Source organism: uncultured Algibacter sp. (genome assembly GCF_963976535.1).
Lineage (GTDB): Bacteria > Bacteroidota > Bacteroidia > Flavobacteriales > Flavobacteriaceae > Algibacter_B.
In genome coordinates, this window is the sequence record NZ_CAXBLF010000001.1 from 1 (window position 1) to 115,343 (window position 115,343).

Sequence of the window (115,343 nt, forward strand, 5' to 3'; positions counted from 1 at the left end):
ACTTTTTTATCCAAAAATAATATTATTCCCCAACTTTTACGTGTGACCCAAAATAAGGCCTCTTTTAGAAGAAGGAATTTCAAATAAACTTCTAATAGGTAGTGAGGATTCGCATAAAAGATGGTCACAATCAATTAAACTTATCAATGGATATGAAGTACTTTTAAAGAAAGATTCTATTGAGAATAGATTAAAAGAAGCTGCAGATATATTTTTTAATGATGATTTTAATTCTTTAGAGGTATATATTTTAGGAGTAGAAAAAGATCTTAAATTAAATTCAATTCAAACAGCTTTTGAATAAAGTCTAAAAAGTATTCATGCGTTAGGGATTGAACGGGATGTTTGAGCTCGCCGACGTAGGAGGAAGCGAGTAGTGAAAGCCCGACCCTTGCGGTAACGCCCAACTTCTCGATACAATTCCGATAAGAAAAATCGAAATCCCCCGCTACCGCTAAGCTCCTGCTTAGTGGCGGTAACAGTGGTAAAAAAAATATCCTTCAGTAATTGGTAATTTGTAGTGGAGGACTAAATTCCGCAATAGTGATTGCAGCGGCATCCTTTTTAAAAAACAAAAGTGTTATAAATTTTGTTTAGAGATAAAAATTGGCAGATAGCCACATCTTTTGTCCTCACTATGACGTTTTAAAAAGATATAGCGGAAAGCGCGGTGCTTTAGCAATTGCCCAAAAAATTATTAAAAGCGTTGATATTAGAATAAGATTGCCACAACCTAAAGGTTTCGCAATGATGTATAAAAACAAAAAACCCGCTAACTTTAAAAGTAGCGGGTTTTTTAATTATTTAATTTGATTACCATCTTTGTCAAAAAAATGATATTCTAGGTATGTGTAAGCATCTCTTGGTAAAACTTTAACCCATTTTTTGTGCTCTAAAAACCATTTAGAACGTACAGATGGAATACCTTTTGTTAAAAAGGCAGCTATAAAAGGATGTGTGTTTAAAGTCAGCTTTTTATAGTCTTTTTTAATTAGTTTTTCAAGATCGTGATTTATTTTTTGAAGCAACCCTATAGGTGCTTCAACCTCAGCGCCATTAATAATACCGTCTGGATTTTCCTCGCGGGTTTTAATGTTCATTTCTGGGCGAACACGTTGTCTTGTAATTTGTATCAATCCAAATTTACTTGGAGGCAATATTTTATGTTTTGCTCTATCATCTTTCATTTCATCACGAAGATGGTTGAACAATTTTTGCCTGTTTTCAGCACTGGTCATGTCAATAAAATCTACTACAATGATACCGCCCATATCACGCAAGCGTAATTGACGAGCCATTTCTGTAGCAGCTATTAAATTTACTTCTAATGCTGTATCCTCTTGATTGTTTGCTTTGTTTGATCTGTTTCCGCTGTTTACATCTATAACATGTAGTGCTTCGGTGTGTTCAATTATCAAATAGGCACCTTTAGCCATAGAAACGGTTTTTCCAAACGAGGTTTTAATTTGTCTTTCAATTCCAAATTTTTCAAAAATTGGAACTTTTGACTGATACAATTTAACTATTGATTCTTTGTTAGGTGCAATTTCTTGCACGTAATCTTTAATTTGATAGTAGAGCTCTTCATCATCAACAGTAATTCCTGTAAAGGAATCATTGAATATGTCTCGTAAAATTGACGAGGCTTTATTCATTTCTCCTAATACTTTACTGGGGTGATGTGCTCTGTGTAGCTTTTTACACATTGCCGTCCAACGACTAAGCAAATTTTGTAAATCTTTATCTAGTTCAGCTACTTTTTTGCCTTGTGCTACAGTACGAATAATAACGCCAAAACCTTGGGGAGTAATACTCTTTACCAAGCGTTTTAGTCGGTCTTTTTCTTCGCGGTCTTCTATTTTTTGAGAAACAGAAATTCTGCTAGAAAAAGGCACTAAAACAATATATCTGCCTGCAATAGAAAGCTCTGAGCTTATTCTAGGGCCTTTTGTCGATATAGGTTCTTTTACGATTTGTACTAATAGCGATTGATTTGATTTTAAGGCATCTGCAATTTTGCCGCCTTTATCAATATCTTTTTCAAATGGAAAATTTTTTAAAGAAAAATCTTTTAGTTTACCTGTGCTTACACGTTTTGTGAATTTTAAAAGAGAAGGTAATTTAGGCCCTAAATCATGATAATGCAAAAAGGCATCTTTCTCATAACCTACATTAACAAATGCAGCATTTAGTCCAGGAACGGCTTTTCTGATTTTGGCTATAAACACATCACCAACAGCAAAGTCGTTACTATCTTCATCTTTCTGTAATTCAATAAGTTTTCCATCTTTTAATAAGGCAAAATCAACATTGTCGGAACTAGATCTAATGATCAATTCTTTATCCATTCAGTTAATTTTTATCCATACGCTCTAGTTAAGAGTTAAAAGTAAAAGTTAAGAATTGAAATTTTATAGAATAACAACCAATAACTAATAACCACTAACTAACAACCAAATTATACAGATGGATTATACATTATTTTTTAATCTGATAATTAATATTATTTTTTAATCGTCAGATTGAATGCCTTAATTAATCTAAATAGTTTAAGACTAACTTTTTTCTAAGGCATTTCACAGGATTTTAAATCCGTGGAGTTCATAAAACACCAAAGGCGTTAAAAAATTAATGAACTCATTTCAATGAACTTTTTAATAAATCCCCGAAGGGGATTTAGGGGGTTTTAAAACCAAAAAAAGTAGCTAATCTAACTACTTTTTTGATTTATTTTTTCTTTTTGTGACGGTTAGCGCGTCTACGTTTTTTACGTTTGTGCGTCGCTACCTTATGTCTTTTACGTTTTTTACCACTTGGCATAAATAGTGTATTTTTAAATTAATAATTCGTTTAATACTGAAACAAGTTCAGCACGCGTGCTTTATTTAACGTCTACATTTGTTTTAACGCCTTCTACAAAAACTTTTGCAGGCTTAAATGCAGGGATATTATGAGCAGGTATTTTAATGGTTGTGTTTTTAGAAATGTTTCTACCTGTTTTTTCAGCTCTAGTTTTAATTATAAAGCTTCCAAAACCTCTTAGGTAAACATTATCACCACCTTCTAAAGAAGTTTTTACTTCTTCCATAAATGTTTCAACAGTTGCTTGAACATCTCCTTTTTCAATTCCTAATTTCTCAGAAATTTTTGCTACTAAATCAGCCTTCGTCATTTTAATATATTATTTTTTGTGTTATTCTAAATTCTAAAAGGGATGCAAATATAGGAATTTAATATTCAATATTTCAAACCTAATTCACTAAAATTTAATATTATAAACGTTTATTTTTGTTTGCTCTATTAATTGAATTCATGATATTTTCAAAAACCTTAACGTATTGGTATTCAAACAATAAGCGAAATTTGCCTTGGCGAGAAACTAAAACCCCATATTACATTTGGTTATCGGAAATCATTTTGCAGCAAACCCAAGTAAAACAGGGGTTGCCATATTATGAAGCTTTTGTTAGCAAATACCCAACAGTTTTTCATTTGGCAAAAGCTGATGAAAGCGATGTTTTAAAACTTTGGCAAGGCCTTGGCTATTATTCTCGCGCTAGAAATTTACATGCATCTGCTAAGTACGTCGCCATTGAGTTGAAAGGAAAATTTCCAGATAATTATAAGAATTTACTAAAACTAAAAGGTGTTGGCGATTATACGGCAAGTGCCATAGCTTCTATTTGTTTTAATGAGCCCGCTGCTGTAGTAGATGGGAATGTATATCGCGTACTGTCCAGATATTTTGGAATTGATACACCTATAAATTCTTCAAAAGGAGCGAAAGAATTTAAAGCTTTAGCGCAAGAGTTAATTGATGAAAAACATCCTGCAGAATTTAATCAAGCTATTATGGAGTTTGGTGCTACGCAATGCAAGCCCAAAAACCCGTATTGTCATATTTGTATTTTTAATGATGGGTGTATCGCTTTTAATACCAATAGAATAGCTGAATTACCAGTAAAAATTAAATCCGCGAAAGCGAAAAAAAAGCATTTCAATTTTTTAGTGTTTATTTCTGAAGATGACAAAACAATTCTAGAAAAAAGAGAAGGCAAGGGGATCTGGCAAAATTTATATCAGTTTCCTTTAATTGAAACTGAAAAGAATATTGATGTTAAAAGTTTTAAAAAGCAGATTGAAAATGAGGATTTATTGAGAGATGTGTCTTTTGAATTGTCCTTGTATAATAAGGAAGCTATTGTACACAAATTATCGCATCAACATTTATATACTAAATTTTGGATTCTGAATGTAGATAAGTTGTCTGTTGAAGGGGTTTCAATAAGTAACATTCAAAATTATGCAGTGCCAATTTTACTAGGAAATTTTATTGAATCATTTAATTTTCAATAGAATAGTCTAAGTAATCATATTTTTTTATTAATTTTAAAAAAATGTGAAGCAAATGAGTAGTTTTGCACTCTATATAAAAAACATAAATTATGTCTGGAACTTTAAATAAAGTAATGCTTATTGGTAATTTAGGTGATGAAGTAAAAATGCATTATTTTGAAGGTGGCGGTTGTGTTGGTCGTTTTCCAATTGCTACTAGCGAAACCTATACAAGCAAGCAAACTAACGAGCGCATTACAAATACTGAATGGCACAATATTATAGTAAGAAATAAAGGAGCGGAAATTTGTGAAAAATATTTAAGTAAAGGCGATAAGGTGTATGTTGAAGGTAGGATAAAGACCAGAAAATGGCAAGATGATAAGGGTAATGATAGATATTCTACCGAAATTCAATGTACCGATTTCACATTTCTTTCAACTAAAAAAGAAAGCGCAAATAATGCTTCAAATACTCCAGCTACAGAGAAACCTACTGAAAGCCAGCAACCAACAAGTCAGCCCATAGAAGATGAAAAAGATGATCTTCCATTTTAATAATATTCTCGATAACTTATCGAGAACTCTATGTTTAACTAAACCATTAGTAATTGGATCCTGACCCCGCGAGTTGTATACTTTTAATTATGGCAATTGACGTTTCAGTTGTTTTTAGTTTTGCATTATTGTTTTTACTTCTATTGTGTTCCGCGCTTATCTCTGGTGCCGAAGTGGCACTGTTTTCTTTGAATAGAGGTGATGTAGAACCAGGTTTAGAGCAAAAATCAAAGCGTATTGAAATTATTGCTAAACTTTTAGAACGCCCCAAAAAACTATTAGCTACTATATTAGTAGCCAATAATTTTATAAACATAGCCATTGTTATTTTGTTTGCCTTTTTAGGAGATCTTATTTTTGAAAGCGTTGCAAATCCACAGATTAAGTTTATTGTTGAGGTTGTAGTAGTTGCTTTTTTAATTTTGCTTTTTGGTGAAATTTTACCAAAAATTTATGCCAGCAGAAATAACTTAAAGTTTGCCACTTTTATGGCTTACCCACTTAAGGTTTTAGATGTAGTTTTGTCGCCTATTAGTTTGCCCATGCGCAGTGTAACTATAGGGATTCACAATAAATTAGGAAAGCAAAAATCTAATTTGAGTGTGGACCAATTGTCTCAAGCTTTACAGCTTACCAGTAAAGAAGATACCACTAAAGAGGAGCACAAAATTTTACAAGGTATCGTGTCTTTTGGTAATACAGACACAAAACAGGTTATGCGTCCGCGTATTGATATTTTCGCATTGAAAATAGAACAGAAATATCTTGAAATTATGCCAGAAATTATTGAAAATGGTTATTCAAGAATTCCTGTATATCGAGATAATATGGATACCATTGAGGGGATTTTATATGTAAAAGATTTGTTGCCTTATATAGATAGAAAAAAATTTGATTGGACAAGCTTATTGCGCGAGCCTTTCTTTGTTCCAGAGAATAAAAAATTAGACGATTTAATGGCAGAATTTCAAGAAAAGAAAGTGCATTTAGCCGTTGTTGTTGACGAATATGGAGGAACTTCTGGTTTAATTTCTTTAGAAGATATAATTGAAGAAATTGTTGGAGATATTAGTGATGAGTTTGACGATGAGGATTTAATGTATTCTAAATTAGATGATAATAATTATGTATTTGAAGGCAAAACAGCTTTAAAAGATTTTTATAAAATTATAAAGATTGAAGATGATGTTGTTTTTGAAGACAATAAAGGTGAAGCAGAAACTGTTGCAGGTTTTGTGTTAGAAATATCTGGTAGTTTCCCGAAACTGAATAGTAAAATAAATTTTGAAAATTACGTTTTTACTATTGAGGCTATGGATAAAAAAAGGATTAAGCTTGTTAAATTCACCATATTATAAATTACTGAAAACTACCACTGAAAACTGAAAACTTCATGATTTTGAAAACGAATTATACTTACTTACTTAAAAGTATTCTATTATCTTATGTGTTCGTGCTACTATCATGTGGTGAAGATTATGTGCCAAAACCAAAAGCAGAATTAAGGTTGGAATACCCAAGAGCAAATTATGTTGATATAAATTTAGAATTGCCATTTACGTTCGATAAAAATTTACTAGCTACAAAAGTGGTTTCAAAACAATTAAAATCAGTTACTCAAAGCTATGGCGTTAATTTAGAGTATCCAACGTTAAAAGGCACTATTTTTTTAACGTATAAGGCTATAGAAAAAGACAAAAAAATTTTAATAGATTTTTTAAGAGATGCTCAAAAATTTACTTTAGAACACACAAAAAAAGCGGATGAAATCCCTGCTTATCCGTTTGAAGATAATGAAAGAAAGGTTTATGGAATGCTATCTGAAGTAAAAGGAAATGTAGCATCACCAGCACAGTTTTATGTAACGGATAGTGTGAATCATTTCTTAACAGGTTCTTTGTACTTCTACGCTAAACCAAATTACGATTCTATTTTACCTGCTGCTGATTATTTGCAAAAGGATATTAAGCGTATAATGGAAACGGTTACTTGGAAATAAACAAAAAAAGACCTGTCAGGTTTTAAAAACCTGACAGGTCTGTATAATGTATAGAATAACTTTCCTTAAGCTTCCTTTTTAGTACAACATGCTTTTTTACAATCTGATTCACAGCTTTTTTTATCTTTTTCTGAACAACAAACCATTTTACAATCAGCAGCACATGCTTATTTTACAGAGAAACCTTCAACCATTTTCATATCGCTTACTTTATAAGTGTCTGATACTTTAGTAACAGCTTCTTCTAATGTTGTTGGTGTTACTTTGGCTTCGTTATATTCAACCATAGCTAGTTTTCTGTCAAAATCTACAGTTGCAGATTTTACGCCATCCATTTTGGAGATTTTCTTTTGAATAGTGGCAGCGCAACCTATTTGGCATGTCATACCATCAATCGTGAATTCCGCTTTAGCGTAAGTGGCATTCGGGTCTAATTCTTTTGCAACTTCAGTTTCAATTTTAACAGTTTTTACTTCTGGACTCTTTTCGTTTTTACAGCTAAATACAAAAGTTACCATTAGTGTAAGTGTTAAAACATGTTTTATAGTTTGCATTAAAATAATCTATAAATGTTTATATCACAAAACTACTAAATAGCGCGGTTTATTGTGTTAAAAAGTTGAATTTTGTGCTTTCAAAATCAAATTAATGAGTGGTATAAGTTCTAAATGGTTATATCTTATTGTTCTGTCGTTAATTTGGGGGAGTTCCTTTATCTTAATTAAAAAAGCACTTTTAGGGTTAACGCCTTATCAGTTAGGCGCTTTAAGGATTGTTATTACGGGACTGTTTTTATTTGCAATGGGCTTTAAAACCATAAAAACAATAAAACCTACAGATTGGAAATGGCTCACTATATCTGGAGTTTTAGGCTCGTTTATTCCTTCTTTTTTCTTCGCAATTGCTGAAACAGAAATAGACAGTGCTGTGGTTTCAGTTTTAAATTCCTTGGTCCCTCTAAATGCTATTTTGCTGGGTTTTGCTGTTTTTAAGATTACTTCAACTAAAAGGCAGCTAATAGGTGTTATTATTGGGTTTGTTGGAACATCGTTACTCATTTTAAAAGGCGCAGATTTAAACCCTAATCAAAATTATTGGTATGCTATATTCGTAATCTTGTCCACGTTAATGTATGGCACTAATGTAAATATTATAAAGAAGTATTTGCAACACATAAAACCGTTAACTATAGCTACAGGCAACTTTGTGGGTATTTTTATTCCAGCCGTTATCGTGTTGCTTTTTTCAGATTTCTTTTCAGAAGAAACATTTAGTCAGTCTAACTTTAAAATGGCCATGGTTTACATTACTATTTTATCTTTTTTTGGTACGGCTTTGGCTAAAATATTATTTAATAAGTTGGTGCAAATGTCTACACCAGTGTTTGCGTCATCGGTAACGTATTTAATGCCAATAGTGGCTTTAATGTGGGGATTTTTTGATGGTGAAACCTTTAGTTGGCTACAAGCTATTGCCAGTGTAATTATTTTATTAGGAGTGTATTTGTCTCATAAAAATCAATCATATAAGAAGTAAATGTATTCAAAATCAGTCCTTTAAAATAAAGTTTCCCATTGATAAATTATTTTTATTCAGGAATTTTCACGAAATTTAAGAGAATTAATTCCAATAAAAGATGAAAAATTTATCACTCCCCATTCGTTTTGGTTTAGTAACTAGTGCAGTGTTAATAGCTTATTTCTTAGTATTATCATTAGTAGATAAACATACAAATCCTGCATTTAGTTTTGTAAACGCTATCATTACGGGTATTGGAATTTATGAAGCGATTCGCTTAAGCAAACTTGAGAATCTAGATAATTTCTCTTATGGAGAAGGGTTTAAAACTGGAATTATTACGGGTTTTGTTGCCACTATAATTTTTACCATTTTCTTTTTGTTTTATGCAACGGAAGTTAATAGCGCCTTTTTATCAGAGTTGCTTCAAAAAATAAAAGGTGGTTTTAATGCAGATATTGGTATGGTAACTTTTGTGGTTGCTGTTATGGGGCTAGCTACAACAGTAGTTTCTTCACTTACGGTTATGCAACTTTTTAAAAAGACTAGAAATATCCCTCAAAATTGATAATAACGCTTGTAGATTAATTAATTAGCATTATATTTGCACTCATTTTTGAACAAAATTAATTAATAAAAACGTTACGCTATGTACGCAATTGTAGAGATAGCAGGGCATCAATTTAAAGTTGAAAAAGACCAAAGAGTTTTTGTTAACCGTTTACAAACTGAAGAAGGTAAGAAAGTTTCTTTCGATAATGTACTTCTTTTAGGTGATGGTGACAAAGTAACTGTAGGCGCCCCGGCTATAGATGGAGCACAAGTTAGTGCAAAAGTCTTAAAGCACCTTAAAGGTGATAAAGTAATAGTTTTCAAGAAGAAAAGACGTAAAGGTTACCGTGTAAAAAACGGACACAGACAATCTTTAACTGAAATCGTAATTGAAAGCATTGCTACTTCTGGAGCCAGAAAGGCAACCAAAGTTGAAAACGAGGAAGCTAAAAAAGCTGCTCCGAAAAAAGAAGTTAAAAAAGCAGAACCAAAAGTAGAAGCGAAAGCTGCTGCTCCTAAAGCTAAAAAAGCTGCACCTACTAAGGCTGCTGCTAAAAAAGCAACAGGGAAAGCTGACGATTTAAAGAAAATTGAAGGTATTGGTCCAAAAATTGCATCGACTTTAGTAGAGGCAGGAATCGCGACTTATGCAGATTTAGCTAAAGCTAAACCAGCTGCAATATCTGAAATCATCGCAGGTGTTCGTGGAAACCACGTAACTGATACTTGGCCAGCGCAAGCTAAATTAGCTGCTGATGGTAAATGGGATGAGCTTAAAAAATGGCAAGACGAATTAGATGGTGGTAAAGCTTAATTGCAAACCACTAAGTTTAACACTATAAAAACTTAAGACAATGGCTCATAAAAAAGGAGTTGGTAGTTCTAAAAATGGTAGAGAATCAGAATCAAAACGCTTAGGTGTTAAGATTTTTGGTGGACAAGCTGCTATTGCTGGAAACATTATCATAAGACAACGTGGTAATACGCATCACCCAGGTGAAAATGTATACCAAGGAAAAGATCATACATTACATGCATATGTTGATGGTCTTGTAAAATTCACAAAGAAAAAAGATAACAAATCTTATGTTTCTATTGAGCCTTTTGAGGTTTAGGAAATATTTTTCTTAAAATTTAAAAAACCCTTTCTGATTACAGAGAGGGTTTTTTATTTTTTCAAAATATCATTCACAATTTTTAAATGATGCTTAGTATGCATTTCTAAAAAACGAAGGGTTTGTTTTTTTGATAACATTCCAAAAATAAAATGCTTGAAATATGCTTTTTCGGGAAGTGTTTTTAGATTTTCAATATGTGTTCTAGCAGTTTGTAGTTGCGCGTTTAAATCTTCATTTTTAATAATTTCTGGTGGCAAAACATATTTTGGAGCTCTTACTTTTCCTCTAGGGAAATAGCCCAAAGGGAATAAAACAGAACGCCAAAAATTGAATTTTCGCTTGTATTCTTTAGGGTTAGAATTTTCAGTCCACTTGCTAACAGCATTAAATACTTTCAAGGCATGGTCTAATTGCCAACCCACCGTAGATTTTGAAACTTTAAGGTTTTCTTTATCTAGTAAAGGAATAAATGATTCTAACTTAGATAGCTGATTTTTTAAAATTGTTATTCTTTTATTACTCATACATTAATATTTAATTGTAAAAGGTATTAATTAAATCCTTAACTTTAAACTATTGCATTTGCAATTTGTGTATTTTATAACTTGAAATTAATTGATTATGCTGCCGTTTAGATCTGAAATTAGAAATTCCCCAACGCAATCAACCATTAAGATTTTTTTAAGTGATGAATCTTTAGATGGAAGAATTAAAAAACACTTAGAACATTTTAGTGAGATTGAAACCATTGAACTTACAGAAAGTATTAGCCAAAATAGAGCTGGTGAAAATATAACAGTATATTTAAAAGAGGGTGTTGATATCAATAAAATGAAACAATCGATTGAATCTAGTCTTTGGTGGTATTTTGAAGAGGATTTGGTGGATTGATAGAAGTTGTGTCTTCTGCGTTAGGGATTGAACGGTTTGTTTGATCCCGATGATAATCGGGAGAGTAGTGAGCCCGACCCCTTTTCGGGGTATCGCCCAAATAAAAAAATCCCAAACATTACTGCTTGGGATTTAAATTTTAGTTTCAATTTATAAGATTCCCGCCTTCGCGAGAATGAAATTAGTATCTGTAATGCTCTGGTTTATATGGGCCATCTACAGTTACACCAATATAACTTGCTTGATCGTTACGAAGCTCTGTTAACTCCACACCAATTTTAGCTAAGTGTAATTTTGCTACTTTTTCGTCTAGTGCCTTTGGAAGCATATATACATCGTTTCCGTAAGCATCTGCGTTAGTCCAAAGCTCGATTTGCGCTAAAGTTTGATTTGTAAATGAGTTACTCATTACAAAACTTGGGTGGCCTGTTGCGCAACCTAAGTTTACTAAACGCCCTTCGGCAAGTATGATAATATCTTTTCCGTCGATTGTATATTTGTCTACTTGAGGTTTAATCGTGTTTTTTGTATGTCCGTGGTTTTTGTTTAACCAAGCCATATCAATTTCATTATCAAAATGCCCAATGTTACATACAATAGCTTTGTCTTTTAAAGCTTCGAAATGATGACTCTGAACGATATCTTTATTTCCTGTAGTTGTAATTACAATATCTGTATTGCCAATAACAGTTTCTAGTTTTTTAACTTCAAAACCATCCATAGCCGCTTGAAGCGCACAAATAGGATCGATTTCTGTAACGGTTACAATACTTCCAGCACCTTTAAAAGAGGCTGCGGTACCTTTACCAACATCGCCATAACCACAAACGGTTACACGCTTTCCGGCTAACATAAGGTCTGTTGCACGACGAATTGCGTCTACTGCACTTTCTTTACATCCGTATTTGTTATCGAACTTAGATTTTGTAACAGAATCGTTAACATTAATGGCAGGCATTGGTAACGTTCCGTTTTTTACACGCTCGTATAACCTATGAACACCTGTTGTAGTTTCTTCTGATAAACCTTTAATTCCAGCTGCTAATTCTGGGTATTTATCTAACACCATATTAGTTAAATCTCCACCATCATCAAGAATCAGGTTTAGTGGTTTTCTGTCTTCACCAAAGAATAAGGTTTGCTCGATACACCAGTCAAATTCTTCTTCAGTCATGTCTTTCCATGCATATACCGAAGTTCCAGCAGCAGCAATTGCAGCCGCAGCTTGATCTTGTGTTGAGAATATGTTACAAGAACTCCAAGTAACTTCTGCGCCTAGAGCTTGTAAGGTTTCAATTAAAACGGCTGTTTGAATGGTCATGTGTAAACACCCAGCAATTCTTGAACCTTTTAGAGGTTGTTCATTTTTGTATTCTTCACGAAGACTCATAAGTCCTGGCATTTCAGCTTCTGCTAACTCTATTTCTTTTCGTCCCCAATCTGCAAGAGACATGTCTTTTACTTTGCTAGTTTCGTAAGGAATTGTTTTTGTGCTCATAGTATTTTTTCTTTTGTTTAAAAACCTAAAACTTGATTGCGAATGGTGCTTAATTTGGTTAAATTCGCTAACCAAATAATTTAATCGGCCTTAGGCGGTGCAAAGATAACTATTAACTTTTAGAATATTAAATGCCTTTATATAAAACCATTATCCCAAATTCACAAACTACTGTTAAAATCTGGAAGATTACGGAGTCTTATGAAGTTTTAATGGAGAAAGTTAGTTTGAAGCCAGTTGCTTTGGAACGTGTTTTAGGTATGAAAAGTGAATTGCACCAACGTGGGTTTTTGAGTGTTCGCCATTTATTACAAGAATTTGGATATACTGATGCTGATTTATTTTATGATGAAAACGGAAAGCCTCATTTAAAGGATGGTAAACAAATATCCATAACACATTCATTCAATTTTTCGGCAGTTATTGTTAGTAATTCTATAGTTGGTATTGATGTTGAAAAACAGCGCGATAAAATTAGTATAATAGCTCATAAATTTATTGACTATGAATTTGATTATTTGAACGAAGACGCTACTGATTACATAAAAAAGCTCACTGCTATTTGGTGTGTTAAAGAATCACTTTATAAACTTTTTTGCACTCCTGGATTAAGCTTTAAACAGCATTGTTTGGTTATCCCGTTTTCAATAAGCGATAAAGAAACCGTGGCTTGGATTGATTACGAAGAGGAAAAACACCGCTACAATATTAACTTTTTAGAGTTTGAGGGATTCACTTGTGCCTATGCTATAGCTTAATAAGAAAAAAGAGAATAGAGAAGAGAATAAAGAAAATCATTCGTGAATTTGTGGTAAAAAAAGAATATATATATCAAAGCATACTAAAATCAGTTTCTGCGAAAGAAAAATTATTGGCAGTATTAATTGATCCTGATAAATTTTCATTTGAAAATACAAGTAGTTTTATTAAGAAAGTAAATAAATCTATTGCAACGCATATCTTTGTTGGAGGTAGTATTGTTGATGAAAACACAACAGATAGTTTAGTTTCAGAAATAAAAAAGCAAACTAATTTACCAATTGTTTTATTTCCTGGAGATGTTACCCAAATTACCGATAAGGCAAATGCATTGCTGTTTTTATCTTTACTTTCGGGAAGAAACTCGGATTATTTAATTGGAAAACATGTGGAAGCAGTTTATAAATTATCTAAAACGCAACTTGAGGTACTTTCAACAGGTTATATTTTAATTGAAAGCGGCAAAGAAACAGCAGTGGAAAAGGTTACAGATACGAAACCAATGCCCAGAGAACATATTCAGAATATAATTGATACAGCAAAAGCAGGACAGCTGTTAGGAATGAAGCTTATATATTTGGAAGCTGGTAGCGGTGCTAAAGAACCAATTAGTAATAACATAATTGAAGGGGTTAAACAAGAATTAGATACCCCTTTGATAGTAGGAGGCGGCATTAGGAGTAAAATTCAATTGGAAAACGCTTATAATGCTGGAGCAGATTTAGTGGTTATCGGAACTGCTTTTGAAGAAGATGAATTATTTTTTGACGATTTACGAAAGTAAATTGTCATGCTGAACTCGTTTCAGCATCTCATAAAATCCTCATTGTCCTCCAGACATTTCCCCAAAGGGGAAAAATAAAATGAAGATTTGTAATTTGAAAAGAAGTTTAACCCATAACAATTTCTCTCCTTCGGAGAGATTAAGAGAGGATGAAAATATCAGTAGAATTGACTTTAACACCATTGCATGACGATTACGAACCTGCAATTATTAATTTTATCAAAAAACTGAGAGCATCTAATCTAAAAGTGCTTGAAAACCCATTAAGTACTCAGGTTTATGGCGAATATGATGACGTTATGCATCTACTTACTACCGAAATAAAAGAAGCCTTCGAACTTATTGAAAGCGGTTTATTGTTTATGAAAATTGTAAAATCTGATAGACACGATTATGAGCCCCATTTTTGAGTTTTTCTTTGGACAATATTCGCAATACGAAACTATAGATATTGTTCTTGAAATTGTAGCTGTGTTTTTTGGTTTTCTTTCTGTTTGGTTTTCAAAACAGAACAAGGTTTTGGTGTTTCCAACGGGTATGATAAGTACTGTTATTTTTGTGTATTTATTGTTAAAGTGGCAATTGTTAGGAGATATGATGATTAACGCTTATTACTTTATAATGAGTGTTTATGGATGGTACATTTGGACGAGGAAAGTTGACGAGACGCATGTTACACCAATTTCTACTATGTCTTTCAACGAAAAAAAAATAAGTATAGCCATATTTTTAGCAACCTTACTATTTGTTTATTTAGTTTACCAATCATTTGATAAATGGACGAGTTGGGTGGCTTATGTTGATACCATAACTACTGCTATATTTTTTGTTGGCATGTGGTTAATGGCAAGGCGAAAGCTAGAAAATTGGATTTTTTGGATTATTGGAGATATCATTTCTGTTCCCTTGTACTTTTACAAAGGTTTTACATTTACAAGTTTACAGTATTTAGGTTTTACATTTATTGCCATTTTTGGATATATTGCATGGAAGAAAAGTATAAACAACAACCCGCTAACTGCTTAAAAGTAGTTTTGTTCGGACCCGAATCTACTGGAAAAACAACATTGTCGCGTCAATTGGCACGCTATTTTAATTCGGTTTGGGTGCCAGAATATGCACGTGAATATCTCCAAAACAAATGGAATGACGAACGAAAAACCTGCGAACCAAAAGATTTATTACCCATTGCAGAAGGGCAAATGAAACTAGAAAATGACTTGGCACAAAAAACAAATTCTGTTTTAATTTGTGACACCGATTTGTTAGAAACCAAAGTGTATTCTGAAGCTTATTACATAGGGAGTTGCGACCCTTTACTAGAAAAATATGCCATAGAGAATTCATACGATTTGTATTTTTTAACTTATATTGATACACCTTGGGAAGCTGATGATTTGCGTGATAAACCTGAGCATAGAAAAGAAATGTTTGAGGCTTTTCAAAATGCATTAGTAACCTATAAAAGACCTTATGTACTTCTAAAAGGAGATAAAAAAACACGTTTAGAAACAGCGGTAAAGTATATAGACAAACTATTAAACCCCAAAGTATAATGTTTTCGGATAAAGATATTCAACAAATAGAAAGTAAAGGCATAACAACTGATCAAGTAAATGCACAAGTTTCACGATTAAAAGACGGTATGACTTTTTCTAATTTAGTGGCAGCAGCAACTATTGGTAAAGGTATTGAACGTTACGACAAAAATGAAATTCAAGAATTTATAGACTTATATGAAGCTAAACAAAACGAATTATCTATTGTCAAGTTTGTTCCAGCTTCAGGTGCTGCAACACGAATGTTCAAGTTTTTGTTTCAGTTTATTAAAGATTTTAAACCTTCAAAGGGAAGTATAGAAAAATACGCAGAAAGAAAAAATGATGCATTAATTGTAACTTTTATTGAGGAGTTAGAAAGGTTTCCATTTTACAATGAAGTCATATCAAAAGTTAGAAATGCCGATTCAGATTTTGACACATTTTCAGAAGATGAAAGATATTTGCAATTTGTAAAAACAATGCTTGATGCAAGTGGTCTCAATTATAGTTTTCTTCCAAAGGGACTGTTGCCTTTTCATAAATATGATGCGCTGATCAAAACAGCCTTTGAAGAGCATTTGTTTGAATCCACGCTTTATGCGACCTCTAATGGAAAAGCAAACCTTCATTTTACAGTATCTAAAAATCATCAATTATATTTTACAAATGAATTAAGTCGTATAAGAGAAGCGTTAGAAAAGAAAACCAAAACAACATTTAATGTGTCTTTTTCATATCAAAACGAAGCTACTGAAACAGTAGCGCTCACAGCTAAAGATGATGTGTTTAGAAATGATGATGGTTCTGTTTTATTTAGACCTGCTGGACATGGAGCGCTTTTAGAAAATTTAAATGAGTTAAATAACGATTTAATTTTTATAAAAAACATAGATAATATCGTTGTTTCAGATAGAAATATAAGCGTTTCAAATTTCAAGAAATTATTAGCAGGCGTTTTAATCGAAGCACAACAAAAGGTTTTTGATTACCTACATAAATTGGATGCTGGTAATTTGGGTGATACAGATTTTAAAGTGATGGCGTTATTTTTAAGGTACAGACTAAATGTGCCTATTGCTATTGATTTCGCAGATTATGCTGATAAAGAAAAAACAGCTTATTTAAAAAAGGAATTTAACAGGCCTGTTCGTGTTTGTGGAATGGTTAAAAATCAAGGTGAACCTGGTGGCGGTCCGTTTTGGGTTAAGGATGAAGATGGCAAAACATCATTACAAATTGTCGAGTTTGCTCAGATTAATTTTAGTAAAAAAGACCAACAAAGTATTGTTTATAAAGCCACTCATTTTAACCCAACAGATTTAGTTTGTGGTGTTAAAAATTATAAAGGCGAAAAGTTTGATTTAACACAATTTGTCGATCCTGAAGCCGCTTTTATTACTACTAAAACGCAAAACGGTGTGGATATAGAAGCTTTAGAACTTCCTGGATTGTGGAATGGAAGTATGGCGTATTGGAACTCTATTTTTGTTGAAGTGCCTCTTGAAACTTTCAACCCAGTTAAAACGGTAAATGATTTGTTAAAACCTGTTCATCAAGTATCCCATACCAATTAGGTTTTAAAATGAGCTATAAATAATTTGAATTATTTCTTGTTCAGATAAAATAGAAAATTAAAGCATAGCCATAGTTACGGTTTCATTTTATATTGAAATATGGGCGAGATAGAAACGAATTATATAGTTTATTTTAAAACCTAATTGGTGTTTATGTTTGATGAAGAAGACATACTAAAAGAGTTAACTTTTAAAGCTATTAGGAGTTCTGGGAGTGGTGGGCAACATGTTAACAAAGTGTCTTCAAAAGTCGAATTAATGTTTAATTTATCGGAATCACTCATTTTTAAAGATGACCAAAAAGAGCGTCTTCTAGATAAACTTCAGCATAGATTAACAAAAGAAGGTGTCCTTATTTTGCAATGTGGAGAAAGCCGAAGCCAGCATAAAAACAAAGACATTATTATTAAACGCTTTTTAGCGTTGATAAAAGATGCTTTAAAAGTTCCAAAAATACGTAAACCAACAAAAGTTCCGAAGTCTGTTATTAGAAAACGACTAAAAAGTAAGCGAAAACGTTCTGAAAAGAAGGCAAATAGACAAAAGCCAAACCTTGATTAAAAAAATCATAATTCGTAAATCGAAATCCAGAAATCTAACATATCTTTGCAGCGTTCTCATAAAAGGGGTGCTTAAATCAGTTGGCAGTCACAGTATTAAGTTAACAGTTATTCGAGATAATTTTTAACAATCAATATTGTAATTCTAACTTTGAAAAGCTGAGATCATACCCATTGAACCTAGAACAGATAATGCTGTTTAGGAAACGAGCGTTAAGAAAATGTCCAGTGGACATTTTTAGCGAGTGCGATAAGGTCATCAATGTTGTTTATTTACTTCTAAATCTTAATTAGCCTATAATTAAATATTTAAAAGAATTTAAAATCAACAATATGATTTCGTGTAAGTGAAACGTTCAAAAACCAATTATTAACAATAAAGAATAATGACCTCTTTTTATTCGATTTTAAATAATCGTAATGAAAAATTTATTTCTTTTTTTAACACTACTGGTTTTATCAGTCAGTGTCAATGCGCAACAAAATCAAAAAACTCAAGATTCAACTAAAACAGAAAAACTAGATGAAGTTTTAGTAAAAGCGGTTCGTGTGGATGCAGATTCTCCAATTACACATTCTAACATTTCTAAAAAAGCATTGGCAAAACGTAATTTAGGGCAGGATATTCCTGTTTTACTGAACTTTTTACCTTCGGTAGTAACAACAAGTGATGCTGGAGCTGGTGTTGGCTATACAGGGATTAGAGTGCGTGGAACGGATGCAACACGCGTAAATGTTACCATCAACGGAATTCCTTATAACGATCCTGAAAGTCAAGGCACGTTTTGGGTGAATTTAGGAGATTTTGCATCTTCAACAGAAAGTTTACAATTGCAGCGTGGTGTTGGTACATCAACTAATGGTTCTGGAGCTTTTGGAGCGAGTTTAAATTTGTTAACCGATGCCTCTTCAGAAGACCCTTCGGGAGAAATTGCTAATAGTTTTGGTAGTTTCGGTACAAGAAAACATACTGTAAAATTAAGCACAGGACAATTATATGCAGATACTGAGCGCAGTCGAAGTATTGAAATTTCTGGACGTTTTTCAAAGATAGACTCTGATGGTTATGTGGATAGAGCTTTCACAGATTTAAAGTCGTATTTCATACAAGGTGTTTACAAAGATGATAATACGTTAATTAAAGCATTAACTTTTGGGAATGTTGAACGGACGTATCAATCGTGGTTTGGATTAACAGCAGATCAGTTGCAAGAAGATCGTCGTCAAAATCCATATACTTACGAAAATGAAACGGACAACTATTGGCAAGACCATTACCAATTGCATTGGAATGAACGTATTGATAATTATTGGTCTACTAATCTTGGTTTAAATTATACCAAAGGGAAAGGCTATTTCGAACAATATAAACCAGAAGAATCAGCTGCAGATTTTAACAATTTAATAGAAGATGATTCGGATGTTATTGTTCGTAGATGGTTAGATAATAATTTCTATGTGTTGAACGCGAACGTGACTTATAAGAAAAACACATTAGAAATTATTTCCGGTTTATCTTATAGCTCTTACGATGGCGATCATTTTGGAGAAGTGATTTGGGGAAACGACTTAGGTCCAAATACGAATATTAGAGATCGTTATTATGAAGGTGATGCAACTAAAAATGACTTTAGTGTTTTTTCAAAAGCAACTTTCAAATTAGCTAAAAAATTCACTGGATTTGTTGATTTACAAGGGCGTTTTGTGAATTATAAAACCAATGGATTAAATTCTGATAGAGTTGAATTTGTAACAGATAATAATTTTAGTTTTTTCAATCCAAAAGTAGGTTTAACCTATAAACATTGTGATTTTAATAGTTTTTATGTGTCCTATGCCAGAGCGAATAGAGAGCCAAATCGTGATGATTTTAAAGTAGGTATTACCGAAAACGAAACTTTAAATGATATTGAATTGGGTTGGCGTTATAATAGTAAAAAAGCAAGTGTAAATACAAACCTATACTATATGTTTTACGAAAATCAATTGGTGTTAACAGGTGAGCTGGATGATGTTGGTAGTCCCATAAGAGCAACAAGCGGTAAAAGTTATAGATTAGGATTTGAGGTTGATGCCAATATTCAGTTTAATAAGCTATTTAGTACCTCGACAAATGTTGCTATAAGTAGTAATAAAAACAAAAATTTTTCATCTTCAATCAATGAAGAATTGGTAAATCTAGGAAATACTAATATCTCGTTTTCTCCAGAATTAGTAATTGGTAATGCTTTAAATTTCTTCCCAGTTGAACGTTTACAATTATCATTATTGAGCAAGTACGTTGGTGAACAATATATGGGAAATACCGATAATGATGGATCCCTTTTAGAAAGTTATTTTGTGAATGATTTCAATATTAATTATGAAATTAAGCCTAACAAGCTATTTAAATCAATCATATTGTCTGGATTGGTAAACAATATCTTCAATAAAAAGTATGTGTCAAATGGTTATTTTGGATCTTATGATTTCGATGATACATCAAGTCCAACAGGAACTACAACAGGATATTTTGCGGGATACTATCCACAGGCCACAACCAACTTTTTAGTTGGTGCTACTTTAAAATTTTAAGTTATCATTAGGGATGAGAAGCGTGGTTGGTATTCTATAAACTGCGCTTTTTTAATTAAAAATTAAAAGCGTATTACCATTTTGCTGCACACGGTAATTTTTCAAAGCACATCTTAAACCATCATTTCCGTCAGGTGCTCCAGTAACAAAATTGTATGTGTTGCCATCACCACATCCACATGTTCCGTTTAATCCAGAAGGAACAAGGGCAGAACAATCGTTTGGAGCGTGATTAGGGTCGCTAGCATCCCATGCATAAAAATCTACACCAGTACTAGCTACTATAACACCAGCATTTCCTTCATTTGGGATATAAACTGAGTTTCCCGCAAAAGCAAGTTGACTGTATTGTGGTAAAGATAAATCAATGGTAAAATTAACTCCGATATCAAGTAAGAATCTACAGTTTTTATCAACAACAGAATTACCGCTGCAAGACACTAAAAGGATAAATAATATTAAGCGATATAAAGACTTCATAATTCAGAGAAAATTGAAACGCAATTTACAATAAAAAGTAAAGTGCATATTTAAAAAATTAATGTAAATTCAGTTTGATAAAGAGCATTTTTTTAGATAATCTATTTAAAAATTTTGTATTTTTGTTGTACAATCTCGTGTAAGCGGGATTTTTTTATTTGCTGAACTCTAGCACTAAGCATGGTCTAAGTGTGTTTTTAGCATGTTTATATTAAGTAAACGATGAAGTTATGAGTAAAGTATCATACTATACACCTGAAGGATTAAAAAAATTAAGAGACGATTTAAGACAACTTAAAGATGTTGAGCGAGTAAAAGCATCAAGAGCAATTGCTGAAGCTAGAGATAAGGGCGATTTAAGTGAGAATGCAGAATATGATGCAGCTAAAGAAGCACAAGGTATGTTAGAAATGCGAATTTCTAAATTAGAAGATGCATTAGCTGGAGCGCGTGTTATAGACGAGTCTCAGTTAGATAATTCAAAAGTACTTGTACTCTCTAAAGTGAAAATAAAAAACCAAACCAATGGTATGGAAATGAATTATACTTTGGTTGCTGATGGTGAAACAGATTTGGCTTCAGGGAAAATTTCAGTGAATTCTCCTATTGGAAAAGGTTTGTTAGGAAAAGTGGTAGGTGATATTGCAGAAATACAGGTGCCTAATGGGACTATGAAATTTGACATTATCGAAATAACGAGATAGAAAAGTGTGGTTTTTATTTCCGCAAAGGGGGAAATCATTATAAATAATTACTGCTGCTTTTCAAATAGTTACAATCAAGTCTTTATTCTTGATTCTAAAAGCGTAGCGGTCTTTTGTCGGACACAAATGATAAATAATATATTATAAACCTATCAGGGTTCCAAAACTTGACAGGTCTGAAAACATAAATTATGGCTTCCATTTTCACAAAAATAGTAAACGGCGAACTTCCTTGTTATAAAATAGCAGAAACGGAAGATTTTTTAGCATTTCTTGATGTGAATCCAAATACTAAAGGGCATACACTTTGTATTCCTAAAAAAGAAGTTGATAAAATTTTTGATTTAGATGAAACCACTTATAATGCCTTAATGAGTTTTTCAAGAACTGTTGCCTTGGCTTTAAAAAAAGCAGTGCCTTGTAAGCGCATAGGAGTAAGTGTTATAGGTCTGGAAGTTCCTCATGCACATGTGCATTTAATTCCATTACAGTCTATGGAAGACGCTCGATTTACTCAAAAAGTTAAATTATCTCCAGAGGAATTTGAGGCCTTAGCAGAAGCTATCAAAGCGCAATTATAAATTCAAATAAAATAACAGTAAGAGAATTAGAGCGACCAACACTACAATTGTTGCAATAACAATCCAAGATGTTTTTTTAAGATAGGTTGATGAATTTTTTGGAGTAAACGCTTTTTTCTGATATTCAAAAACGCGATCAATATCATCAGTCCATTGCTCAGGATAAATTACCGATTTACATGTTTTACAAGTAATTTCATGACTAATTTCAGAAGTAATAGATTTATAAAATTTGGTTTCTTTTATTTTTTGCTTAAAATTTAATCGTAAACCATTTGTGCTAAAACATTCTGGACAATTGTTTTTTAGCGCGACTTCTTTAACCTCAATTAATTTTTCAGCCATAATATCTCAGTATTTATTCAAAAAAAAATCTATACTAAGCTTTGATTAGTGGTTTCCTTTGAAATTGTCATTCCCGTAAAAACGGGAATCTAAATATAGAATTTTGATTCCAAAAATCCTTTATTGTGCGCGTTTTAAACTTATTTGTATGGTGCTACCTTTATCTTTTTCAGATTGTAGAACCTTAATTTTCCCATCATGAAAATCTTCAATAATTCGTTTTGTGAGTGATAAACCTAATCCCCATCCTCGTTTTTTAGTGGTAAATCCAGGCTCAAAAATTTTATTAAAATCCTTTTTAGAGATGCCTTTTCCAGTATCAGTAATACTTATTTTTACATCATTCTCAAGCTGTGAAATTTCAACTATAAGTTTCCCTCTACCTTTCATCGCATCAATGGCATTTTTTACCAAATTTTCAATGGACCAACTATAAAGTTGTTTATTTAGATTTACGGGAATTTCCCCTTCAGGGATTATCAGATCAAAATCGATAAGTTTTGATGACCTTGTTTGTAAGTAGTCATAAGACTCAATAGTTTCTTTTATAATATCAGCTTTTTCTAAAATAGGTAACGAACCAATTTTGCTAAAACGTTCTGTAATAGTTTTTAATCGGTCAACATCTTTTTCAATTTCAACAATATAATCTGGGTTTACATTTTCGATTTTTAATATTTCAGTCCAACCAATTAAAGACGATAAAGGCGTGCCTATTTGATGTGCCGTTTCTTTTGCCATACCAGACCATAATTTGTTTTGGGTGGCATTTTTGTTACTACTGTAAAAAAAGAAAATGACGGCGCCAAATAGCACAATAATGAGTAATAATGCAAGCGGATAATATTTTAGTTTGTTGAGTAAAGGAGAGTTTCCGTAGTAAATAGTGCTAAAAATACGATTATCAGCTCTAACAATAATGGGTTCATTTTCGTTTTTAAATTTTTCTATAAGCTTTTTAAGATAAATTGGATCTTCAATTTTATTTAAATCGATATTATTTGAACTATTAAGATTCCCATCTTCATTTACCACAATCATTGGTGTTGAAGTGTTGCTATTTAAAATTTTAAGTGTTAAGTTGAGGTTCGCATTTGTGTCAGAATTTATAAATTCGGTTTGAGCAAACGACCAATTTTCCATCTTGGTCCGTTCTTCGTCTTTAAAATGCTGAAAAAACTCATAAGTTTTCCATAAAATAAGGGATACAATAGCGAAAGAAGCTATAACAATAATCCACCGGAATGCATTACTATGTTTTGTGAAAATCATTTAAAAAAGTAATTATACCAATTTAGTTTTAAAATGGCGTATTGATAATTTGAATTGTTTCCTGCCTGCCGGCAGGCAGGTTTGTTCAGATGAAATAGAAAATATAAGCATAGCCTTAGTTACAGTTTGATTTTATATTGAAAATATGAGCGAAAAAGAAACATAATTATATGCGTTATTTTAATGCTATATTGGTATTCTCTGGTAATATAATGCAAATCTGTTAATATTATTGTTCAAGTTGTTAGTAAGTCGGTTTTTAGATGCGTTATAGTTTAATTACATTTCCGCTGGTGGCAAATATTAACAGATTGTTGACAGAGGTAAACTAATGTTGAAAACTAGTTTAAATTATCATGTTTTTTTTGATTAGTTTTGTTAAAATTAAAAAGACAAATGGCCTCATTAGATCCAAAAAGCATATCAACCAGTAAATTACATGGTTATTTGTTGAGCGCTGTAGCCCCAAGGCCAATAGCCTTTGCAAGTACGCTTGATGCTGATGGAAATCCTAATTTGTCACCATTTAGTTTTTTTAATGTGTTTAGTGCGAATCCACCCATCCTGATTTTTTCTCCGGCTAGACGTGTTAGAGATAATACAACAAAGCATACTCTGGAGAATGCTGAATTAACAAAAGAAGTGGTTATAAATGTGGTGAATTATGATATGGTTCATCAAATGTCATTAAGCAGTACAGAATATCCTGTGGGTGTAAACGAGTTTGAAAAGGCTGGATTAACCATGTTAAAATCGGATCTGGTAAAACCTTATCGGGTAGCCGAATCACCTGTACAGTTTGAATGTAAGGTTAACGATATTATTAAGTTAGGAACTGAAGGTGGTGCAGGAAATTTAATTATTTGCGAAGTGGTTAAACTTCATGTTGATGATGAGGTACTTGATGAAAATAAGGTCATAAACCAAAAAAAATTAGATTTGGTAGCAAGAGCAGGAGGTAGCTATTATAGTCGTGCTAAAGCGGGATTTTTTAAAATACCAAAACCAATTGCAACATTAGGAATTGGTGTTGATAGTTTTCCAGACCATGTTAAAAATAGCATGATTTTAACAGGAAACGATTTAGGCATGTTAGGAAATATTGAAGTGCTGCCTACCGAAAATCAGGTAAATGCTTTTGTAGAAGAAGTTGGAGAGCGCTACCCTAATATAAAAACGGCAACACACAGAGAGAAACATAAATTAGCACGCAACTATCTTAGCTTTGGAGATATTGAAAGTGCTTGGAAAATACTATTAAGTTAAAACAATAAAATAAATTAAATACTAGTAAATGGAAGTTCAAGGAAGAATTAAAATGGTTGGAGAAACTCAAACTTTTGGAAGTAATGGGTTTAGAAAAAGAGAAATTGTAATAACAACTGAAGAGCAATACCCACAGCATATCATGGTGGAGTTTGTTCAAGATAAAACAGATTTATTAAATAGCTATCAAGTAGGTCAGCAAGTTAAAATAAGCATCAATTTGCGTGGTAGAGAATGGGTAAATCCTCAAGGCGAAACGAAATACTTTAATTCGATTCAAGGATGGAGAATTGAAGCATTGCAGGATGAAGCTGCAGGAACAAATATGCCTCCAGTGCCACCAGCAGATGCTTTTGCGCCTGCAGGAGATTTAAAAGAAGAAGATCACGACGATTTGCCTTTTTAAATAAAATAGTTTTTTATTTCCGCATAGGCGGAAATCTTATAAAATGAACCTCAATGTTTATTCTAACATTGAGGTTTTTATATGTACTGATACATGCAATACTTAAACGAAGATATCTGGTTTCCTGATGTGAATAAAGCTTCTCCTGAAGGTTTATTGGCGCTTGGAGGTGATTTGTGTGTTGAAAGGTTATTGCTAGCTTATAAAACGGGCATTTTCCCTTGGTTTGATACTGAAGAACCTCTTTTATGGTGGTCTCCAGACCCACGATTTGTATTGTTTCCTGAGAAATTAAAAGTTTCAAAAAGCATGAAACAGATTATGCGTAACAATGAGTTTATAATTACTGTAAATAAAGATTTTGAACAAGTAATTAACGAATGCTCAAAAGCAAAACGAAATGGGCAATCTGGAACTTGGATAACAGATGCGATGGTTGATGCTTATATAAAATTGCACCAACTTGGTTATGCGAAATCTGTTGAGGTTTGGCAAGATAAAAAGCTTGTTGCTGGAATTTACGGCATTGATTTAAACAATGGTGTGTTTTGCGGTGAAAGTATGTTTACAAAAGAAAGTAATGCTAGTAAAGTTGGGTTTATCAGTTTTGTTCAGAATACAAATTATAAACTTATAGACTGCCAAGTGTATACAAATCATTTGGAAAGTTTAGGGGCTGAGGAGATTTCTAGGGAAGCATTTTTGAAATATTTATAGTGTGATATTGAACTCCTTTAAACTGGAATTTCTTTTACCTGACAAACGTCATATTTTTTGATTTAAAAAATCCTGATATTAGTTTATTAAACATAGAATATGCTAACAATACAAGATTTTAAAGCACTTAAAACGAAAGAACAATTTATCAATCTTCTTAAAGCAAAACAACCTGAAGAGCATTTTAAGGACATACTTAATACGCTTACTTACGAAAAAGAGTTAAAAATGCTTCAGGCAGAATTAGTAGATCTTCAACAATGGGTTGCTAAGCACAATAAACGGGTATGTGTTATTTTTGAAGGCAGAGATGCGGCAGGAAAAGGAAGTGCTATACGACGTTTTATTGAGCATTTAAATCCCCGTTCTATGCGGGTTGTCGCTTTAACAAAACCTACAGATGTTGAAAAGGGGCAGTGGTATTTTAGACGCTATATTAAAGAAATGCCAAATCCAGGTGAAATCGTTTTTTTTGACAGAAGCTGGTACAATCGTGCTGTTGTAGAACCCGTTATGGGATTCTGTAATGAAGAAGAGTATGATAAATTTATGGTACAAGTTCCAGAGTTTGAACACATGCTTTATGAAGATGGAGTCGATTTAATAAAGTTTTGGTTTTCTATTTCTAAAGAAGAGCAAATACGAAGGTTTAATTCAAGATTACAAAGCCCATTAAAGCGTTGGAAATTTAGTCCAGTAGATCAAGAAGGCCAAAAACGTTGGGATGATTATACTAATTACAAAGAACAGATGTTTAGTAAAACGCACACGACTTTTAGTCCTTGGATTATCATAAAAACAAACGAAAAAAAAGAAGCACGTTTAGAAAGTATGCGTTACGTATTGTCTAAATTTAAATATGAAAACAAAGGCAATTCAGGAATAGAATTATTCCCAGATCCAAATATAGCACAACGTTATCACAGACTTGTTAAACAAATTGATTAAGATATACTATGACTAATAATATAACCGAAAAAGACTTAAAGAAGTTAAACTCTAAAAAAGGAATCATTCAGTTTTTATTAGATGATACGATTTCTGTTTCAAAAGTTTTAAGAAATTTGAATTATGAGTCTCGTTTAAAATCTTTACAAGAAGAATTAATAAGACTTCAGCATTGGGTTGAAGAGCATAATGAGAAAATTGTAATCATTTTTGAAGGGCGAGATGCTGCTGGAAAAGGTGGTGCCATTAGAAGAATGACCGAGCATTTAAATCCTAGAGAATTTAAAGTGGTTGCATTGCCAAAACCTTCTATTGAAGAAAAGGGACAATGGTATTTTCAAAGGTATATAAATAAATTACCACGAGAAGGTGAGATTGTTTTTTTTGATAGAAGTTGGTACAACAGAGCTATTGTAGAACCTGTAAATGGGTTTTGCTTTGATGAAGAATATCGTATTTTTATGAATCAAGTCAATCAGTTTGAACGTATGATAACTGAATCTGGAATTAGATTGGTAAAGTTTTATTTTTCTATTTCAAAAGATGAACAGCACCAACGTTTTGAAGACATAAAAACGAGTCCTTTAAAAAAATGGAAATACAGCGCTGTTGACCAAAAAGCATTGGAGCTATGGGATGATTATACAGACTATAAAAAGAAAATGTTTAAAAAAACTCATACTAAAACAGCGCCTTGGGTAATAATAAAAGCAAACAAAAAAACGAAAGCTAGAGTTGAAGCCATAGAGCATCTTTTAAGTGTGATGCCTTACCTTCCAAAAGATGAAGCAGTTATAGAGCATGTTGAAATTGAAGAAAAAGAAATTGATTAAACCTCATTATACCTAAAACAGCCAACTTCATGGTCATTCACCATACCTGTGGCTTGCATATGTGCATATATTACTGTAGAACCTACAAATTTGAATCCGCGCTTTTTTAAATCTTTACTTAAAGCATCGCTTAAAGCCGTGTTTGCCGGCGCATCTTGGTAGTTTTTTAAATTATTTTTAATAGGTTTCCCATCTACAAACGCCCAAATGTATTTGCTAAAACTTCCAAAATCTTCTTGAATTTTCATAAACGCTTGAGCATTACTCACTGTTGCATTTACTTTCAGTTTATTTCTTATAATTCCAGCATCTTGTAACAAAGCATCAATTTTATTTTGCTTGTATAATGCGATTTTTTTGTAATCGAAATGATCAAAAGCTTTTCTAAAATTTTCACGTTTACGTAATATAGTAATCCAACTTAAACCAGCTTGAAAAGTTTCTAAAATTAAAAATTCAAATAAAGTGTCATCGTCATAAACAGGATTGCCCCATTCATTATCGTGATAGGCTTCATATAGAACGTCACCTTCACACCAACCACATCTGTGTTTTTTCATTTTCTATCTATGATAATTTTTAAATAAAGCCCATATTGGGCATCTGTAAGGATTAAAGTAAAAGTATGACAAAAATCATCTTAATTAAAATTTCGAGGTATTAAATTTGCGCCAGAAGATTTTGTTCTAAAAAATAAATAATATGCATCCTATTATAAAAAAAAGTATTAATCGTAGTATCACTTATCAAGACTATAGAACCTTAGTTAAGCAGTTAGCTGATGAGCACTCTAATACAGGAATAGAAAAAACAGTAGCTTTAGCAAATTATACAAAGCTAAACGATAGACGCATGAAACGTTGGGATAAAACCATAAAAGTTTCTGAAGAGGTGCAACAAAAAATATTAGGATTTAATCAAAAATTGACATGGTTGATTATTACAGAGAGTTGGTGTGGTGATGCTGCCCATGTAATACCTGCACTTAACAAAATAGCGGAATTAAGCCCTAATATTGATGTTAAACTGGTACTAAGGGATGAGAATCCTGAACTAATGGATATGTTCTTAACTAATGGTGCAAGAGCAATTGCTAAGGTTATTATGATTGATAACAAAACAGGTGAAGTTTTAAATACTTATGGGCCAAGACCAAGTGAAGCAACAAGTTATGTGAATAGGTTTATTGCTAAGAATGTTAGTTTAACACCAGAATTTAAAGAAGATTTACAACATTGGTATAATAAAGATAAAGGGCAAAATGTAATTAACGATGTTATTGAAATACTTTGTCAATTAGAACCTATTTGCCAATAAAAAAGAATGTTATAGAACCTATTTGGGTTGCTTTTGAAACATCAGTACTAAATTGTGATTGTTTAGCATAGTCTATGGCATGTTCAATCAAGCACTCGTTGCTTGATGTTGAAGAGGTGTTTACATAAGCATCAATGACATGTCCTTTAGAATTTACAGTAATATTTACTACTATTTTGCCATCAATTTCGCATAGATATACGGGGATTGGGATGTGAACCTTTTTTCTGTTTACTAAAGAAAATCGGATAGAACTTTTAGTGTTGTTACCTTCAGAGTGTTGTTTTTCAAGCAAATCATTTACTTTACTAAACTTTGATAATTCTTCTTGATTTAATCTTGAATCTTCAGGAATTTCGTAAGTTTTTCTTGCTTCTGCTTGGTTTTCTGAAGTGTTAGTAGATTTTGGCACATAATCTTCAGGTGGTGCTATGGTTTTAAAGGCTTGAGCAAAGTGTTTGTTTTGTTCAGCTTCATCAAAGGCTTTATTAGTTTCAGCCTTGGTATTATTAAGTTTGTCTAAGGCTTCAAGAACTTTAAGGTCTTCTTCGGTGAGCTCCTTTTCTGGTTCAATTTCATAATAACTTTCAGACGCAAATTCATTCTGTTTTTTAAGGCTTAAGTTAAAAACAGAGAGTACTACAGTTCCAGAAATTAGAAGCGTAATAAGTAGGGCTTTATGTTGGTCATTGAGGCTCAATACGGTTTTTTTTAAATGAGAAATCGTATTAATATATACGGCAAAATACGTTAAAAAGATTAAAAAAGCATAAATTCTATAAAAATTGATATGCTAGACAAGCCTTCTAAGGTTCTGTAACCGAATCGTTTTCTGGTAAAATCAATTCCAATTAAAAAGGAATTGTCATTATCGAAATTAACGATTTGTACGCCTAAACCGAGTTTATACATATTGCCTTTTTTAAAGTCTTTACTTATTCCAAGAAGACTTCCGTAACCACCTCTAACAAATATATTATCATCATCTACAATAATATTATGGCGTAAACTCACATAGGCAGGAGCAAAGTGAAGCCCTTGTTGAGAATGCCAATTATACTCTAAATTTAATCCTAAAGAAGTACGCTTATCAAACTGATATCCTAGAGTGTTATTTACAAAAAGCGCACTGAAATTAAAGAAAGGTTCATCATCATCAGCTAAAAGGGTGTTTTCCTCATTTATGCTTAGGGTTGTGGCTAAAGAAACTTTATAAAAAAGACCATTTGTTTTTTCTTTTTTTATTTGAGAAAATGAAGAAAAAGAAATGAATAAAAATAGATAAATTACGATAAATATCCGCTTCATAGGGATTGGTTTGATGAAGCAAATAGGGTATCAACAATTATTCCGAACTTAAGTTTTTAATAAAGTCTTCAATGGAAGTAGCGCTTGTAACATCAAAATCTCCAATTTTTGTTCTTCGTAAAGCAGATAAATGCCCCCCAGAGTTTAAAGCTTTTCCAAAATCGTTAGCTAAAGAACGAATGTATGTGCCTTTGCTACAGATTACTCTGAAGTCAAGATTTAGCCTATCTATTTTAGTGATTTCAAATTCTAAAATGTTCACTGCTCTAGATGGAATGTCTACTTGTTCACCTGCTCGGGCAAACTCATATAATCGTTTTCCATCTTTTTTCAAGGCTGAAAATACTGGAGGAAGTTGCTGAATCTCACCAATAAATTGATTGGTAGTCTCATATATTAAATCTTCCGAGATATGTTCAGTGGGAAAGGTTTCATTAATTTCAGTTTCCAAATCAAATGAAGGCGTTGTGCTTCCCAATACAAGAGTGCCGGTGTATTCTTTTATTTGCCCTTGAAAGGTGTCAATTTGCTTGGTCATCTTACCTGTGCAAATAACTAACAAGCCTGTTGCTAAAGGATCTAGGGTGCCAGCGTGCCCAACCTTTATTTTTTTTATACTGAAGGCTTGACGAATTTCCCAACGCAATTTATTAACCACCTGAAAAGAGGTCCAATTAAGGGGTTTGTCTATTAGTAAAACTTGTCCGGAAAGATAATCTTCAACAGTTTTCATATATACCATTTCTTATTTAGTACATGACAAAAATATAAAAGTGTCACATTGAGCGCAGTCGAAATGCTTTTGAATACGATATTTCCAATGTCTTCGACTGCGCTCAGATTGACATCCGATATATTATCAATTTTTGTCATGTACTCAGCATTTCTTATTTAAATTATTGTAAAATAAAATGATGATTTTTTGTTTTATACAAAATAGAAAAATAAAGCATAGCCATAGTTACGGTTTCTTTTTATGTTAAAGTAGAAAGGAAAAAAGGGCGTTTTATTACGATCATTTTAAATAAGAAATGGTATTAATTTAACAATGAAAAAGTAATAGCAATAACGCCAACAATAGCACAATAAATGGCAAAGTAAGTCAGTTTACTTTTCTTTACAAGGGCAATCATCCAAGTGCATGCAAATAATCCTGCAATAAAAGCAGCTACAAAACCTATGGATAAGGCAGTAAAATTTCCGCTATCATAAGTTAAATCGCCACTTAAAACATCTTTAGTGATTTTTCCAAATATTAATGGTACGACCATTAAGAACGAAAAACGTGCTGCCTTAGTTTTGTCATTGCCTAATAAAACAGAGGTTGAAATGGTGGCGCCAGAACGTGAAATGCCTGGAAGCATCGCAATAGCTTGAGCAAAACCTATTACTAAAGCATTGGTGAATGATACTTTTTTATCCGTATTTTTTGCCTTATCTGCTAGATAGAGCAATAGTGCGGTAATAAGGAGCATGAAGCCTACAAGTTTAATATTGTTTCCAAATAATTCTGCAAATTCTGATTCGAAAGTATAACCTATAACAGCCGCAGGAATCATAGAAAGCGCAATTTTAGAAATAAATTGTAAATCGTCGTTCCATTTCAATTTTAGTGCGCCTTTTATAAGATCTAAAATATCTTTTCTAAAAACAACAATAGTACTTAGCGCTGTTGCAAAGTGCAGTACAACTGTAAACAATAAACTTTCTTCAGGAACAGAGTTATCTCCAAGAATGGCTTTGCCTATTTCCAAATGCCCACTAGACGATACAGGTAAAAACTCTGTAAGCCCTTGAATAATGCCTAAAATAATTGCGTCAATAATTTCCATGGCGCAAAAGTATTAAAATTGAAATACCAATGCCGTAATAAAATAAAAATTTTAAACTTTAAATGTGGAATCTCTTATTATAAGCGTTCCTTTTATTTCAATCATTTTACTTGTTATTGTATCTACATTACTTTCTATTTCTTCAATTAGATGTTTAACGGCATTTTTGCCAATAGCTTCACCAGGTTGATCTACGGTTGTGAGATTTGGTTCTATAACAGTTGAAAGCCTTGAATTACTGAAACCAACTACAGCAATTTCATCTGGTATTTTTATATTGAATTTTTTTAGTGTTTGAATCACTCCAACCGCAGCACTATCGGTTATTGTGAAAATTGCGTCAGGTCTTTTTTTAATACTTAGCAATAAATTTGTCATTCTTTTACCTTGTTGTAAAGAAATATCATCAACACTAATAATTATTTTTTCATCAACGCCTATGTTGTGTTCTTTTAATGCTCTTAAATATCCAGCATATCTTTTTTCAGAATTATATGAAAATTCTCTTTCTTTAATAATGGCAATTCTTTTTTTGCCAATATTTATTAAATGTTCTACCGCATTAAAAGCTGCTTCTTCATCGTTAATAGTTATTTGTGTGCAGGGAATTTTACTGGACACCTTATCAAATAGAATAAAGGGAAGGGTATTGAGGGTTGGTAAAATGGTATCTATATCTCTTGTCATTTTGGTTAACGATGCTAAAATACCATCTACACCAAATTGTATCATAGTGTTTAGCATTTCTGTTTGTTTTATAACATCATTATTAGATTCTGAAATAATAACGCGATACCCTCTTGTTGAGGCTTCTTCAAGAATACCTCGAACTATTGTGGTTGTAAAATAGTGTGTAATAGTAGGTACAATAACGCCTATAATGTTTGTTCTATGTTTTCTAAATCCTTTTGCAAAAATATTGGGGACATACTGCATGGTTTGGGCTAGATTCTTTACTTTATCTCGAGTGGATTCACTAATATCTGGATGGTCATTAAGGGCTCTTGAAACTGTAGAAATAGATAAATTAAGTATTTGAGCTAATTTTTTTAGAGTAACCACTTCCTTTTTCATCTTATTGTGTATTTTTTATTAAGTAAATGTAAAAAACAAACGTTCCCGCAAACGTTTGCATAAAAATATGACAATTTTTTAGAACTTTTATTAGGTATCTGCTTATAAATTTGTCTAACAATTAACTAATTCTAAATAACATGAAAAAAATTATTTTTACATTATTATGTATGTTTAGCATTTCCGCAACGTTTTCACAAACGGATATATCAGGAACTGTTAAAGACAAAGCCGGTGTGCCAATTACCGGAGCAAACTTACTTGTAGTTGGTAGTACATCAGGTGCAACATCAGATTTTGATGGTAACTTTAGCTTTACATCAAATCTAACAGGCGTTCAAACAGTTAAAATATCTTATTTAGGATATGAGACTCAAGAAAAAACAGTAACGCTTGATGGAACTCCAATTACTTTACAAATTGAATTGGCAGAAGGTGGTAATTCTTTAGATGAAGTGGTATTAACTGCTTCTGCTACTTTTAGATCTCAAAAGGATACACCAATGTCTATTAGTTCTATAAGGCAAAAGGAAATTACTAAACTTTCTGCAAATAGTCAAGCCGATATCCTTAGAAGTATTCCAGGTATTACTGCTGAAGGTGGTGGTGGTGAAACTGCTACAAACGTATTTGTAAGAGGTTTACCTTCTGGTGGTCAATATGTTTTTAACCCGCTTCAATATGATGGGATGCCGTTAATTAGTACGTTCGGTTTAAATTCATCTGCTAATGATGTTTACGCGAGACCTGATATAGGTTTTAAAGGCGTTGAATTTGTTCGTGGTGGCGCTGCCGTTTTATATGGCGCAGGATCGGTTGCCGGTATCATTAACTATACAAGTAAAACAGGAGATTCTAATGATGAAAACATTATTAATATGGAATGGGCCGATAAAGGTCGTTTAAAGACGGATTTTTATACGGGTGGTAAATTAGGAGGAGAAGATTCTAATACCTATTACGCTTTTACTGGTTTTGTTAGAAAAGATGATGGTCCAATTGAAACAGGATTACCAACAAAAGGGGTTCAGTTTAGAGCGAATATCAAAAAGAAATTTGAAAATGGATCGTTTACAGTTCATGGTCAGTTTATTAATGATAAAGCACAATTCTTTTTACCACTTCCTTTAGATGGAAACAGAAAGAGAATTGCTGGTAATGATGGCAAAGATGTATCTCAATTACTATCTGGTGAATTGGCCAATACATCTTTTTTAACTCCAGGAGGTGTTTACGAAAGCCCAATTGAAGATGGTGTTTTTACTCAAGGGGGATACTTAATGGCAGACTTTAATTATAATTTTTCCGATGATTTAAAATTTAAATCAAAAGTGAAGTATGCAAATTATCAGCATAATTTTGCATTGTATGTAGGAGGTAATGGAGCCAATAATAATCCTATTACTTTAAATGATTATGTTAGTAATGTTGCACCAGGCAACTTGGGGTTTACCGCTCAGTATCAAGGTACATCAGCTGCAATTAACGGATCTGATTTAGTTGTAGACAATTTACAAGTAGATAGATTACGTCCTATGACAGATTATTCTGGAGAAGCTTCTCTAACTAAAACTTTAGAAGTAACTAACGGAACACACAATATTACTGGAGGTGTTTTTTTAGCGCGTACAGAAGCTGAAGATGTAAATTATCAATATAGAGTATTATCGGAGTTTAATAATAATCCTAAATTAGTAAACTTAAGTTATGTTGATGCTGGCGGGAATGATGTTACGTTTTCTACAGGTGGTCTTTATAATAGAATAGGAATGACTTCCAATAAATTCTTATCTCAAAATAAAACAGCGGTTTATATAACAGATGAGATGGTTTTTGATAAATGGCGTTTTGATGTTGGTTTAAGAATAGAAAACACAGAAGGAACTTTTAGTAATGGAAACATTGTAGAAAGTCAAGTATATGATGATCCAACTTTAACACCAGAATTAGCAAACGTTGACTTTGCAGATGGTAGTTTTACAAGAGCAAATGTTAGTGCAACAGATTGGGCTGTGTCTTTGGCTGGTTTGTATAAACTAAGTGAACCTGTTAACTTATACGCCAACTTTTCTAGAGGCTTCTTTTTTCCACAAATAAGAGGGTTTTCACCTATAGCTTCTGGAATAACAGGAAGTAAATATGATTCAGAAAAAATAATTCAATTTGAAGCTGGAGCAAAACTAGGAACTGCGAAATTAACAGGATCTTTAGCAGCCTATTATGTAGGATTAACTGATAGAATTAAAATAGATCAAGGATTTGTAAGTGGTACATTGGTTGATTTAACAAGATCAGAACAAAGTACTAGAACCATTGGTTTAGAGACGTCATTTGATTGGAGATTTGCTGATAACTTTAGCTTAAGAGGTACTGGTACTTATCAAGATCATGAAATCACTACAAACATAAGGACAGATTTAACTAATAATACATCTGTTACTGCTGACGAAGGTAATAAATTAGCAAGACAACCTAATTTTTTAGGAAGCTTAGGCGTGCACTACGATGATAATAAATTTGATGCGTTATTCTCTTTAAATCATACAGGTAGTAAATTTGCAGCTGATAACAATACAGTAGAATTAGATGCAATTAATATTGCGCGTATTGGAGCTGGGTATATGTTTAAAATGGGAGATAATGAAGATAGTGATGATACATTAAGACTTGGTTTCTCTGTATTCAATCTATTTAATGATGAAGGAGTTACTGAAGGAGATCCAAGAAATGTAAATCAAGCTGGAGACGCAGAGTTTTTCTTCGGAAGACCTATTTTACCACGTAGATTTTTCTTAACAGCCACATTTAGTTTTTAAATTATATTGATTAGTTTAGTTTGATTAGTTAACTCATCACTTGCACAGCTAAGTATAAAGTGGTGAGTTTTTTTTAAAATTAGAAATCTGAGTACATGACAAAAATTGATAATATATCGGATGTCAATCTGAGCGCAGTCGAAGACATTGGAAATATCGTATTCAAAAGCATTTCGACTGCGCTCAATGTGACACTTTTATATTTTTGTCATGTACTAAAATTAGAAATATATTATGGAAGAATTAAAAAACCGAGCAATTGAAGTTCTAAATGGCAACTGGAAAGATGAAGTTGGCTTTAGCATCCCTTGTGCAAACTTATATCCATTCCAATGGTTTTGGGATTCAGGGTTAATAGCTATTGGGTTTGCTCATTTTGATATGCTAAAGGCCGAAAGAGAAATTGAAACTTTGTTGGATGCACAATGGGGTAATGGTTTTATACCACATATTATTTTTCATACTGAGACCGATACATATTTTCCTGGATCAGATTTTCATCGGTCAGATTTGCATCCCCAATCCTCAAAAAAATATAGGTCAACAGGCATGACACAACCTCCTGTAACGGGTTTTGTGTTAGAAGAGATATATCGTATTAGTAAAAACAAAGAAGCCACTTTGAAGTTTATAGAAAAGATTATTGATAAGGTTTACTTTAACCATGAGTATTTCTATAAAAATAGAGACCCTCAAAATGAAGGGTTAGTTTATATTTATCATAATTGGGAATCTGGCACTGATAATTCTCCTATTTGGGATGATATTTGGGATACTATGAATCCACCAGAGTACACGTTTGAAAGGCGAGATACGACGCACGTAGATGCGGCAGAAAGACCATCAAAAAGAGAATACGACCACTATTTGTATATCATAGATATAGCAAAAGAACACAATTATAGTGATGAAAAAATAGCAGAACTATCACCATTTTTGGTGCAAGACCCACTATTTAATGCCATGCTTATTAAGTCTAATCAGAGTTTAATCAATTTATATAAAAAGTTGGGAAATCATGAAAAAGTAAGTCAACTAAAGCAATGGCAAAAAAAGAGTATTCAATCGTTTAACAACAAGCTGTTTGATGATGAACTTGGTGGATATGTACATTATGATTTACGTAATGAAAGAGCGCTCAGATTCTTATCATCATCATCATTTTCACCATTATATGCTGGTATTCCAAGTAAAGAAAGAGCAGCGTCTATGGTAAAAGTTTTGATGGATAAGTTTGGAGGAGATCATCAATATTTATGTGCTTCTTTTGATCCTACTAGCGAACGCTTCAGTCCTAAAAAATATTGGAGAGGTCCTGTTTGGGTTAATTTAAATTGGATGCTGCATAAAGGATTGAAGGCGTATGGTTATAGTGAAATTGCAGAGCGTTTAAAGCAAGATACTGTGGCTATGGTAAACAATAACGGTTTTTACGAATATTTTGATTCAAGAAAAGACATGCACCAAAATGGAAATGCAGGTTATGGCGGTAATAATTTTTCTTGGAGTGCTGCCTTATTGATTGATTTACTTGAAAGTTAGATATAAGTGGCACATTTAGATTACTCGCAGGATTATATTTTAGAGGATGATTATGTAAAACTAATGCCTCTTAAAATAGAACATATTGAGTATGTGTTAAATGTTTCAAAAGAACACAATTTGTGGACCTATTTTCTTGAAAAAGGAAATGGTTTAAAAAACTTAACTAATTATATAGCATCAACTGTTCATAATCGAAAGCATCAAAAAGAATATCCTTTAGTAGTTTTTGATAAAATTAAAAAGCAATATGCCGGAACAACAAGATTCTATGATTATTCATCCGAATTAAAAACTATTAAATTAGGGCATACCTGGTACGGAAAGGATTTTCGCGGTACAGGATTAAACAAGCGTTGTAAATATTTACTATTTCAATTTGCATTTGAAACGTTGGAATTAGAACGTGTAGGTTTTGGAGCCCATGCCGAAAATAAAGTAAGTATTGCCGCTATGAAAAGTGTGGGTTGCAAAGAAGAAGGTGTGTTACGGAATTTTATGCCATCTCTTAATGGAAAGGAAAGAGCCGATATCATTTTACTGAGCATTCTAAAAGACGAATGGTTTGAAAAAGTAAAAACAGAATTAAAGGCTAAACTAACTAAATAGTGTCTGGTCGCAAACAGACTATTTTTATAATTTGAATTATTTTTGATGTTATTTTTATTTACTTTTTATGAGTTGATGCCTTAGCATCAAGCGATTAAAAATAAATGGAAAGAGCGCGAAAAGAAACAAATTTAATATTGATGTGTTTCCGACCAGGCACTAAATACTAAAACTTAAAATTATGAATTGGCTAGACTATAGTATCGTCCTATTTTACATTATATTTTTCTTAGGAATGGGATTCTTTTTTAAGGATAATAAAGATTCTAAAGATTACTTTTTAGGAGGGAAAAGTATGGGATGGTTTCCATTGAGTTTATCAACCATGGCAACTCAATTGTCCGCCATTAGTTTCATTTCAGCGCCAGCCTTTGTAGGTCTAAAACTTGGAGGCGGTATGAAATGGCTAACTTTTGAGTTTGCAGTTCCCCTAGCTATGATTTTTATTATGATTGTCATAATTCCGCCTTTATTTAGATCGGGAGTTGTTAGTATTTATGAATTTGTAGAGAAACGTTTTAGCACATCAACACGATTAATATTAAGTATCGTTTTTCAAATAAGTAGAGCGCTTGGAACTGGCGTTATGGTATATACAATAGCCATTATTTTACAAGCGGTTTTAGATATCGATTTTGTATATACCATTTTAATTATAAGTGTTATTACTATTATCTATTCTTGGCAAGGAGGAATGAAAGCTGTTGTCTGGGGCGATGCTATACAAATGATTATTTTATTCGCAGGGTTAATTATTAGTTTATATTTTGGATGGAATCTTTTACAAGAGCATGGAGGTTTAGCTGAAGGATTTTCTCCTGAAAGGTTACAAGTTATAGACTATAATTTAGGAATAGGAGAAGGGAACGAATATGGTTTATTACCAATGATAATTGGTGGCTTTTTTCTTTATGCGTCATATTACGGATGCGACCAAACACAAGCCCAACGTATGTTATCGGCAAAAAACGAAAAAACCATACGTCAATTATTATTAGCAAATGGTATATTAAGGTTTCCTGTGGTATTAATATATTCTGTAATGGGATTAGTCATTGGAGGATTGGTAACATTAGCTCCAGATTTTTTACAAGAAATAGCAGATACAACGCAAAAATATTTTCCTGAGGAATTTGCTATAAGCGGCATTAAAGCAGATTTAATGATTCCTGTTTTTATTATGAAATATTTACCTCACGGGCTTATTGGTATCTTGATGGTTGGAATACTTTCAGCAGCCATGTCATCTTTAAGTTCAACGGTAAATTCGCTTTCTGCAGTGACCGTGGAAGACTTTTTTAACCGAGGAGAGAAAAAATTAAGTACAAAAAAATACATGTTTATTTCTAAAGGATCAGTAGTATTTTGGGGTATGGTATGTATTGCAAGCGCATTTCTTTTTGGAGGAAGTAAAAGCGCGGTTATAGAAATTATAAATGCCATTGGTTCTGTGTTTTACGGTCCAGTATTAGTTACTTTCTTTTTAGCATTCTTTTCAAAAAAAGTCAACCATATAGGGATGAATGCCGCTATTATTTCGGCGGTACTTATCAATTTGGTTTTTTCAAAAACGATTCAAGAATTATTTCATATCGATTTAGGATTTAATATTTTTTGGATTTGGCTAAACTTTACTGGTGTTATAATAGCATTGGTAGTTGCTTATGCGGTTAGTGCATTAACAAGTAAAATAGAAATTAAAAATATTTCTAATTTTAACGTAAGTATAAAAAAAGAAGACTTTATGATTAAGGAAGTGTACATATTAGTAGCATTTTTTATAATCATTGTAACTTTTAGTTACTTTGTTCCCACTATTTTTGGTTAAAATTTTAAGTTGGGGTATATGAAAATAGTTCTAGCACCAGATAAGTTTAAGAATTCATTAACAGGATTAGAGTTTTGTAATGCTGTTGAAGAAGGTATTAGCAGCGTAAAATCTGATGTCGAAATTATAAAACTCCCATTGGCTGATGGTGGTGATGGTACAATTGAGGTTGTAAATTATTATCTAAAAGGAGAAGTTGTAAATGTTGAGGTTAACAATCCTTTTTTTAAGCCAGTAATAGCGTCTTATTTATATTCTAAAACTACAAAAACAGCGTTTATTGAAATGGCTGAAGCTTCAGGAGTAAAGCTTTTAAAACCTGAGCAATTTGATTGCAAAAATACTACAACTTTAGGAACAGGAGAAATGATTGCAGATGCAATTAATAGAGGTGCTTCAAAAATTATTTTGGGTATTGGTGGGAGTGCTACAAATGATTGCGGAATTGGTATGGCAACCGCTTTAGGGTATCGTTTTTTAGATAAAAATAATGATGAGGTAAGTCCTATTGGCGCAAATTTATCACAGATAGAATCTATTGATATATCTAATGTACATAGTAAGTTGTACGAAGTTGATTTTAGTGTAGCTTGTGATGTTACCAATCCGTTATACGGAGTAAATGGAGCTGCTCATGTGTATGGTGCTCAAAAAGGAGCAACGTTTACTGATGTTGAAATGTTGGATAAAGGACTTAGAGATTTTTCAAAAATTCTAAATGCTATTTTTGATATCGATTCGCAAACTATAAAAGGCGCTGGAGCGGCAGGGGGCATGGGCATTGCTTCAAAAGTATTTTTAAATGGCACTTTAGAACCTGGTATTCAACTTGTGAAAAATCTAGCTAATTTTGATAATCAAATTGAGACTGCCGATTGGATTGTTACCGGTGAAGGTAAATTAGATATTCAGACATTCTCTGGAAAAACTATTCAAGGTGTTATGAATTCTGCCAAGGCAAAAAACATAAAAGTCGCAGCGTTTTGTGGTGCTATAGATTTAGATAAAAACAGTATCATTGATTTTGGTATAGATTACGCTGATGCTGTTTTAAATCATTCAGAAGATTTAGATGATGCTATGAAAAATGGATATAGTTATGTTAAAGAAATGGCCGAAGCATTTGCTAAAATCCTATAAACTATTTTTTATCAGGATTTAAAAGAATAGCATAAATCTGAATACCAAACCCAATTAGTACTAATGTTGGTGCGAGTCTTATGCGTCTCCAGCTAAAAATTTCAGGATTAAAAACGTTTGGGTCATCACTACCGCCACCAGACATTAAAATAAAACCTAGTGCTATAATGGCTAAACCAATAAACATGAATTTGTAATTCTTTTTACCAAATACAAAAACAGGTTTTGATGCTTCTTTTCGTTTTTTTTCTCCCATGATTAAATGTCGCAGAATAATTTAGTGCAAAGTAAAAGATTTATTTAAAAAAACACTGTTAATAGAATTTTAATTTATTGTTCTAACTAGTGTCTGGACGGAAACAGACGATTTTTATAATTTGAATTATTTTTGATGTCATTTTTGTTTAGTTTTTATGAGTTGATGCCTTAGTATCAAGCGATTAAAAATAAACTGAAAGGGCGCAAAAAGAAACAAATTTAATTTTGCTGTGTTTCCGTCAAAACACTAACTACTAATAATACAAATCATCCGTCTTCAAATTCAAAAAACGCTGTGTTGCAAAGTGGGTGCTAATCCAAGTAATAACTATTCCTAACGCAAATATTAAAATAAATAATAAAGTGACTAGAATGGGGTTGCTTAGTAATTCTAACTCAGTGAATGTTTTGTTTAAATAATATAAAACAATCGCCATTCCTATTAGGGCTAAAAAGGCACCAATCATACCTAAACGAACACTTTTCCAAACAAATGGGCGACGAATAAACTGTTTAGTAGCACCAACCATTTGCATGGTTTTTATGGTAAATCGCTTAGAATAAACAGCTAATCGGATAGAACTATTAATTAATAAAACAGCAATTAAAGTGAAAATACCACTAATGATAAGAACCCAAAAACTGATTTTTTTAACGTTGTCGTTCATAAGGTTTACCAAGTCGTTATCATAAGTCACTTCTTCTACAAAGTTTTTACTTGTCGCTTCCGCGGAAATTTTCTCAAGATGTTCTGAGGTTACAAAATCGGCTTTTAAATGCACATCAATAGAGTTTTGTAACGGATTGTAACCCACAAAGTCCATAAAATCTTCTCCATTTTCAGCTTTCATAAATTCGGCAGCCTGTTCTTTTGAAACATATTCGGTAGATTTTACATAATCTGCCATAGCCAAACTTTTTTCAAGCTGCTTGGTTTCAACGTCTTTGGCTGTATCTTTTAAGTAGATGGTCACAACAACTTGCTCCTTAAAATGGTCAGAAACTTTCTTCGCATTTAAAATCAGCATGCCTAATAATCCTAATAAAAACAGAACTAAAGCTATACTTAGCACCACTGAAAAGTAAGAGGAAATAAGTTTGCGTTTTTGATGCTTTTCGAAGGATGAACTCATAAAGTAATTGGATTAATGGCGTAAAAATAATAAAGAAATTGAAAAGAAACTTCAAAAGACATAAGTCTTTTGATTTCAATTGAATTTGTTATATCCAAGAAAATGGAAACCTCATTATTTGAAGGCATGTTTTTTTGTTTTACATAAAAATTTCAAAATAATTACAGAGGTTTCAGGATTACAACGTTTAAACTTTCAACATTGTTATAATAAGTTTAAATTTGCCGTTTTAAATGAGGCTCGCAAAGTCGCGAAGACGCAAATTTTCACTCATTTTTAATTATGATAAGTCTTTGCGTCTCTGCGTCTTTGCGAGAAAAAAGAAGTTTATGACATACGATTTCAGGAGAATAGAAAAAGATTGGCAAGATTACTGGCGAGACAATCAAACCTTTAAAGCCGTAAACGGTAGCGATAAACCAAAATACTATGTTTTGGATATGTTTCCTTATCCAAGTGGTGCGGGCTTACACGTTGGGCATCCATTAGGGTATATCGCTTCAGATATTTATGCACGTTACAAACGCCATCAAGGATTTAATGTCTTGCATCCGCAAGGGTATGATAGTTTTGGATTGCCTGCGGAACAGTATGCGATTCAAACGGGGCAACATCCAGCGGTTACAACTGCCGAAAACATTAAAACCTACCGTCGTCAGTTAGATCAAATTGGATTTTCGTTCGATTGGTCTCGTGAAGTCAGAACATCCGACCCAAGTTATTATAAATGGACACAGTGGATTTTTATTCAATTGTTCAATTCTTGGTATAATAATGATGCAGATAAAGCTGAAGATATATCAGCATTAGAAACCATTTTTTCTTCGGGCGGCAACGGAAACGTCAATGCAGTTTGTGATGAAAACATTGAACCTTTTTCTGCTGATGATTGGGATTCTTTTTCTTCTGAAAAACAACAACAAATATTATTACAATATAGATTAACCTATTTAGCTGAAACCGAAGTAAACTGGTGTCCTGTTTTAGGAACTGTTTTAGCTAATGATGAGATAGTAAACGGTGTTTCAGAACGTGGCGGTCATCCTGTTATTAGAAAGAAGATGACGCAATGGAGCATGCGTATTTCTGCTTATGCAGAACGTTTACTTCAAGGTTTAGATAAAATTGATTGGACAGATTCTTTAAAGGAAAGTCAGCGTAATTGGATTGGAAAATCGGTTGGAGCATCGGTTACTTTTCCCATCCTATCCTTCCCCGAAGGTGAAGAGAAAGCTGGCTCGCTTACTCGGGCGGGTTATATGACGGGTGGTAATAATTCGCATTTAATTTTAGATAGAGCTAAAGAAATGAGGGCGAATCCAACTCAAGCAGAAGCCGCACTTTGGGAACAGCTTAGAAATAAAAACTTAGATGCAAAATTCAGACAACAACATTTAATAGGCGATTATATTGTTGATTTTGTTTGTTTGAGAAAACGATTAATTATTGAAGTTGATGGAAAAATTCATGAATCTCAAGTTGAAGAAGATGCAAAACGAACAGAAATTTTAGAAAATGATTATTTTAAAGTCATTCGATTTAAAAATGAAGAAGTTTTGGCGGATATAGATAGTGTTCTAGAAAAAATAAGTAAAGAATTATCTCAAAGAGAATCAGTCAAGAGTGATTCACTTATGAGTGAGCAAATCCCCCCTTCGGGGGCTAGGGGGATTGAAGTCTTCACCACACGCCCCGACACCATTTTTGGAGTAAGTTTTATGACACTTGCTCCAGAACACGAACTCGTATCACAAATAACAACTCCAGAACAAAAAGCAGACGTTGATGCCTATATTTTAGCAACCGCAAAGCGAAGTGAGCGCGATAGAATGGCAGATGTAAAAACCATTTCGGGAGCATTTACAGGAGCTTATGCAGAACATCCGTTTACCAAAGAACCTATCCCTGTTTGGATTGGCGATTATGTTTTAGCAGGATACGGAACAGGAGCAGTGATGTCTGTGCCTTGTGGTGACCAACGTGATTATGATTTCGCAAAGCATTTTAATATTCCAATCCCAAATATTTTTGAAGGCGTTGATATTTCAGAGGAAGCGTATTCAGATAAAGAAAAAACCGTAATTGGAAATAGTGATTTCCTAAACGGCATGAACTATAAAAAAGCCACCAAACGTGCTATTTACGAGTTGGAGCAAATGGGTCAAGGTGAAGGTAAAACCAATTACCGTTTGCGTGACGCAGTGTTTAGTCGACAGCGTTATTGGGGTGAGCCATTCCCTGTGTATTATGTAAATGGGATGCCACAAATGATTGCAGCCGAACATTTACCAATAAAACTCCCAGAAGTTGAAAAGTATTTACCAACCGAAACTGGTGAGCCACCATTAGGAAACGCCACAGTTTGGGCTTGGGATACGAATACCAACACAGTTGTTTCTAACGACCTTGTCATTCCGACAGAAGGAGGTACGACTGACGAGGAATCTCATAACGGAATTTACCCACTAGAGTTGAACACCATGCCAGGGTGGGCAGGTAGTTCGTTTTATTTTACCCGTTATATGGATCCTGATAACCAAAATGAAATGGCTTCAAAAGAGGCGATGGACTATTGGGGAGAAGTCGATTTATATATAGGTGGCAGCGAGCATGCTACAGGGCACTTATTATACTCTCGTTTTTGGCAAAAGTTCTTGTTTGATAAAGGGGTTGTGCCTATTGACGAGTACGCAAAAAAGCTAATTAACCAAGGGATGATTTTGGGGACTAGTGCTTTTGTTATCACATTATTTGGACTTGAAATTAAAAAGCTAAATATTATTTCGAGCAGCTTTAATGATAGACTTCCTTCAATCTTTTTGTCTTCAAAATACAATGATAAAGAAAACAGAAAATCAATAGCTAATAAGTTGGAAGGTTTTCTTAAACCAATATTTGCTGATTTATTCGAAGATATCAAGAAAGAGGTTTCAAATCATACCGATGAAGAATTTAGCATCGACGATTTAAGTCTATTTGAAACAAATGAGTTACATGTGGATGTTTCATTGGTTAATTCTTCAGATGAATTGGATATTGAGGCTTACAAAAAATCAAGATCTGTTAATAAGAATGCAATATTCATAGGTGAAAAAGGAGAAATAATTAATGGAACAAATGATGTTTTTAAATTGCGTCGTGAAGTCGAAAAAATGTCCAAATCCAAATACAACGTTGTTAATCCAGATAACATAGTTTCAGATTACGGAGCAGACAGTTTACGTTTGTACGAAATGTTTTTAGGACCTTTAGAGCAATACAAACCTTGGAATACCGCAGGTATTACAGGTGTGCACAATTTTCTAAAAAAATTATGGAAACTATACCACCAAGGAGAAAACGGTACTTTTTACGTAACGAGTTCCCCGCCTTCGGAGGGGTTAGGGGAGGCTCTTAAAACGCTTCATAAAACCATTAAAAAGGTTCAAGAAGATATTGAGAATTTCTCGTTTAATACATCGGTTTCAACGTTTATGATTGCTGCTAATGAGTTAACGGCTCAAAAATGTACTTCAAAAGAAATACTAGAACCATTACTGATTTTAATTTCGCCTTATGCACCACATATTGCTGAGGAATTATGGAGTCAGTTAGGGAATAGTGGGTCAATTTCAACAGCGCCTTTTCCAGAATTTGATGCTAGTCATTTAGTAGAAAGCAGTAAGAATTACCCAATTTCATTTAATGGTAAAATGCGTTTCACCATGGAATTGCCTTTAGATTTGAGTAAAGACGCCATTGAAAAAGCGGTTTTAGCAAACGAAAAAACTCAAGAACAATTAGCGGGTAGAACGCCTAAAAAGGTGATTGTGGTTCCTGGTAAAATTGTAAATATTGTTGGGTAACGTCATTGCGAATCGCGCTTTTGGGCGTGATGTGGCAATCTGTTTTTGGTTTAGTTCAATTTTAGTTTGAGTTCCAATTAAAAAGATAACCACGTCGCTGTGCTCGTCGATATGACGAGAGGTTGATTGATTTTGGTTTGTTCCGGTTAGGGATAGTAGTGGAAAGCCCGCAGGCACGAGGACTTGTAATGGATAGCCCGACCCGTAGGGAAACGCCAAATTAACGCCAAATTAAAAGCTGTTATACTATAACTCTGTAATGGCCGCTTCAGCACAACGCTCTCCATCCATGGCTGCTGATACTATGCCGCCAGCATAACCGCCACCTTCGCCACAGGGATATAAGTTTGAAATTTGAGTATGTTGCAAATGCTCGTTTCTTGGAATAGAAACTGGTGATGAAGTTCTAGATTCTACACCAACAACATTGGCTTCTTCAGTATAATAGCCTTTCATTTTTCTGCCAAAAGCTTCAAACCCTTTTCTTAGCCTTCCCCCAATAAATTTAGGTAATAAAGAATGTAAAGGCGCAGATTTTAGCCCAGGTTGATACGAGCAGTCGTTTAAATCATTAGACAATCTACCTTCAACAAAATCGGTTAAACGTTGTGCAGGAGCTACCTGACTTCTGCCCCCAGCTGTGAATGCTAAACGCTCTAAGTTTTTCTGATATTCTAATCCTTTTAATGCCCCAAACTGTTCGTATTTATGTAAGTCGGTATTCGCATTTATTTCAACCACAATTCCAGAATTGGCATATAAATTATTTCGTTTAGAGGGCGACATTCCATTTACAACCACTTCGCCATTGGCGGTAGCAGCAGGCACAATAAAACCACCAGGGCACATGCAAAATGAATATACGCCACGTTCGTTTACTTGTTGTACCAAACCATAAGAAGCTGCTGGCAGAGATTCATGACGCTCACCAGAACAATGATACTGAATAGAATCAATAATATGTTGTGGATGTTCTACCCGAACGCCCATAGCAAAAGATTTAGCTTCTAATGCAATTTGTTTTTTGTGAAGTAGATAAAAGATGTCTCGTGCTGAATGCCCTGTGGCTAGGATTACTTTGTTAACAGTTATTTCCTCTTCATTTTTAAGTTGAATGGCTTTAATTTTATTGTTTTTTATAATGAAATCGGTAACGCGAGTTTCAAAATGAATTTCGCCGCCATACTTTATAACAGTTTCACGAATATTCTGAACCACTTTGGGTAATTTGTTTGTCCCAATATGCGGGTGTGCATCAACAAGAATTTGATCAGTCGCACCATGATAAACTAGATTCTCAAAAATACGACGGACATCACCACGTTTTAAACTTCGGGTGTACAATTTACCATCGCTATAGGTTCCTGCACCACCTTCGCCAAAGCAGTAATTAGAATCTTCGTTTACAAAATGGTCTTGATTGATGGCTTTTAAATCTCTACGGCGATCTTGTACATTTTTACCACGCTCTAAAACAATGGGTTTAAAACCGAGTTCAATACAGCGTAAAGCCGCATACATTCCTGCAGGGCCAAAACCAATAATATGAATAGGCTTTGCTTTAGAAACATCTTTATAATCGAATTGATACGCTGAAGTATCAGGAAGTGGTTCTTTAATATAAACCGCTACTTTATAATTAAGTATAATTTTAGGTTTTCTGGCATCAATAGACTTTCTAAGCACTTTAACTCCGGTGATATCTTTTCTATCAATATCTAGCTTAATTGCAGATTTCAAAACCAAAATATCAGGACGTTCTTCCTCTATTAATGTAATACGAAGTTGTATTTCTTTTACCATGAGGCAAAATTACTGAAATTTGGTAAAGGAGTTAAAAAAATTGAAGGTTCGTTTATTTTTCTGATAAAGTCAAGTCAGATTACTTCCTCTCATAAGTAATAAACGAAAAGTCATAATCGTGTTCTTCATCTTTCTTATGAAATTTATTTGCAGTTTCTTTCCAAATAGTAGTATCTATTTCTGGAAAATAGGTGTCTGCTTCAAAATTATGGTGTACTCGCGTTAACTCAATTTTATCAGCAATAGATAAAGCTTGCTTATAAATTTGACCTCCACCAATAATAAATACCTGTGCATCGTTTTTAGTAGCATCAATCGCATCTTTTAAGCTGCTAACTAGAATAACACCCTGTGGTGCTTTGTAGCCTGCTTGCCTTGTAATAACTACGTGGGTTCTGTTTGGTAAGGGTTTTGGAAAACTCTCAAAGGTTTTACGCCCCATGATAATATGATGACCACTAGTAAGCGATTTGAAATGTTTTAAATCATCACTTAAATGCCAAATTAACTTATTGTCTTTTCCTATGGCATTATTTTCTGCAGCAGCGACAATAATGGTGAGTTTAGATTTTGAACCTTTAGCATTCATGTTTTGAGCATCAGAATTTGTTTCACTATAAACTTCACTTTGCGCCATTAAAGTTTCCTCTTTTACAAAACCTGCTTTAAGCTTATTAATACGTTCATGTTGTTTAGCAACAAGTTTGTCTAGCTGTTTTTTCTCCCAAGCTTTACCCATAAACTTATGAGTTACAAATACATTAAAGAGATGGTATATAAATAGGAATAGCCATAATAATATTGCAAATACAAACCAATCAATTCCAAAGAGTTTAAAATCCTTTCCAATACCTAAAATAGTATTAGCAATAATTAAAAAGACAGCGCCTATTAAAAAGATTACAAAATGAACATACAAATGTTTTTTTTGTTTGATGCGTTTTTGAGCATTTTCAATAAGCTCCAATTGATCTTTATCTATTTGTGGTGTAGATTTCTTTTTTCCGAACATATTAGTAAAATAATAACTGTAAAGTTAACCCTTTTTGGGAATATTAAATAGAATTTTAAAATACTTGAATTTATCGACTTAACGAAAACGTTTGAGTCTCAAAAAGTGCTGATAATCAGTCGAAAACGTAAATTTGTTGTTGATAATAATATATATATATTGCTAATTTTTTATCTACTTTATTCTTTTGTAGAATAGAAATTGTCAAATTGATAATTCTTTAGAAGTAAAGTGTCTTAAATAGTTTTTGGTTATAATTTGTTTTTAAATTTGTAGTGTTATTAAACGTAAAAGTAAAAATATTAAATCATATAATTATGGCAATTAAAAAACAATTCTTAAAAAGTAAACCCGTTTGTAAAGTCACTTTTTCTTTACCTGCTGAAGATGCAAAAAAAGTTTCTGTTGTTGGATCTTTCAACGAATGGAATGCTAAAAAAGCACCGCTTAAAAAATTAAAAAATGGAACATTTAAAGGAACTCTTGATTTAGAAGCTGGAAGTTCTTATGAGTTTAAGTATGTTGTTGATGGCGTTTACGTAAATGACGACGCTGCTGATGCTTACGCTTGGAACGATTTTGCTGGTGCAGAAAATGGTGTTATAAACATATAATTACTGCAACCATAAAATCTTAAAGGAGGCTGTCTGAAAAGTTTTTCGAGTTGTCAGTTTGAGCGCAGTCGAAAACGTTATAATCTTGATTTCCAATGCATTTCGACTACGCTCAATGTGACAATTTACTCCAAAATCGACTTTTCAGACAGCCTCTTTTTTATAAAATTATTTTTGGGCGTTACCCAAGAGGGTCGGGCTTTTCGTTACAAGTCCTCGCTCGTACCTCGCTGTGGGCTTTCCACTACAATCCCTAACGCACCATCTGCTATGGCAAGTTTTTAATCCAAAAATTTAAGATTATTAAACAGCAACAACCCCTTTAATATGCGGATGTGGATAGTAATCTACCAAAGTAAAATCTTCAAAATCAAAATCAAAAATATCTTTGATTTCAGGATTTAAAATCATTTTTGGAAGTGGTCTTACATCTCTTGACAGTTGCAATTCTAATTGCTCATAATGGTTGCTATAAATATGAGCATCACCAAAGGTATGGATGAATTCGCCAGCTTCATAACCACAAACTTGAGCCATCATCATTGTAAATAAGGCGTAAGAAGCAATATTAAAAGGTACACCCAAAAAGATGTCGGCACTGCGCTGATATAACTGTAAAGATAATTTTGGTTTTGCATTTTCTCCATCTTCGGGGGTTGGGGGGCTTACATAAAATTGAAAAAAGGCATGACAAGGCGGTAAAGCTGCTTTACCATTAGCTACATTTTCACTAAAGCTTTTTGAAGTATCTGGCAACACGGAAGGGTTCCAAGCAGAAACTAACATACGACGGCTATTCGGATTATTTTTTAAAGCGTGAATAACCTCTTTTATTTGATCAATCTCATCATCGTTCCAGTTGCGCCATTGATGTCCATAAACAGGTCCTAAATCGCCATTTTCATCTGCCCAATCATTCCAGATACGTACACCATTTTCGGTGAGATATTTTGTGTTAGTATCCCCTTTTAAAAACCAAAGCAATTCATAAACAATAGATTTTAAATGAAGTTTCTTAGTGGTTACCATTGGGAAACCTTCACTTAAATCAAATCGCATTTGGTGACCAAAAACACTTTTTGTGCCTGTGCCTGTGCGGTCTCCTTTTTTGTTGCCGTTTTCTAAAACGTGTTTTACTAGGTCGTGATATTGTTTCATCCCATCTTCCGTCTTCCCGAAGGGAAGAAACTTTATTAATTATTAAAGAAATTTTCTGGACGAATTTAATTAAAATCGTATATAAAGCGTGAATTTTATAATATGTAAATATTAAAAGTTATCAACTTAATGCAGTTTTCCCCTTTGGGAATTAAAGAGGTTTTACCCAATAATCATACCAGCGAAAGTAGCCGAAACTAAAGAGGCAATTGAACCGCCTATTAATGCTTTCATGCCAAATTTTGATAAGGTTTTACGTTGTCCAGGAGCTAATGAGCCTATACCGCCAATTTGAATACCTATAGATGCAAAATTTGCAAATCCGCAAAGCATATAAGTTGCCATAATTATAGATTTTTCATAGCTAAGATGAATGCTGTTGGTTACATCTTTTAATTCTCTTAATTGTATATAGCCTATAAATTCACTTGCGGCTAATTTGATACCTAATAGTTGTCCCATTAGAGCCATATCCTCTTTAGCTACGCCTATGAGCCACATAAGTGGAGCGAATGCGTAGCCTAAAATAAGTTCAAGAGATAAGTTTTCATAAGTGGTATTAGAAGCTATCCAAGTATTAATAGACGTGACATCTCCAATCCAACCTAAAATACCATTAAACATGGCAATAAATGCCACAAATACTAAAAGCATGGCGCCAACATTTACAGCAAGCTTTAAACCTTCAGTCGTTCCGTTTGCTATAGCGTCTAAAAAGTTAGAACCTATTTTGTCTTGCGAGACAGAAACATCTGTATTCACGTCTTCAGTTTGTGGATATAATATTTTCGATATAACAATAGCTCCTGGAGCGGCCATTACTGATGCCGCTAATAAGTGTTTAGCATAAAACAGTCTCAGAGCAGGATCATCACCACCAAGAAAACCAATATATGCAGCAAGTACAGCGCCCGCAACTGTTGCCATGCCACCAATCATAACTAAAAGCATTTCGGACTTATTCATTTTTTCTAAATAAGCCTTTATTAGAAGCGGTGCTTCGGTTTGTCCTAAAAAAATGTTTCCGGCAACACTTAAACTTTCAGCACCAGATATTTTTAAAGTTTTTGAAAGTAGCCAAGCCATCCCTTTTACTACTTTTTGAATAATACCTAGATAAAATAATACTGAGGTTAATGCAGAAAAGAATATGATTGTGGGTAATACTTGAAAAGCAAAAATAAACCCAAAAGTTTCCATATCTACAACTAGACCTTCAAATAAAAATTTACTTCCAGCTCTTGTGAAGTCTAGAACACTAACAAATAAACCGCCTATGAATTCAAAAATAGTTTTAATAAATGCAACCTTTAAAACACCAATGGCTATCAGTAATTGAATAGCTAAACCAATACCAACAATTTTCCAGTCAATTGCTTTTCTGTTACTACTAAAAAGAAAGGCCACAAAAATTAAAGTAATCATCCCAAGAACACCTCTCCATAGGCTATTTATAGAGAATCCTTGACTAGGTAAAATAATGCTTTTGGGTTCTTCTGAATCTTTTAATTCTGGTTGACTTTGATTTTCTTCTTTTAAATCATTTATAGTAGTAGAATTTTCAGTGTTATTAATTACTGAAGTGTTTTGAATGGTATCAACGGTAGCTGATTGCTCTATATCTTGTGCTATAATCGTTGCTGTAAAACAAAAAAATACAGCAGCAATAAGCAAAAACAGCTTTTTCATAATTAAAATTAAGGGTTATTCTCGTTTTGAGATTTCATCACGAATATGCGCTGCTTTTTCATAATCTTCATTAGTAACAGCTTCTTCAAGTAAGGTTTGAAGTTCCTCTAAAGTTTTTCCTTTATAGTTTTCGCGAGGTTCATTAGGTTCTAGTTCATTAGCAACCAATTCATCCATTAAAATGCTGTCTTGGTTTTCGTCGTCTTCATCTTCCTTTTTAGGATTCACTTTTAAGTAAATTCCCGCTTTATCAAGAATATTTTTATAAGTAAAAATTGGTGCTTGAAAACGAAGTGCTAAAGCTATAGCATCACTAGTTCTGGCATCAATAATTTCTTCAATTTTATCGCGTTCGCAAATTAAACTGGAGTAAAACACACCATCAACAAGTTTGTGAATAATTACTTGCTTAACAACAATCTCAAAACGATCAGCGAAATTTTTGAACAAATCGTGTGTTAACGGTCTTGGCGGGCTAATTTCCTCTTCCAAAGCAATAGCTATAGATTGTGCTTCAAAAGCGCCAATAACTATTGGGAGTTTCCGGTCGCCATCCACTTCATTTAAAATCAATGCATAAGCACCATTTTGGGTTTGGCTATACGAAATGCCTTTTATATTTAATTTTACTAAACTCATAATTTATAAAAACGCAAAGAACTGCTTAAATTAGAACTTTACCAACTGCACAAGGCATATTTAAGTCAAAATGCTAATTTAAGCAGTTCTTTAGTATCACACAATTTATAAAAAATAAATTATTGCTGTGCTTTAAATGCTTTTAATTTTTTTATTAATTCTGGAACCACCTGAAAAGCGTCACCAACAACACCATAATCAGCAGCTTTAAAGAAAGGTGCTTCAGGATCTGTATTGATAACCACTTTTACTTTTGAAGCGTTAATACCAGCCAAATGCTGAATAGCTCCAGAAATACCAATGGCAATATATAAATTTGATGCTACAGGTTTACCTGTTTGCCCAACGTGTTCACTATGTGGTCTCCAACCTAAATCTGAAACGGGTTTGGAGCAGGCTGTTGCAGCTCCTAAAACATCTGCAAGTTCTTCAATCATGCCCCAATTTTCAGGGCCTTTTAAACCACGACCAGCAGAAACTACTATTTCGGCATCAGCAATAGTGACTTTATCGGTAGCTTTATCAACGGATTCTACAGTAACCCCTAAATCTGAAATTGAAGGTGAAAAGTCTTCCGCGGAAGCGCTACCATTATTTTCAACTAATCCGAAAGCATTATTAGAAACACCGACGATTTTCACATCTGTATTTATTTGAGTGGTTTCAAAAGCTTTATTAGTAAAAGCTGTTCGTTTTACTGTAAATGGACTAGTACTTGATGGTGATTCAACAACGTTTGATGCATAACCTGCTTGCAAACCAATTGCTAATAATGGCGCTAAATATTTGCTATTTGCAGTAGAGCTAACAATCACAACTTTTGCATCTTCTTTTTCTGCCGCTTGTTTAATGGCAGATGCATAAGCATCAGCATTAAAATTATCGAGTTGCGAATTTGATATATTTAAAACTTTATCAACCCCATAATTGCCTAAAGCAGAGGTGTCGTTAGCATTTATAGCAACGGCAGTAACTGTTGTTCCTAATTGATTAGCAACTGCTTTTGCATAAGAAGCTACTTCAAAAGCTGCTTTTTTAAAAGCACCTTGTTCTGATTCTGTATATACTAAAACTGACATAAATTATTCTTTTTTCATTTCCGCGAAGGCGGGAATCTTATTATTATTTTTCGTTATCTCCAAAAGACCCTGAAATAAATTCAGGGTGATTTAGCAGGCTAAATCACTTTAGCTTCATTATGAAGCAAGCTTACTAATTCATCTAAATTATCTGGAGATACTAAGGTAACTGCGCCTTTTGGAGTAGGTTTTTCAAATGAAACAGAAGTTGTTTCAGCATTTGTCTCTATAGGTTCAACCACATTTAATGGTTTTTTACGAGCCATCATAATACCTCTCATATTCGGTATGCGTAAATCACTTTCTTCAACCAAACCTTTTTGTCCGCCAATAACTAAGGGAAGGGATGTTGAAACGGATTCTTTACCGCCATCAATTTCTCTAATAGCTTTAGCCGATGTGCCATCAACTTCAAGACCAATACAATTGTTTACAAAGTTAGCGCTGATTAATCCAGCTATCATGCCTGGAACCATACCACCGTTATAATCAATAGATTCACGACCAGCAATGACTAAATCAAAACCACCATTATTAATAACGTTGGCTAATTGTTTAGCTACAGAAAAGCCATCTGTTGCGGGTGTGTTTACTCTTATAGCTTCATCTGCACCAATGGCTAAAGCTTTACGTAAAGTAGGCTCTGTTTCTGCACCGCCAACATTTGCTACGGTAACTTGAGCGCCTTGTTTTTCCTTAAACCACATGGCACGTGTTAAACCAAATTCATCATTTGGGTTTATTACAAACTGTACGCCATTTGTATCAAATTTAGTATTATCATCACTAAAATTAATCTTTGAAGTAGTGTCTGGAACGTGACTTATACACACTAATATTTTCATGATTTTTATGTATTAAAATATCTAATTTTTTGAGTTTACGAAGTTAATTATTTTATTCTGAATATTTACTATGCGTGCATAATAAAATTTAAAAAAATCTTACAAGATGATATCTCATTTATTGTTATTTTTGCAGTTCTAAAAAATATATTTAATGAAGACAATTCAATTTAGAGAAGCTATTTGCGAAGCAATGAGCGAAGAAATGCGAAGAGACGAAAGCGTATATTTAATGGGCGAGGAAGTAGCAGAGTATAACGGTGCTTATAAAGCATCAAAAGGCATGTTAGATGAATTTGGTGCTAAACGTGTTATTGATACCCCTATAGCTGAACTTGGTTTTGCAGGTATAGCTATTGGTTCTACAATGACTGGAAACAGACCCATTGTTGAATACATGACGTTTAACTTTTCTCTTGTTGGAATTGATCAAATTATAAATAATGCTGCAAAAATTAGGCAAATGTCTGGTGGCCAATTTAAATGTCCAATTGTATTTCGTGGTCCTACGGGTTCTGCGGGTCAATTAGGAGCAACACACTCACAAGCTTTTGAAAACTGGTTTGCAAACACACCGGGTTTAAAAGTAGTTGTGCCTTCAAACCCTTATGATGCAAAGGGGTTGTTGAAAGCGGCAATTCGTGATGACGATCCAGTAATTTTTATGGAAAGCGAGCAAATGTATGGTGATAAAGGCGAAGTTCCAGAAGGAGAATACATTGTGCCAATTGGTGTTGCAGAGATTAAACGAGTAGGAACAGATGTAACTATTGTATCTTTCGGTAAAATCATCAAAGAAGCATACAAAGCTGCTGACATATTAGAGAAAGAAGGTATTTCTTGTGAAATTATAGATTTACGAACCGTTCGTCCTTTAGATAGAAAAGCGATTGTAGAATCGGTTAAAAAAACCAACAGATTAGTGGTTTTAGAAGAAGCATGGCCTTTTGGAAATGTAGCTACCGAAATTACTTATTTAGTACAATCTGAAGCATTTGATTATTTAGATGCGCCAATTGTAAAAATTAATACAGCAGATACTCCTGCACCATATTCACCAGTTTTATTGGCAGAATGGTTGCCAAACCATGAAGAGGTAATTAAAGCTGTAAAAAAAGTACTGTATAAATAAAACAATATTAATTACGTTATATAAACTTCACCAACCTTCGGCAAGCAAGTTAGCACGATTGTTGATGAAGTTTTTTTGTATTATGAAATTAAGATTAACTATTGCCCTTTTCATCCTCGGACTATGTTCAGCATTTGCACAAACCAAAGTGAGTGGTTATGTGTTTGATGAATTTAATGAACCTGTATCTTTTGCTAACGTCATATTTAAAGGGTCAACAGAAGGCACTATAACTAACGAAAACGGAAAGTTCTATTTAGAATCAGGCGAAACTTGGAATGTCTTAACCGTATCTTTTATAGGTTATGAAACCTTGAATATTCCTCTAGAAAAAAAAGTAAACTACAATTTAAAATTCACACTTAAAGAAGCAACAGCACAATTGGATGCCGTAGTAATTGTATCTGGTAAACAGTCCAAAAAGAATAATCCTGCAATTGATTTATTACGAAAAATCTGGGCAAATAAGCGGAGTAACGGTTTAAAGCAATTCAAACAATACGAATACGATAAATACGAAAAAGTTGAGTTCGATTTAAATACTATAGATAGTGCGCTTATTAAAAGCAAACTGTTTAAGGGTATGGAATTTATTTTTGAAGAAGTTGATACCTCCAGCATAACCGGAAAAACATACTTACCGATTTTTATAAACGAAGCTGTTTCAAAGGTATATGGTGATAATGTTATTAATAAGACCAAGGAAGATTTACTAGGAAATAAAAATTCAGGGTTTAGTGATAATCAAATTATTATTGATTTTGTAGACGATTTATATACCGATTTTAATGTGTATGATAATTATCTTAAATTTTTCGATAAAAGTTTTGTGAGCCCATTGTCAAAAACAGGAATTAGCACTTATAACTATGTGTTGTCTGATAGTACTTTTATAGGTGATAAATGGTGTTACAACATTATCTATTATCCAAGGCGTAAAAACGAATTAACTTTTAAAGGCGATTTTTGGGTGGCAGACACCACTTATGCCATCAAAGAAATTAATCTTCAAGCCTCAAAAAGTGCCAATATAAACTGGGTAAAAGAAATTTATATTGAACAAGAGTTTGAAGTGCTTAATGATTCACTTTTTCTTGTAACCCGAGATTATATGCTATCAGATTTTGCTTTTAATAAAAAAGAAAAATCGCGTGGTGTATATGGAAAGCGAACAACTTTGTACAACAATTATAAGTTTGATATTGAAAAGGACAAAAAATTCTACGAAAAGGACGTTTATAATTATGATAAAGATATTTACAACAGAGGTGAAGAATTTTGGGATGACAATCGTTTAGAAAAATTAAATAAAGATGAAAAAGGGGTTTATAAAATGTTAGACACCTTAAAAACGGTAAAAAAGTTTAAACGTCTTTATAACTTGGGAAGTATTTTGGCATCAGGTTACATAGAGTTTAATACGTTGCCCTTAGATTATGGCCCTGTTTTTTCAACCTTCGGTTATAACGAAGTTGAAGGCATACGTTTACGAACAGGAGGAAGAACCTATTTTGGGCCAAATGATTTGTGGCGAATAGAGGGCTTTTTAGCCTACGGATTTCAAGACGATAAATTTAAATATGGTATTTCTGGTAAGTGGTTGCTTAATAAAAAGAGCCGACTAATTATTTCTGGAGGAAAGCGACGCGATGTAGAACAAATAGGAGCCAGTTTAACAACAAGCACCGATGTTTTAGGCAGAAGTTTAGCCTCTTCCTCGGTAGTGAGTACCGGTGCCAATGATAAATTAACGAACATTAATTTAACCAGTTTAGCAATTGAAGCTGAGCCTTGGCAAAATGTTATTTTTAGACTAGGAGGAAACTACAGAACTTTAGAATCGGCATCGCCAACATTTAGTTTAGATTATAATACGCCAACAGGTATAGCATCTGAAATTAAACAATACGAAACAAACTTATCAGTATCGTATTTTCCTAGACGGAAAATGACTGGTTTTGGTGTGGAACGCAGAGTAGCCAATGATTATTTTGCGCATCTGTTCACTCAAGTTACCAGAGGCGATAAAAGTATTCTTAATAGCGATTTTGATTATACCAAAGTGCAGTTTTCATATACACAACCCTGGCAAATGGGTGGTTTTGGAAGACTTTATACTACTATTGAAGCAGGTAAAACCTTTGGAGAATTACCACTCGGTTTGTTAAGTGTCATTCCTGGAAATCAAACGTATTTTTCAATTTACAATACGTTTTCGCAACTTGATTATTACGAGTTTGTGTCTGATACTTATGCGTCATTTCATTTTGAGCATAATTTTAACGGGCGCTTGTTTTCAAGAATTCCGTTTTTAAGGAAATTAAATCTTCGTGAAATTGTAAGTGTTCGAGGTGTTTTAGGTAGTCTTTCAGAAGAAAATATAGCCTTGAGTAACGTTGCAAGCAATCCAAATAATCTTCAGTTGATTGCACCATCAAATGAACCCTATTACGAATATAGTTTAGGCATTGGTAATATTTTTAAAGTGTTTAGAATAGACTTCAATTTTAGAGGAAATTATAAAGATAACATTCAATATCCTAATGCTAGAAAATTTGGTGTAACGGGGAGCTTTGGATTTTATTTTTAAGAGGCTCGTTTAACGGTTTTGTATATGGTTTGTTGCGTGTTTCAGCAATAAATTTAGCAAATACAAACCAAATAGAAAATCCGCGAGGATTTTTGTAAGTAGGCGATTACTAGCAATGAATTATACACGGCTTGTAACACGTTATTTTTATTTCAAATATTTATTCAGAAAATCAATTTGTGCTTTACTCGATTTATCAAATAGTGGACTTGGATAATACAATAGTCCGAAATGCCCTCCATCAATATCAACCCATTCTTTCGGTTGCGTAATGTTATTATATACAAATTGTGTCACTTTTGGGTTAGCACCATTCATCTCATCATTTGTTGCAACGACCATTAGTATTGGAGCTTTTAATTGATCTGCAAATTGACCAAGATTGAAATCATCAGGAATTTCGATGTTAGAAAATGAAACTACATTTTTCCAATTTGTGCCAAACCGACCACCATATTCAATAAACCAATTATATGCCGTTAAATCTGTTAATGCAGAAGGTGTTCCTTTTTGGTCTGTCGAAACTATAGGCATTTGATCAGTCGTTGTATTTGGCAAACTCATTATATCGTCAATTAAAAGAGTTTCTTTTGCAAAAGCATATAAACTTCCATCTTTATCTTCTTTGGGAAATTCTTCCCCAAAAGCAGGAATCATAGTAATAACAGCTTTAACTCTATTATCTGTAATTCCAGCTAGAAATGCCTCACGTGAGCTCAAACTTGCTCCCCAAACGGCAATTTTATTTGCATCAATTTCGGGTTGGTTTGAAATAAAACCGATGGCATCAATATAACCTCTGGATTGGATCCAGAAATTTATTTCTTGACGTGGTTCTCCATCACTTATCCCTAAATTTCGATGATCATATAGTGCAACAGCAAAACCTGCTTCTCTAAACTTCACTGCATATTTATCGGCTGTCATCCCATCGATGGTAGTTGTAAATCCGTGAGCCATTATAATAACTGGACTTTTTTTCGATTTATCCTCTGGTAAATATAACCTCCCTCTAAGTATGGCTCCTTGTGACTTAAACTCAATATTTCTGTACATAATATTTCCAATTGTATTAGATTCAAGTGTTCCCTTTGGTTTTTGATTATTACTACAAGCCAATAAAGTCCCTATGAAGATTACCAGTAGAATTTTGATTGTTTTTATCATTATTGTGATTATTTAGCTCCCACAGTTGTCTAATGTGTTACAAGAAAAGATAAAGTTCCGTTTCAATGAACTTTATCGATTGTTAAACGAAGTTATCGTTTTTTTCTGACAAAGTCAAGCTATAGAAACAAAAAAGATCACCTAAAAAAGTGACTTTTTCAATATTCATAAAATTATAATTTTCTATTCAAAAACAACATCATCAAAATAAATGTCCTGTGGCGAACCATAACTGCTTGAAAAAACAACCAAGCCAGAACGGATACAGCTAAGGTCTAAATTTTTGGTTTTAATGCTGTATTTTTTCCATTTGGTGGTTAATTTAACTTCAATGGATTTTTTTGCGGTGTCAGGATATGTTTTATCCTTGCCTATCAACCCAAAACCTATGGTTGCTGTTACATTTTTTTTACTAGCTTTTGCCCAAAAACTGAATGTAGTAGCTTCTGAAATATCATAACCTCCAAGAATGTCACCCCAATCATTTGCTGGGTCAACTAAACCAAGACCATACCAATCATGTACTTCATTATAGCTAATTTTTAATGCCGCTTTTCCTGAATACACATCATCTTGATTATGAGTATCTACACTAATAGATTTATAGTTCCCCATATATGCAGTTGGTAAGTATGGCAAATCATCTCCATCCTTATATACATAGAAAGGTAAATGGGCTTTAGGTACTAAATATTTTCTATTTTTAGCATCTTTATCACTTGCAATAATAGATGTAGATGCTATACCAACATTGTTATAGGTGTCTTTAACGTTTACATATATTTTTATAGGACCGTCTTCCTTTGGTACCTGAATTAAATAACCACCAGTATTAGTAGTTCTATAATTAAGTGTGTTGATTTGATTTCGCCGCTTACGACTCCCTGTACGTTGATTGTAATAAAAGCTAATATCTAATTTTTCATGCTCTATATCAGATACTTTTAAAGTAGCAGGAATCCATAATCCACTTTCATAATTGGAATTAGGTAATTCGAAAGTTTCAATTATGGGTACGTTATTAATTGGTTTACTTCCTGTATAGGCTTCTCTAATGGCCCAATATTGTGGACGATACATGTCTTTATGGTGCGTAAAAAACCAAGGAGAAATAAAGGCGTTACCACTTGCATAATGGAATACATATACTCCTAAACATGCTGGTTTGTTTTTAATCCAGTCATTATAACCAATTGCAATGGCATTATATTTTTGCTGGTCAGTCGGTTCTACTATAACTCCGTTTTTTTTCTGTTTTATATCCCATTCTCCGGTGACTCCAAATTCTGTAATAATATAGGGTTTGTCAATACCTCTTTTTTTTACTTCGGAAGCTAAAAAACCAGCGCCTGAGCCATAACTGTTCAAACCGTAAATATCAATAGAAGGCACTAATTTTTGCCACCAGTCTAACCCAAAAGTCCATGCTTCTACAGAAGTTATCGGATGATTCGGGTCTAACGCTTTAATCTTACTACAAATTTTTTCTAAAAGTATAGAGTAAGCTTCTTTTTCTTCATCTGTAGCTATATTCAAATAAACCTCATTGCCAACACCCCAAGTAAGAACAGCAGGGTGGTTTTTGTATTTTTCTACAGTTTCAATGGCACCGTTATACATATCTTTCATGCCTTCTTTATCCTCTAGATAATTAAAACTATCGTCATCTTCCATTCCAGGGCGGCCATGTCTCATCCAGATGCCTACCATTACCTTTATGCCATAAGTCTCAGCAGCATCAAGGAGTTTGTTAGTGTTGTTATTAGTTGCCCATAGCCTTATTGTGTTAACACCAAGGAATTTTAGATCTTTAAAATAGCGATCATAATTTTCTGCATCTTTATCGTACCCAAACGTAACGCCTTTAATTTCAAAAGGTTCGCCGTTTACCATTAAAGCCCAATTGTTGTCAATTTTCTTAATAGTAGTTTGAGCTTTTAAGCTGAAATTTAAAAGAAAAGTAATAAAAAGCGTTAGTATAAAATGGATTAGATTTCTGTTCATGATATAGAAAATAAGATATTATGAATGTTAACTATGAAGATATGAAATCGTTTTAAAAATCATTTGGAATAAGTTTTATTTTTTTCTTAGAGGTATTAAATTATTTAAAAAAAGACCGCCTTATGAAGACCGTCTTTTTCAATATTTATTAAAAGTTGTAGTTTGAGGTTACAACTCAAAAGCTTCTTTTACTTTATCAAAGCTATAAACCATTTCAGAAAAGTAAACACCTTTAAACGTTAATCTAAAATTTCCTCTAAAGAAATGAGGTTGTCATCCGGAATGCGGTCTATCATTTTATTATAAGGATCAATACCTGCTTTTATTGGCAGTTTCTTTGTCATATATGTAAATGTTGATTTACCAGGGTTCACCCAAACTTTTTTCAGAACTAAAGGCGATTTTATTGTCATGTCTTGTTCGTTTTTTATATCATCATCAAAAACGGCAATTTCAAGTAAATTGGCTTTATCTCCTGTTGCTAATAATTTACCATTACCATCAAAATATTTCTTCGAGCTTTCAACTTCAATAGTTACTTCATAGTTATCATCTGCCACTTTTTTATAAGAGGCTTCTGTAACTTTGTTAGAATAAAGCGTAATTTTTTCAAAGCTATCTTCTAAATAATATTGCAGAGAATCTGGCGTTACAGATGTCATGTAATCATACCACTCTACAGTAGTTGTAAAAGGGGCTTCTTGCCTAAAGCGTGCAGCTTCTGCATAAGCTTTAAAACCTTTGTTTAAATTGGCTTCACCAATTAAATCTTGAAGCGCATAAAGTATCAATCCTCCTTTTCGATACCAAACATAGGCTTGATTATCATTATCAAGTAATGTTTTTTCAAACTTGCTTTCGTTGGCTCTACTTCTTAAGTATCGGTCTAATTCTTCTTTTAAAAATGCCTGCATCGCATCTACACCATATTCTTTTTTCATCACCATCAACGAAGAATACTCAGCCATGGATTCAGAAATTTGATTGGATCCTCGTGTTGCTGACGGTGTAATTTGATGTCCCCACCATTGATGTGCTACTTCGTGAGCTGTAACAGTATAAACATAATCTAAATCATTAGGATCGCTAAAATCTCCTACCCATCCAAAACTTTCTGCAAATGGTACGGTATTCGGAAATGATTGAGCAAATGTAGAATATCTGGGAAATTCAATAATTCTCATTTGGCGATATTGGTAAGGGCCATAATTTTCAGAGAAATAATCTATAGAATGTTTCACGCCTTTTACGAAACGGTCAATATTATAAGTGTGAGTGGGATGATGAAATATTTCAATATTCACTTTTTCACCTGATTTTCCAGTCCAAACTTCGCGGTGAACATCATATACCGCTGAGGAAATATTATAGAAAAAATCTAATTCACCTTCCATTTTGTAGGTATAATATTTTCTTCCATTTTCTTCCCATTCTTTCTGTAAATATCCTGGCATTATAGCAATCTGATCTGGAGCTGTACTTACGGTACCTTCAAAAGTTATATAATCGGCGTCATCATTAAACAATAAATTACTTGTTCCCCAGGAATCAGTTTGCTCAGGTAGTGAATAATCTTTTATGGGTAATTCATATTTCTTACGATCTTGATCACTGGTTAATTCGCCTTGAGCGCTATAACCGAATGACGGGAAGAAATTGTTATTTAAAAATGTTCCATTATATACTAAATCTGAGCCTGAACCTTCGTTAGGAAAGCCTTTATATGAACTGCTTACTTCTAACGTCATGCTAATCGTGTCATTTGGTTTTAATGGTGATTCAAAAGCATAAATTTCATAACCAAAGTCATCATAACGTTTACCTAATTTTGGAACATAACCTTCAATAGTAAATGTATTAACTTCTTTCTTCAACAACCCTTCTGGCCCCCAATTTAAATGTAATGAGTCAATAACTTCATTAGATTTATTCACCATTTTAAATGTTGTTTTTATTTTTGCGGAACGTTCTTCAGGTATTAAATCAGCAACAATTTTCACATCAATAACTTTTGGCTGTGCTATTTTATCGTATTGACTCAGTTGTTTTTCATATTCAGCGGAACCAATTGTTCCTTGTTTTACAGTGCGATAATTGTTTAAAGTTTTAGTGTTATAATTAATAAATGCACCAGAACCAATAAAAATAGCTAACAAAATAATAACTGATGCAATCGTTCTTACGTTTAGTCGTCCTTTAGCTATTTGCCAACGCGCTTTTCTGCCAGAATCTGTTCCTCGTTTCCAAAAAAGATAACCGACAACTAATAAAACGCCTCCAAAGGCTAACCAATAGGTTCTAAACCAAAAAAGAGCCTTTCCAAAATGCCCGAATCCATTCATGTCAGACACTGTGTAGCCTGGGGCATAACCATATAAGTATAAATTGTTATTGACATCTGCTAAACTATTTAATCCAAAAAGTAATACCCAAATGGCTATGGCGATTACATGTCCCATAAATTTTTTGGCAACTATAGAATGCACAAAAAAGGCCAATAAAACGAAAATGATGTACTTAGGGAATTCAATTAAATATAAATCAGTGAAGTACTTTTCAAATTCAAAATTGAAATACCCTTTAATGATTTGATTTAGTACACCACTAACTAAAATCATGTTTACTAAAACAAAACTTATCATTGCTAATGCTAAAAATTTAGACCCATATACGATACGATTCGGTAATGGAAGGGCACCAAATATTTGGTCGTAATTTACATTGCGCTCTCTATGTAACACTTCACCAGTCATAAATACAATAAGAATAAAAATGAGAATTCCGTATGTGAAATCTTTTACTTCTAACATATAATATGTGAGTGGTAACGATGGTGTTCCATAAATAGGGAAACCAAACCAGGCATCAAAAAACAGGAATAGCACAGCGGCAATTAAAATGGCTATAAAAAAATTATCTCTTATAATATTTTTAAATTCCATAACTGCCAAACGAAATAATAATTTAACATTTAAGCTTTTTGAGAAAACTTTTGAAACCATTGGAATTTTAGTCAGTGAAGCAGTTACATTGTTTTTATCTATGTTGTCGTTTTTCTTCTTTGATTTATAATTTTTATTTAAAAATTTCTGAAAATCAAATCTAAATAATGTGAATAGCAATGCCAGTATACCCAAACCAACCCAAATAATTCGATTCCAAACTAACATACCTTGAAACGGAACCGTTAAATTATTTTGTTCTTCAGGCGTCCAGTATTGAATAATATTTTGATAAGTACCCAAACCAAAAGGGTCTAAAAGACTTACTAAGTTTTTGTTTTCAATATCTTGAGTAAGTGTTAAAGTGATTAAATAAGTAATGAAAAGAATCGCTCCTCCAGCGTATGCCAACATGACTTTTTTGGTTAAACTTACTAAAGAGAAGAAAATACAGCCAGCAAAGAAAAAATTTGTCCAATATAGCATTAATGTTGGTTGTAGATAATGCCAGAAATTAAATGTTGTAAAACGATCAGGCTCTTCAAAACCTGCGAATGGGCCAATAATGAATCCTATAATTAAGCCTAAATGCAATCCAAGGCTTACTAAAAAAAGGACAGACATAGAACCAAAAAAACGACCTAATAAATAGCCTTTTTCACTTACAGGATATGAAAAATAATAATTTTCCGTTTTATGTTCAATATCTCTGTAAACGGGTACTCCCATAATGGCGCTTGACAGCATAATCCCGAAAATGCTTATCAGCGAAAGCATTGATGCTATTGCTACAGGAGAATTGACAAAAACTTTTTCTGAGGCTGGTCCGTTTCCACCAATAGCTGTAATAAGACCGAAAACAAGAAGAATTCCAAAATACGCCCATGTTGCAGGTCGCTTTAGTCTATATTTTATTTCAAATTTGAATATTTCTTTAAACATAATTGAATGATTTTAAATGAATTAATTAAACAATTATGCTAAAGTTGAATCCATACGAGATGTGATTTCAGCAAAATAAACATCTTCTAAATCCGCATTAATAGCATCAAATGAAGCGTCTGGTTGGTTGTCACTTAATACGTGTATGACTGTTTGTCCCGCTTTAAGGTGAGTTGAAATTACTTGTAAATCTGATTGGTAATTGGCCAATTCAGCTTTTTCAATAGCTTTTTTCCAAACTCGGCCTTTAATACCATCGGTTAAAATACTTGGATTACCTTTAACAACAACTTCCCCAAGGCAGATGATGGCCATGTTGTTACATAAGTTGGAAATATCATCAACAATATGCGTTGATAAAATTACAATAGTGTTTTCTCCAATTTCACTTAGTAAATTATGAAAACGAACACGTTCTGCTGGATCTAAACCAGCTGTGGGTTCATCTACAATTATTAATCTAGGGTCGCCAATTAAAGCTTGAGCAATACCAAAACGTTGTTTCATTCCTCCCGAATAGGTTCCTAAGCTTTTATTTCTTACATCCCATAAGTTAGTTTTATTCAGCAATGATTCTACTAGATCTTTACGCTCTCCTTTGTTAGATATTCCTTTTAGAGAGGCAATATGATTTAGCATACTATATGAACTTACTTTAGGGTACACACCAAACTCTTGAGGCAGATAACCAAGGATTTTTCGCACTTGAGCTTTGTCATTTAAGATGTCAATATCATCTAACATAGCAGAACCTGAATCAGCCTGCTGTAGTGTGGCTAAGGTTCGCATTAATGAAGATTTTCCTGCTCCGTTAGGTCCTAAAAGACCAAACATTCCTTGAGGAATATTTAGTGTAACGTCTTTTAAAGCTTGAACACCGTTTGAATAGGTTTTGCTAAGGTTTTTGATTTTTAATTCCATAAATTAAGATTATCTGTTTGCTAGTTAGTGTCTGGTCGGAAACAGACGATTTTTATAATTTGAATTATTTTTGATGTCATTTTTGTTTAGTTTTTATGAGTTGATACCTTAGTATCAAGCGATTAAAAATAAACTGAAAGGGCGCAAAAAGAAACAAATTTAATTTTGCTGTGTTTCCGTCCAGACACTAGTTAGTAGCTAAAGATAAATAAATAATTAAGAATGTTGATTTTTAGAACCCTTGGCTTAATAAATATATTTCTTCTAATTGTCTAGATTGATTCTCTGATAAAAAAAATGTTTTAATGTTTTTAATCAGGCGTTAAACCAATCTGCCTAATTTTTCTGATAAAGTCAAAGACTTAAAAACAAAAAGACCACCCGTTTAGGATGGCCTTTTAAATGTATTTGAGCTTTAAGTTTTACAACCCAAAAGCAATTTTTACTTTATCAACATAATCTAATTTCTCCCAAGTAAATAACTCTACATCAAGGGTTATACTTTCGCCATTAGGCTGAGAAAAAGTTTTAGTTACTATTTCGTTTTCACGACCCATGTGCCCGTAAGCAGCAGTTTCGCTATATATTGGGGAACGTAATTTTAGGCGTTCTTCAATAGCAAAAGGGCGCATATCGAAAATTTCAGATACTTTTTCGGCTATTTCACCATCGGTCATATTAAAAGTACATGTGCCATACGTATCAACAAAAATACCCATAGGTTCTACCACACCAATAGCATAACTTACTTGTACTAAAATTTCATCCGCAACACCAGCAGCAACTAAATTTTTAGCAATGTGTCTTGTAGCGTAAGCAGCACTTCTATCCACTTTACTTGGGTCTTTTCCCGAAAAAGCACCACCACCGTGGGCACCTTTGCCACCGTAAGTGTCAACAATAATTTTGCGTCCCGTTAAACCGGTATCTCCGTGAGGTCCACCAATTACAAACTTTCCTGTTGGGTTAATGTGATATGTGATGCCATCATTAAATAATTTTTGAATAGCTTCAGGAAGATTAGCAACGACTCTTGGTATTAATATATCAACAATATCTTTTCTGATTTTTGCAAGCATGGTTTCGTCATCAGCAAAATCATCGTGTTGTGTTGATACCACAATTGCGTCAATACGTTGCGGAATATTATCATCGCTATACTCAATTGTAACCTGACTTTTAGAATCTGGTCTCAAATAAGAAATAGCTTTATTTTCTCGTCGTAATTCAGCAAGCTCTTTTAAAATTCTGTGCGATAAATCTAAAGCCAAAGGCATAAAATTTTCCGTTTCGTTTGTTGCATAACCAAACATCATACCTTGATCGCCAGCACCTTGTTGTTCTTTGCTTCCTCGATCTACACCTTGATTAATGTCATCAGATTGTTCATGAATTGCAGAAAGCACACCGCATGAATTACCGTCAAACATATATTCGCCTTTGGTATAGCCAATTTTATTTATAGTATCTCTCGCTATTTTTTGAACATCTAAATATGTTGTAGATTTTACTTCTCCAGCAAGTACAACTTGACCAGTAGTTACTAAAGTTTCGCATGCTACTTTAGACTCTTTGTCAAAAGCTAAAAAATTATCAATTAACGCATCACTAATTTGATCAGCTACCTTGTCTGGATGTCCTTCAGAAACACTTTCTGAAGTGAATAAATAAGCCATATTCTTTATTTTATGGTAAGATTTGACGATAACGTCGAAGGAAGTTTACACTGCCTTTAGCATTTTTGCTTGTGCTGAACTTGCTTCAGTATCTTTTAAAGATAATAATGAAGAAATAAGTTTAGTACAAAGAGGTTGCAATCAGTCAAATCTTTCCTCTATTATTTGTTTTGCAAAAGTAAAAAAATAAAAGAATATGAACCTTGATTTTTCTTTTTTTCGATGATATGTTGGTTATTAAATTTTAATTGTAAATATTTGCATCATTCAAAATGAAAAAACAAATTTTAAATATCATTTCTATTAATGTCATAGTGATTATTTCACAGCGATAGGGAATGGTATATTTTAAAAAATAACTTTTAAAAGCCTTCCTAAATTTGGAAGGCTTTTTTTATGTATTTTTTTTCGTTTTTGAACATCATAAAAAAAATGATTTAAATAACTGAATAACAGTATTTTAATTAGTTTTTATGGGTCGTGAATTTAACCTATAAAAGTAAAGGTTAATCTATAAGAAACCCTAATAAATTAATTTCGACAACTTGTTTTATGCAAATTGAAGAATTTTTGTTAAAAATCTTAAAAAAGCAATAGAATAAATATCAATATAGAGGATAAGCGAAATATTTTGCAATAAATATGAAAGAACTTAATAAACATAGTAAAAGGCTAACACAGGATGAATCTCAACCAGCATCGCAAGCCATGTTATACGCCGTTGGTTTGACTGATGAAGACATGCAAAAAGCTCAAGTAGGTATTGCTAGCACAGGGTATGACGGGAATCCATGTAATATGCATTTAAATAATTTGGCTGCTGAGGTGAAAATTGAGTGTAATATTGCAGATTTAGTCGGCTTAGGATTCAATACTATTGGTGTTAGTGATGGTATCTCCATGGGAACTTCTGGTATGAATTATTCTTTAGCGTCTCGAGATATTATTGCAGACTCAATTGAAACGGTAATGCAAGCACAAAGTTATGATGCGCTTGTTTCTGTTGTTGGTTGTGACAAAAATATGCCTGGGGCTGTTATTGCGATGTTGCGTTTAAATCGTCCGTCAATCATGATGTATGGTGGTACCATTGCATCAGGAAATTATAAAGGAAGAAAGTTAAATATTGTTTCGGCATTTGAAGCTTTAGGTCAAAAAGTGGCTGGGGAAATTGATGAAGAAGAATATAAAGACATTATAAAAAGAGCTGTTCCTGGAGCAGGAGCTTGTGGCGGGATGTATACAGCAAATACTATGGCCTCAGCTATAGAATGTATGGGTTTTGCATTGCCATATAATTCATCAATTCCTGCTGAAAATCCAAATAAATTATCAGAAAGTGAAAGAACAGCTAGAGCTATAAAAAACCTTTTAGAATTAGATTTAAAACCATTAGATATTATTTCTAAAAAATCTATAGAGAATGCTATTGCTCTTGTAAATGCCTTAGGAGGCTCTACAAATGCGGTATTGCATTTCTTAGCTATTGCACATGCAGCCGATATTGATTTTACATTAGAAGATTTTCAACGTGTTAGCGACAGAACACCTTTAATAGCCGATTTAAAACCTAGTGGAAAATATTTAATGGAAGATGTTCATGGTATTGGTGGGACTCCAGCCGTAATGAAATATTTACTAGATAATGGCTTTTTACATGGCGATTGTATGACGGTAACAGGAAAAACTTTAGCAGAAAATTTAACAGCTGTTGAGCCACTTAAGTTTGAAAATGAACAAGATGTTATTTACCCAAAGGATAACCCTTTAAAATCTTCAGGAAACCTACAGATTCTTTATGGGAACTTAGCCACTGAGGGTTCGGTTGCAAAAATATCAGGAAACGAAGGCTTGTTGTTTGAAGGGAAGGCAGTGGTATATGATGGAGAACAAGCAGCAAATACTGGGATTTCTAATGGAGAAGTTGAAAGAGGTGACGTAGTCGTCATTCGGTATGTAGGTCCAAAAGGAGGTCCGGGAATGCCAGAAATGTTAAAACCAACGTCTTTAATAATGGGTGCAGGTTTAGGGAAATCTGTAGCACTAATTACAGATGGTCGTTTTTCTGGTGGAACACACGGCTTTGTTGTTGGGCATATAACCCCAGAAGCTCAAGACGGTGGCACCATAGGATTATTGAAAACTGGTGATAACATTAGAATTAGTGCTGAAGATAATTCTATTAATGTATTGCTTTCTGATGAAGCATTAGCAGAAAGAAAATCACAATGGATTCAGCCAGAATTAAAACACAAAAAAGGAATATTATATAAATATGCAAAATCGGTTTCATCGGCCTCTAAAGGCTGTGTAACGGACGCATAAAATTCCTGCGAACGCAGGAATCTTATAATTAAATAACCAAAAGTTAGTCATTATAAAAAGAAAAAAAATTAGAGTAAGCTCGAAAGAGTATTAAAAAATACTGAGAGATGAAAGAAACTCAAACAATAAATAAAACCAAAAACGTGGCAGAAAAAACACAACGTATCACAGGTAGCGAAGCTGTTGTAAGAAGTTTGATGGCTGAAGGCGTTGATATTCTTTATGGATATCCAGGAGGTGCTATTATGCCTGTTTATGATGAATTATATAAATTTCGAGATCAAATTCATCACGTATTAACACGTCATGAACAAGGTGCTGCACATGCGGCCCAAGGTTATGCTCGTATATCTGGTAAAGTTGGTGTTGCTATGGCAACTTCTGGACCAGGGGCAACTAATTTAATTACTGGAATTGCCGATGCGCAAATAGATTCAACTCCAATTGTTTGTATTACTGGGCAGGTGCCATCGCACTTATTAGGTAGTGATGCGTTTCAAGAAACAGATATTGTTGGTATTTCAACACCAGTTACTAAATGGAATTGTCAAGTAACAAAAGCGGAAGATATTCCTGGAGCTATAGCTAAAGCATTTTATATTGCTAAAAGCGGAAGACCAGGACCTGTATTAGTGGACATAACAAAAGATGCTCAGTTCGGGGAGTTAGATTTTAAATACGAAAAATGTAAAGGTGTAAGAAGTTATATTCCAATACCTAAAACAGATCCAGAAACTATTAATGCTGCTGCGGAATTAATTAATAAGGCTAAAAAACCCATGATTGTTTGGGGGCAAGGTGTTATTTTAGGGAAAGCGGAAGTAGAACTTAAGGCGGTGATAGAAAAAGCTGGAATTCCTGCGGCGTGGACTATTTTAGGAGCTTCGGCATTACCAACGTCACATCGATTAAATATAGGTATGGTTGGTATGCATGGTAATTATGCACCAAATAAATTAACCAACGAATGCGATGTGTTAATTGCTATTGGGATGCGTTTTGATGACCGTGTTACGGGTAGTTTAGATACCTATGCAAAACAAGCTAAAATCATTCATTTTGATATTGACCCTGCGGAAATTGATAAAAATGTAAAAACCGATGTTGCTGTTTTAGGTAATTCAAAAGAAAGTTTAGCAATGCTTTTTGATGCTTTAAACAAAAACTCGCACGAATCATGGTTACAAGAATTTAAAGATTTATATGCTATTGAATTTGAACAAGTAATCAAAGGAGATATCAATCCTACAAAAGAAGGATTGACTATGGGCGAAGTTATAAAACAAATAAATATTGAAAGTAAAGGAAACGCAGCCATTGTTTCAGATGTCGGGCAACATCAAATGATTACGTGTCGTTATGCGAAGTTTAACCAAACCAAGAGTAACATTACATCAGGTGGTTTAGGCACAATGGGGTTTGCACTGCCCGCGGCTATAGGAGCTAAAATGGCAGCGCCAGAACGCGAAGTAGTTGCCATTATAGGAGATGGAGGTTACCAAATGAATATTCAGGAGTTAGGAACCATTTTTCAGCAAAAAACAGCTGTTAAAATTGTCGTATTAAACAATGAGTTCTTAGGAATGGTTCGTCAGTGGCAACAATTATTTTTCGATAAGCGTTACGCTTCTACGGAAATGACAAATCCAAATTTCGTAGCTATTGCTGAAGGATATTATATAAAAGCTAAGAAAGTAACCAAACGTGAAGAATTGGCTGATGCAGTAAAAGAAATGATGGCTTCAAAAGAGTCTTATTTCTTAGAAGTTTGTGTAGAAAAAGAAGATAACGTATTTCCAATGATTCCTTCAGGAGCATCGGTTTCAGATGTACGTTTAAGTTAAATAAATAAAATAGAATAAAGAAAATAGAACAGAGAGTAAAGATGCTTATCAATATAAGATAGAATTCAGAAGAAAACAATGAACTGTCTTTTTTCTAACATCTTTTCTCTATTATCTTTTGTAAAATGAACGAAGACATAAAATCATTCACAATATCAATATACACCGAAAATAATATCGGTTTATTGAATCGTATATCCGCTATTTTTCAGCGAAGACATATCAATATTGAAAGTTTAACAACATCTCAATCAGAGATTGATGGTGTAAACCGTTTTGTAATTGTTGTAGACATGACCGAATCGAATGCATGTAAAATTGTTAAACAAATTGAAAAGCAAGTTGAAACGATAAGAGCTTATTATCACACTGAAGACGAAACCATATTTACGGAGTCTTGCATGTTCAAGATTAAATCTGATTTGTTGTTTAATGAGCCTCAAATTCAGAATATAATTAAAGAGAGTAACACAACAATAGTAACTGTAAACAAAGAGTTTTTTGTTTTAGAAAAATCTGGACGACGAAACGAAATAGAATCTTTACGACGAGATTTGAATGTATTCGGAATTATGCAATTTGTGCGTTCAGGTAGAATTGCAGTCACTAAGGAACAAATGAAAATATCAGAAATGCTAACAGCATTCAATAATCAATAATAACAATTAAATATAAAATGGGAAATTATTTTAACACACTATCGCTAAGAGATAAATTAAATCAATTATCGAAGTGTAGATTTATGGATGCTTCAGAATTTACAGATGGAGTAAACGTATTAAAAGGTAAAAAAATAGTTATAGTAGGATGTGGTGCTCAAGGATTAAACCAAGGGTTAAATATGAGAGATTCTGGTTTAGATATTTCTTATACATTGCGCGATGCTGCAATTGCAGAAAAGCGTCAATCTTTTGTAAATGCTTCTGAAAATGGTTTTAATGTTGGTACCTACCAAGAGTTAATTCCAACAGCTGATTTGGTATTGAATTTAACACCAGACAAGCAGCATACAAGTGTCGTGAAAGCGGTGATGCCTTTGATGAAAAAAGGAGCAACATTATCTTATTCTCATGGTTTTAATATTGTTGAAGAAGGTACACAAGTACGTGAAGATCTTACTGTAATTATGGTTGCGCCAAAGTGTCCAGGAACTGAGGTTCGTGAAGAATATAAGCGTGGTTTTGGTGTGCCAACATTAATAGCAGTGCACGAAGAAAATGATCCTGAAGGAAAAGGTTGGGCACAAGCAAAAGCTTATGCCGTAGCCACGGGGGGAGATAAAGCAGGTGTATTAGCATCGTCTTTTATAGCTGAGGTTAAGTCTGATTTAATGGGAGAGCAAACGATTCTTTGTGGATTGTTACAAACGGGTTCTATCCTTTGTTTTGATAAAATGGTTGAAGAAGGCATTGATTCTGGTTATGCTTCAAAATTAATTCAGTACGGTTGGGAAACTGTTACAGAAGGTCTGAAATATGGTGGTGTAACTAATATGATGGATCGTCTTTCTAACACAGCAAAAATAAAAGCTTTTGAATTATCAGAAGAGTTAAAAGATATCATGCGTCCATTATTCCAAAAGCATATGGATGATATAATTGAAGGTCGTTTCTCTGCTGGTATGATGGCAGATTGGGCTAATGATGATAAAGATTTGTTAGGTTGGAGAGCTGCAACTGCAGAAACTGCGTTTGAAAAAACACCAGCTGGAAATGTTGAAATCTCAGAGCAAGAATATTATGATAATGGCGTATTGATGATTGCTATGGTAAGAGCAGGTGTGGAATTAGCTTTTGAAGCGATGACAGATTCTGGAATTATCGATGCTTCTGCATACTACGAATCATTGCACGAAACACCGCTTATAGCTAACACCATTGCACGAAAGAAATTATATGAAATGAATAGTGTGATTTCTGATACAGCTGAGTACGGATGTTATTTATTCGATCATGCTTGTAAGCCTTTATTAACAGATTTCATGAAAAATATCAAAACAGATGTTATAGGAAAGCCTTTTGCTAAAGATAACGGTAATGGAGTTGATAACGCAAAACTTATTGAAGTAAATGCAGCTTTAAGAAATCATCCAGTTGAAAAAGTGGGTGAGTTTTTAAGATCATCTATGACGGCTATGAAGCCAATAGTATAATCACAAGCACAACTAAACTAAACTATATTTTGTTCAAACCTGTCAGATGTTATCATTTTGACAGGTTTTTTCATTACAGTAACTTCATTTTAAGTATAATATTCTGTTTTTATATTTCTTAAAAACATTCAATTCCTCGAAAACGTTTGCGTCGTAAAACAGTTAGTTAATTGAGATACAGAAGGGGTTTTAGAATTGTTTTTTGTTATTTTGAAGTAATTAGTGTCACTTCAAATATAAATTCATGAAACATCCTTTTACAGAAATTCCAGAAGCTTATAAGATTGAATCGCTTTTACACCAAAAAACATATCTCGTAAATGGCGAGTTGCGACATTGGGAAGGTGAAACGGCTGAAGTATATTCAACTATTTCTTCTACTTTAAAATATAAGCAAACACTTTTAGGAACTATTCCTCAACTTGGCGAAAAAGAAGCTATAGAAGTTCTAGATTCTGCAATTTCAGCTTATGATAAAGGGAAAGGACTATGGCCAACAATGAAAGTTGGCGATAGAATAGCTTGCATGGAATCGTTTGTTGAACAAATGAAAACTAAGCGAGAAGAAGTCGTAAAACTATTGATGTGGGAAATCGGGAAAAACTTGCCTGATTCTGAGAAAGAATTTGATAGAACAGTTGATTACATTTATGATACCATTGAAGCTTATAAACAAATAGATAGAGATTCGGCTAAGTTTGAAAAAAACTCTGGAGTTTATGCACACATTCGTCGTGGCCCTTTAGGAGTCGTTTTATGTTTAGGACCTTATAATTATCCATTAAATGAAACGTTTACGTTGTTGATTCCAGCATTAATCATGGGTAATCCTGTTATTTTCAAACCAGCAAAACTTGGAGTTTTATTAATATCTCCTCTATTAGAAGCTTTTCAAAGTAGTTTTCCGGAGGGTGTAGTGAATATTGTTTACGGTCGTGGTCGCGTTTTGGCAACACCGATTATGAAGTCTGGAAAAATTGATGTTTTGGCTTTAATTGGAAATAGTAAATCTGCTAATGCTTTGCAATCTCAACATCCAAAAGGAAACAGACTTAGAATGGTTTTAGGTTTAGAGGCTAAAAACCCAGCAATTGTATTGCCAGATGCCGATTTAGATTCTGCGGTTGATGAATGTATTGCTGGAACCTTGTCTTTTAATGGGCAACGTTGTACAGCATTAAAAGTTTTGTATGTTCATGAATCTATTGTGGAAGAATTTAATAGAAGATTCGCTTATAAAGTAGATCAGCTCAAGTTTGGAAATCCATGGGTGGAAGGGGCTAAATTAACACCACTTCCGGAAGAAGATAAACCAGCATATATTCAAGAATTGATTGACGATGCTAAAGAAAAGGGTGCTAAAATTTTGAATAAAAAAGGAGGAGAAACTACAGAGAATTTTATTTTCCCAGCAGTTTTATACCCAGTAACTAAGGATATGCGTGTATTTCAAGAAGAACAATTTGGTCCAGTAGTGCCTGTTGTTACGTTCTCTGATATAGAAGAACCCTTAGATGATATGGCAGAATCTAATTACGGACAGCAAGTAAGTTTGTTTGGTAAAAATATACACACCTTATCTCCGCTAATTGATACTTTGGTAAACCTTGTTTGCCGTGTTAATTTAAATAGTTCTTGTCAACGTGGGCCAGATGTTTACCCTTTTACAGGAAGAAAAGATTCCGCATTTGGTACGTTGAGTGTTCACGACGCTTTACGTTCATTTTCAATAAGAACATTTGTGGCATCAAAGGATAATGAATACAACAATGCTATTTTAGAAGAGTTGTTAGAAAAGAAAACATCAAATTTCATCAGTACAGATTATATATTATAGACAAAATCTATTCATTTTATATTAATATGAAAGCAATTAAAGTTATAATTCTAGTGGTTTTTTCAATTTCCTTAATCAGTTGCGGTGGAAAAGATCAAAAGAAACAAGAAGGGTTTAGTTATGATAAGAACACTGAGGTTTCTAACAAAGCTAAAAGTGATCCTAATGATGTGGTTATTACATCTAACGATGCTATGCAGTTCAATAAAAAAGAAATTAAAGTTAAGGCGGGCAAAAAAGTAAAAATCACCTTAAAGCATATTGGTAAAATGGATAAGAATGTTATGGGACATAATTTTGTTTTACTAAAACAAGGTGTTGATATCATGATGTTTGGAAACAAAGCAGGGGTAGAAAAAGATAATAGCTATATCCCTACTGGTACTGATGATGTCATAGCATTCACCAAAGTTATTGGTGGAGGTGAAACAGCCGTTGTGGAGTTTGATGCTCCCGAAAAAGGGACTTATGATTTTTTATGCAGTTTCCCGGGGCATTATGCTATAATGAAAGGTAAGTTTATCGTAGAGTAAAAGCTGTTTCTATTTTATTCAATTGAATTTTAAATAAACATTTGAGAAGATATCTTTGCAAAATTTAAATATGAAATGCACACATTTGGTGTGCATTTTTTTGTCAACACTTCTGATTATTACATTTTTTAAAATAAAAACCTAGATAAAACGAGATATCTGTAATTCTTATCAAAAACTAAGTCTTTATTAGGCATTTATGAAATAAAATTTTAGTTTTACATTATGAAAAATTCAAAAAATAAAATACGTTGTTCAGTTCCCGGGTTTCCCGTGCGCTTTCGCCGCCGCTTCTAATCTTATCTATAAGCAAAACCAAAACGTAATTTTAATTTTTTCATAGTGTCCAAATTTATTTCCATAGTATTTCAAAAATCAGTTAATTCTTTAATTAACAATACTTTTATACGCCGTATTTTTCCTCGTCGCCCGTAAGGGTATATAATAATGTTATTGAACTAGGTGAGTCCAGTTCAGCTTTCAAGAAAAATTAGAATAATAGACATAAAATAAAAATAGGGAAATGAAGGTTGTCATAGCCGATAAATCACATATTAAATACGCAGAAGCCATTTGCAATACTATTGCTGATTCTGCGCAAGTTAGAGGTACAGGTATTGCTAAACGTACCCCAGAGTATATTTCTTCTAAGATGGAGAATGGTAATGCGGTTATTGCTTTAGATGGTGATAAATTTGCAGGGTTTTGTTACATCGAAAAATGGGGGCATGGTAAGTTTGTTGCTAATTCGGGACTTATTGTACACCCTGATTACAGAGGAAAAGGATTGGCAAAAAGAATAAAACACAAAATTTTTCAACATTCTAGAAATAAGTTCCCAGATGCTAAGGTGTTTAGTATTACAACAGGGTTACCCGTTATGAAATTGAATAGTGATTTGGGGTACAAACCAGTTACATTTTCTGAATTAACGGATGATCAAACCTTTTGGGATGGTTGTCAAACCTGTCAAAACTACGATGTATTAACTCGAACTAATAGAAAAATGTGTTTGTGTACGGGAATGTTATATGATCCTAAAGCGAAACAAATAGAAGAAAAAATTAAGGTAAAAGAAAAGGTTTTTAAAAGATTGAAGCATATTAAAGAAACCATGTTTTTAAAAAAAGATAAAAAATGAAAAAATTAGTTATAGCATATAGCGGTGGATTAGATACTTCATATTGCGCAGTTAGTTTATCGAAAGAGTATGATGTACATGCAGTAAGTGTGAATACTGGAGGCTTTACAAAAGAAGAAATTGGACATATAGAAAGTAACGCTTATAAAATGGGTGTTTCAACTTACAAGAATATTGATGCAGTAACTACTTTTTATAAAAAAGTAGTGAAGTATTTGGTTTTTGGAAATGTATTAAAAAACAATACATATCCGTTATCTGTGAGTGCAGAGCGCATTATTCAAGCCATTGAAATAGTTGAGTATGCCAAAAGTATTGATGCAGAATATATTGCGCATGGTAGTACAGGCGCTGGAAACGATCAAGTTCGTTTTGATATGATTTTTCAAACCTTGGCGCCAAATATTAAAATTATTACGCCGATTAGAGATGGAAAATTAACCAGACAACAAGAGATTGATTACCTAAAAGAGAACGGTATTGATATGTCTTGGGATAAAGCTAAGTATTCAGTTAATAAAGGACTTTGGGGAACAAGTGTTGGAGGTTTAGAAACTTTAGAATCGGAAAAACCATTACCAGATGAAGCCTACCCATCGCAATTAAAACATGCCGAAGACGAAAAAGTAAAACTAACTTTTGCAAAAGGTGAATTGGTTGCTGTAAACGGTATAGAAAACGATCCTGAAATTAATATTGAAGTTTTAAATAATTTAGCTTCGCCTTATGCTATAGGTAGAGATATTCATGTTGGTGATACTATTGTTGGGATTAAAGGACGTGTTGGTTTTGAAGCAGCAGCAGCATTAATTACTATCAAAGCACACCATTTGTTAGAAAAGCATACATTGACTAAATGGCAATTACAGCACAAAGAATATTTGTCTAGTTTCTATGGGATGCATTTGCATGAAGGGCAGTATTTGGATCCTGTAATGCGTAACATTGAAGCGTTCTTACAAAGTAGTCAAGATATGGTTACTGGTGATGTTACTGTTACGCTAAAACCGTATCATTTTTCATTAGATGGGATTGTTTCAAAACATGATTTAATGAGCGCAAAGTTTGGAAGTTATGGGGAAGAAAATAAAGCTTGGACTGCTGATGAAGCCAAAGGGTTTATCAAAATTCTAGGAAATCAAAACAAAATATATCAACAAGTAAATTCATTAATATGATACACGTTGGAATTATAGGAGGCGCAGGTTACACAGCTGGTGAATTGATTAGATTATTAATCAACCATCCTGAAACTGAGATTGATTTCGTTTTTAGTACAAGTAATGCAGGAAACAAAATTAGTAAGGTACACCAAGATTTAGTTGGGTCTTTAGATTTGAAGTTTACAGATACAGTAAATCCAGATGTTGATGTATTGTTTTTGTGTTTAGGTCATGGTAATTCGGTTAAATTTTTATCTGCAAATACATTTTCTGATAATACTAAAATTATCGATTTAGGAAATGATTTTAGATTAGAAGCTGATAAAAATTTTAAAGGAAAAACCTTTGTTTATGGTTTGCCAGAATTACAAAGAGAAGACATCAAGAACGCAAAGTATATAGCAAATCCTGGATGTTTTGCAACTGCCATTCAGTTAGGGTTATTACCTTTAGCAGATAAAGGGTTGCTTAATAAAGATGTGCATGTTAATGCAGTGACAGGTGCAACAGGAGCAGGAACATCGTTATCTGCAACAACACATTATACGTGGAGAGACAATAATTTTTCGTATTATAAACCGTTTACGCATCAGCATTTAGGAGAAATTAATCAATCGGTAAATCAATTACAAAATGATTTTTCTTCTGAAATTATTTTTATGCCAAATCGCGGAAATTTTTCAAGAGGTATTTTTGCAACGATTTATACTGATTTTGAAGGTTCTATTGAAGAAGCAAAAGACATTTATAAGTCGTTTTACGCAGCTGCTAAATTCACGTTTGTATCAGATGAGGTTTTACACATGAAACAAGTGGTGAATACCAATAAATGTTTAGTGCATTTGCATAAACACAATGGCAAATTATTAATTTCAAGTGTGATTGATAATTTATTGAAAGGTGCTTCAGGACAAGCCGTTCAGAACATGAATTTGATGTTTGGTTTAGAGGAAACGACCGGATTAGGATTGAAGGGGTCGTACTTCTAGCCTCGCCAAAGGTGAGGAATAGATTGTGGATTAGTATTGCTTAGACCTGTCAGATTTTAAAAACCTGACAGGATTGAAAAATAATTAGTTCGAGTAAGTGTTCCCCTCCTTCGGAGGGGTTAGGGGAGGATTTAGGGCAAGAGTGGCGCGTTAGCGATTGAAACGGCATCCTTTTTTGAGGCACGAAAAAAAGATATAGTGTAAAGCGCGACCCTTGTGGTAACGCCAAAATAATAAAACAGATTTCCTCCTTCGAGGGAATGAAAAAAAGTATAATTATGAAAGTAGCAATTATTGGAGCAGGGAGTTTAGGACAGTCTATTGCAAAAGGATTATTGACGAATAAAGTGGTGAATTCTTTGTATTTAACGAAAAGAAATACAAGTTCTCTTATAAAATTTAAGAGATTTAATAAGGTTATTTTAACTTCAGATAATGAAGAGGCTGTTAAAAATTCTGATATTATTATTTTTGCAGTACAACCAAGACATTTGAGTAGAATTTTAGAAGATTTGAAATATATACTCAAAAAAGAGCAAATTATTATTTCTGTAATTACAGGTTTTTCTATTGCTAAAATAGAAAATATAATAGGAGGAAAGCACCATATAATTCGCGCCATGCCAAATACGGCAGCGTCTGTAGGACAATCAATGACTTGTCTTTCTGCAAATGAAAGAGGCAGAGAAAAAGTTGAATTTGCCAAAACTATTTTTAACAGTTTAGGAAGTTCTATGGAAATTCCTGAAGAGCAATTACAGGCAGCAACCGTTATTTGTGCAAGCGGAATTGCTTTTTGGATGCGATTAATTCGCGCAACAACGCAAGGCGCTATTCAATTAGGTTTTGAAGCGCATGAAGCTCACCAACTGGCAATGCAAACTTGTTTTGGCGCTGCTTCATTATTGAAGGAATCGGGAAAACATCCTGAAGAAGAAATAGACCGTGTAACCACACCTAGTGGATGTACTATTGAAGGTTTAAATGAAATGGAGCATCAAGGATTGAGTTCTTCTTTAATAAAAGGAATTAACGCATCGTTTGAAAAAATTAACCAAATAAAAACTAGTTAAAATGCCGCTATTTAATGTATATCCGTTGTATGATGTAACGCCAGTTTCAGGAAAAGGGGTTTATGTTTATGATGATGAAGGCACCGAATATCTAGACCTTTACGGTGGGCATGCGGTGATTTCTATTGGGCATGCGCATCCTAAATATGTTGAAGCAGTTTCAGAGCAAGTAGCTAAACTTGGTTTTTATTCTAACGCCATTCAAAATCCTTTGCAAAAGGAATTAGCTGATAAGTTAGAAGCACTTTCTGAGTGTAAAGACTACGAGTTATTTTTATGTAATTCGGGAGCAGAAGCTAATGAAAATGCCTTAAAATTAGCATCTTTTAAAACGGGTAAATCTAGAGTGGTGGCCTTTAAAAATGGATTTCACGGGCGTACATCGGCGGCAGTAGCAGCTACGGATAACCCAAATATTATAGCGCCTATAAATGCGCAACAGCAAGTAACGATTCTGAAATTGAATGATATTTCAGGTGTAAAAGCTGAATTGGAAAAAGGTGATGTCTGTGCTGTCATTGTTGAATTTATTCAAGGTGTTGGAGGATTAGATCAAGCAACTTCCGAATTTTTTGAGCAAGTTGATGCTTTATGTAAAGCCAATAACAGCATGTTTATAGCGGATGAGGTTCAATCTGGTTACGGGCGTTCTGGTAAATTCTTTGCGTTTCAGCATTATGATGTAACGCCAGATATCATTGCTATTGCTAAAGGAATGGGTAATGGTTTTCCTATTGGCGGCATTTTAATTCATCCAGATATTAAAGCAAAATTTGGGATGTTAGGGACTACTTTTGGTGGTAATCATTTAGCATGTGCAGCGGGCTTATCGGTTTTAAATGTTATTGAGGAGCAAAAATTGATGGATAATGTTAATGTGATGTCTGAGTACTTTATTAAAATTGCTGAAACTATTCCACAGGTCAAAAATATTAAGGGACGCGGATTAATGCTTGGTTTAGAATTTGATTTTGAAGTTGGCGACCTTAGAAAAAAACTAATTTACGACCATCATATTTTTACGGGTGGTGCATCAAATAAAAAATTATTGAGAATATTACCGCCATTAACCGTTGAAAAAGAGCATATTAATATGTTTTTTGAGGCATTAATTGAAGCATTAGCTGAAGTTGAAATAAGCATTGAATAAAAAATGAATACACTACTTTCCATAGAAACTAGAAATGCAGTATTGCTGAAAATGGCAGTGCTTTTAGAACGAGAACGTGAAGCGATAATCAGTATTAATAAAACGGATTTAGAAGCCTATAAAGGCGATGATATTTCGATGTTTGACCGTTTGAAAGTTGATGATTCTAAAGTTGATGAAATGATTAAAGCAGTAACACATTTGGCATCGCAAGATGATCCTGTAGGTGTGGAGCGTTTTAGTTTTAAGCATGATAATGGTATGCAAGTATATAATAAAACAGCATCATTTGGAGCGGTTTTAATTATTTACGAATCTAGACCAGATGTAACAGTTGAAGCTGCAGGAATAGCTTTTAAATCAGGAAATAAAATATTACTTAAAGGCGGAAAAGAGTCATTACGTTCAAACTTGAAAATTGTAGCGTTATGGCACGAAGCCTTAAAAGCAAATAACGCTTCTACAGATTGGGTAGAATATTTACAATTCAATAGAACAGAAACGCAAGCCTTTTTAGAAAAACCAACTCAAAAAGTAGATTTAATTGTACCTCGTGGTGGTGAGCGTTTAATTGCTTTTGTCAAAGAGCATGCTACTTGCCCCGTGATTATTAGCGGACGAGGAAACAATTTTGTGTACGTGCATGAAAACGCCGATTTAGATATCGCTTTAAATGTTATTATGAATGGAAAATCAAAAATATCAGCATGTAATGCAGTAGATAAAGTGTTAATTGATAAAAATCTACATAATAAAATTGATTTTATTAAAAGGTTGATTTCTAAATTGAAAGCATCTGATATCGAGATTTTAGGTGATGAAGCAACATGTCAGTTTGATGAAATTAGTGCCTTCGAATCTGATGATATTTGGTATGAAGAGTTTTTAGATTATAAAATCGTTATTGGTGAAATAGCATCGAATGCCGATGCCATTGCTAAAATCAATACATATTCTGGGGGACATTCTTCAGCTATAATTACAAGAGATGAAGCCGAAGCTAAATTGTTTATGGAAAATGTTGATACAGCAGCCGTTTATCATAACGCATCTACTCGATTTACAGACGGTGGACAATTAGGTTTGGGTGGCGAATTAGCGATAAGTACAGATAAGTTACACCAACGCGGACCAATAGGTTTACAGCATTTGGTAACTAATAAATGGTATGTTCACGGAAACGGACAAATACGATAGCATGCAGCCCATAATGGGCATTTGAAAAATAAGCGGATGAAGTTTTAAATAATGAAGAAAAAACGCATTTTACTAAAAATAGGTTCTAATACGCTAACCAAAGAAACCGATAATATTTCTAGAGGTAAGATTGAGGATATAGCAAATCAAATTGCAAAACTCAAAGATACTTGTGAGTTTATTATTGTGAGTTCTGGCGCTATCGCAGTGGCAAAACAGTTTGTGAAATTGGAGAGCAAGCAGGAAGAGGTATTTGTAAAACAAGCATTGGCATCTATTGGTCAGCCACATTTAATTCGTATCTATCAAGAAATTTTTAGAGAATATGGCTTGTTGAGTTCTCAATGTTTATTGTCTTATTCAGATTTTGAAAAGGAAGAGAGTAGAATCAACATCATGAATACCATAAAAGTATTAGTAAACAATAACTATATTCCAATTATTAATGAAAATGATACGGTAGCTACAGATGAAATTAAATTTGGTGATAATGATAAACTAGCTGCATTAACAGCATCTTTGCTAGAGGTTGATTTATTTGTGATTGCAACCAATACAAACGGGATTTATACCAAAGCGTCTATCAATGATGATGTGCCGAAAACTATTGAAGAAGTTACAGACTTTGATGCATTGCGCGAACAAGTGGTTAATTCTAAATCTTCACATGGAAGTGGAGGCATGCAATCAAAAATTGAAGCTGCTTCGGTAACTAAGCAGGCGAATATAGAAACATGGATTGTAAATGGTTTGGAAGATAATTTTATAGTGAATGCTATGGAAAATAAGGTGCCGTTTACCAAAATAAAGTAGAAGATGAATTATACCTCCATAAACGATATAGACAACATTAATGCTTGGGTTGAAGAAGCAAAACAATTAAAGGCAAATCCGCTTAAGCATATTGAGTTAGGGAAAAACAAAACCTTAGGATTATTATTCTTTAATTCTAGTTTGCGTACGCGTTTAAGTACACAAAAAGCAGCTCTGAATTTGGGAATGAACCCAATAGTGATGAATGTTTCTGGCGATGCTTGGGGTATTGAGTTCGGTGATGGTACCATTATGAATGGTAACACCGCAGAACATATTAAAGAAGCCGCAGCCGTGGTTTCGCAATATTGCGATATTATTACGGTGAGAGCATTTCCTTCCTTAACTGATAAAGTTAAAGATGAAAGTGAACATGTTTTAAAGTCGTTTACAAAATATGCTTCTGTTCCTATTGTGAATATGGAAAGCGCAACGGGGCATCCATTACAAGGATTGACCGATGCCATAACAATTTCGGAACATGCAAAAGTGAAACGGCCAAAAGTAGTTTTAAGTTGGGCGCCACATATAAAAGCTTTGCCACATGCTGTTGGAAATAGTTTTGTTCAAGCCATGCAAAAAATGGATGTGGAATTCGTGATTACGAATCCTGAAGGCTATGATTTAAATCCGAAAATTACTAGAGATACACCAATTTACCATAACCAAAATGACGCCTTTAAGGATGCCGATTTTGTTTATACCAAAAACTGGAGTTCTTATGGAAGTTACGGTAAAGTATTAAATACAGACCCGAATTGGATGATAACTAAGGAAAAACTAGGTGATGCTAAATTCATGCATTGTTTACCAGTAAGACGAAACGTTGTTGTTGAAGATGCGGTTTTAGATAGCGATAGTTCGTTGGTGATTGAGCAAGCTAATAACAGAACCTATGCAGCGCAATTGGTACTTAAAAAGATATTAGAAAAATTAAACTAATTTAAAAAGTCCCCTCTCCTTTGGAGAGGGCGGAGGGAGAGGAATGGAAAAACTATCCATAGTAAAAATAGGAGGAAACATTATTGAAGATGAAGAGTCTTTGAATGCTTTTCTAAAATTATTTTCTAACTTAGAAGGAAAGAAAATTTTAGTACATGGCGGTGGAAAACGAGCAACTCATATGGCTTCAAAATTAGGAATAGAATCTAAAATGATAAAAGGCAGACGCATTACTGATGCTGAAACCTTAGAAGTGATTACCATGGTTTACGGTGGTTTGGTTAATAAGAATGTGGTTGCAAAATTGCAAGCCTTAAACACAGATGCTATTGGATTAACGGGTGCAGATGTAAATAGTATCAAATCTGATAGGCGACCAGTTAAAGAGATAGATTTTGGTTTTGTAGGTGATGTAAAAGAAGTGGCTCATAATTCAATCGATAAATTAATTCAAGCCGATTTCACACCTGTTTTTTGTGCTATTACGCATGATGGAAATGGACAATTGTTAAACACCAATGCAGATACTATAACATCGCAAGTAGCGGTTGGAATGAGTAATCTTTATGAAACATCAATTTATTATTGTTTTGAATTAAATGGTGTTTTAAGAGATATAAATGATAAGAATTCTGTAGTGAAGCATATAGATTCAAAACTCTATAAAGAGCTACTAGAACAGGGTATTATTGCTGATGGCATGTTGCCTAAATTAGAAAATTGTTTTGATGCCTTGAAAAATGGTGTGAACAATATAAATATGGGAAACACTTCAATGTTAACCCAAGCAAACGATAATTTCACTACAATTACTTTATAATATGGCGATACAAGACTTAACAAATGATGCCATATCACTTTTAAAAAAGCTGATAGAAACACAATCTTTTTCTTCTGAAGAACATGTTACAGCATTGCATATTGAAGATTGGTTTACGCGTTATGATATAGATTTCAAGCGTACTAAAAATAATGTCTGGGCTGTCAATAAACATTTTGATTCTAGCAAACCAACACTATTATTAAACTCGCATCACGATACTGTAAAACCAAATTCAGCATATACTAACGATCCATTTAATGCCTTTGTAGAAGATGGCAAATTATTCGGTTTAGGAAGTAATGATGCAGGCGGTTGTTTAGTATCCTTAATTGCGACGTTTACGCATTTCTATAATCAAGAAAATTTAAAGTATAATTTGGTTATGGTCGCTTCCGCGGAAGAAGAAAGCAGTGGTTCAAATGGATTAAATAGTATGATTCCTATAATTCCAAAAGTAGATGTTGCCATAGTTGGCGAACCAACTTTAATGAATCTTGCTGTTGCCGAAAAAGGATTGGTTGTTTTTGATGCCGTGATAGAAGGTACACCAAGTCATGCAGCACATCCAAACGATAATAATGCCATTTATAATAGTATTGGCGTCTTGCAATGGTTTAAAGGGTTTAAGTTTAAAAAAGGCTCTGAGGCTTTAGGCGATGTTAAATTAACGGTTACTCAAATTAGTGCAGGTTCACAGCATAATGTGGTGCCTGGTCATGTTGATTTGGTAATTGATGTTCGCGTAAACGATGCGTATAGCAATACAGAAGTTGCTCAAATTTTAAAAGAAAAAGCACCGGTTACGAGTATTACACCACGTAGTTTGCGTTTAAACTCATCGTCAATTCCTGTAGATCACGATTTGGTAAAAGCGGGTATTGCTATGGGAAGAAGCACTTGTGGGTCTCCAACATTATCAGACCAAGCGGTATTGACTTGTCCGAGTTTGAAATTAGGACCAGGAGATAGTACACGATCGCATTCAGCAGATGAATTTATTTATATGAATGAGATTGAAGAAGGTATTAAAATATATATAGAACTGTTGGAAAACGTTTTATAAAAGAATCAAGAATAGAGAAACAAGAAAAGAGATTTGATTGAAGTTTAATTAAAGTCTTTGTTCTAAAAGCGAAGCGGTCTTTTCTCTTTATTCTAAATTTTAAGAATTAAAAGATTAGTTAAGATTAAAAAGATTTCCGCCTTCGCGGAAATGAAAAAAAGTATTAAGTATGAAACTCTGGGACAAAGGCATATCAATGGATAAAAAGATAGAACAATTTACTGTTGGAAACGACCGAGAAATTGATATTCACATTGCAAAGTACGATGTTATTGCATCAAAAGCACATGCAAAAATGCTTCAAAAAATCGGTATTATTACTGTTGAAGAATTGGTTGATTTGCTCAGAGGTTTAAAAACATTAGAAACACAAATTGAAGATGGTACGTTCGTCATAGATGAGCAATTTGAAGATGTGCATTCTAAAATAGAATTTGAATTGACGAAGTCTTTAGGTGAAGTTGGGAAAAAAATCCACACCGCACGTTCAAGAAACGATCAAGTTTTAGTGGCTTGCAATTTATATTACAAAGACCATTTAGGGATTGTAAAAGAAAAAACAAAAACGCTTTTTGAAACGCTTTTAGGTTTAGCTGAAACGTATAAAGATAAAGTGTTACCGGGTTATACGCATCTGCAAGTTGCCATGCCATCTTCTTTTGGATTGTGGTTTTCTGCCTATGCAGAACTCATGATTGATGATGTATTTCTATTAGATGCGGCAATTAAAACGGTGGACCAAAACCCATTAGGTTCGGCAGCAGGTTACGGAAGCTCGTTTCCAATAGATAGAGAATTAACTACCAAAGAGATGGGGTTTGCTACTTTAAAATACAATGTAGTAGCTGCACAAATGGGGCGCGGTAAAAACGAGCGAACTATTGCAGCAGCATTAGGTGGTTTATGTAATACATTATCTCGTTTTGCAATGGATGTGTGTTTGTATATGAGTCAGAATTTTGGGTTTTTATCCTTTCCTGATGAATTAACAACCGGAAGCAGCATTATGCCACATAAGAAAAACCCAGATGTATTTGAATTGATTCGTGGGAAGTGTAACAAGATTCAAGCATTACAATCTGAAATGATTTTAATAACCAATAATTTACCAAGTGGTTACCACAGAGATTTTCAGTTGTTAAAAGAAAATATGATTGCCGCTTTTGAAGAACTTAAAGATATTTTGGATATTTTTAATTATTCTATTCAGCAAATTATTGTGAAAGATGTAGATGTGAATAGTGATTTGTATAAATACCTTTTTACTGTTGATAATATCAATACTTTGGTTGTAGAAGGTCAAAGTTTTAGAGAAGCCTATCAAAAAATTGGTGGACAAGTACAAGATGGTACTTATGTTCCTGATACTTCAAAACAACATACCCATGCTGGAAGTATTCATAATTTGTGTTTGGATGAGATTCGAGCTAAGTTTCCAGAATAAGAGTTTACTTAATTTTTTGAAAATCTCCCACTAACTACCTTTAACAATCGATAAGGTTCTTTGAAAGGGAACTTTATCTTTAGGTTTTAGTACATTTAGGTGCTAAACTTATTATTTAATTCTTCTACTATCATTTCTGTTTTTTTGTTTTTTGCATCTATATCTAAAATAACTGAAGGAGCCTGCCTAACTAAACAGTCTTTTATTGCACAACGTTGGCAGGTTACACCAACCTCTTGAGTTTTAATTTTTGGGTCTGCTAAAAAATTAAGCTTGCGTTGTAATTGTCTATCAATTAGTAAACCAACACTTATACTACGATAATGATTTTCTTTAAAAGGATCTTTAGTTGCGGAAGACAATACTAAATATTTCATACCATCATTGGGGTAATTAGAAATTTGAATATCAAATTCATGCTCCTTTTTACTTTTACTTATATCTTTTAATACCTTTAAAGACACCCAGCGTCTACAATAATGCTCACTATTTTCATTAGCATGAGGTGAATGTTGATGCGAAAGATGCAACTCCTTTTTAAGGTGAAACTTGTTACTTTCAGCTTGGTGAGTAAATCTTAAAAAAAACAAGTTTTGAATATTAAATTCTTTAGGCAAAATATTAGTTAACCTTTGATAGAAAGATTCTGGTGATGCATTAAAAGCTTTAATAGATTTCAGAAATAAGGCTACATCAAAATTCTTTTTTTCAAAAATTCCGCTTAACTGAACTTTAATTTTTGCATGAGGTATAATTAAAGCACCTGCAAAATAAGAGGCATAAAAGTTATTGAGAACTTGATCAAAAGTTTCAAACTTAATCCAAGGAAACGTATATAAACGCTCTTTAATCTCTAAAAAATTACAAGCCAATTCTTTAGCATAAATAAAGGTGCGTTGGGCTTCATCAATGTCATTTACCAACAAGAGTGTTTTGGTTTTAGGCACATAAACAGAACGCAAATTACCTAAAGCCTCATATTTACTCAATTCATTTTCTTTAATAACGTAACCGTATTCTTCAATCAATATGTCCTCTAAATCTTTAGATGTAATGGTTTGATTCAAATCTATTTGATACGCTTTAGAAAACGTCAAAACACTTTGCTCTAAATCTTCAAAATAATTATTATTTGCTTCCTGAAAGGAACGAACCGAAGCAAGAAAGAAGCTCTCTCTACTAAAATTATAATGTTGGGCGATTTCAATAATGGTACTAATAAATGCATTTACTTTAGCAGGTGCATTAGCAACAATATCTATTAAATTGCTTTCTTTAATTCCAAAAAGTTCTAATGGTATCTCTTTTAATATTTTAGATTTCAACAAATCTCCAATTGGTGCTAAATTTTTATCCAATTTTAAAGACACCATTTGGTCATATGGTACATCTAATTTTTCAGAAAGGATTACAATTTTATCAGGTTTTGGATATTTTTTGCCATTTTCAATTTCATTTAAATACGACTTTGATAATCCTGAAAGTTTAGACAACCCAAACAAGGATAAATTCCTTTCAGTCCGTATCTGCTTTAGCTTTAAGCCAAATATAAGTTTAATATAATCTTCTTGCATATTAGTAAATATAGTATTCTTTCATAATTGCTTTCAAAGATAACATAATTTGCGAATAAACTATTTTATGTGAATTTCATCGTTTTAGCGAACGTTCGCTTGTTTTTTTAAAATATTTGTTTTATCATTGGCGTATAAAAATCAATTACTTATGAATAACACAGCTGAAATTAAAGAAGAATTAAAGGTTTTCATAAAATCTAAAGAGTCATATCCAGAGATACTGACTGAAGATGCAAAAGCATTTTTATCAGCTTTACATGAAAACTTTAATGAAAAGCGATTAAAATTATTAAATAACCGCAAGCTTCACCAGAAATTGTTTGATGAAGGATCAACTCCTCAATTCCCTAATGAAACAAAAGTCATTAGAGAAGCCGATTGGACAGCGTCTAAAATACCATCTGATTTATTGGATAGACGTGTCGAAATTACGGGGCCTGTGGAGCGCAAAATGGTTATTAATGCTTTAAATTCTGGCGCAAAAACGTTTATGGCAGATTTTGAAGATAGTAATTCGCCTTCATGGAAAAACTGCATCGAAGGGCAATATAATTTAAGAGATGCTAACAAAGGAACTATTTCTTATTATGATAAAGCCAAAGGGAAATCATACGAGATAAAAGAAAAAACAGCGGTTCTTATGGTAAGGCCTAGAGGCTTACATCTTAATGAACGCCATATATTAATAAACGGTGAGGAAATCTCGGGCAGTTTGGTAGATTTTGGGCTTTATGTATTTCATAACTCAAAAACATTATTAGAAAAAGGAACTGCACCATATTTCTACTTACCAAAGCTAGAGCATTATTTAGAAGCGCGTTGGTGGAATGAGGTATTTGATTTTGCTCAGGACTATTTAGATATTCCAAAAGGAACATTTAAAACAACGGTATTAATAGAAACCATTACAGCCAGTTTTCAATTAGATGAAATTATATATGAATTAAGGAATCATATGGTTGGTCTTAATTGTGGGCGTTGGGATTACATATTTTCATATATAAAAAAGTTTAGAAATCATTCAAACTTTGTAGTTCCAAATAGAGATCAGGTAACAATGAAAGCTCCTTTTATGAGTGCTTATTCTAAGTTGGTAATCCAAAGATGCCATAAGAGAGGGATTCATGCCATGGGAGGAATGGCAGCTCAGATTCCTATTAAGGGAGATCTTAAAGCTAATGAAGAAGCCATAGAAAAAGTGAGATTAGACAAAGAACTTGAGGCTAAAAATGGTCATGACGGTACCTGGGTTGCACATCCTGGTTTGGTAGAAGTAGCATTAAATGAGTTTGATAAATATATGCCTACACCTAATCAGATCCATAAAAAACTAGAAGATTTGGTTGTTACAGAGCAGCAATTAATTGAAGTGCCAACTGGCACTATAACAGAACAAGGTATTCGCAAAAACATTAATGTTGGGATATTGTATTTAGAAGCTTGGCTTAGAGGAAATGGAGCAGTGGCCTTATATAATCTAATGGAAGATGCTGCAACAGCTGAAATATCTAGAACACAAATTTGGCAATGGTTAAAACATGGGGTTACGTTGGAAGATGGTCGACTTTTTAATAAGGAGTTATATCTAGAAATTTTTAAAAGTGAAACAAAAAAAATAATGACTGAAGCAAGACAAGGAAGTTTGGAAAACACAAAATTTTCTTTAGCATTTACATTGTTTAATGATTTGATTATTTCTGATGAATTTGAAGAATTTCTAACCCTAAATTCTTACCAATATATATAAACAAAATATCCTGCCAAGTGCTGTAACACTCAACAGGATTTAATTACTAAAAAATTAATTTTAATAACGAAAATCAAAATTATGAAAAATTTAGCACAAACTAATTATGGCTCTGCATTAGAAACTATAAGAAATCTAAAAGTAAAGTATGGAAATACTTGGAAGGCTATTAACTCTGAAAACGCTGCTAGAATGGTGGCTCAGAATCGATTTAAAACGGGCTTAGATATCGCTAAATATACTGCTGGTATTATGAGGGAAGATATGGCAGAATACGATGCCGACTCATCTAACTACACACAATCTTTAGGTTGCTGGCATGGGTTTTTGGCGCAACAAAAAATGATTGCTATAAAAAAACACCACAAGACAACCAGTAAAAGGTATTTATATCTTTCGGGGTGGATGGTAGCAGCGTTGCGTTCTGAATTTGGACCATTACCAGATCAATCTATGCACGAAAAAACGGCTGTTTCTGGACTTATTGAAGAAATTTATGATTTTTTACGTCAAGCTGATGCTATAGAGTTGAATGATTTATTTAGAAGACTTGAAAACGGAGAAGATGTGCAAGATGAAATAGATAATTTTGAAACACATGTAGTTCCAATTATAGCAGATATTGATGCTGGTTTTGGGAATGAAGAGGCTACTTATTTATTGGCAAAAAAAATGATTAAAGCCGGAGCTTGTGCTATTCAAATTGAAAATCAAGTATCAGACGCTAAACAGTGTGGACATCAAGATGGTAAAGTTACTGTGCCTCATGAAGATTTTATAGCGAAACTGAATGCTGTTAGATATGCGTTCTTAGAATTGGGTGTAGATGATGGAATTATAGTTGCAAGAACAGATTCTGAAGGTGCTGGTCTTACCCAAAAGCTACCGGTAAGTCAAGAACCAGGAGATTTAGCGTCTCAATATTTAGCATTTGTAGATGCTGACGAGATTGCTATTGAAGATGCTAAAGAAGACGATGTTTTAATAAAGAGAGATGGCAAATTGGTTAGACCAATAAGACTATCTAATGGTTTATATAGATTTAAAGATGGCTCAAACATAGATAGAGTAGTTCTAGATTGTATTACAAGTCTTCAGAATGGGGCAGACTTACTATGGATAGAAACTCCAACTCCAAATGTTCAGCAAATTGCTAACATGGTAAATAGAGTTAAAGAAGTAGTGCCAAATGCTAAATTGGTTTATAATAATTCACCATCATTCAACTGGACATTAAGTTTCCGTAGTCAAGTATATGAGGAAATGCTTGCGGAAGGCGAAAATATGACTGCTTATGATAGGAATAATTTAATGGATGCACAATATGACGGTTCGGAATTATGCCATCGTGCAGATAAGAAAATTAAAACATTCCAAAGTGATGGAGCAAGAGAAGCTGGAATTTTTCATCACTTAATTACATTACCAACATATCATACAACAGCGCTTCACATGAACGATCTTACGGAAGGTTATTTTGGAGAAGAAGGCATGTTAGCCTATGTTAAAGGCGTTCAAAGACAAGAAATTCGTAAAGGTGTTTCTTGTGTTAAACACCAAAGAATGGCAGGTTCTGATCTTGGTGATGATCATAAAACATTTTTTGCTGGTGATAAAGCGTTAAAGGCTGGAGGCGAAAAAAATACGTCAAATCAATTTGAAGTTAAAACTAAAAACAATAAAGTTAAACAAAAGTTAGGTGTAGTTGCATAAATATTTTAAACGAAAGTTAACTAGTAAAAACGAGTTAGTTGTAAAAACTAACTCGTTTTTTTATGTATTAAATTATTAGTGAAATCTAATTTTCATGCAACGAAACCGTACGCATGCTAGGAGTATTCATAATTTGTGTTTAGATGAGATTAGAGCTAAGTTTTCAGAGTAAGAATTTACTTGACTTTATGAAATTTTTCACTAACTTCGTTTGACAATCGATAAAGTTCACCTGTGCTGAACTTGTTTCAGTATTGAAACGGAACTTTATCTTTGTTTTACCTGCAAGCTAAAAAAAATCCTACTAAACAATGAAAATTAGAAAAATTTACAAAATCCTGACCTTTTGCATCGCAACAGTTTGGATTGTAAACGGACTATTTTGCAAAGTGTTAAATTTGGTGCCTAGACACGATCAAATTGTTACCCGAATTTTAGGAGATGATTATTCTAGAGTTTTAACAATTTTAATTGGACTGTCAGAAATCTTAATGGCTATTTGGGTTTTAAGTAAATTCAAGTCAAAATTAAATGCAATAGCTCAAATCGCAATAGTTGGATTAATGAACACTTTAGAATTTATTCTCGTTCCAGACTTATTACTTTGGGGAAAACTAAATTCTTTGTTTGCCCTTCTATTTATACTGGTTGTCTATTTCAACGAATTTTATTTGAACAAAAAAATAACTCAACAAACTTGATATGCTTTCATTCCTAAAAAATCATCCTTTTGCGGTAGAATCATTTTTTGAAAGCTCAACAGTTTTGACTTTTGCTGTACCAAAAGAGCAACTACAAAATCTAATTCCCGAATGTTTACAACTTGATACATTTCAAGACAAATGGGCATTTGTGGCAGTTGCAATGATTCAAACAAAAGAATTAAAACCAAAAGGATTTCCTAAATTTATGGGCAACAACTTTTTTTTAATTGGTTATCGTGTTTTTGTACGTTACACTTCAAGTACAGGGAAAAACTTACGTGGTTTGTACATTTTAAAATCTGAAACTGATAAAAAGAAAATGGAATTAATGGGCAACTTATTTACCCATTACAACTATACAACAACTGATATTAACCAATCTGAAACAGACGGAACAAAAGAATTATCTTCAATTAAATCAAACTTTAAGCTTACATTAGACCAAGCAGAACAAGAAGTTTCTTTACCGGAAAATTCCCCATTTGCTGACTGGAAAGAAGCAAGAAGATATGCAGGACCATTACCTTTTACTTTCACCTACAATAAAGAAACCAAAGAAGTTTTAATCATTGAAGGAGTAAGACAAAACTGGACACCAAGTCCTGTGAAAGTGATTGATTACAAATTTGAGTTCTTGGATACAATAAAACTTCAAAATCCTGTATTGGCAAATGCCTTTGTAATTAGAAATATTCCGTATCAGTGGAAAAAAGGTAAAATTGATTTATGGAAATAAAAAGGCGAAAATTTCAAGGAGTATTAAATATTTTGAGCTTCAATAGGCACTTTTATGTGTTTGGCTTAATAGCGTTAACTATAATAATTATAAGTTATTTGATATTTAGTTGGTCAAATCTATTGTTTTGGATTGTAATTTTGGCTTTCTTATATGGTTTAATAATGCCTTTAATTATTTCTGCTTATGTATATGATTTTTCGGGCTATTATAAATTCAACTGGTTGAAAAATTTTAATCTGACCGATTCCCAAGACAAACAAATTTTAAATATTAATGCAGGCTTTGATGAAACAAGCTTTATAATCAAAAACTATTTCCCTAAATCCAATTTAAAAGTATTTGATTTTTATAATGCAAAGCAACATACTGAACTAGCTATTATAAGAGCAAGAAAAGTGAGTTTAGTTTATCCAAATACACAACAAATTATTTCAAGCACGATTCCATTAAAAGACGATTCAGTCGATTTGATTTTTTTACTTTCAGCTGCACACGAAATTCGTTCTCAAAACGAAAAAATTCAGTTTTTAAAGGAATGTCATCGAGTTTGTAAATCAAATGCTAACGTAATAATGATTGAGCATTTGAGAGATTTCTCAAACTTTGTAGCATTTTCAGTTGGATTTACTCATTTCTTTTCAATGAAAACCTGGAGAAATGCTTTTAAGGAGGCTGGTTTCAAAACATTTACTGAACAAAAGTTCACGCCTTTTATGTCAATCTTTAATAGCTGTCCATAAATGCAAATTCATTTAATTATAATTGGGATTCTTTTAATTGCTTTAGCATTAGTTCATATTATCTTTCCGAAGTATTTTAACTGGAACAAAGAGCTTAAATCTTTGAGTTTAATAAATCGTCAAATGATGACTGTACATACGTTTTTTATTGCGTTTACGGTATTTCTTATGGGCTTACTTTGTTTGACATCATCAAACGAACTAATTGAAACTATTCTTGGAAAAAAAATATCTCTCGGACTTGGAATATTCTGGACTGTTCGACTTTATATACAATTCTTTGGATATTCAACTGACCTTTGGAAAGGTAAAAAACTTGAAACCTCAATACATATTTTGTTTTCAATATTTTGGGTATATTTTAGTTCAATATTTTTAATAAACTATTATACTTGAGAATAAAAGCCAGCAGGTAACAAAGTACCGTGGTAAAAAACAAGCAAAAACCCATTAATTTTTCACGTAAGTACTTTTATAGTAATCCTCATATATTAATCCTGATTTCACTTTTCCGCGTTAGAGATTGCAATGGAAATCCTTTTTGTGAGGCACGAGCAAAAAGATTGTAATGTAAAGCCCGACCCCTCCCGATAGTTATTGGGATTGGGGTAACGCCCAAATAAATCTCAATAACACATATTAAAAAAGCGCATTTAAGTAAATGCGCTTCTAAGAATCCCAATATATTAATTTTGGTGACTAACTCAAATAATCAAATAATTGTGGACTGTCCTAAATGTATGTTAGTAAAGTTTAAGTTTGTTTCTTCTGGATTTTGAATAAAATCTTCTATAAAATCGCCCACTTTTGTGGTGCTAATATTGTCGTATTTGTTATTTAAATCGGGTGTGGTAATATGCAGTTTTAAGGCCTTGTCGACTCCTTCTCTTACTAGGGCTGCTTCTTCGTCGAGTCCAAAATGATCTAGCAACATAGCTGCAGATAAAATAGACGCAATAGGGTTTGCAATACCTTTGTTTGCGGCCTTAGTGTATGCCCCATGAATGGGTTCGAACATGGCATGTTTATCGCCAATAGATGCGGATGCCAATAAGCCAATAGACCCAACAATAACGCTGGCTTCTTCTGATAGGATATCGCCAAACATGTTTTCGGTTAATATAACATCAAACTGTCGTGGATGAATAATAAGCTCCATGGCAGCATTATCAATATACATGTATTGAACTCTAACATTAGGATATTGTGGCGCTATTTCTTTTACAATGCGTCTCCAAAGTCGCGAGGTTTCCAATACATTTGCCTTATCGACTAAGGTTAGTTTGCGTTTTCTAGATTGCGCTGCTTTAAAGGCTAAGTGCGCAATACGCTCAATTTCGAAACGGTTATATTCGCAAGTGTCTGATGCTGTATTGCCATCTTTACTTAGGTGTCTTTTTCCAAAGTAAATACCACCAGTTAATTCACGATATATAAGAATATTAGTATCTTTTATTTGCTTAACTTTTAATGAAGATTTGTTTAGTAAATCTTCGTAAGCAATGATTGGTCTTATGTTGGTAGATAAGCCTAGTTCTTTACGAATGCCTAAAAGTCCTTGTTCAGGGCGTATTTTTGCATCAGGATCTTCATCATATTTTATATCTCCAATAGCCCCAAATAAAACAGCATCTGCTTTTTTGCAGATGCTAATGGTTTCTTCTGGCAATGGGTTTCCTGTTTTATCTATAGCACTGGCACCAACCAATGCTTTTTGAAACGTAAATATGTGATTAAATTCCAAGGCTATAGCTTTCAAAACCTTGACGGCTTGTGCTATAACTTCTGGTCCTATACCATCACCTGGTAAAACGGCAATATTTAATTTCATCAATTTAACTTTTTTGTCATTCCGACTTTCGACTATCATTCAAGATAAACTACGGCGGGAATCTATTTCAATTAAGCCGAAATAATCTCGTTATATATTTTGCTGGTTTCTATAATTTGATGGATATCACTATCATCAACTTCCTTTTTCATATCCGCGAAATCTAGAAAATTTGTATAGATGACATCCAATTGAAGTTTCGTTAATTCGTATCCAACTTTTTTTGCTCTATAGGCTAATGCAGCTCTACCGCTTCTTGCAGTTAACACAATAGCAGAATCTGTTACACCAACAGCCTTAGGATCCATAATTTCGTATGTTTCACGATTTTTAATCACGCCATCTTGATGAATTCCAGAACTGTGCGCAAAAGCATTTGCACCAACAATAGCTTTGTTTGGCTGAGTGTAAATACCCATACTATCTGACACTAATTGGCTCATACCATATAGCATTTCAGTTTTAATGCTTGTATCAAGATTTAAGTAAGGGTGTTGCTTTAAAATCATAACGACCTCTTCTAGCGCTGTGTTTCCTGCGCGCTCTCCAATACCATTAATGGTACATTCAATTTGACGTGCGCCATTAATAACACCTTCAATAGAGTTTGCTGTAGCCAAACCTAAATCGTTATGGCAATGACACGATAAAATAGCTCTGTCAATACCTTTTACATTTTCTTTCAAATACTTAATTTTTGCTCCATATTCATGTGGAAGGCAGTATCCTGTTGTATCCGGAATATTTAAAACCGTTGCTCCAGCTTTAATAACTGCTTCACATATCCGGGCTAAATATTCGTTATCTGTTCTACCGGCATCCTCGGCATAAAACTCAACATCCTCAACAAAAGTTTTGGCATAACTTACTGCTTTAACAGCACGTTCAATAATAGCTTCTTGTGTCGATTTGAATTTGAATTTTATATGAGAATCTGATGTTCCAATACCTGTGTGGATTCTTGGAGTTTTAGCGTATTTTAAAGCTTCTCCAGCTACTTTTATATCATTTTCTACTGAACGGGTTAGCCCACAAACCGTAGCATGTTTTACAATTTTAGAAATTTCTTCGACCGATTTGAAATCTCCAGGACTAGACACCGGAAAACCAGCTTCAATAATATCTACACCCAATAAATCAAGCTGTTCAGCAATAATTAATTTCTGCTCAGTGTTCAATTTACAACCCGGGACTTGCTCGCCGTCTCGTAGTGTTGTATCAAAAATTTGGACTTTATTATCAGACATTTATTAAAATATATTTTCGTATTCTTATACGAATGTATATTTTGGTTTATTAAATACAGAACTTCATATATAAATTTTACGATGTTTAACTCGGTTTGTATTGGGTTAAATAATTGAAAATCAGTTTAATAATACTGTTTTTATGACTATGACGAAAGAGCAAAAAGATAATTTATTTGTATTAATAAAATCGTTGTCTAAATCGGAAAAAAGACAATTCAAGCTTTATGTTGGCCGATTGGGCGTAAATGAAGACTCAAAATTCTTGATGCTTTTTAATATTCTTGATAAACTTTCGGTTTATGATGAAGCCGTTATTCTAAAAAAGGGCATTGTAAAGAAACAGCAGCTTTCTAACTTAAAGGCACATTTGTATAAACAAATTTTAATTAGTTTACGATTAAACCCATCGCATCAAGATATCCGAATTCAAATTCGAGAACAATTAGATTTTGCCACTATTTTATATCATAAAGGGCTTTATAAACAAAGTTTAAAAATTTTAGATAAAGCTAAAACCTTAGCTATTAATCATGAAGAAAAAAATGTAGCTTATGAAATTGTAGAACTTGAAAAGATTATTGAATCTCAATACATTACGAGAAGTCTTAGTAATCGTGCCGATGAACTTTCTATTCAAGCTAGAGATTTAAGTAGACAAAATGTGTTGGCTAGTAAATTGTCTAATTTATCACTTCAGTTGTACGGCCAGTTTTTAAAAACAGGCTACGTTAAAAATAAAGCTGAAACAAAAAAAATTACAGATTATTTTAACGCAAGACTCCCTAAATATAACATCAATGAATTAGGAACAAGAGAAAAACTATGGCTATACAAAGCACATTTATGGTATAGCTTTTTAACACAAGATTTTTTGTCTTGTTATAAATATGCTTCAAAATGGGTGGATTTATTTTATGAAAATAAAGATATGATTGTTCTAAATCCAGTATTTTTCCTGAGAGGAAATCATTATTTATTGGAGTCATTATTCTATCTTAGAAAGCACGAAAAGTTTAAATTTTCTTTGTCCAGACTAGAAGCTATTACAAAAGAAAAATGGTTTCCTTTAGATGATAATATTGATGGATTAGCCTTTCTGTATATTTATAATAACAAATTTAATTTGCATTTTATAGAAGGTAGTTTTGTTGACGGTTTACCCTTGGTAGATGATGTTTTAGAACGTTTAGAAAATTATAAAAACCGTATTGACGAGCATCATATTATGGTGTTTTATTACAAAATTGCAAGCATGTATTTTGGTGCTGGTGATAATAAAAAATGCATCTACTTTTTAGAAAAAATAATCAGTAATAAATCACTACAAATGCGAGAGGATTTGTTGTGTTTTTCAAGAATATTAAATCTTGTAGCGCATTATGAAGCTGGACTTGATTACAATTTAGAAGTTTTAATTAAAAGCACCTATAAGTTTTTAATTAAAATGGAAGATTTATATGAAGTACAAAAAGAATTTATCAAATTTTTAAAAGGTTTAGGCGATATTTATCCAAACGAAGTAAAAGGCGAATTTATTAAACTTCATAAAAAACTGAAAGAGTTTGAAGATGATCCTTATGAGAGTCGCGCCTTTTTATATTTGGATATAATTTCATGGCTAGAGTCTAAAATTCAGAACAAACCCATCGGGCTTATTATTAGAGATAAGTTTAAAGCGTCAAGTTCTTAAATTAATTGTTTTGGCGTAACCACAAGGGTCGCGCTTTCACTACTCGCTCCTCCAAAGTCGGGAGCTCAGACAGACCGTTCAATCCCTTACGCAGTCCAGTCCGCAGTTGGCAGTAATCAATCCGCAATCAAATAGTGTGTTTTTAAATTAATAAAAAAAATAAATAGAGTAAACTCAAAACATCCAAAAAGTAAAGCCCCTAATCAATTCAGAGAGTTGAATTTTGAAATGCAAAATAGAAAAATAAAATCGTGATAATTTTTGAAACCTTGGAAAAAATTTAGATTTGATTTTTGATTTTCATCCCGATTTTTATCGGGAAGAAAAATTCCTCATTTCAATATGATTTTTTGGTTCGTTTTGCATCAAGGCAAAATGAATAGAAAGAAAATAAGTATTACTAACTATTAATCTTTGTTATAAAAAGAGCGTTTATTATTCAAAACTCAATAAAAAATAAAATATCTTACCTAAAATTTGGAATTGTAACTTTTCTGTTGCAATATTTGCACTCACAAAGTTCAAAAACTTACTGAAAAGGAAAAGTTTTAAATGTAAAGTTTAAGGCACAATAAATTTTAAAACCACAGTTTACAATGTTAAATGAGGATTTTTAAATTTTGAAGTAACGCAAAAATTTATTTTTAAAAATTTCCGTGAATGTTATCAAGAAAGGTGGAGGGATAGACCCGTTGAAGCCTTAGCAACCCTTTAAACTTATTAAAGAAGGTGCTAAATTCTACTTAAATTCCGATTCATTTATCGGGTTTTGGATAGATAACCAAAACAAATTACTTACTGTAGTTTGAATAATTTCTTTTTAATATTTTTCTATTAAGTACGCTTCGAAAGGAGCGATTTATTATTAACCAATAGCCTTTTACCTTTCCTTTGGAGAGGTCAGAAATATTTTCAATATTTCTGGGTGAGGCCTAAAAAACTAGAAAAATGAGTACATTAAAATTAGCAACAAACGCATTACATGCAGGACACGACGTAAAAGCAAACGGAGGCACACGTGCCGTACCAATTTATCAAACAACATCGTATGTGTTTAAAGATTCAGATCATGCAGCAAACCTATTTTCATTACAAGAATTAGGCTTTATTTATACCCGATTAAACAACCCAACAAACCAAATTTTACAAGAGCGTTTAGCTGCTTTAGAAGGTGGTATTGGAGCCGTTGTTTTTGCATCCGGAACTGCTGCCATTGCAACAGGATTATTAACCTTATTAAAAGCTGGCGATCATATTGTAGCTTCAAGTAGTTTATACGGCGGCACATACAATTTGTTGAGTGTAACCTTACCAAGATTCGGCATTACAACAACGTTTGTAGATGCTTCAAATCCTGATAATTTTGCTGATGCCGTACAAGATAATACCAGAGCGTTTTTTGTAGAATCTTTAGGAAATCCGAAACTTGATGTTTTAGATTTAGAAGCTATTGCAGAACATTCCAAAACAGCCGAAGTTCCTTTTATAGTTGATAATACAGTGGCTACACCAGCATTATTAAACCCAATTAAACATGGTGCAAACATTGTTATACACTCTTTAACCAAATATATTGGCGGGCAAGGAACATCTTTAGGTGGTGCTATCATTGATGCTGGTACTTTTAATTGGGCAAACGGGAAATTCCCTGAATTTACAGAACCTTCAGCTGGATATCACGGGTTGAAATATCATGAAGCTTTAGGTGCAGCAGCATATACATTCAAATTAATTCTTGAAGGTTTAAGAGATTTTGGAGGCGCTTTAAGTCCAACAAATGCATTCAACATTATTCAAGGTTTAGAAACCTTACCAATAAGAATCAAGCAACACAGTAAAAATGCTTTAGAATTGGCAAAATGGTTGGAGGCTCAAGATGAAGTAGCTTGGGTTAATTATCCAGGTTTAGAAAGCAGCAAATACAAAAAATTAGCTGATAAATATTTACCTAAAGGGCAAAGTGGTATTGTAACCTTTGGACATAAAGGGGGTTTTGAAGCCGCTAAAAAGATTGCAGACAACACAAAATTATTCTCGTTATTAGCTAATATTGGAGATACAAAATCGCTTATTATCCATCCTGGAAGTACAACTCATCAACAATTAGATGAAGCGGAACAAGCTTCGGCTGGAGTATCTGGAGATTTAATTCGTTTATCAGTTGGAATTGAAGATATTGAAGATTTAAAGGCAGATTTAACACAAGCATTCAAAACAATTTAGTATATCCTGCAAGGTTTCAAAAACCTTGTAGGTATTTATTAAAAATAAAGAAGTAAAATAGACCTACAAGGTTTTTGAAACCTCGCAGGTCTTACATAAAGAAGAAACATTTGAAACACCCATTGGAACATACCATTATAAAAAACTTCACTACAGAAAGTGGTGCACTTAACTCTGAAATTAAGTTAAGTTATCAAGTATTTGGTAAATCACTAGGAAGGGCACCAATTGTCTTGGTAAATCATGCATTAACTGGAAATAGTCATGTGGCAGGAGATGATGGTTGGTGGGAAGATTTGGTGGGGGATGATAAGGTCATCGATACCAAATTATACACCGTTTTAGCCTTTAATATTCCAGGTAATGGTTTTGATGGATTCGTTATTGATAATTATAAAGACTTTGTTGCTCGAGATATTGCTAATCTGTTTTTAATTGGTCTAAAAGCATTAAAAATAGAAAAGCTATTTGCTACTATTGGAGGCTCATTAGGAGGTGGAATTGCTTGGGAAATGGCAGTCTTACAACCAGATTTTACAGAGCATTTAATAGTTGTGGCAACCGATTGGAAATCTACTGATTGGTTAATTGCTAACTGTCAAATTCAAGAACAGTTTCTGTTGAATTCAAAACACCCAGTACACGATGCTAGAATGCATGCTATGTTGTGTTACCGAACACCAGAATCTTTTAAGGAACGTTTTCAGCGTTCAAAAAATGACGATTTAGAGATTTTTAATGTCGAAAGTTGGTTGTTGCATCATGGCAAAAAACTACAAGAGCGGTTTCAACTTTCAGCATATAAGTTAATGAATCAGTTGTTGAGAACGATTGATGTGACTAAAGGGAGGTCGAGCAACTTTAATGTACTTGAAAATATAGAAGCTAAAATTCATATTATTGGCGTGGATTCTGATTTGTTTTTTACTGCGGAAGAAAACAGAGAAACCCACAAACAACTCGCTTTAACGCATCCCAATGTAACATATAATGAAATTCATTCGGTGCATGGACATGATGCGTTTTTGATGGAATTTGCACAACTTGAAAAAATTATAGAAGGCATTTTTGTGCCACATTCTAAACGAAAACCTATGAAAATATTAAAATTTGGAGGTAAATCTTTAGCCAATGGAAAAGGCTTAGAGACCGTGCTTTCAATTATAAAAAATAAAATAGACACAGGAGAACGTATAAGTGTTGTAGTTTCTGCACGAGGTTCAGCGACTGATGATTTAGAAGCTATTTTGAACAAAGCATTAAACGGCGAACCTTTTCAGGAGGATTTAAATACTTTCAAAGCATATCAAAAAGAACCTTCAAAAAATATTGATTTTTCTGAAGAGTTTTCAGTTTTAGATACCCTTTTTGAAGGGGTGAGCTTGTTAAGAGATTTTAGCAAAAAAACCAAAGATAATATTTTAGCCCAAGGTGAATTATTATCAATTAAGTTGATATCAAGTTTGTTAAATGCTCAGGGAATAAAAGCTAAAGCAACTGATGCTCGCCAGTTAATAAAAACGGATGAAAATTTTGGTAATGCGCAACCGTTGTCTAAACTTTCTAAAGAAAACATTAAAGCTTATTTCGAGAAAAATAAAGATGTAGTTAATGTAGTTTCAGGTTTTATTGCTTCAAATTTGAAGAATGAAACGACTACTTTAGGAAGAAATGGCAGCAACTATACAGCTGCGTTATTGGCTAATTTTTTAGATGCGGAAGAATTACAGAACTACACGCATGTTAGCGGAATATATACGGCAGATCCAGTTTTAGTGCCAGATGCAAAACAAATTAGAGAATTGTCGTTTAGTGAAGCTAATGAGTTAGCAAATTTTGGAACTTCTGTGTTACATGCAAAAACCATTATCCCTTTAGTTGAAAAGAATATCAATTTACGTATTTTAAATACCTTTAATTCTGATGATGAAGGGACGCTAATCACGGCAAGACCAAGCAACAAAGAAGTAACATCGTTGTCTATTCTGGATAACGTGGCGTTACTTAACTTAGAAGGTCGAGGTTTGCTAGGTAAAATAGGTGTGGATGCTAGAATTTTTGGAGCATTAAGCAAATATGAAATTAGCGTGAGCATTGTTTCTCAAGGGTCATCTGAACGAGGTATAGGATTGATTATTGATGCCGACCAAGCAACTCAAGCAGTTATCGCTTTAGAGCGTGAGTTTGAAAACGATTTCTATTCACAAGACGTTAATAAGATTGCTGTTATTGATGATGTTGCGGTAATTTCTATTATTGGGATTGAATTGAGTTCATTTCATAAGCCGTTTAACGCCTTGATAAAAAACCAAATCACACCATTGCTTTTCAATAATACAGTTACGGGTAAAAATGTAAGTTTAGTGGTTAAAAAATCTCAATTGCATAAAGCCGTAAATGTGATTCATGGTGAGGTTTTTGGGATTTCGAAAAAGATAAACATTGCCATTTTTGGTCATGGAGGTGTTGGTGGTGCTTTAATTAATCAGATTTTAAAGTCGAAAAACGATATTGAAAAACGTAAAGGCATTAACTTGAATGTTTTCGCGATAGCAAATTCTAGAAAGTTGTTGCTGGATAAGAATGGAGCTGAAGCGAATTGGGAAGATGCCATAGCATCAAGTTCTTATGAAAGTTCAATTGACGACATAATAATTTATGCTGAAAATCACCATTTAGAAAACTTAATTGCGGTTGATAATACAGCAAGTAATGTGTTTTATAAAAATTACATACCTTTAGTTGAAGCAGGTTTTGATTTGGTGTCGTCTAACAAAATTGCGAATACCATTTCACATGATTTTTATAAGGAATTGAGAGTGCAATTAAAAGAAAACAATAAGGAATATTTATACGAAACTACTGTTGGTGCTGGATTACCATTGATTGACACCATTAAGTTATTGCATGAATCTGGTGAAAATATTACTAGAATTCGTGGAGTTTTCTCGGGTACCTTAAGCTATTTATTCAATAATTTTTCAGTGCAAGACAAGCCCTTTAGTGAAATTATTCAAGAAACCGTAGATAAAGGGTTTACGGAACCAGATCCTCGTGAAGATTTTTCAGGAAACGATGTGGCTAGAAAGCTGTTAATTCTCGCAAGAGAGTTAGATTTGCAAAATGAATTTGAAGATGTTTCTGTTTTAAATTTAATTCCTGAAGCATACAGAGATATTTCAGTTGAAGAGTTTTTATCACAACTGGAAGTTTTAGATGCCCAATATCAGAAGCTGAAAAACGACCAAAAAGCAGGACATGTGTTACGATATGTTGGCGATTTATCTGGAGATTTATCACAAGACAAAGGAAATTTGGAAGTAAAATTAGTATCTATTCCAGAAGACAGTACCTTGGGACATGTAAAAGGGTCTGATGCTATTTTTGAAATATTTACAGAATCTTATGGCGAACAACCTATAGTTATTCAAGGCGCGGGGGCTGGTGCAGAAGTGACAGCAAGAGGTGTTTTTGGAGATATTTTGAGGTTGTCAAAGCATATCAATTAAACTTACGAATGAGACCTGTCAGGTTTTTAAAACCTGACAGGTCTCAAAAAAGTAAGTTAGACCTACAAGGTTTTTGAAACCTCGCTGGCCTGTTAGTAGATTAGACTAGCAAATAAATAGGAAGTATAGGTTTACAGACTTTAGCGGATAGGTGCATTAGGGATTGTAGAGGAAAGCCCACAGCCCGACGTAGGAGGTGCGAGGACTTGGAACGGAAAGCCCGACCCGATAGGGGAATGCCAAAATAAAAAATATTAAAAATAGTAAAAGTGAGTAAAAAACAATTCGAAACAGAAGCCATCCGTACCCAATTAGAGCGTACAAAAAACTTAGAACATACCAGTCCGTTATACTTAACATCAAGTTTTGTGTTTGAAGATGCTGAAGATATGCGTGCTTCGTTTACTGAGGAAAAAGAGCGTAATATTTACAGCCGTTTTACAAACCCTAACACCACTGAGTTTGTAGATAAGGTTTGTAAAATGGAAGGCGCTGAAGCTGGTTACGCTTTTGCAACCGGAATGTCAGCAATTTTTTCAACATTTGCTGCTTTATTAGAAAGTGGCGATCATATTGTTTCAGCGCGCTCAATCTTTGGTTCAACGCATACTATGTTTACTAAATATTTACCAAAATGGAATATCACAACAAGTTATTTCAATATTAATGAACCAGAAACTATTGAAAGTTTTATCACACCAAAAACAAAAATTTTATATGCTGAATCTCCAACAAATCCAGCGATTGATATTATCGATTTAGAGTTGTTAGGAGACATTGCAAAAAAGCACAACTTAATTTTAATTATAGACAATTGCTTTGCGACACCGTATTTACAACAACCTATTAAATATGGTGCACATTTAGTGATTCATTCTGCTACAAAATTAATGGATGGACAAGGGCGTGTTTTAGGTGGTGTAACTGTTGGTAATGCTGATTTGATTAGAGAGATTTACTTATTCGCTAGAAACACAGGACCTGCATTATCGCCATTCAATGCATGGACATTATCTAAAAGTTTAGAAACACTTCCTGTTAGAGTGGATAGACATTGTGAAAATGCTCTTAAGGTTGCAGAATTTTTGGAAGCACATCCTAAAGTGAATTGGGTAAAATACCCGTTTTTAAAATCGCATCCGCAATATGAAGTGGCTAAAAAGCAAATGAAACTTGGTGGTAATATTGTTGCTTTTGAAATTAAAGGCGGTATTGAAGCAGGACGTAGTTTTTTAAATGCCATAAAAATGTGTTCTCTATCAGCAAATTTAGGCGATACAAGAACCATTGTAACACATCCTGCATCTACAACACATAGTAGTTTAGCAGAAGCGGATAGGTTAGTAGTTAATATTACAGATGGACTAGTTAGGGTTTCTGTTGGTCTGGAGCATGTAGATGATATCATTGGCGATTTGGGGCAAGCTTTAAATTAAGTATATTAGCAACATGCTATCCAAAAAAACAAAATACGGACTAAAAGCACTCACTTACATTGCAAGAAGCGAAGGAGATTCTCCAATTCAAGTTGCAGTGATAGCAAAGAGTGAGCAAATTCCGCAGAAGTTTTTGGAAAGTATTCTTCTTACCTTAAGAAAATCTGGAATTTTAGGTTCAAAAAAAGGAAAACATGGTGGTTACTATTTAAGAAGCGAACCATCGGAAATTAAAATGACCGATGTAATGCGTGTACTTGAAGGCCCAATTGCCATGGTGCCTTGTGTAAGTCTTAATTATTATGAAAAGTGTGATGATTGCCCTGATGAGGATAAATGTAGCGTCAATAAACTCATGTTACAGGTGCGTGATAGCACACTTAAAGTATTCAGAAATACAACTTTAGCGGATTTATCTAATACAAACGGATAAAGATTTCTCAAAATAAAGTCGCTTTTAAAAGAATTATCCGCACTTAATCCTTAAAATTTTCCATTATTCTAAAAAGTTAATAATTCTCTTTTTTATGTTATAAAAAGTTTTATTTTTGCTATTCCTACTAAATCGATAGGATTAATATAATACAATTACAAATGATTGCACAAATGTTAGTAAAAGAAAAGGAGAAGTCGAATTATAAAACCGATAGTACAAATGAAAAACCAATTAGAAGTGTAGTAAAATCACTTAGTTGGAGAACTATAGGAACTTTAGATACGATTTTGATTTCTTGGGTAATTACAGGGAAATTAGACTTAGCATTTTCAATTGGAGGAATAGAGTTAGTAACCAAAATGTTTTTATACTTTTTTCACGAGCGCCTTTGGAATTCCATTAAGTGGGGAAAATAAATAGATAGAATGATGTTTACAGATAGTCAAATACAAGAATTAAATAAAAGCTTTGAAAAAGCAACGCCATCTGAAATTATACAGAAGGCTTTTGAACTTAATAACAAAGCGGTTGTTACAACTAATTTCAGACCTTATGAAGCAGCTATTTTACATGCAGTCAGTAAAGTAGAAGCTAATATTGCTGTGGTTTGGTGTGATACAGGTTACAATACACCACAAACCTATAAACATGCAGAACAAGTGATTAAAGATTTAAGCTTGAATGTGTTTTTATACGTGCCAAAACAAACGTCGGCACATCGTGATGTGGTTATGGGAATTCCTAGTGTTGATGCTCCAGAGCATGGGTTGTTTACAGAACAAGTAAAGCTTGAGCCTTTCAAAAGAGCTATGAACGAACATAAACCAAACGTATGGTTTACAAATTTGCGTCAAGGGCAAACAGCCTTTAGAAACAGCATCGGTATTTTCAGTTTAAGTAAAGATGGTGTTTTAAAAGTGAGTCCTTTCTATTATTGGTCTGATGAGAAATTAGATACTTATTTAGAAGAAAACAATTTGCCAAACGAGTTTAAATATTTCGACCCAACAAAAGCATTAGAAAATAGAGAGTGTGGATTACACGCATAATCAGTAAGCAGTTATCAGTCGCAGTAGGCAGTTTGAAGTAAATTCCATTAAGAAAGTAAAAATAATAATAACAAAACTCTTAACCCGCCCGAGTAAGAGTTCCCCTTTTGGGGGTTAGGGGGCTTATTTATGAAGAAAGATACATCACATATTAATTCGCTTGAAAACGAAGCGATATACATCATGAGAGAAGTAGCGGCACAGTTTGACAAACCAGTGTTGTTGTTTTCAGGAGGAAAAGATTCAATTACTTTGGTAAGATTAGCTGTAAAAGCCTTCTATCCAGCAAAAGTACCATTTCCTCTAATGCATATTGATACGGGGCATAATTTCCCAGAAACTATTGAATTTAGAGACCGTTTATGCAAAGAATTAGGTTTAGAATTAATTGTTAGAAACGTTCAAGATTCTATTGATGAAGGAAAAGTAAAAGAAGAATCTGGACGTTACGCAAGTAGAAACATGTTGCAAACTACCACGCTTTTAGATGCCTTAGAAGAATTTAAATTTGATGCAGCTATTGGCGGAGCGCGTCGTGATGAAGAAAAAGCAAGAGCTAAAGAACGAATTTTTTCAGTACGTGATGATTTTGGTCAATGGGATGAGAAAAACCAACGTCCAGAATTATTTGATATGTTGAATGGTGATATTGACCATGGTCAAAATGTACGCGTGTTCCCAATTTCAAACTGGACAGAGTTAGATGTTTGGTCTTATATAGAAAGGGAAAACATTGAAATCCCATCCATTTATTTTGCTCATAAACGTAAAGTGTTTTTAAGAGATGGCATGATTTGGTCCGCGGAAGACTGTATTGTTTATAGAGACGATAACGAAAAGGTTATTGAAGAAATGGTGCGTTTCAGAACTGTAGGAGATATGAGTTGTACAGCTGCTGTATTATCTGAGGCGTCAACAATTATTAAAGTTGTAGAAGAAATAAGAGATTCTACAATTTCTGAACGTGGTGCGCGTATTGACGATAAGCGCTCTGAGTCAGCTATGGAAAAACGGAAACAACAAGGGTATTTCTAGAGAGAAGCCCCCAAGCCCCAAAAGGGGAATTAGCAAGTTTGAGCATAGTAATCCTGTAAGGCTTCAAAAACCTTGTAGGTATAAAAAAGTAAAAGAATAAAAACGAATTTTAAAATATAACCTGTAAAGAACTCCCTCTCCTTTGGAGAGGGTTAGGGAGAGGAATGGAAGTATTAAAAATTGCAACAGCAGGAAGTGTAGATGATGGAAAAAGTACCTTGATAGGACGTATTCTGTACGACACAAAATCATTAACTACAGATAAGTTAGAAGCCATTGAAAAAACAAGTAAACAACGTGGTTATGATTACTTAGATTTTTCGTTAGCTACTGATGGTTTGGTGGCAGAAAGAGAACAAGGCATCACTATCGATGTAGCACACATCTATTTTTCAACTAAAATGAAAAGTTACATTATTGCAGATACACCAGGTCACGTAGAATATACGCGTAACATGGTTACTGGAGCTTCAACATCCCAAGCATCTATCATATTAATTGATGCTAGAAAAGGTGTTATTGAACAAACTAATCGTCACTTCTTTATTAATAATTTATTAAGAATTAAAGATGTGGTGGTTGCGATTAATAAAATGGATTTAGTTGGTTATTCTGAAGACATTTACAACAAAATCAAAGCTGATTTTTCTGAATTGATGAGTAAAAGAGATTATCAGGATCAAAAAATCACATTCATCCCCGTTAGTGCTTTAAAAGGTGATAACGTAGTTAATAAATCAGACAAGATGTCTTGGTACAAAGGTGAGGCATTATTAGAGCATTTGGAGCAATTGGATAAAGCTGATATTTTCAATGTTGGTACGCCGCGTTTCCCTGTTCAATATGTTATTCGCCCTAAAACGGAAGATTTTCATGATTATAGAGGTTATGCCGGAAAGGTATATGGTGGCGATTTAAGTGTAGGTGATGATATCATGGTTTTGCCATCAAAAACCAGATCAAAGATTAAAGACATTTATTTCTATGATGAAAAGTATGAAACGGCATCTAGACGTTCGTCTGTAACCATCACTTTAGAAAACGATATTAATGTAAGTCGTGGTGACATGATTGTTAAAGAAGGCGATTTGCCAACAATTGATAAACAATTTACAGCAAACGTATGTTGGATGGATTCAGATCGACTAACGGCGGGAGGGAAGTATATAGTGCAACATGGTGTCAATAAAGTGTTGGCTAAAGTAGATAGAATTAATCATAAAATTAATCCAGACTATTCTGGTTTTGAAAAGGATGTAACAGGTTTGGCAATCAATGATATTGCTTCAGTAACATTCAAATTGAACAAACCTATTTTTTATGATCAGTTCAAAAATCATAGAACAAATGGGTCGTTCATTTTAATCGATCCGCAATCAAATAATACGGTTGGTGCGGGATTCATTCAATAAAAAAGAAAGCCCCCTAGCCCCCGAAGGGGGAACTATAAATATTGAAAATAAAAAAATAAAGTATAACTAAAAATTACCTAGTAAAGAGCTCCTCCCCTTTGGGGAGGTCGGGTGGGGAATATGCAGAGTTTTAGAACAGAATTAGAAAATCCGGTTGTTGAAAACGATATTATAGAATTAGCTAATAAAATTGAGCTTTTTCATAAAGGGAAGATAGACGAAGAAAAATTCAGAAGCCTACGTTTAGCACGTGGTGTTTACGGTCAGCGTCAAGAAGGGGTGCAAATGATTCGTATTAAATTACCTTACGGAAAAGTAAAGAGTAATCAATTGCGAAGAATTTCTGATGTCTCTGATGAATATTCAAGAGGAAGATTACATATTACCACACGTCAAGATATTCAAATTCACTATGTAGATTTAAATAGAACCCCAGAATTATGGGCGGAATTAGAACGTGATGATGTGACGTTACGTGAAGCTTGTGGTAACACAGTAAGAAACGTAACTGCAAGTGAAACTGCAGGAATTGATGTTGATGAGCCGTTTGATGTGTCACCTTATGCTGATGCCTTATTTCGCTTTTTCTTAAGAAACCCTATTTGTCAAGAAATGGGACGTAAGTTCAAAGTGTCTTTTTCATCTACGGATGAAGACACGGGGCTTTCATATATGCACGATTTAGGATTCATTGCTAAAATCCAAAATGGAGTGCGTGGATTTAAAGTAATGATTGGTGGAGGTTTAGGGTCGCAACCACGTCATGCAGATGTATTGTATGATTTCTTACCAACAGATAAAATAATTCCAGTAATGGAAGGTGTTTTAAGAGTTTTTGATCGACATGGTGAGCGTAAAAGTCGAGCCAAAGCACGTTTAAAATTTTTATTAAAAGATATAGGTTTAGATGCTTTTAAAACTTTAGTTGAAGAAGAACAAAACGCAATAGAATTCAAATCAGTTGCTATTGATGCAGATGCTTATGAAGCTTCAAATCCAGTTGAAGTTGACGAAATTCCTGAAGTAATAATCAAAGATCAAAAAGTATTTGAAACTTGGAAGTCAACCAACTTAATTCCTCAAAAGCAAGAGGGTTATGTGGCTATTGGAATCAAAGTGCTTTTAGGAGATTTTTATACGGATAAAGCAAGATTGTTAGCTGATTTAGTTGAAAATTATGCGGCGGGTGAAATTCGTTTATCCCTGCGACAAAACATCGTAATTCCTTTTGTGAAAAGAGAATTAGTGCCATTTTTCTATACAGAATTAGAAAAACTTGGCTTTGTTGAAGCCGGTTACAATAAAGCGGTTGATATTACAGCTTGTCCAGGTACAGATACCTGTAATTTAGGAATTGCAAGTAGTACAGGTATTGCGGATGAATTAGAACGCGTTATTAAAGCTGAATATCCACAATATTTAAAAAACGAAGATTTAGTTATTAAAATTAGTGGATGTATGAATGCTTGTGGACAACACAATATGGCAAATATTGGTTTCCAAGGTATGTCAGTTCGTACGCCAGATAAATTAGTAGCGCCTGCTTTACAAGTATTATTAGGTGGAGGTAATTTAGGTGATGGAAATGCTGCTTTTGCTGATAAAGTTGTAAAAGTGCCTAGTAAAAGAGGTCCAGAAGCTTTAAGACTTATTTTGAATGATTTTGAAGCAAATTCAAACGGAAAACCATTTGTTGAATACTATAAAGAAAAAGGTGAAAAGTATTTTTACGATTTCTTAAATGATTTACAAGATGTTTCTAATTTAACTCAAGCTGATTTTATTGATTGGGGTGAAGAAGAAAAGTACGTTAAAGAAATTGGTATTGGTGAATGTGCCGGAGTTGTTATCGATTTAATTGCAACATTATTTTTTGAAAGTGAAGAAAAAATAGAAAATGCTAAGACTTCATTTGATGATAAGGTGTATTCAAGTGCAATTTATTATGCTTATACTTCTCTAGTTAATTCTGCGAAAGCGTTATTATTAGCAGAGAATAAAAAGACAAATACACACGCTGGAATTATTGCTCAGTTTGATGAGTTTTTCGTTGAAGGAGGAGAAATTGATTTAGGTACTTCTTTCTCGGAATTAATATATCAAATTAATAAATTTGCACCAACCGCGGATTTTGCCGCCAAGTATATTGGAAATGCAAATCATTTTTTAGATAAAGTTAGAGTATACAGAGAAGCTCAAAGGCAGCTAGAAAAGAAAGCGGTTTAAAACCGATTCATTCGGTATATAAGTGGTATATGAGTTTTAAAGAAAAACATATTGATATAGAGAATCCTATTCCCCCTTCGGGGGTTAGGGGGCAATTAACAGTTGTAGGTGCAGGTCCAGGTGATGAAGAGTTAATTACTCTTAAGGCAATTAAAGCTATTGAATCAGCTGATGTCATATTGTATGATGCGCTAATAAACGAATCATTACTTAAGTATGCATCAGAAGATGTTGAGCTTATTTTTGTAGGGAAGCGCAAGGGGTGTTATGCCTTTCAACAAGAGCAAATCAATGATCTTATTGTCGCTAAAGCCAAAGAAAAGGGGCGTGTAGTACGCCTAAAAGGTGGAGATCCATTTATTTTTGGACGTGGTGCTGAAGAGATAGATTATGTAAGACAATTTGGTGTAGAAACTTATGTTGTTCCTGGGATTTCATCAGCTTTAGCTGTGCCAGCATATCAAGGTATTCCTTTAACAAAACGAGGGTTTTCAGAGAGTTTTTGGGTCGTTACAGCAACAACAAAAGATCATGCTTTATCAAACGATGTGGCTTTGGCAGCAAAATCTACAGCAACGGTTGTTGTTTTAATGGGAATGGGCAAATTACCTGAAATCGTTCGGATTTTTTCAGATGAAAATAAACAAGATACAGCGATTGCGATTATTCAAAACGGAACAACCGAAAATGAAAAAGTTGGTTTTGGAACAATCAGCACGATTTGTGATGTAGTTGAAGAAAAGCAACTCACAAATCCAGCAATTATAGTTATTGGTGATGTAGTGAAAGAACGGGTTCAATTAACTTCTG

At 33.4% G+C, this 115,343-nt stretch carries 98 protein-coding genes and 1 riboswitch (1 of these 99 running past the window's edge); of the genes, 67 read left to right on the forward strand and 31 right to left on the reverse strand.

Annotation, left to right across the window (positions count from 1 at the left end):
* Nucleotides 1–800 precede the first annotated feature (800 nt).
* Nucleotides 801–2,348: a ribonuclease E/G gene (locus AAC024_RS00005; RefSeq protein WP_339893031.1), complete on the reverse strand. Its 1,548-nt coding sequence runs from the start codon at nt 2,346–2,348 to the stop codon at nt 801–803.
* 533 nt (nt 2,349–2,881) lie between these two features.
* Nucleotides 2,882–3,172, reverse strand: a complete 291-nt coding sequence (locus AAC024_RS00010) for an HU family DNA-binding protein (protein ID WP_055442767.1) — start codon at nt 3,170–3,172, stop codon at nt 2,882–2,884.
* A gap of 140 nt (nt 3,173–3,312) precedes the next feature.
* Between AAC024_RS00010 and mutY the strand changes: the two genes are divergently transcribed.
* From mutY to gldD, 4 genes are all read left to right on the forward strand, one after another.
* Nucleotides 3,313–4,356, forward strand: coding sequence for an A/G-specific adenine glycosylase (mutY, locus tag AAC024_RS00015; RefSeq protein ID WP_339893033.1), 1,044 nt, complete (start codon nt 3,313–3,315; stop codon nt 4,354–4,356).
* A gap of 89 nt (nt 4,357–4,445) precedes the next feature.
* Nucleotides 4,446–4,892: a single-stranded DNA-binding protein gene (gene ssb, locus AAC024_RS00020; protein WP_339893035.1), complete on the forward strand. Its 447-nt coding sequence runs from the start codon at nt 4,446–4,448 to the stop codon at nt 4,890–4,892.
* Between the two features lie 53 nt (nt 4,893–4,945).
* Nucleotides 4,946–6,250, forward strand: a complete 1,305-nt coding sequence (locus tag AAC024_RS00025) for a gliding motility-associated protein GldE (protein WP_339893036.1) — start codon at nt 4,946–4,948, stop codon at nt 6,248–6,250.
* Nucleotides 6,251–6,291: 41 nt separating this feature from the next.
* Nucleotides 6,292–6,891: a gliding motility lipoprotein GldD gene (gldD, locus tag AAC024_RS00030; RefSeq protein WP_339893037.1), complete on the forward strand. Its 600-nt coding sequence runs from the start codon at nt 6,292–6,294 to the stop codon at nt 6,889–6,891.
* A 167-nt stretch (nt 6,892–7,058) separates the two neighbouring features.
* Here the strand turns inward: gldD and AAC024_RS00035 are convergent, their stop codons facing one another.
* Entirely contained in the window at nt 7,059–7,445 is a 387-nt protein-coding gene (locus tag AAC024_RS00035; protein WP_339893038.1) for a heavy metal-associated domain-containing protein, read from the reverse strand.
* Nucleotides 7,446–7,539: 94 nt separating this feature from the next.
* Between AAC024_RS00035 and AAC024_RS00040 the strand changes: the two genes are divergently transcribed.
* From AAC024_RS00040 to rpmA, 4 genes are all read left to right on the forward strand, one after another.
* Nucleotides 7,540–8,427, forward strand: coding sequence for an EamA family transporter (locus AAC024_RS00040; RefSeq protein ID WP_339893039.1), 888 nt, complete (start codon nt 7,540–7,542; stop codon nt 8,425–8,427).
* Between the two features lie 100 nt (nt 8,428–8,527).
* On the forward strand, nt 8,528–8,977 hold the full coding sequence (locus tag AAC024_RS00045) for a DUF4199 domain-containing protein (RefSeq protein WP_339893040.1): 450 nt from the start codon (nt 8,528–8,530) through the stop codon (nt 8,975–8,977).
* An 81-nt stretch (nt 8,978–9,058) separates the two neighbouring features.
* Nucleotides 9,059–9,775, forward strand: coding sequence for a 50S ribosomal protein L21 (gene rplU, locus AAC024_RS00050; RefSeq protein WP_339893041.1), 717 nt, complete (start codon nt 9,059–9,061; stop codon nt 9,773–9,775).
* A 40-nt stretch (nt 9,776–9,815) separates the two neighbouring features.
* Nucleotides 9,816–10,076: a 50S ribosomal protein L27 gene (gene rpmA, locus AAC024_RS00055; protein WP_271756919.1), complete on the forward strand. Its 261-nt coding sequence runs from the start codon at nt 9,816–9,818 to the stop codon at nt 10,074–10,076.
* 53 nt (nt 10,077–10,129) lie between these two features.
* Here rpmA and AAC024_RS00060 read toward each other — a convergent pair whose 3' ends face one another.
* Nucleotides 10,130–10,603 carry a DUF1569 domain-containing protein gene (locus tag AAC024_RS00060; protein ID WP_339893042.1) on the reverse strand — a complete coding sequence of 158 codons (474 nt, stop codon included), beginning with the start codon at nt 10,601–10,603 and terminating at the stop codon, nt 10,130–10,132.
* A gap of 97 nt (nt 10,604–10,700) precedes the next feature.
* Between AAC024_RS00060 and AAC024_RS00065 the strand changes: the two genes are divergently transcribed.
* On the forward strand, nt 10,701–10,970 hold the full coding sequence (locus AAC024_RS00065; protein ID WP_339893044.1) for a hypothetical protein: 270 nt from the start codon (nt 10,701–10,703) through the stop codon (nt 10,968–10,970).
* Nucleotides 10,971–11,151: 181 nt separating this feature from the next.
* On the opposite strand, the gene ahcY is transcribed toward AAC024_RS00065, so the two are convergent.
* Complete coding sequence (gene ahcY / locus AAC024_RS00070) at nt 11,152–12,468, reverse strand: adenosylhomocysteinase (RefSeq protein WP_339893045.1); 1,317 nt, start codon at nt 12,466–12,468, stop codon at nt 11,152–11,154.
* Nucleotides 12,469–12,599: 131 nt separating this feature from the next.
* On the opposite strand from ahcY, the gene AAC024_RS00075 reads away from it, so the two are divergent.
* The 8 genes from AAC024_RS00075 to AAC024_RS00110 all read left to right on the forward strand — a co-directional run bounded on the left by AAC024_RS00075 (nt 12,600) and on the right by AAC024_RS00110 (nt 20,260).
* Entirely contained in the window at nt 12,600–13,226 is a 627-nt protein-coding gene (locus tag AAC024_RS00075; RefSeq protein WP_339893046.1) for a 4'-phosphopantetheinyl transferase superfamily protein, read from the forward strand.
* A gap of 68 nt (nt 13,227–13,294) precedes the next feature.
* Nucleotides 13,295–14,011 (forward strand): geranylgeranylglyceryl/heptaprenylglyceryl phosphate synthase, encoded by a 717-nt coding sequence (locus AAC024_RS00080; RefSeq protein ID WP_339893247.1) that lies wholly within the window; start codon nt 13,295–13,297, stop codon nt 14,009–14,011.
* 149 nt (nt 14,012–14,160) lie between these two features.
* On the forward strand, nt 14,161–14,421 hold the full coding sequence (locus tag AAC024_RS00085) for a hypothetical protein (protein WP_339893047.1): 261 nt from the start codon (nt 14,161–14,163) through the stop codon (nt 14,419–14,421).
* Complete coding sequence (pnuC, locus tag AAC024_RS00090) at nt 14,405–15,037, forward strand: nicotinamide riboside transporter PnuC (protein WP_339893048.1); 633 nt, start codon at nt 14,405–14,407, stop codon at nt 15,035–15,037. Before AAC024_RS00085 ends, pnuC begins: the two co-directional genes overlap by 17 nt.
* The gene (locus AAC024_RS00095) at nt 14,998–15,567 is read left to right on the forward strand and encodes an ATP-binding protein (protein WP_339893050.1); all 570 of its coding nucleotides are present in this window, start codon (nt 14,998–15,000) and stop codon (nt 15,565–15,567) included. Before pnuC ends, AAC024_RS00095 begins: the two co-directional genes overlap by 40 nt.
* Nucleotides 15,567–17,126: a DUF4301 family protein gene (locus AAC024_RS00100; protein WP_339893051.1), complete on the forward strand. Its 1,560-nt coding sequence runs from the start codon at nt 15,567–15,569 to the stop codon at nt 17,124–17,126. The genes AAC024_RS00095 and AAC024_RS00100 overlap by 1 nt, the downstream gene beginning before the upstream one ends.
* Nucleotides 17,127–17,279: 153 nt before the next feature.
* On the forward strand, nt 17,280–17,687 hold the full coding sequence (gene arfB / locus AAC024_RS00105) for an alternative ribosome rescue aminoacyl-tRNA hydrolase ArfB (protein ID WP_339893052.1): 408 nt from the start codon (nt 17,280–17,282) through the stop codon (nt 17,685–17,687).
* A 419-nt stretch (nt 17,688–18,106) separates the two neighbouring features.
* Nucleotides 18,107–20,260, forward strand: a complete 2,154-nt coding sequence (locus AAC024_RS00110) for a TonB-dependent receptor (RefSeq protein WP_339893053.1) — start codon at nt 18,107–18,109, stop codon at nt 20,258–20,260.
* 51 nt (nt 20,261–20,311) lie between these two features.
* On the opposite strand, the gene AAC024_RS00115 is transcribed toward AAC024_RS00110, so the two are convergent.
* Nucleotides 20,312–20,740: a hypothetical protein gene (locus AAC024_RS00115; RefSeq protein WP_339893054.1), complete on the reverse strand. Its 429-nt coding sequence runs from the start codon at nt 20,738–20,740 to the stop codon at nt 20,312–20,314.
* Between the two features lie 230 nt (nt 20,741–20,970).
* On the opposite strand from AAC024_RS00115, the gene greA reads away from it, so the two are divergent.
* Nucleotides 20,971–21,444, forward strand: a complete 474-nt coding sequence (gene greA / locus AAC024_RS00120; RefSeq protein WP_339893055.1) for a transcription elongation factor GreA — start codon at nt 20,971–20,973, stop codon at nt 21,442–21,444.
* A 191-nt stretch (nt 21,445–21,635) separates the two neighbouring features.
* Nucleotides 21,636–22,025: an HIT family protein gene (locus AAC024_RS00125; protein ID WP_339893056.1), complete on the forward strand. Its 390-nt coding sequence runs from the start codon at nt 21,636–21,638 to the stop codon at nt 22,023–22,025.
* On the opposite strand, the gene AAC024_RS00130 is transcribed toward AAC024_RS00125, so the two are convergent.
* Nucleotides 22,020–22,370 (reverse strand): hypothetical protein, encoded by a 351-nt coding sequence (locus AAC024_RS00130; RefSeq protein WP_339893057.1) that lies wholly within the window; start codon nt 22,368–22,370, stop codon nt 22,020–22,022. The two genes, AAC024_RS00125 and AAC024_RS00130, sit on opposite strands and share 6 nt — an antisense overlap.
* Before the next feature lie 120 nt (nt 22,371–22,490).
* Nucleotides 22,491–23,642, reverse strand: a complete 1,152-nt coding sequence (locus tag AAC024_RS00135) for a HAMP domain-containing sensor histidine kinase (RefSeq protein ID WP_339893058.1) — start codon at nt 23,640–23,642, stop codon at nt 22,491–22,493.
* A gap of 396 nt (nt 23,643–24,038) precedes the next feature.
* Here AAC024_RS00135 and AAC024_RS00140 point away from each other — a divergent pair, with 396 nt between their 5' ends.
* The 5 genes from AAC024_RS00140 to ppk2 (AAC024_RS00160) all read left to right on the forward strand — a co-directional run bounded on the left by AAC024_RS00140 (nt 24,039) and on the right by ppk2 (AAC024_RS00160) (nt 27,812).
* Nucleotides 24,039–24,908 carry a flavin reductase family protein gene (locus AAC024_RS00140; RefSeq protein WP_339893059.1) on the forward strand — a complete coding sequence of 290 codons (870 nt, stop codon included), beginning with the start codon at nt 24,039–24,041 and terminating at the stop codon, nt 24,906–24,908.
* Between the two features lie 28 nt (nt 24,909–24,936).
* The gene (locus tag AAC024_RS00145) at nt 24,937–25,314 is read left to right on the forward strand and encodes a DUF3127 domain-containing protein (protein ID WP_339893060.1); all 378 of its coding nucleotides are present in this window, start codon (nt 24,937–24,939) and stop codon (nt 25,312–25,314) included.
* 93 nt (nt 25,315–25,407) lie between these two features.
* Entirely contained in the window at nt 25,408–26,031 is a 624-nt protein-coding gene (aat, locus tag AAC024_RS00150; protein WP_339893061.1) for a leucyl/phenylalanyl-tRNA--protein transferase, read from the forward strand.
* Nucleotides 26,032–26,130: 99 nt separating this feature from the next.
* Nucleotides 26,131–26,979 carry a polyphosphate kinase 2 gene (gene ppk2 / locus AAC024_RS00155; RefSeq protein ID WP_339893062.1) on the forward strand — a complete coding sequence of 283 codons (849 nt, stop codon included), beginning with the start codon at nt 26,131–26,133 and terminating at the stop codon, nt 26,977–26,979.
* An 8-nt stretch (nt 26,980–26,987) separates the two neighbouring features.
* Entirely contained in the window at nt 26,988–27,812 is an 825-nt protein-coding gene (gene ppk2, locus AAC024_RS00160; protein WP_339893063.1) for a polyphosphate kinase 2, read from the forward strand.
* On the opposite strand, the gene AAC024_RS00165 is transcribed toward ppk2 (AAC024_RS00160), so the two are convergent.
* Nucleotides 27,809–28,372: a DNA-3-methyladenine glycosylase I gene (locus AAC024_RS00165; RefSeq protein ID WP_339893064.1), complete on the reverse strand. Its 564-nt coding sequence runs from the start codon at nt 28,370–28,372 to the stop codon at nt 27,809–27,811. The two genes, ppk2 (AAC024_RS00160) and AAC024_RS00165, sit on opposite strands and share 4 nt — an antisense overlap.
* Before the next feature lie 142 nt (nt 28,373–28,514).
* Between AAC024_RS00165 and AAC024_RS00170 the strand changes: the two genes are divergently transcribed.
* Nucleotides 28,515–29,129 (forward strand): thioredoxin family protein, encoded by a 615-nt coding sequence (locus AAC024_RS00170; RefSeq protein ID WP_339893065.1) that lies wholly within the window; start codon nt 28,515–28,517, stop codon nt 29,127–29,129.
* Here AAC024_RS00170 and AAC024_RS00175 read toward each other — a convergent pair.
* From AAC024_RS00175 to AAC024_RS00195, 5 genes are all read right to left on the reverse strand, one after another.
* Nucleotides 29,116–29,829 carry a hypothetical protein gene (locus AAC024_RS00175; RefSeq protein ID WP_339893066.1) on the reverse strand — a complete coding sequence of 238 codons (714 nt, stop codon included), beginning with the start codon at nt 29,827–29,829 and terminating at the stop codon, nt 29,116–29,118. The two genes, AAC024_RS00170 and AAC024_RS00175, sit on opposite strands and share 14 nt — an antisense overlap.
* 59 nt (nt 29,830–29,888) lie before the next feature.
* Nucleotides 29,889–30,437, reverse strand: coding sequence for a hypothetical protein (locus AAC024_RS00180; RefSeq protein ID WP_339893067.1), 549 nt, complete (start codon nt 30,435–30,437; stop codon nt 29,889–29,891).
* 37 nt (nt 30,438–30,474) lie between these two features.
* Nucleotides 30,475–31,170, reverse strand: coding sequence for a tRNA pseudouridine(55) synthase TruB (gene truB, locus AAC024_RS00185; protein WP_339893069.1), 696 nt, complete (start codon nt 31,168–31,170; stop codon nt 30,475–30,477).
* 304 nt (nt 31,171–31,474) lie between these two features.
* Nucleotides 31,475–32,269: an undecaprenyl-diphosphate phosphatase gene (locus AAC024_RS00190; RefSeq protein ID WP_339893070.1), complete on the reverse strand. Its 795-nt coding sequence runs from the start codon at nt 32,267–32,269 to the stop codon at nt 31,475–31,477.
* A gap of 51 nt (nt 32,270–32,320) precedes the next feature.
* Nucleotides 32,321–33,343, reverse strand: coding sequence for a LacI family DNA-binding transcriptional regulator (locus AAC024_RS00195; protein WP_339893071.1), 1,023 nt, complete (start codon nt 33,341–33,343; stop codon nt 32,321–32,323).
* A gap of 140 nt (nt 33,344–33,483) precedes the next feature.
* On the opposite strand from AAC024_RS00195, the gene AAC024_RS00200 reads away from it, so the two are divergent.
* The 5 genes from AAC024_RS00200 (at nt 33,484) to AAC024_RS00220 (ending at nt 41,278) form a co-directional block, all read left to right on the forward strand.
* Entirely contained in the window at nt 33,484–36,159 is a 2,676-nt protein-coding gene (locus AAC024_RS00200) for a TonB-dependent receptor (RefSeq protein ID WP_339893072.1), read from the forward strand.
* Nucleotides 36,160–36,393: 234 nt separating this feature from the next.
* Complete coding sequence (locus AAC024_RS00205; protein ID WP_339893073.1) at nt 36,394–37,701, forward strand: trehalase family glycosidase; 1,308 nt, start codon at nt 36,394–36,396, stop codon at nt 37,699–37,701.
* 6 nt (nt 37,702–37,707) lie between these two features.
* Nucleotides 37,708–38,310, forward strand: a complete 603-nt coding sequence (locus AAC024_RS00210) for a GNAT family protein (protein WP_339893074.1) — start codon at nt 37,708–37,710, stop codon at nt 38,308–38,310.
* 181 nt (nt 38,311–38,491) lie between these two features.
* Nucleotides 38,492–40,138: a sodium/solute symporter gene (locus AAC024_RS00215; RefSeq protein WP_339893075.1), complete on the forward strand. Its 1,647-nt coding sequence runs from the start codon at nt 38,492–38,494 to the stop codon at nt 40,136–40,138.
* 18 nt (nt 40,139–40,156) lie between these two features.
* Nucleotides 40,157–41,278: a glycerate kinase gene (locus AAC024_RS00220; protein WP_339893076.1), complete on the forward strand. Its 1,122-nt coding sequence runs from the start codon at nt 40,157–40,159 to the stop codon at nt 41,276–41,278.
* Nucleotide 41,279: 1 nt separating this feature from the next.
* Here AAC024_RS00220 and AAC024_RS00225 read toward each other — a convergent pair whose 3' ends face one another.
* Both AAC024_RS00225 and AAC024_RS00230 read right to left on the reverse strand, forming a co-directional pair.
* Entirely contained in the window at nt 41,280–41,534 is a 255-nt protein-coding gene (locus AAC024_RS00225; protein ID WP_339893078.1) for a DUF3098 domain-containing protein, read from the reverse strand.
* 256 nt (nt 41,535–41,790) lie between these two features.
* Nucleotides 41,791–42,669: a permease-like cell division protein FtsX gene (locus AAC024_RS00230; protein WP_339893079.1), complete on the reverse strand. Its 879-nt coding sequence runs from the start codon at nt 42,667–42,669 to the stop codon at nt 41,791–41,793.
* Between the two features lie 329 nt (nt 42,670–42,998).
* Here AAC024_RS00230 and AAC024_RS00235 point away from each other — a divergent pair, with 329 nt between their 5' ends.
* Complete coding sequence (locus AAC024_RS00235) at nt 42,999–46,514, forward strand: DUF559 domain-containing protein (protein WP_339893080.1); 3,516 nt, start codon at nt 42,999–43,001, stop codon at nt 46,512–46,514.
* 246 nt (nt 46,515–46,760) lie between these two features.
* Here AAC024_RS00235 and AAC024_RS00240 read toward each other — a convergent pair whose 3' ends face one another.
* Together AAC024_RS00240 and AAC024_RS00245 are read right to left on the reverse strand one after the other, a co-directional pair.
* Nucleotides 46,761–48,317, reverse strand: a complete 1,557-nt coding sequence (locus tag AAC024_RS00240) for an FAD-dependent protein (protein ID WP_339893082.1) — start codon at nt 48,315–48,317, stop codon at nt 46,761–46,763.
* 79 nt (nt 48,318–48,396) lie between these two features.
* The gene (locus AAC024_RS00245; RefSeq protein WP_339893083.1) at nt 48,397–49,329 is read right to left on the reverse strand and encodes a dihydrofolate reductase; all 933 of its coding nucleotides are present in this window, start codon (nt 49,327–49,329) and stop codon (nt 48,397–48,399) included.
* Nucleotides 49,330–49,646: 317 nt separating this feature from the next.
* Between AAC024_RS00245 and AAC024_RS00250 the strand changes: the two genes are divergently transcribed.
* Nucleotides 49,647–49,943: an isoamylase early set domain-containing protein gene (locus AAC024_RS00250; protein WP_339893084.1), complete on the forward strand. Its 297-nt coding sequence runs from the start codon at nt 49,647–49,649 to the stop codon at nt 49,941–49,943.
* A gap of 303 nt (nt 49,944–50,246) precedes the next feature.
* Here the strand turns inward: AAC024_RS00250 and AAC024_RS00255 are convergent, their stop codons facing one another.
* From AAC024_RS00255 to AAC024_RS00275, 5 genes are all read right to left on the reverse strand, one after another.
* Nucleotides 50,247–51,101, reverse strand: a complete 855-nt coding sequence (locus AAC024_RS00255; protein ID WP_339893085.1) for a thymidylate synthase — start codon at nt 51,099–51,101, stop codon at nt 50,247–50,249.
* Nucleotides 51,102–51,263: 162 nt separating this feature from the next.
* Complete coding sequence (locus AAC024_RS00260) at nt 51,264–52,790, reverse strand: nucleoside transporter C-terminal domain-containing protein (protein WP_339893087.1); 1,527 nt, start codon at nt 52,788–52,790, stop codon at nt 51,264–51,266.
* Nucleotides 52,791–52,805: 15 nt separating this feature from the next.
* Nucleotides 52,806–53,429 (reverse strand): bifunctional nuclease family protein, encoded by a 624-nt coding sequence (locus AAC024_RS00265; protein WP_339893088.1) that lies wholly within the window; start codon nt 53,427–53,429, stop codon nt 52,806–52,808.
* A gap of 119 nt (nt 53,430–53,548) precedes the next feature.
* Nucleotides 53,549–54,508 carry an electron transfer flavoprotein subunit alpha/FixB family protein gene (locus tag AAC024_RS00270; RefSeq protein ID WP_339893089.1) on the reverse strand — a complete coding sequence of 320 codons (960 nt, stop codon included), beginning with the start codon at nt 54,506–54,508 and terminating at the stop codon, nt 53,549–53,551.
* A 98-nt stretch (nt 54,509–54,606) separates the two neighbouring features.
* Nucleotides 54,607–55,353, reverse strand: coding sequence for an electron transfer flavoprotein subunit beta/FixA family protein (locus tag AAC024_RS00275; protein ID WP_339893090.1), 747 nt, complete (start codon nt 55,351–55,353; stop codon nt 54,607–54,609).
* 154 nt (nt 55,354–55,507) lie between these two features.
* Between AAC024_RS00275 and AAC024_RS00280 the strand changes: the two genes are divergently transcribed.
* A complete protein-coding gene (locus AAC024_RS00280) occupies nt 55,508–56,485 on the forward strand; it encodes a pyruvate dehydrogenase complex E1 component subunit beta (protein ID WP_339893092.1) in 978 nt (325 codons plus the stop codon).
* A gap of 82 nt (nt 56,486–56,567) precedes the next feature.
* Nucleotides 56,568–59,075 (forward strand): DUF5686 family protein, encoded by a 2,508-nt coding sequence (locus AAC024_RS00285; RefSeq protein WP_339893093.1) that lies wholly within the window; start codon nt 56,568–56,570, stop codon nt 59,073–59,075.
* Between the two features lie 147 nt (nt 59,076–59,222).
* Here AAC024_RS00285 and AAC024_RS00290 read toward each other — a convergent pair whose 3' ends face one another.
* The 5 genes from AAC024_RS00290 to metK all read right to left on the reverse strand — a co-directional run bounded on the left by AAC024_RS00290 (nt 59,223) and on the right by metK (nt 68,727).
* Nucleotides 59,223–60,242, reverse strand: a complete 1,020-nt coding sequence (locus AAC024_RS00290; RefSeq protein WP_339893094.1) for a CocE/NonD family hydrolase — start codon at nt 60,240–60,242, stop codon at nt 59,223–59,225.
* A 183-nt stretch (nt 60,243–60,425) separates the two neighbouring features.
* Entirely contained in the window at nt 60,426–62,246 is a 1,821-nt protein-coding gene (locus tag AAC024_RS00295; protein ID WP_339893095.1) for a glycoside hydrolase family 2 TIM barrel-domain containing protein, read from the reverse strand.
* A 239-nt stretch (nt 62,247–62,485) separates the two neighbouring features.
* The gene (locus tag AAC024_RS00300) at nt 62,486–66,130 is read right to left on the reverse strand and encodes a M1 family aminopeptidase (RefSeq protein WP_339893096.1); all 3,645 of its coding nucleotides are present in this window, start codon (nt 66,128–66,130) and stop codon (nt 62,486–62,488) included.
* 33 nt (nt 66,131–66,163) lie between these two features.
* On the reverse strand, nt 66,164–67,051 hold the full coding sequence (locus AAC024_RS00305; protein ID WP_339893097.1) for an ABC transporter ATP-binding protein: 888 nt from the start codon (nt 67,049–67,051) through the stop codon (nt 66,164–66,166).
* A 422-nt stretch (nt 67,052–67,473) separates the two neighbouring features.
* Nucleotides 67,474–68,727 (reverse strand): methionine adenosyltransferase, encoded by a 1,254-nt coding sequence (gene metK / locus AAC024_RS00310; RefSeq protein WP_339893098.1) that lies wholly within the window; start codon nt 68,725–68,727, stop codon nt 67,474–67,476.
* Between the two features lie 642 nt (nt 68,728–69,369).
* Here metK and ilvD point away from each other — a divergent pair.
* The 17 genes from ilvD (at nt 69,370) to argH (ending at nt 89,216) form a co-directional block, all read left to right on the forward strand.
* A complete protein-coding gene (gene ilvD / locus AAC024_RS00315; protein WP_339893099.1) occupies nt 69,370–71,052 on the forward strand; it encodes a dihydroxy-acid dehydratase in 1,683 nt (560 codons plus the stop codon).
* 107 nt (nt 71,053–71,159) lie between these two features.
* Nucleotides 71,160–72,896, forward strand: a complete 1,737-nt coding sequence (ilvB, locus tag AAC024_RS00320) for a biosynthetic-type acetolactate synthase large subunit (RefSeq protein ID WP_339893100.1) — start codon at nt 71,160–71,162, stop codon at nt 72,894–72,896.
* Nucleotides 72,897–73,021: 125 nt separating this feature from the next.
* Complete coding sequence (gene ilvN / locus AAC024_RS00325) at nt 73,022–73,555, forward strand: acetolactate synthase small subunit (protein ID WP_339893101.1); 534 nt, start codon at nt 73,022–73,024, stop codon at nt 73,553–73,555.
* Nucleotides 73,556–73,572: 17 nt separating this feature from the next.
* Nucleotides 73,573–75,048, forward strand: coding sequence for a ketol-acid reductoisomerase (gene ilvC / locus AAC024_RS00330; RefSeq protein WP_339893102.1), 1,476 nt, complete (start codon nt 73,573–73,575; stop codon nt 75,046–75,048).
* 244 nt (nt 75,049–75,292) lie between these two features.
* Nucleotides 75,293–76,885, forward strand: a complete 1,593-nt coding sequence (locus tag AAC024_RS00335) for an NADP-dependent glyceraldehyde-3-phosphate dehydrogenase (protein ID WP_339893103.1) — start codon at nt 75,293–75,295, stop codon at nt 76,883–76,885.
* Between the two features lie 26 nt (nt 76,886–76,911).
* Nucleotides 76,912–77,418, forward strand: a complete 507-nt coding sequence (azu, locus tag AAC024_RS00340; RefSeq protein WP_339893104.1) for an azurin — start codon at nt 76,912–76,914, stop codon at nt 77,416–77,418.
* Nucleotides 77,419–77,941: 523 nt separating this feature from the next.
* Complete coding sequence (locus tag AAC024_RS00345) at nt 77,942–78,559, forward strand: GNAT family N-acetyltransferase (protein WP_339893106.1); 618 nt, start codon at nt 77,942–77,944, stop codon at nt 78,557–78,559.
* Nucleotides 78,556–79,737 (forward strand): argininosuccinate synthase domain-containing protein, encoded by a 1,182-nt coding sequence (locus AAC024_RS00350; RefSeq protein ID WP_339893107.1) that lies wholly within the window; start codon nt 78,556–78,558, stop codon nt 79,735–79,737. The genes AAC024_RS00345 and AAC024_RS00350 overlap by 4 nt, the downstream gene beginning before the upstream one ends.
* Complete coding sequence (argC, locus tag AAC024_RS00355; RefSeq protein ID WP_339893108.1) at nt 79,734–80,711, forward strand: N-acetyl-gamma-glutamyl-phosphate reductase; 978 nt, start codon at nt 79,734–79,736, stop codon at nt 80,709–80,711. Before AAC024_RS00350 ends, argC begins: the two co-directional genes overlap by 4 nt.
* A gap of 278 nt (nt 80,712–80,989) precedes the next feature.
* Complete coding sequence (proC, locus tag AAC024_RS00360) at nt 80,990–81,784, forward strand: pyrroline-5-carboxylate reductase (protein WP_339893109.1); 795 nt, start codon at nt 80,990–80,992, stop codon at nt 81,782–81,784.
* 1 nt (nt 81,785) lies between these two features.
* The gene (locus tag AAC024_RS00365) at nt 81,786–82,934 is read left to right on the forward strand and encodes an aminotransferase class III-fold pyridoxal phosphate-dependent enzyme (protein WP_339893110.1); all 1,149 of its coding nucleotides are present in this window, start codon (nt 81,786–81,788) and stop codon (nt 82,932–82,934) included.
* Nucleotides 82,935–82,937: 3 nt separating this feature from the next.
* A complete protein-coding gene (locus AAC024_RS00370) occupies nt 82,938–84,131 on the forward strand; it encodes a glutamate-5-semialdehyde dehydrogenase (RefSeq protein ID WP_339893111.1) in 1,194 nt (397 codons plus the stop codon).
* A 51-nt stretch (nt 84,132–84,182) separates the two neighbouring features.
* Nucleotides 84,183–84,944, forward strand: a complete 762-nt coding sequence (proB, locus tag AAC024_RS00375; protein WP_339893113.1) for a glutamate 5-kinase — start codon at nt 84,183–84,185, stop codon at nt 84,942–84,944.
* A gap of 3 nt (nt 84,945–84,947) precedes the next feature.
* The gene (locus tag AAC024_RS00380) at nt 84,948–85,886 is read left to right on the forward strand and encodes an N-acetylornithine carbamoyltransferase (protein ID WP_339893115.1); all 939 of its coding nucleotides are present in this window, start codon (nt 84,948–84,950) and stop codon (nt 85,884–85,886) included.
* Between the two features lie 43 nt (nt 85,887–85,929).
* Entirely contained in the window at nt 85,930–86,706 is a 777-nt protein-coding gene (gene argB / locus AAC024_RS00385) for an acetylglutamate kinase (protein WP_339893116.1), read from the forward strand.
* A 1-nt stretch (nt 86,707) separates the two neighbouring features.
* Complete coding sequence (locus AAC024_RS00390; RefSeq protein WP_339893117.1) at nt 86,708–87,772, forward strand: M20 family metallo-hydrolase; 1,065 nt, start codon at nt 86,708–86,710, stop codon at nt 87,770–87,772.
* A gap of 169 nt (nt 87,773–87,941) precedes the next feature.
* Nucleotides 87,942–89,216, forward strand: coding sequence for an argininosuccinate lyase (argH, locus tag AAC024_RS00395; RefSeq protein ID WP_339893119.1), 1,275 nt, complete (start codon nt 87,942–87,944; stop codon nt 89,214–89,216).
* 95 nt (nt 89,217–89,311) lie between these two features.
* Here the strand turns inward: argH and AAC024_RS00400 are convergent, their stop codons facing one another.
* Nucleotides 89,312–90,790, reverse strand: coding sequence for a helix-turn-helix domain-containing protein (locus tag AAC024_RS00400; RefSeq protein WP_339893121.1), 1,479 nt, complete (start codon nt 90,788–90,790; stop codon nt 89,312–89,314).
* 151 nt (nt 90,791–90,941) lie between these two features.
* On the opposite strand from AAC024_RS00400, the gene aceB reads away from it, so the two are divergent.
* The 5 genes from aceB to AAC024_RS00425 all read left to right on the forward strand — a co-directional run bounded on the left by aceB (nt 90,942) and on the right by AAC024_RS00425 (nt 96,436).
* Nucleotides 90,942–92,540, forward strand: a complete 1,599-nt coding sequence (aceB, locus tag AAC024_RS00405; RefSeq protein WP_339893122.1) for a malate synthase A — start codon at nt 90,942–90,944, stop codon at nt 92,538–92,540.
* An 81-nt stretch (nt 92,541–92,621) separates the two neighbouring features.
* The gene (locus tag AAC024_RS00410) at nt 92,622–94,253 is read left to right on the forward strand and encodes an isocitrate lyase (RefSeq protein WP_339893123.1); all 1,632 of its coding nucleotides are present in this window, start codon (nt 92,622–92,624) and stop codon (nt 94,251–94,253) included.
* Between the two features lie 311 nt (nt 94,254–94,564).
* On the forward strand, nt 94,565–94,954 hold the full coding sequence (locus AAC024_RS00415) for a DoxX-like family protein (RefSeq protein WP_339893124.1): 390 nt from the start codon (nt 94,565–94,567) through the stop codon (nt 94,952–94,954).
* A gap of 1 nt (nt 94,955) precedes the next feature.
* Nucleotides 94,956–95,693 (forward strand): DUF2071 domain-containing protein, encoded by a 738-nt coding sequence (locus tag AAC024_RS00420; RefSeq protein ID WP_339893125.1) that lies wholly within the window; start codon nt 94,956–94,958, stop codon nt 95,691–95,693.
* Between the two features lie 164 nt (nt 95,694–95,857).
* The gene (locus AAC024_RS00425; RefSeq protein WP_339893127.1) at nt 95,858–96,436 is read left to right on the forward strand and encodes a methyltransferase domain-containing protein; all 579 of its coding nucleotides are present in this window, start codon (nt 95,858–95,860) and stop codon (nt 96,434–96,436) included.
* A 712-nt stretch (nt 96,437–97,148) separates the two neighbouring features.
* Here the strand turns inward: AAC024_RS00425 and leuB are convergent.
* A complete protein-coding gene (leuB, locus tag AAC024_RS00430; protein WP_339893128.1) occupies nt 97,149–98,267 on the reverse strand; it encodes a 3-isopropylmalate dehydrogenase in 1,119 nt (372 codons plus the stop codon).
* A gap of 71 nt (nt 98,268–98,338) precedes the next feature.
* A complete protein-coding gene (locus AAC024_RS00435) occupies nt 98,339–99,514 on the reverse strand; it encodes a 2-isopropylmalate synthase (protein ID WP_339893129.1) in 1,176 nt (391 codons plus the stop codon).
* Nucleotides 99,515–99,662: 148 nt separating this feature from the next.
* Here AAC024_RS00435 and AAC024_RS00440 point away from each other — a divergent pair, with 148 nt between their 5' ends.
* The 11 genes from AAC024_RS00440 to cobA form a co-directional block, all read left to right on the forward strand.
* Nucleotides 99,663–101,207 (forward strand): hypothetical protein, encoded by a 1,545-nt coding sequence (locus AAC024_RS00440; protein WP_339893249.1) that lies wholly within the window; start codon nt 99,663–99,665, stop codon nt 101,205–101,207.
* A 660-nt stretch (nt 101,208–101,867) separates the two neighbouring features.
* A riboswitch (SAM riboswitch) is annotated at nt 101,868–101,991 on the forward strand.
* Between the two features lie 164 nt (nt 101,992–102,155).
* Nucleotides 102,156–103,430 carry an O-acetylhomoserine aminocarboxypropyltransferase/cysteine synthase family protein gene (locus AAC024_RS00445; protein ID WP_339893130.1) on the forward strand — a complete coding sequence of 425 codons (1,275 nt, stop codon included), beginning with the start codon at nt 102,156–102,158 and terminating at the stop codon, nt 103,428–103,430.
* A 110-nt stretch (nt 103,431–103,540) separates the two neighbouring features.
* Complete coding sequence (gene thrA, locus AAC024_RS00450; protein ID WP_339893131.1) at nt 103,541–106,939, forward strand: bifunctional aspartate kinase/homoserine dehydrogenase I; 3,399 nt, start codon at nt 103,541–103,543, stop codon at nt 106,937–106,939.
* A 269-nt stretch (nt 106,940–107,208) separates the two neighbouring features.
* A complete protein-coding gene (locus AAC024_RS00455; protein ID WP_339893133.1) occupies nt 107,209–108,375 on the forward strand; it encodes an aminotransferase class I/II-fold pyridoxal phosphate-dependent enzyme in 1,167 nt (388 codons plus the stop codon).
* Between the two features lie 13 nt (nt 108,376–108,388).
* A complete protein-coding gene (locus AAC024_RS00460; protein WP_339893134.1) occupies nt 108,389–108,808 on the forward strand; it encodes an Rrf2 family transcriptional regulator in 420 nt (139 codons plus the stop codon).
* Nucleotides 108,809–108,969: 161 nt separating this feature from the next.
* On the forward strand, nt 108,970–109,227 hold the full coding sequence (locus AAC024_RS00465; RefSeq protein WP_339893135.1) for a DUF2061 domain-containing protein: 258 nt from the start codon (nt 108,970–108,972) through the stop codon (nt 109,225–109,227).
* 9 nt (nt 109,228–109,236) lie between these two features.
* On the forward strand, nt 109,237–109,860 hold the full coding sequence (locus tag AAC024_RS00470; protein WP_339893136.1) for a phosphoadenosine phosphosulfate reductase family protein: 624 nt from the start codon (nt 109,237–109,239) through the stop codon (nt 109,858–109,860).
* A gap of 129 nt (nt 109,861–109,989) precedes the next feature.
* A complete protein-coding gene (gene cysD / locus AAC024_RS00475; RefSeq protein ID WP_339893138.1) occupies nt 109,990–110,895 on the forward strand; it encodes a sulfate adenylyltransferase subunit CysD in 906 nt (301 codons plus the stop codon).
* A gap of 164 nt (nt 110,896–111,059) precedes the next feature.
* On the forward strand, nt 111,060–112,307 hold the full coding sequence (locus tag AAC024_RS00480; RefSeq protein ID WP_339893139.1) for a GTP-binding protein: 1,248 nt from the start codon (nt 111,060–111,062) through the stop codon (nt 112,305–112,307).
* 120 nt (nt 112,308–112,427) lie between these two features.
* Nucleotides 112,428–114,533: a HEPN domain-containing protein gene (locus AAC024_RS00485; RefSeq protein ID WP_339893140.1), complete on the forward strand. Its 2,106-nt coding sequence runs from the start codon at nt 112,428–112,430 to the stop codon at nt 114,531–114,533.
* Nucleotides 114,534–114,562: 29 nt separating this feature from the next.
* Nucleotides 114,563–115,343 carry the 5' portion of a uroporphyrinogen-III C-methyltransferase gene (gene cobA, locus AAC024_RS00490; RefSeq protein ID WP_339893141.1) on the forward strand. Its footprint extends 29 nt past the window's final position, so the window shows 781 of its 810 coding nt (coding positions 1–781); it begins with the start codon at nt 114,563–114,565; its stop codon lies beyond the right edge, outside the window.

Bases quoted from the DNA above. Each gene is read 5' to 3' on its own strand.
- AAC024_RS00005 (WP_339893031.1), bottom strand. From the start codon at position 2,348: ATGGATAAAGAATTGATCATTAGATCTAGTTCCGACAATGTTGATTTT.
- AAC024_RS00010 (WP_055442767.1), bottom strand. From the start codon at position 3,172: ATGACGAAGGCTGATTTAGTAGCAAAAATTTCTGAGAAATTAGGAATT.
- mutY (WP_339893033.1), top strand. From the start codon at position 3,313: ATGATATTTTCAAAAACCTTAACGTATTGGTATTCAAACAATAAGCGA.
- ssb (WP_339893035.1), top strand. From the start codon at position 4,446: ATGTCTGGAACTTTAAATAAAGTAATGCTTATTGGTAATTTAGGTGAT.
- AAC024_RS00035 (WP_339893038.1), bottom strand. From the start codon at position 7,445: ATGCAAACTATAAAACATGTTTTAACACTTACACTAATGGTAACTTTT.
- AAC024_RS00040 (WP_339893039.1), top strand. From the start codon at position 7,540: ATGAGTGGTATAAGTTCTAAATGGTTATATCTTATTGTTCTGTCGTTA.
- AAC024_RS00045 (WP_339893040.1), top strand. From the start codon at position 8,528: ATGAAAAATTTATCACTCCCCATTCGTTTTGGTTTAGTAACTAGTGCA.
- rplU (WP_339893041.1), top strand. From the start codon at position 9,059: ATGTACGCAATTGTAGAGATAGCAGGGCATCAATTTAAAGTTGAAAAA.
- rpmA (WP_271756919.1), top strand. From the start codon at position 9,816: ATGGCTCATAAAAAAGGAGTTGGTAGTTCTAAAAATGGTAGAGAATCA.
- AAC024_RS00060 (WP_339893042.1), bottom strand. From the start codon at position 10,603: ATGAGTAATAAAAGAATAACAATTTTAAAAAATCAGCTATCTAAGTTA.
- AAC024_RS00065 (WP_339893044.1), top strand. From the start codon at position 10,701: ATGCTGCCGTTTAGATCTGAAATTAGAAATTCCCCAACGCAATCAACC.
- ahcY (WP_339893045.1), bottom strand. From the start codon at position 12,468: ATGAGCACAAAAACAATTCCTTACGAAACTAGCAAAGTAAAAGACATG.
- AAC024_RS00075 (WP_339893046.1), top strand. From the start codon at position 12,600: ATGCCTTTATATAAAACCATTATCCCAAATTCACAAACTACTGTTAAA.
- AAC024_RS00085 (WP_339893047.1), top strand. From the start codon at position 14,161: ATGAAAATATCAGTAGAATTGACTTTAACACCATTGCATGACGATTAC.
- pnuC (WP_339893048.1), top strand. From the start codon at position 14,405: ATGAGCCCCATTTTTGAGTTTTTCTTTGGACAATATTCGCAATACGAA.
- AAC024_RS00095 (WP_339893050.1), top strand. From the start codon at position 14,998: ATGGAAGAAAAGTATAAACAACAACCCGCTAACTGCTTAAAAGTAGTT.
- AAC024_RS00100 (WP_339893051.1), top strand. From the start codon at position 15,567: ATGTTTTCGGATAAAGATATTCAACAAATAGAAAGTAAAGGCATAACA.
- arfB (WP_339893052.1), top strand. From the start codon at position 17,280: ATGTTTGATGAAGAAGACATACTAAAAGAGTTAACTTTTAAAGCTATT.
- AAC024_RS00110 (WP_339893053.1), top strand. From the start codon at position 18,107: ATGAAAAATTTATTTCTTTTTTTAACACTACTGGTTTTATCAGTCAGT.
- AAC024_RS00115 (WP_339893054.1), bottom strand. From the start codon at position 20,740: ATGAAGTCTTTATATCGCTTAATATTATTTATCCTTTTAGTGTCTTGC.
- greA (WP_339893055.1), top strand. From the start codon at position 20,971: ATGAGTAAAGTATCATACTATACACCTGAAGGATTAAAAAAATTAAGA.
- AAC024_RS00125 (WP_339893056.1), top strand. From the start codon at position 21,636: ATGGCTTCCATTTTCACAAAAATAGTAAACGGCGAACTTCCTTGTTAT.
- AAC024_RS00130 (WP_339893057.1), bottom strand. From the start codon at position 22,370: ATGGCTGAAAAATTAATTGAGGTTAAAGAAGTCGCGCTAAAAAACAAT.
- AAC024_RS00135 (WP_339893058.1), bottom strand. From the start codon at position 23,642: ATGATTTTCACAAAACATAGTAATGCATTCCGGTGGATTATTGTTATA.
- AAC024_RS00140 (WP_339893059.1), top strand. From the start codon at position 24,039: ATGGCCTCATTAGATCCAAAAAGCATATCAACCAGTAAATTACATGGT.
- AAC024_RS00145 (WP_339893060.1), top strand. From the start codon at position 24,937: ATGGAAGTTCAAGGAAGAATTAAAATGGTTGGAGAAACTCAAACTTTT.
- aat (WP_339893061.1), top strand. From the start codon at position 25,408: ATGCAATACTTAAACGAAGATATCTGGTTTCCTGATGTGAATAAAGCT.
- ppk2 (WP_339893062.1), top strand. From the start codon at position 26,131: ATGCTAACAATACAAGATTTTAAAGCACTTAAAACGAAAGAACAATTT.
- ppk2 (WP_339893063.1), top strand. From the start codon at position 26,988: ATGACTAATAATATAACCGAAAAAGACTTAAAGAAGTTAAACTCTAAA.
- AAC024_RS00165 (WP_339893064.1), bottom strand. From the start codon at position 28,372: ATGAAAAAACACAGATGTGGTTGGTGTGAAGGTGACGTTCTATATGAA.
- AAC024_RS00170 (WP_339893065.1), top strand. From the start codon at position 28,515: ATGCATCCTATTATAAAAAAAAGTATTAATCGTAGTATCACTTATCAA.
- AAC024_RS00180 (WP_339893067.1), bottom strand. From the start codon at position 30,437: ATGAAGCGGATATTTATCGTAATTTATCTATTTTTATTCATTTCTTTT.
- truB (WP_339893069.1), bottom strand. From the start codon at position 31,170: ATGAAAACTGTTGAAGATTATCTTTCCGGACAAGTTTTACTAATAGAC.
- AAC024_RS00190 (WP_339893070.1), bottom strand. From the start codon at position 32,269: ATGGAAATTATTGACGCAATTATTTTAGGCATTATTCAAGGGCTTACA.
- AAC024_RS00195 (WP_339893071.1), bottom strand. From the start codon at position 33,343: ATGAAAAAGGAAGTGGTTACTCTAAAAAAATTAGCTCAAATACTTAAT.
- AAC024_RS00200 (WP_339893072.1), top strand. From the start codon at position 33,484: ATGAAAAAAATTATTTTTACATTATTATGTATGTTTAGCATTTCCGCA.
- AAC024_RS00205 (WP_339893073.1), top strand. From the start codon at position 36,394: ATGGAAGAATTAAAAAACCGAGCAATTGAAGTTCTAAATGGCAACTGG.
- AAC024_RS00215 (WP_339893075.1), top strand. From the start codon at position 38,492: ATGAATTGGCTAGACTATAGTATCGTCCTATTTTACATTATATTTTTC.
- AAC024_RS00220 (WP_339893076.1), top strand. From the start codon at position 40,157: ATGAAAATAGTTCTAGCACCAGATAAGTTTAAGAATTCATTAACAGGA.
- AAC024_RS00225 (WP_339893078.1), bottom strand. From the start codon at position 41,534: ATGGGAGAAAAAAAACGAAAAGAAGCATCAAAACCTGTTTTTGTATTT.
- AAC024_RS00230 (WP_339893079.1), bottom strand. From the start codon at position 42,669: ATGAGTTCATCCTTCGAAAAGCATCAAAAACGCAAACTTATTTCCTCT.
- AAC024_RS00235 (WP_339893080.1), top strand. From the start codon at position 42,999: ATGACATACGATTTCAGGAGAATAGAAAAAGATTGGCAAGATTACTGG.
- AAC024_RS00240 (WP_339893082.1), bottom strand. From the start codon at position 48,317: ATGGTAAAAGAAATACAACTTCGTATTACATTAATAGAGGAAGAACGT.
- AAC024_RS00245 (WP_339893083.1), bottom strand. From the start codon at position 49,329: ATGTTCGGAAAAAAGAAATCTACACCACAAATAGATAAAGATCAATTG.
- AAC024_RS00250 (WP_339893084.1), top strand. From the start codon at position 49,647: ATGGCAATTAAAAAACAATTCTTAAAAAGTAAACCCGTTTGTAAAGTC.
- AAC024_RS00255 (WP_339893085.1), bottom strand. From the start codon at position 51,101: ATGAAACAATATCACGACCTAGTAAAACACGTTTTAGAAAACGGCAAC.
- AAC024_RS00260 (WP_339893087.1), bottom strand. From the start codon at position 52,790: ATGAAAAAGCTGTTTTTGCTTATTGCTGCTGTATTTTTTTGTTTTACA.
- AAC024_RS00265 (WP_339893088.1), bottom strand. From the start codon at position 53,429: ATGAGTTTAGTAAAATTAAATATAAAAGGCATTTCGTATAGCCAAACC.
- AAC024_RS00270 (WP_339893089.1), bottom strand. From the start codon at position 54,508: ATGTCAGTTTTAGTATATACAGAATCAGAACAAGGTGCTTTTAAAAAA.
- AAC024_RS00275 (WP_339893090.1), bottom strand. From the start codon at position 55,353: ATGAAAATATTAGTGTGTATAAGTCACGTTCCAGACACTACTTCAAAG.
- AAC024_RS00280 (WP_339893092.1), top strand. From the start codon at position 55,508: ATGAAGACAATTCAATTTAGAGAAGCTATTTGCGAAGCAATGAGCGAA.
- AAC024_RS00285 (WP_339893093.1), top strand. From the start codon at position 56,568: ATGAAATTAAGATTAACTATTGCCCTTTTCATCCTCGGACTATGTTCA.
- AAC024_RS00290 (WP_339893094.1), bottom strand. From the start codon at position 60,242: ATGATAAAAACAATCAAAATTCTACTGGTAATCTTCATAGGGACTTTA.
- AAC024_RS00295 (WP_339893095.1), bottom strand. From the start codon at position 62,246: ATGAACAGAAATCTAATCCATTTTATACTAACGCTTTTTATTACTTTT.
- AAC024_RS00300 (WP_339893096.1), bottom strand. From the start codon at position 66,130: ATGTTTAAAGAAATATTCAAATTTGAAATAAAATATAGACTAAAGCGA.
- AAC024_RS00305 (WP_339893097.1), bottom strand. From the start codon at position 67,051: ATGGAATTAAAAATCAAAAACCTTAGCAAAACCTATTCAAACGGTGTT.
- metK (WP_339893098.1), bottom strand. From the start codon at position 68,727: ATGGCTTATTTATTCACTTCAGAAAGTGTTTCTGAAGGACATCCAGAC.
- ilvD (WP_339893099.1), top strand. From the start codon at position 69,370: ATGAAAGAACTTAATAAACATAGTAAAAGGCTAACACAGGATGAATCT.
- ilvB (WP_339893100.1), top strand. From the start codon at position 71,160: ATGAAAGAAACTCAAACAATAAATAAAACCAAAAACGTGGCAGAAAAA.
- ilvN (WP_339893101.1), top strand. From the start codon at position 73,022: ATGAACGAAGACATAAAATCATTCACAATATCAATATACACCGAAAAT.
- ilvC (WP_339893102.1), top strand. From the start codon at position 73,573: ATGGGAAATTATTTTAACACACTATCGCTAAGAGATAAATTAAATCAA.
- AAC024_RS00335 (WP_339893103.1), top strand. From the start codon at position 75,293: ATGAAACATCCTTTTACAGAAATTCCAGAAGCTTATAAGATTGAATCG.
- azu (WP_339893104.1), top strand. From the start codon at position 76,912: ATGAAAGCAATTAAAGTTATAATTCTAGTGGTTTTTTCAATTTCCTTA.
- AAC024_RS00345 (WP_339893106.1), top strand. From the start codon at position 77,942: ATGAAGGTTGTCATAGCCGATAAATCACATATTAAATACGCAGAAGCC.
- AAC024_RS00350 (WP_339893107.1), top strand. From the start codon at position 78,556: ATGAAAAAATTAGTTATAGCATATAGCGGTGGATTAGATACTTCATAT.
- argC (WP_339893108.1), top strand. From the start codon at position 79,734: ATGATACACGTTGGAATTATAGGAGGCGCAGGTTACACAGCTGGTGAA.
- proC (WP_339893109.1), top strand. From the start codon at position 80,990: ATGAAAGTAGCAATTATTGGAGCAGGGAGTTTAGGACAGTCTATTGCA.
- AAC024_RS00365 (WP_339893110.1), top strand. From the start codon at position 81,786: ATGCCGCTATTTAATGTATATCCGTTGTATGATGTAACGCCAGTTTCA.
- AAC024_RS00370 (WP_339893111.1), top strand. From the start codon at position 82,938: ATGAATACACTACTTTCCATAGAAACTAGAAATGCAGTATTGCTGAAA.
- proB (WP_339893113.1), top strand. From the start codon at position 84,183: ATGAAGAAAAAACGCATTTTACTAAAAATAGGTTCTAATACGCTAACC.
- AAC024_RS00380 (WP_339893115.1), top strand. From the start codon at position 84,948: ATGAATTATACCTCCATAAACGATATAGACAACATTAATGCTTGGGTT.
- argB (WP_339893116.1), top strand. From the start codon at position 85,930: ATGGAAAAACTATCCATAGTAAAAATAGGAGGAAACATTATTGAAGAT.
- AAC024_RS00390 (WP_339893117.1), top strand. From the start codon at position 86,708: ATGGCGATACAAGACTTAACAAATGATGCCATATCACTTTTAAAAAAG.
- argH (WP_339893119.1), top strand. From the start codon at position 87,942: ATGAAACTCTGGGACAAAGGCATATCAATGGATAAAAAGATAGAACAA.
- AAC024_RS00400 (WP_339893121.1), bottom strand. From the start codon at position 90,790: ATGCAAGAAGATTATATTAAACTTATATTTGGCTTAAAGCTAAAGCAG.
- aceB (WP_339893122.1), top strand. From the start codon at position 90,942: ATGAATAACACAGCTGAAATTAAAGAAGAATTAAAGGTTTTCATAAAA.
- AAC024_RS00410 (WP_339893123.1), top strand. From the start codon at position 92,622: ATGAAAAATTTAGCACAAACTAATTATGGCTCTGCATTAGAAACTATA.
- AAC024_RS00415 (WP_339893124.1), top strand. From the start codon at position 94,565: ATGAAAATTAGAAAAATTTACAAAATCCTGACCTTTTGCATCGCAACA.
- AAC024_RS00420 (WP_339893125.1), top strand. From the start codon at position 94,956: ATGCTTTCATTCCTAAAAAATCATCCTTTTGCGGTAGAATCATTTTTT.
- AAC024_RS00425 (WP_339893127.1), top strand. From the start codon at position 95,858: ATGCCTTTAATTATTTCTGCTTATGTATATGATTTTTCGGGCTATTAT.
- leuB (WP_339893128.1), bottom strand. From the start codon at position 98,267: ATGAAATTAAATATTGCCGTTTTACCAGGTGATGGTATAGGACCAGAA.
- AAC024_RS00435 (WP_339893129.1), bottom strand. From the start codon at position 99,514: ATGTCTGATAATAAAGTCCAAATTTTTGATACAACACTACGAGACGGC.
- AAC024_RS00440 (WP_339893249.1), top strand. From the start codon at position 99,663: ATGACGAAAGAGCAAAAAGATAATTTATTTGTATTAATAAAATCGTTG.
- AAC024_RS00445 (WP_339893130.1), top strand. From the start codon at position 102,156: ATGAGTACATTAAAATTAGCAACAAACGCATTACATGCAGGACACGAC.
- AAC024_RS00460 (WP_339893134.1), top strand. From the start codon at position 108,389: ATGCTATCCAAAAAAACAAAATACGGACTAAAAGCACTCACTTACATT.
- AAC024_RS00465 (WP_339893135.1), top strand. From the start codon at position 108,970: ATGATTGCACAAATGTTAGTAAAAGAAAAGGAGAAGTCGAATTATAAA.
- AAC024_RS00470 (WP_339893136.1), top strand. From the start codon at position 109,237: ATGATGTTTACAGATAGTCAAATACAAGAATTAAATAAAAGCTTTGAA.
- cysD (WP_339893138.1), top strand. From the start codon at position 109,990: ATGAAGAAAGATACATCACATATTAATTCGCTTGAAAACGAAGCGATA.
- AAC024_RS00480 (WP_339893139.1), top strand. From the start codon at position 111,060: ATGGAAGTATTAAAAATTGCAACAGCAGGAAGTGTAGATGATGGAAAA.
- AAC024_RS00485 (WP_339893140.1), top strand. From the start codon at position 112,428: ATGCAGAGTTTTAGAACAGAATTAGAAAATCCGGTTGTTGAAAACGAT.